The organism is Micromonospora cynarisoli, from assembly GCF_030518815.1.
GTDB lineage: Bacteria > Actinomycetota > Actinomycetes > Mycobacteriales > Micromonosporaceae > Micromonospora > Micromonospora wenchangensis.
In genome coordinates this window covers 7,436,721-7,520,867 of sequence record NZ_CP130426.1, presented here as the reverse complement: position 1 = coordinate 7,520,867, position 84,147 = coordinate 7,436,721, and the positions used below count along the sequence as shown (strand labels likewise).

The 84,147-nt window shown below is 70.2% G+C and carries 67 protein-coding genes and 2 pseudogenes (1 of these 69 cut by a window edge); 27 read left to right on the top strand and 42 right to left on the bottom strand.

The genetic code is table 11. The features are described from left to right. Positions 1–40: 40 nt before the first annotated feature. Both Q2K16_RS32970 and Q2K16_RS32965 read right to left on the bottom strand, forming a co-directional pair. Positions 41–1,345, bottom strand: coding sequence for an IS256 family transposase (locus Q2K16_RS32970; RefSeq protein WP_489671837.1), 1,305 nt, complete (start codon positions 1,343–1,345; stop codon positions 41–43). Between the two features lie 205 nt (positions 1,346–1,550). Beyond that, positions 1,551–3,305: an RCC1-like domain-containing protein gene (locus Q2K16_RS32965; protein ID WP_302742657.1), complete on the bottom strand. Its 1,755-nt coding sequence runs from the start codon at positions 3,303–3,305 to the stop codon at positions 1,551–1,553. A 74-nt stretch (positions 3,306–3,379) separates the two neighbouring features. On the opposite strand from Q2K16_RS32965, the gene Q2K16_RS32960 reads away from it, so the two are divergent. Then, positions 3,380–4,498 (top strand): IS630 family transposase, encoded by a 1,119-nt coding sequence (locus tag Q2K16_RS32960; protein WP_302739705.1) that lies wholly within the window; start codon positions 3,380–3,382, stop codon positions 4,496–4,498. Positions 4,499–4,522: 24 nt separating this feature from the next. On the opposite strand, the gene Q2K16_RS32955 is transcribed toward Q2K16_RS32960, so the two are convergent. Beyond that, a complete protein-coding gene (locus tag Q2K16_RS32955) occupies positions 4,523–5,029 on the bottom strand; it encodes an RCC1 domain-containing protein (RefSeq protein ID WP_302746697.1) in 507 nt (168 codons plus the stop codon). A 1,140-nt stretch (positions 5,030–6,169) separates the two neighbouring features. Between Q2K16_RS32955 and Q2K16_RS32950 the strand changes: the two genes are divergently transcribed. The 5 genes from Q2K16_RS32950 (at position 6,170) to Q2K16_RS32930 (ending at position 13,601) form a co-directional block, all read left to right on the top strand. After that, positions 6,170–7,291 carry a Gfo/Idh/MocA family protein gene (locus tag Q2K16_RS32950; protein WP_302742656.1) on the top strand — a complete coding sequence of 374 codons (1,122 nt, stop codon included), beginning with the start codon at positions 6,170–6,172 and terminating at the stop codon, positions 7,289–7,291. Next, entirely contained in the window at positions 7,288–8,514 is a 1,227-nt protein-coding gene (locus Q2K16_RS32945) for an NUDIX domain-containing protein (RefSeq protein ID WP_302742655.1), read from the top strand. Before Q2K16_RS32950 ends, Q2K16_RS32945 begins: the two co-directional genes overlap by 4 nt. Before the next feature lie 33 nt (positions 8,515–8,547). Beyond that, positions 8,548–11,010: a valine--tRNA ligase gene (locus tag Q2K16_RS32940; protein ID WP_302742654.1), complete on the top strand. Its 2,463-nt coding sequence runs from the start codon at positions 8,548–8,550 to the stop codon at positions 11,008–11,010. Positions 11,011–11,100: 90 nt separating this feature from the next. Then, positions 11,101–12,234: a 3-phosphoserine/phosphohydroxythreonine transaminase gene (gene serC / locus Q2K16_RS32935; protein ID WP_302742652.1), complete on the top strand. Its 1,134-nt coding sequence runs from the start codon at positions 11,101–11,103 to the stop codon at positions 12,232–12,234. Continuing rightward, positions 12,231–13,601: a hypothetical protein gene (locus Q2K16_RS32930; RefSeq protein ID WP_302742650.1), complete on the top strand. Its 1,371-nt coding sequence runs from the start codon at positions 12,231–12,233 to the stop codon at positions 13,599–13,601. Before serC ends, Q2K16_RS32930 begins: the two co-directional genes overlap by 4 nt. Here Q2K16_RS32930 and Q2K16_RS32925 read toward each other — a convergent pair. From Q2K16_RS32925 to Q2K16_RS32910, 4 genes are all read right to left on the bottom strand, one after another. Continuing rightward, positions 13,568–14,755 (bottom strand): MFS transporter, encoded by a 1,188-nt coding sequence (locus Q2K16_RS32925; protein ID WP_302742648.1) that lies wholly within the window; start codon positions 14,753–14,755, stop codon positions 13,568–13,570. The two genes, Q2K16_RS32930 and Q2K16_RS32925, sit on opposite strands and share 34 nt — an antisense overlap. 79 nt (positions 14,756–14,834) lie before the next feature. Beyond that, complete coding sequence (locus Q2K16_RS32920; protein ID WP_302742646.1) at positions 14,835–15,047, bottom strand: DUF397 domain-containing protein; 213 nt, start codon at positions 15,045–15,047, stop codon at positions 14,835–14,837. Then, positions 15,047–15,889, bottom strand: coding sequence for a helix-turn-helix domain-containing protein (locus Q2K16_RS32915; RefSeq protein WP_302742644.1), 843 nt, complete (start codon positions 15,887–15,889; stop codon positions 15,047–15,049). The genes Q2K16_RS32920 and Q2K16_RS32915 overlap by 1 nt, the downstream gene beginning before the upstream one ends. Before the next feature lie 241 nt (positions 15,890–16,130). Continuing rightward, the gene (locus tag Q2K16_RS32910) at positions 16,131–16,562 is read right to left on the bottom strand and encodes an HIT family protein (RefSeq protein WP_302742642.1); all 432 of its coding nucleotides are present in this window, start codon (positions 16,560–16,562) and stop codon (positions 16,131–16,133) included. A 5-nt stretch (positions 16,563–16,567) separates the two neighbouring features. Here Q2K16_RS32910 and Q2K16_RS32905 point away from each other — a divergent pair, with 5 nt between their 5' ends. Next, entirely contained in the window at positions 16,568–17,110 is a 543-nt protein-coding gene (locus tag Q2K16_RS32905) for a GNAT family N-acetyltransferase (protein WP_489671950.1), read from the top strand. Here Q2K16_RS32905 and Q2K16_RS32900 read toward each other — a convergent pair. Together Q2K16_RS32900 and Q2K16_RS32895 are read right to left on the bottom strand one after the other, a co-directional pair. After that, positions 17,111–17,232: pseudogene (locus Q2K16_RS32900) on the bottom strand (IS5/IS1182 family transposase); the annotation flags it as partial. Positions 17,233–17,314: 82 nt separating this feature from the next. Continuing rightward, positions 17,315–18,175, bottom strand: a complete 861-nt coding sequence (locus Q2K16_RS32895) for a helix-turn-helix transcriptional regulator (RefSeq protein WP_302742641.1) — start codon at positions 18,173–18,175, stop codon at positions 17,315–17,317. Here Q2K16_RS32895 and Q2K16_RS32890 point away from each other — a divergent pair. Then, a complete protein-coding gene (locus Q2K16_RS32890) occupies positions 18,165–18,908 on the top strand; it encodes an alpha/beta fold hydrolase (protein WP_302742639.1) in 744 nt (247 codons plus the stop codon). The two genes, Q2K16_RS32895 and Q2K16_RS32890, sit on opposite strands and share 11 nt — an antisense overlap. Positions 18,909–19,072: 164 nt before the next feature. On the opposite strand, the gene Q2K16_RS32885 is transcribed toward Q2K16_RS32890, so the two are convergent. Beyond that, entirely contained in the window at positions 19,073–20,248 is a 1,176-nt protein-coding gene (locus Q2K16_RS32885; protein WP_302742637.1) for a Cmx/CmrA family chloramphenicol efflux MFS transporter, read from the bottom strand. A gap of 316 nt (positions 20,249–20,564) precedes the next feature. Between Q2K16_RS32885 and Q2K16_RS32880 the strand changes: the two genes are divergently transcribed. Both Q2K16_RS32880 and xylB read left to right on the top strand, forming a co-directional pair. After that, the gene (locus Q2K16_RS32880) at positions 20,565–20,801 is read left to right on the top strand and encodes a hypothetical protein (RefSeq protein WP_302742635.1); all 237 of its coding nucleotides are present in this window, start codon (positions 20,565–20,567) and stop codon (positions 20,799–20,801) included. A 118-nt stretch (positions 20,802–20,919) separates the two neighbouring features. Beyond that, positions 20,920–22,317 (top strand): xylulokinase, encoded by a 1,398-nt coding sequence (xylB, locus tag Q2K16_RS32875; protein WP_302742633.1) that lies wholly within the window; start codon positions 20,920–20,922, stop codon positions 22,315–22,317. A gap of 90 nt (positions 22,318–22,407) precedes the next feature. Here xylB and Q2K16_RS32870 read toward each other — a convergent pair whose 3' ends face one another. Next, the gene (locus Q2K16_RS32870) at positions 22,408–23,619 is read right to left on the bottom strand and encodes a pectate lyase (RefSeq protein ID WP_302742631.1); all 1,212 of its coding nucleotides are present in this window, start codon (positions 23,617–23,619) and stop codon (positions 22,408–22,410) included. Positions 23,620–24,410: 791 nt separating this feature from the next. Here Q2K16_RS32870 and Q2K16_RS32865 point away from each other — a divergent pair. Continuing rightward, positions 24,411–25,247 (top strand): SDR family NAD(P)-dependent oxidoreductase, encoded by an 837-nt coding sequence (locus Q2K16_RS32865; protein WP_302742630.1) that lies wholly within the window; start codon positions 24,411–24,413, stop codon positions 25,245–25,247. Positions 25,248–25,561: 314 nt separating this feature from the next. On the opposite strand, the gene Q2K16_RS32860 is transcribed toward Q2K16_RS32865, so the two are convergent. The 3 genes from Q2K16_RS32860 to Q2K16_RS32850 form a co-directional block, all read right to left on the bottom strand. Beyond that, the gene (locus Q2K16_RS32860) at positions 25,562–26,275 is read right to left on the bottom strand and encodes an LLM class flavin-dependent oxidoreductase (RefSeq protein WP_302742629.1); all 714 of its coding nucleotides are present in this window, start codon (positions 26,273–26,275) and stop codon (positions 25,562–25,564) included. Between the two features lie 69 nt (positions 26,276–26,344). Next, positions 26,345–26,704 (bottom strand): hypothetical protein, encoded by a 360-nt coding sequence (locus Q2K16_RS32855; protein WP_302742627.1) that lies wholly within the window; start codon positions 26,702–26,704, stop codon positions 26,345–26,347. A gap of 308 nt (positions 26,705–27,012) precedes the next feature. Continuing rightward, positions 27,013–27,612, bottom strand: coding sequence for a helix-turn-helix domain-containing protein (locus tag Q2K16_RS32850; protein WP_302742626.1), 600 nt, complete (start codon positions 27,610–27,612; stop codon positions 27,013–27,015). 171 nt (positions 27,613–27,783) lie between these two features. Between Q2K16_RS32850 and Q2K16_RS32845 the strand changes: the two genes are divergently transcribed. Then, positions 27,784–29,262 carry an MFS transporter gene (locus tag Q2K16_RS32845; RefSeq protein WP_302742625.1) on the top strand — a complete coding sequence of 493 codons (1,479 nt, stop codon included), beginning with the start codon at positions 27,784–27,786 and terminating at the stop codon, positions 29,260–29,262. A 704-nt stretch (positions 29,263–29,966) separates the two neighbouring features. Here the strand turns inward: Q2K16_RS32845 and Q2K16_RS32840 are convergent. The 3 genes and pseudogenes from Q2K16_RS32840 to Q2K16_RS32830 all read right to left on the bottom strand — a co-directional run. Next, on the bottom strand, positions 29,967–30,416 hold the full coding sequence (locus tag Q2K16_RS32840; RefSeq protein ID WP_302742624.1) for a hypothetical protein: 450 nt from the start codon (positions 30,414–30,416) through the stop codon (positions 29,967–29,969). Between the two features lie 460 nt (positions 30,417–30,876). Then, positions 30,877–34,809 (bottom strand): ThuA domain-containing protein, encoded by a 3,933-nt coding sequence (locus Q2K16_RS32835; RefSeq protein WP_302742622.1) that lies wholly within the window; start codon positions 34,807–34,809, stop codon positions 30,877–30,879. 218 nt (positions 34,810–35,027) lie between these two features. Continuing rightward, positions 35,028–35,652: pseudogene (locus tag Q2K16_RS32830) on the bottom strand (IS5 family transposase); the annotation flags it as partial. Positions 35,653–35,756: 104 nt separating this feature from the next. Here Q2K16_RS32830 and Q2K16_RS32825 point away from each other — a divergent pair. Both Q2K16_RS32825 and Q2K16_RS32820 read left to right on the top strand, forming a co-directional pair. Next, positions 35,757–36,440, top strand: a complete 684-nt coding sequence (locus Q2K16_RS32825) for a TMEM175 family protein (RefSeq protein ID WP_302742621.1) — start codon at positions 35,757–35,759, stop codon at positions 36,438–36,440. Between the two features lie 94 nt (positions 36,441–36,534). Continuing rightward, on the top strand, positions 36,535–36,846 hold the full coding sequence (locus Q2K16_RS32820) for a hypothetical protein (protein WP_302742620.1): 312 nt from the start codon (positions 36,535–36,537) through the stop codon (positions 36,844–36,846). On the opposite strand, the gene Q2K16_RS32815 is transcribed toward Q2K16_RS32820, so the two are convergent. The 4 genes from Q2K16_RS32815 to Q2K16_RS32800 all read right to left on the bottom strand — a co-directional run bounded on the left by Q2K16_RS32815 (position 36,806) and on the right by Q2K16_RS32800 (position 39,001). Then, on the bottom strand, positions 36,806–37,324 hold the full coding sequence (locus tag Q2K16_RS32815; RefSeq protein WP_302742618.1) for a DUF4253 domain-containing protein: 519 nt from the start codon (positions 37,322–37,324) through the stop codon (positions 36,806–36,808). The two genes, Q2K16_RS32820 and Q2K16_RS32815, sit on opposite strands and share 41 nt — an antisense overlap. 183 nt (positions 37,325–37,507) lie before the next feature. Next, a complete protein-coding gene (locus tag Q2K16_RS32810) occupies positions 37,508–37,897 on the bottom strand; it encodes a DUF2267 domain-containing protein (protein WP_302742616.1) in 390 nt (129 codons plus the stop codon). Positions 37,898–38,112: 215 nt separating this feature from the next. Then, positions 38,113–38,499: a DUF2267 domain-containing protein gene (locus Q2K16_RS32805; protein WP_302742615.1), complete on the bottom strand. Its 387-nt coding sequence runs from the start codon at positions 38,497–38,499 to the stop codon at positions 38,113–38,115. A 208-nt stretch (positions 38,500–38,707) separates the two neighbouring features. After that, a complete protein-coding gene (locus Q2K16_RS32800) occupies positions 38,708–39,001 on the bottom strand; it encodes a hypothetical protein (protein ID WP_302742614.1) in 294 nt (97 codons plus the stop codon). A 492-nt stretch (positions 39,002–39,493) separates the two neighbouring features. Between Q2K16_RS32800 and Q2K16_RS32795 the strand changes: the two genes are divergently transcribed. After that, positions 39,494–43,735, top strand: coding sequence for an FG-GAP-like repeat-containing protein (locus Q2K16_RS32795; RefSeq protein ID WP_302742613.1), 4,242 nt, complete (start codon positions 39,494–39,496; stop codon positions 43,733–43,735). A 114-nt stretch (positions 43,736–43,849) separates the two neighbouring features. Here Q2K16_RS32795 and Q2K16_RS32790 read toward each other — a convergent pair whose 3' ends face one another. Further along, positions 43,850–44,809 carry a hypothetical protein gene (locus tag Q2K16_RS32790; RefSeq protein WP_302742611.1) on the bottom strand — a complete coding sequence of 320 codons (960 nt, stop codon included), beginning with the start codon at positions 44,807–44,809 and terminating at the stop codon, positions 43,850–43,852. A 142-nt stretch (positions 44,810–44,951) separates the two neighbouring features. On the opposite strand from Q2K16_RS32790, the gene Q2K16_RS32785 reads away from it, so the two are divergent. The 4 genes from Q2K16_RS32785 to Q2K16_RS32770 all read left to right on the top strand — a co-directional run bounded on the left by Q2K16_RS32785 (position 44,952) and on the right by Q2K16_RS32770 (position 50,444). Then, positions 44,952–48,095: an AfsR/SARP family transcriptional regulator gene (locus Q2K16_RS32785; RefSeq protein ID WP_302742609.1), complete on the top strand. Its 3,144-nt coding sequence runs from the start codon at positions 44,952–44,954 to the stop codon at positions 48,093–48,095. Between the two features lie 281 nt (positions 48,096–48,376). Beyond that, complete coding sequence (locus Q2K16_RS32780) at positions 48,377–49,093, top strand: DJ-1/PfpI family protein (RefSeq protein ID WP_302742608.1); 717 nt, start codon at positions 48,377–48,379, stop codon at positions 49,091–49,093. Further along, positions 49,083–50,063, top strand: a complete 981-nt coding sequence (locus Q2K16_RS32775) for a GlxA family transcriptional regulator (RefSeq protein WP_302742606.1) — start codon at positions 49,083–49,085, stop codon at positions 50,061–50,063. Before Q2K16_RS32780 ends, Q2K16_RS32775 begins: the two co-directional genes overlap by 11 nt. A 123-nt stretch (positions 50,064–50,186) precedes the next feature. Beyond that, on the top strand, positions 50,187–50,444 hold the full coding sequence (locus Q2K16_RS32770) for a carbohydrate ABC transporter permease (RefSeq protein WP_302742604.1): 258 nt from the start codon (positions 50,187–50,189) through the stop codon (positions 50,442–50,444). Between the two features lie 75 nt (positions 50,445–50,519). Here the strand turns inward: Q2K16_RS32770 and Q2K16_RS32765 are convergent, their stop codons facing one another. Continuing rightward, positions 50,520–51,206 (bottom strand): FadR/GntR family transcriptional regulator, encoded by a 687-nt coding sequence (locus Q2K16_RS32765; protein WP_302742602.1) that lies wholly within the window; start codon positions 51,204–51,206, stop codon positions 50,520–50,522. A gap of 290 nt (positions 51,207–51,496) precedes the next feature. Between Q2K16_RS32765 and Q2K16_RS32760 the strand changes: the two genes are divergently transcribed. After that, positions 51,497–53,185: a 2-isopropylmalate synthase gene (locus Q2K16_RS32760; RefSeq protein ID WP_302746696.1), complete on the top strand. Its 1,689-nt coding sequence runs from the start codon at positions 51,497–51,499 to the stop codon at positions 53,183–53,185. 198 nt (positions 53,186–53,383) lie between these two features. Continuing rightward, positions 53,384–54,007, top strand: a complete 624-nt coding sequence (locus Q2K16_RS32755; RefSeq protein WP_302742600.1) for a DedA family protein — start codon at positions 53,384–53,386, stop codon at positions 54,005–54,007. Between the two features lie 106 nt (positions 54,008–54,113). On the opposite strand, the gene Q2K16_RS32750 is transcribed toward Q2K16_RS32755, so the two are convergent. Beyond that, positions 54,114–55,001, bottom strand: a complete 888-nt coding sequence (locus Q2K16_RS32750) for an NAD(P)H-binding protein (protein ID WP_302742598.1) — start codon at positions 54,999–55,001, stop codon at positions 54,114–54,116. Between the two features lie 112 nt (positions 55,002–55,113). Here Q2K16_RS32750 and Q2K16_RS32745 point away from each other — a divergent pair, with 112 nt between their 5' ends. Beyond that, positions 55,114–55,728: a TetR/AcrR family transcriptional regulator gene (locus tag Q2K16_RS32745; protein WP_302742596.1), complete on the top strand. Its 615-nt coding sequence runs from the start codon at positions 55,114–55,116 to the stop codon at positions 55,726–55,728. 188 nt (positions 55,729–55,916) lie between these two features. On the opposite strand, the gene Q2K16_RS32740 is transcribed toward Q2K16_RS32745, so the two are convergent. The 3 genes from Q2K16_RS32740 to Q2K16_RS32730 form a co-directional block, all read right to left on the bottom strand. Next, the gene (locus Q2K16_RS32740; protein WP_302742594.1) at positions 55,917–57,395 is read right to left on the bottom strand and encodes a serine hydrolase domain-containing protein; all 1,479 of its coding nucleotides are present in this window, start codon (positions 57,393–57,395) and stop codon (positions 55,917–55,919) included. Positions 57,396–57,473: 78 nt separating this feature from the next. After that, complete coding sequence (locus Q2K16_RS32735) at positions 57,474–58,136, bottom strand: response regulator (RefSeq protein WP_302742592.1); 663 nt, start codon at positions 58,134–58,136, stop codon at positions 57,474–57,476. Next, the gene (locus Q2K16_RS32730) at positions 58,133–59,332 is read right to left on the bottom strand and encodes a sensor histidine kinase (protein WP_302742590.1); all 1,200 of its coding nucleotides are present in this window, start codon (positions 59,330–59,332) and stop codon (positions 58,133–58,135) included. The genes Q2K16_RS32735 and Q2K16_RS32730 overlap by 4 nt, the downstream gene beginning before the upstream one ends. A gap of 331 nt (positions 59,333–59,663) precedes the next feature. Here Q2K16_RS32730 and Q2K16_RS32725 point away from each other — a divergent pair, with 331 nt between their 5' ends. Then, positions 59,664–63,041: a S8 family serine peptidase gene (locus Q2K16_RS32725; protein ID WP_302742588.1), complete on the top strand. Its 3,378-nt coding sequence runs from the start codon at positions 59,664–59,666 to the stop codon at positions 63,039–63,041. A gap of 146 nt (positions 63,042–63,187) precedes the next feature. On the opposite strand, the gene Q2K16_RS32720 is transcribed toward Q2K16_RS32725, so the two are convergent. The 10 genes from Q2K16_RS32720 to Q2K16_RS32675 form a co-directional block, all read right to left on the bottom strand. Further along, on the bottom strand, positions 63,188–64,135 hold the full coding sequence (locus Q2K16_RS32720; RefSeq protein WP_302742586.1) for a helix-turn-helix domain-containing protein: 948 nt from the start codon (positions 64,133–64,135) through the stop codon (positions 63,188–63,190). Positions 64,136–64,345: 210 nt separating this feature from the next. Then, entirely contained in the window at positions 64,346–64,903 is a 558-nt protein-coding gene (locus Q2K16_RS32715; RefSeq protein WP_302742584.1) for a nucleotidyltransferase family protein, read from the bottom strand. Beyond that, the gene (locus tag Q2K16_RS32710; protein ID WP_302742582.1) at positions 64,896–65,882 is read right to left on the bottom strand and encodes an XdhC family protein; all 987 of its coding nucleotides are present in this window, start codon (positions 65,880–65,882) and stop codon (positions 64,896–64,898) included. The genes Q2K16_RS32715 and Q2K16_RS32710 overlap by 8 nt, the downstream gene beginning before the upstream one ends. Next, positions 65,872–67,986 (bottom strand): xanthine dehydrogenase family protein molybdopterin-binding subunit, encoded by a 2,115-nt coding sequence (locus Q2K16_RS32705; protein WP_302742581.1) that lies wholly within the window; start codon positions 67,984–67,986, stop codon positions 65,872–65,874. The genes Q2K16_RS32710 and Q2K16_RS32705 overlap by 11 nt, the downstream gene beginning before the upstream one ends. Beyond that, positions 67,983–68,978 carry an FAD binding domain-containing protein gene (locus Q2K16_RS32700; RefSeq protein WP_302742579.1) on the bottom strand — a complete coding sequence of 332 codons (996 nt, stop codon included), beginning with the start codon at positions 68,976–68,978 and terminating at the stop codon, positions 67,983–67,985. Before Q2K16_RS32700 ends, Q2K16_RS32705 begins: the two co-directional genes overlap by 4 nt. Next, positions 68,975–69,514 carry a 2Fe-2S iron-sulfur cluster-binding protein gene (locus Q2K16_RS32695; RefSeq protein WP_302742577.1) on the bottom strand — a complete coding sequence of 180 codons (540 nt, stop codon included), beginning with the start codon at positions 69,512–69,514 and terminating at the stop codon, positions 68,975–68,977. Before Q2K16_RS32695 ends, Q2K16_RS32700 begins: the two co-directional genes overlap by 4 nt. 61 nt (positions 69,515–69,575) lie before the next feature. Continuing rightward, positions 69,576–69,872: a low temperature requirement protein A gene (locus Q2K16_RS32690; protein ID WP_302742575.1), complete on the bottom strand. Its 297-nt coding sequence runs from the start codon at positions 69,870–69,872 to the stop codon at positions 69,576–69,578. 83 nt (positions 69,873–69,955) lie between these two features. Next, positions 69,956–70,585, bottom strand: coding sequence for a class I SAM-dependent methyltransferase (locus tag Q2K16_RS32685; RefSeq protein ID WP_302742573.1), 630 nt, complete (start codon positions 70,583–70,585; stop codon positions 69,956–69,958). Then, a complete protein-coding gene (locus Q2K16_RS32680) occupies positions 70,582–71,571 on the bottom strand; it encodes an alpha/beta hydrolase (protein ID WP_302742571.1) in 990 nt (329 codons plus the stop codon). The genes Q2K16_RS32685 and Q2K16_RS32680 overlap by 4 nt, the downstream gene beginning before the upstream one ends. Positions 71,572–71,623: 52 nt before the next feature. Continuing rightward, complete coding sequence (locus Q2K16_RS32675) at positions 71,624–71,929, bottom strand: putative quinol monooxygenase (RefSeq protein ID WP_302742569.1); 306 nt, start codon at positions 71,927–71,929, stop codon at positions 71,624–71,626. 328 nt (positions 71,930–72,257) lie between these two features. Between Q2K16_RS32675 and Q2K16_RS32670 the strand changes: the two genes are divergently transcribed. Continuing rightward, a complete protein-coding gene (locus Q2K16_RS32670; RefSeq protein WP_302742567.1) occupies positions 72,258–72,860 on the top strand; it encodes a ferritin-like domain-containing protein in 603 nt (200 codons plus the stop codon). On the opposite strand, the gene Q2K16_RS32665 is transcribed toward Q2K16_RS32670, so the two are convergent. The 5 genes from Q2K16_RS32665 to Q2K16_RS32645 all read right to left on the bottom strand — a co-directional run bounded on the left by Q2K16_RS32665 (position 72,796) and on the right by Q2K16_RS32645 (position 80,836). Next, complete coding sequence (locus tag Q2K16_RS32665) at positions 72,796–75,558, bottom strand: ATP-binding protein (protein ID WP_302742565.1); 2,763 nt, start codon at positions 75,556–75,558, stop codon at positions 72,796–72,798. The two genes, Q2K16_RS32670 and Q2K16_RS32665, sit on opposite strands and share 65 nt — an antisense overlap. A 139-nt stretch (positions 75,559–75,697) precedes the next feature. Then, complete coding sequence (locus Q2K16_RS32660; protein WP_302742563.1) at positions 75,698–76,615, bottom strand: AraC family transcriptional regulator; 918 nt, start codon at positions 76,613–76,615, stop codon at positions 75,698–75,700. Between the two features lie 103 nt (positions 76,616–76,718). After that, entirely contained in the window at positions 76,719–76,970 is a 252-nt protein-coding gene (locus Q2K16_RS32655; protein WP_302742561.1) for a helix-turn-helix domain-containing protein, read from the bottom strand. Between the two features lie 156 nt (positions 76,971–77,126). Next, positions 77,127–78,914, bottom strand: coding sequence for an ABC transporter ATP-binding protein (locus tag Q2K16_RS32650; RefSeq protein ID WP_302742559.1), 1,788 nt, complete (start codon positions 78,912–78,914; stop codon positions 77,127–77,129). After that, positions 78,911–80,836: an ABC transporter ATP-binding protein gene (locus Q2K16_RS32645; RefSeq protein WP_302742558.1), complete on the bottom strand. Its 1,926-nt coding sequence runs from the start codon at positions 80,834–80,836 to the stop codon at positions 78,911–78,913. Before Q2K16_RS32645 ends, Q2K16_RS32650 begins: the two co-directional genes overlap by 4 nt. A 628-nt stretch (positions 80,837–81,464) precedes the next feature. On the opposite strand from Q2K16_RS32645, the gene Q2K16_RS32640 reads away from it, so the two are divergent. The 3 genes in view from Q2K16_RS32640 to Q2K16_RS32630 are tightly spaced (at most 50 nt apart) and all read left to right on the top strand, a layout consistent with a single transcriptional unit that may run on beyond the window. Then, on the top strand, positions 81,465–82,874 hold the full coding sequence (locus tag Q2K16_RS32640) for a condensation domain-containing protein (RefSeq protein WP_302742557.1): 1,410 nt from the start codon (positions 81,465–81,467) through the stop codon (positions 82,872–82,874). Then, entirely contained in the window at positions 82,871–83,755 is an 885-nt protein-coding gene (locus Q2K16_RS32635; protein ID WP_302742555.1) for a diiron oxygenase, read from the top strand. The genes Q2K16_RS32640 and Q2K16_RS32635 overlap by 4 nt, the downstream gene beginning before the upstream one ends. 50 nt (positions 83,756–83,805) lie before the next feature. Next, a protein-coding gene (locus Q2K16_RS32630; RefSeq protein WP_302742553.1) for an aminoacyl--tRNA ligase-related protein crosses the window boundary here: on the top strand, positions 83,806–84,147 show its start. 516 nt of this gene lie beyond the right edge of the window; 342 of the gene's 858 nt are visible here — the first part of the coding sequence; its start codon is at positions 83,806–83,808; the stop codon falls past the right edge of the window.

Sequence of the window (84,147 nt, the reverse complement as noted above, 5' to 3'; positions counted from 1 at the left end):
GGGTCTGTCAAACGAACGGTGTAACTCGGGTTGTTGAGGGTTACTTGCGGTTTGCGGTCAGGCGTCCTTCGAAGGCCATCTCGAAGGCGTTCAGGGCGGGTTTCCAGCGCATGGTCCATCGTCGGCGGCCCTGCCCAGTCGGGTCCAGGCTCATCACCGCGAGGTAGACGCACTTGAGTGCGGCGCCCTCGTTCGGGAAGTGGCCGCGGGCTCGGACGGCTCGGCGGATCCGGGCGTTGACGGACTCGATGGCGTTGGTGGAGCAGATGACGGTGCGGATCTCGGCGTCGAAGGCCAGGAACGGGACGAACTCGGCCCACGCCTGTTCCCACAGTCGGATGATGGCCGGATACTTCGTGCCCCACGCCTGCGTGAACTCGGCGAAGCGTTCTCGGGCGGCGGCCTCGGTCGACGCCGTGTAGACAGGCTTCAACGCCTTGGCGATGGCGTCCCAGTGCTGCCGGCCGGCGTAGCGGAACGACGCCCGCAGCAGGTGGATGACGCAGGTCTGCACGACCGCTTCGGGCCAGGTCTGCCCGATCGCGTCCGGCAAGCCCTTGCGTCCGTCGCAGACCACCATGCACGCGTCCGCGACACCCCGGTTCTTCAGCTCGGTCAGCACGCCGAGCCAGAACTTCGCGCCCTCACCGCCGTCACCGGCCCACAGCCCGAGGATGTCCCGGTTGCCGTCGACCGTGACGGCCAGGGCCACATAGATCGGCCTGTTCGCGACCTTCCCGTCGCGGATCTTCACGTGCACCGCGTCGAGGAAGATCACCGGGTAGACCGAGTCCAGGGGCCGGTTCTGCCACTCGGTCATCCCGTCGACGACCCTGTCGGTGATCGTGGAGATCGTCTGCCGGGACACGTCCGCGCCATACACCTCGGACAGGTGGGCCTGAATCTCCCCGGTGGTCAATCCCTTGGCCGACAACGAGATCACCATGTCCTCGACCCCAGAGAGCCGGCGTTGACGCTTGCGCACGATCGGCGGCTCGAAGCTGCCGTCGCGGTCACGGGGCACCGCGATCTGCACCGGGCCGACCTCGGTCAGCACCGTCTTGCCCCGCACCCCGTTGCGGGAATTCTGACCGTTGTTCCCGGCCGGGTCGCCCTTCTCGTAGCCCAGGTGGTCAGTGATCTCACCGTCCAGAGCGGCCTCCAGGACCCGCTTGGTCAGCTGCTGCAGCAGCCCGCCCTCGCCGGTGAACTGCAGACCCGCCGCCCGGGCCTGCTCCACCACCTGAGCGACGAACTGATCGTCGACCCCGTCTCCCACCGGCCCCGCCGGCCCACGCTTCCCCACCTGGCCAGTATCGACCTCGGTGATCACGACATCCATCATCAGGTGCTGCTCCTTGATCAGGAGTTACACCGTTCGTTTTACAGTCCCCGTCACGATCCGCTCCGGCACGATGCCGGAGGGAAACCGGCAGCTTGGCAGCCGACCTGACCAGCGGCGGCGACGTCCGCAGCGCCTGACCCCACGTGGTGCACAGCCCGGGGCCGGCGGTGGACGTGAGTCTGCCGCCGGCCCCGGGGTGGTGTTGTTATCGGACGAGGCTGTGGAACTGTCCCGCGGCGACATCGTCGGCGACGGTGCCGGGTGTCTGGTCGACGTAGGTGGGGGTGGTACGGGCGGGAACGGAGTTGTTCTCGCCGAGTTGGCCGTAGTTGTTCAAACCCCAGGCGAGGACCTGGCCGCCCGTGGTGACCGCGAGGCTGTGCGACTGGCCGCCGGCGATGCCGACCAGTTCCACGCCTGCGGGCAGATGGACCGACACGGGGACGTTGAGTCCGGCGGCGTTGGTGGTGCCGTTACCGAGTTGGCCGACGGAGTTCGCGCCCCAGGCCAGGGCGCGGCCGGTGGTGGTGATGGCGAGGCTGTGTGACAGGCCGGCGTCGATGTCCCGCAGGAGGGTGCCCGACGGCAGACTCACCGCGACCGGCACCGACGAGTTGGTGTTGGTGCCGTTGCCGAGTTGGCCGTAGTTGTTGTAGCCCCAGGCGTAGGCGGCGCCGGTGGAGGTCACGACCAGGGTGTGGAACGCGCCCACGGCGATGCTCGTCGCCGTCGCCCCGCTGGGCAGGCTGATCTTCACCGGGCTGGTCTGTCGGGTGGTGGTGCCGTTGCCGATCTGCCCGTAGGTGTTGTCACCCCACGTGTACACCTCGCCGGTGGAGGTGAGCGCCGCGCTGTGGAAGTTGTGCGAGGCGATCTGGGTGACCGTGCCCGTCAACGAGCCGGGGAACGTGACCGGGGTCGGCGTGAGGACGGTGGCGGGTGTGGTCGAGCCGATACCCAACTGGCCGACATTGTTGCCACCCCACGCGTAGACCTTCCCGGCGTCGGTCAACGCCAGAGTGTGCCGCTGGCCCGCGGTGACCTTCACGGCGTTGGTGCCCGAGGGCATCAACGACTGCACCGGGGCGCTACGTGAGGTCAGGGTGGCGTCGCCCAGTTGCCCGTAGGTGTTGTCACCCCACGCCCACACCTCGCCCACGTTGGTCACCGCCACGCTGTGCAGGTAACCACCCTCCATGTCGATCATGTCCATGTTCCCCGGCAACGCCACCGACACCGGCACGAAACTGTTGTCGTGACTGTAGTTACCCAACTGACCAGAACCATTCGCCCCGAACGCCAAATCCAGCGAGGTCCTGACCAGCGCGACGCTGAAGTCGCTGCCGGCGGCGACAGCGGTGGCTTCGGAGCCCTCCGGCAACGGCACCCGCACCGCGCTGGCCCGGTCGATGGTCGTACCGTCACCCAACTGTCCGCTGTTGTTGCGCCCCCAGGCGTAGGCCTGCCGGTTCGCGGTGACCGCGAGGTTGTGGAAGCTACCTACGGAGATGTCGACGAACACGATCCCCTTCGGCAGGGCCGCCACCCGCACCGGCTTGGTGGAGGTCCCGACAACGCCGTTGGCCCAGTTGTAGTTTCCCCAGCCCCACACCTGCCCGTCGGCGGTCAGGCCGAGGCTGGACGCCAGGTTGGACGAGATGGCCGTGAACGTGATCCCGGCCGGCACCACCGCCAGCACCGGGACGTTGCTGTTGCCCTTGGTGCCGTTGCCGAGTTCCCCGAAGGTGTTTTGTCCGGTGCCGTACACCTGCCCGGTCGTCGTCAACACCAGGGTGGTACCAAATCGGGTGGCGACCTCAGCCGCCTGGACACCGGAGGGCAGCGCCATCAGGACCGGCAGAGCCGCGTTGACGTTGTCACCGGTGCCCAACTGGCCGGAACCGTTGCTGCCCCACCCATAGACCTGCCCGGTGGAAGTGACCGCTAGTGCCGTGGCCACGAATGTTCGCGGTGTTGGGTGACACGCCGTCTGGCCTGTCGGCTGGGCGGGGTCGTGGCGGTCAGGCTGTGGCGGTGGCAGAACCCGTTCGCGTTCGGCGGCTCAGTGACCAGGAGGGTCAGCAGCTGCTGAGGATCACTCGTAGAGGTACCGGCTCGCCGATCCGCCTTCGGCGGGCGATGGTCGTGCTCGCCTCGGCCGGCGGGAACACGGTGCAGGCGATCGCCCGTCTCGTGCAGGCCGACGAGGACACGATCCGGCAGGTCATCCACCGGTTCAACGAGATGGGGATGGCCAGCCTGGACCCTCAGTGGGCGGGTGGCCGTCCCCGCCAGATCAGTCCCGATGACGAGGCGTTCATCGTCGAGACGGCCAACACCCGCCCCGAGAAGCTGGGGCGGCCCTTCACCCGGTGGAGTGTCCGCAAACTCGCCGAGCACCTGGGCTCGCATGCCGTTCGGCGGGTCCGGGTGGGGCGGGAGAGGTTGCGGCAGATCCTGCACCGGCATCGGATCACGTTCCAGCGGACGAAGACGTGGAAGGAGTCCACCGACCCCGACCGGGACGTCAAGCTCGCCCGGATCGAGCAGGTGAGCAGCCACTTCCCGCAGCGGGTGTTTGCCTTCGACGAGTTCGGGCCCCTGGTCATCCGCCCGCAGGCCGGCACCGGCTGGGCGCCCGCGGGCCATCCGCACCGGCTACCGGCGAACTACCACAAGCTGCACGGCGTGCGGCAGTTCCACGGCTGCTACTCCGTCGGTGACGACCAACTCTGGGGCGTCGTGCGGCGTCGCAAGAGCGCCGCGAACAGCCTCGCCGCCTTGAAGTCGATCCGCGCCGCCCGCCCGGACGGGGCACCGATCTACGTGATCCTGGACAACCTGTCCGCGCACAAAGGCCGCAAGATCCGCAGATGGGCGGCCCGGAACAAGGTCGAGCTCTGCTTCACCCCGACCTACGCCTCCTGGGCCAACCCGATCGAGGCCCAGTTCGGACCGCTACGCACCTTCGTCATCGCCGGCTCGAACCACCCGAACCACCCGACGCTGACCCGGAAACTGCACGCCTACCTGCGCTGGCGCAACGCCAACGCCCGCCACCCCGACGTCCTGGCCGCCCAACGCCGCGAACGCGCCCGCGTCCGCAGCGAACGCCAACGACGCTGGGGCCAACCCACCACCCGCGCAGCCTGACCCCAACACCGTCAACGTTCGTGGTCACGGCACTAGGCCATGGTTACCGCCAGCGCCGATGGCGGTGGCGGTCGTGCCCGACGGCAGCTCCACCCGCCCGGGGGTCGCGTTCGTGGTCGTGTCCGAGCGGCCCAGGCCGGCGGGATTGCCCCAGGAGTAGACGTCCCCGGTCGAGGTCAACGCCAGGCTCTCGCCCCAGCCCGCGGCGATGGCGGTGACCGTCACGCCGGCCGGCATGCTCACCAGCACCGGCCTGTCCCGGTTGGTGGTGGTGCCGTCACCCACCTGACCGTCATTGTTCCAGCCCCAGGCGTACACCTTGCCCGTCGAGGTGAGAGCGAGGACCTGGCCGTACCCGGCCGCCACGTCGGTGACCAGCGTGCCCGGCGGGAGCGACAACGAGACCGTCCCCGGCGTGAGGCCGGAGCCGTCACGGCCCAACTGCCCGAGGGAGTTGCCTCCCCAGGTGTAGACCTGGCCGCCGGCGACGGCTGCTGCGGCCGGCGTCGCTGCCACCACCCCGCCCAGCATCACCAGCACGGCGGCCACCGCCGCCGCAGCCCCCCGGGTGGCACACCACCGTCGCCACAGTCCTCGTCGACGGAGATGCCACCACGAACTCACAGCGGCACGGGCGGCGCCGATTTCGACCACCGACCGCGCGGATCGGAATTGCGGCGTGCAGGCTTTGAACATGAAGCATGCTCCTTTACGCGAGGACTGGCCGACGACGCCCGACCTGGCTACTCCCGAGGCTCGGATGGTGAAACAACCGGTAAGTCGGAACAGTTTTCACCTAAGGCATCGATCTCCATTTACGCCCACTATACGATCGATTCCCCAGATCGATTTTTTTCTGTCTGATCGCGGACAAACGGTGACGTACCGTAGCCGCCCATCCCCACCGGTCAGGTTCAGCCCGTCACCCGCGAGCCGTGACCACACCACCGGCCCGGTAGCCGACTCCTGCTCCGGACCGATCCCCGTCGCCATCCGGACCTCTTCCCTTGATCGTTCGATGCGGCCATCCACGCGGTCCCGATCGGTGACGCTACGTGCAGGCAGGAATCGGACGGCCTGCACGGCGGGCCGAACAGGTGACCACCGCTCAGCATTGCGCCACGACACCGGCGATATTCGACCAACATTGACATGCCCTCGAAAAGCGAGGCACGCTCACAGATCTTCCTCGCCCCGGGAGTCATTCCTGAACAGCCGCGTCGAGTGATTCCCCGGATGACTCGAAAGAGCGAGAACCTCTCAATGCCACCAACGCCAGATGTACGGCCGCACGAACCTCGACCTCCTGCGCGGCCGTGTCCTCGCCACCTCGTGATCCGCCGCAAAGATCAATTACGCCACGTGCGTCAGAGCCGGTGGGGCCCGGCGGCTCGCGTTGACGTTGGCGCGAGCGCGTACAGGCAGCCCGGGACTTCAGATTCGGACCGGCGATGGTCTGGCCAGCCCGCCATACACCGAAAGGTTCGGGACAGTTGGGCAGTGCGGCCGCGTCCACCAGCGCCGATCGGTCGCACACCGCCGGACCGCCACCTTGAACAGTCCACTCACTACACAGCACGTCCCTTGACATCGGAGCGATCTCCGTAGAACGTTATTCATGCGTGCATGCATAAGCGATCCTGGTCCGATGATGCTGTAGGAGGCAGTTCGATGCCATACCCCCAGGCTGCGACCGCGCCCGACGCTGAGAGGCGTGATCGCCGCCGGATCTCCGAGCCGGTCAGGCTCGGTTTGATCGGCTGCGGGCAGTGGGGGGCCAACGTCGCGGCGGCAGCTGAACGAAGTGCCGGAGCCGTGCTCTCGGCTGTGTCGGACGTCAATCCGGAGGCTGCGACGAGGCTTGCCGCTCGTCTGACGTCCGCGCCCCAGGTCGTATCGCCAGCGGACCTGCTGGGTGATCGTCAGTTCGACGCGGTGCTGATTGCGACGGACGCCGCGAGTCACTTCGAACTTGCTATGGCGGCGATCTCCCAGGGCAAGCACGTATTCGTCGAGAAGCCGCTGGCCCTGTCAACGACGGACTCGGTCGCCTTGGCCGAGGCCGCGGCGACAGCCGGTCTCACTCTCATGGTGGGCCACACGTTCCTGTACTCCGAGCACGTCATCGACGTTGAGCGTGTTCTTCGGGAGGGCCAGGTCGGCGAGCTGCGGTACGTCAGCCTGCAGCGCCTGGCATACGGAAGGTTCCGCGAGGACGCCAACGTCATCTGGAACCTCGGACCGCATGACGTGTCGATCCTGACCCACTGGGCCGGAGGTCCGCCGACGGCGGTGCGCTGCGTGGAGTACATGTTCACCCGGCCCACCATCTCCGATCTGGCGTTCCTCACACTCGACTTCGGCGACTTCCTCGGCCACGTGCACCTCAGCTGCATCGACCCCGAGAAGGTCAGGCGGGCCACGGTCGCAGGCACTGCGGGAGGCATCGTCTACGACGATGTGGGCGGAGCTGTCCGGTTGTACGTCAACGGCAGCGAGGTGCTGCCGCGAACGCTGTCGGCAGCCAGTCCTCGTCCTCCGCTTGACCTGGAACTGAGCCACTTCGCGGACTGCGTTCGCACCGGTGCGCGCCCACGCACTGACGGCACCCACGGCGCGATCGTGGTGGCTGTGCTGGAAGCCGCCACAGCTTCGGCCGCACTCGGCGGCGACTGGATCGACCTCACGATGACCCTGGGGCAGGTGTCGTCGGCCACCCGTCCCGGCCCTCGGCCCCATCGACCCGCATCAGGTCCCTCACTCGTCCCCTCGCAAAGGACGGCCTTCGCATGACCGACTTGCTGATCTCCGACAGGGTGAACACCCGCCAGATCGACGCTGATCTCGTCGAGGCGCTCCGTGAGGCCTTCGGCGGCGTTCCTGCAGTGGTCGGGGCGATGCTCTTGGGCTCACGTTCACGGGGCATTGCCCACGCCAAGAGCAACATCGACGTTCAACTCATCCTCGATCGCCTCGACGCTGGCACCGCCGTAGACATTGCGAAGGTCCGCGAGGAGTCGGCAGCGCAGCTCGGCACTCCAATCAGCGTCAACGTGCACACCCTGGCCGATGCGCAGCCTTCGCTGGGACGGTACGAGCTGTTCCAGCACAAGAACCGCGCGGAGCTGTTCATCTACCAGGCCAAGTACACCAGCGTGAATCTGTTCGGACGGAACATCTTCGCCGAGTTCACCGACCCGCCACCGTCGCGTGCCCGTCGCGAGGCTATCCGGACCCTGGCCTCCTTCTCCTACTTCCTGCGCAAGTTCCTGTTCGACGTCTCGATGGCGCCCCACGGCGCGGCCGAGTTCGTGCGGACGCCGCTCATCAGCCTGGAGTACATCGCTGTGTTCTACGGCTACCTCAGCATGGGCTACCGCGATGGTCTGGATCATCTGACCGCGACCGGGCGGCTGACCGCAGAGGAGATCGCGTTCCTGGAGGAGTGCGCCACCCGCAAGGTCACTTCGCAGTACGAGGAGGTGGGCGCGGCTTTCGCGTTGCGTGGGGCGACCTTTCTGGACGCCGTCCATGGCCGCATGCTCGATGACTTCCGCCGCCGGGGCGTCAACGACGTGCGATGGAACGGGCAGGACAACGCGGTCCGCTGGGACATCGCGCTGCCACAGGCGGCGGCGATGAGCATCCTGTGGGCTGGGCACAAGGCACTGCTCCTGCAGCGACATCCCGACGACTACCTCTACCCGGGCCAGTGGACCATCCCGGGCGGCTACCTCCAGGCCGGCGAGGACCCTCCCGACGGAGCAGCCCGTGAGGTGTGGGAGGAGACCGGCGCCTACCTCGCCGTCAGCCGCCTGTTCGACGGCCAGCCCGTCGTGAGCGGCCGACTGGCCGCGTTCTCGTTCGAGGTCGAGTTGCCTGACAGCGTCGCACCCCGCCTGACCGAGCATTCGAACCACCGGTTCGTCGATGCGAGCGAGGTGCTGTCGATGGACCTCACCCCTGAGGCCCGCCTGATCTTCGAGCGTCACCTCAGCCAGTCGCACACCAACTGAAACCGGCCAACGCAAGAATGAGGATGCTGCGGTATGGATGCCACTGAATACGATCATCTCGCCGTCGAGACGACGATCCGGGCGCTCTGGGAGGAGCACGACATCTACCGGTTCGACCGCTCGGCGGTCGGTCCGGTGTTCAGTATCGACACGCCTCCTCCCTACGTGTCGGCGTCCCATTTGCACGTCGGCCATGCCATGAGCTACTCGCAGCCCGACTTCGTGGTTCGTTATCGAAGGATGCAAGGCGACCGGATCTTCTATCCGATGGGTTTCGACGACAACGGTCTCCCCACGGAGCGCTACGTCGAGAAGACCTACGGGGTCCGGGCCGTCGACATGCCGCGGTCGGAGTTCGTGGCCCTGTGCCTGACCGAAACCCGCAAGACGGCGGCCCGGTACGAGGATCTGTGGCGTCGGGTGGGTCTGTCGGTCGACTGGGATCTGCTCTACTCGACCATCGACAAGCGGTGCCAGCTCACCGCGCAGACCAGCTTCATCAAGCTTCACGAGGCGGGCCATCTGCGCCGGGTGGAAGACCCGATCATCTGGTGCACCGAGTGCCGGACGGCCCTGGCGCAAGCCGACGTCGAGGACCTCGACCGCAATGGGAAGATGCACGACATCGCCTTCCCGGCGGCGGACGGTCGGCCGCTGGTCATCGCAACGACCCGCCCCGAGCTGCTGCCCGCCTGCGTGGCACTGCACTTCCATCCGGCAGACGAGCGGTACGGGGACCTGCTCGACACCCAGGCGACCGTGCCGCTGTTCGGCTATCAGGTCCCGATCAGGGCCGACGAGTCGGTGGATCCCGCCTTCGGCACGGGGCTGATGATGGTCTGCACCTTTGGCGACGGCGAGGACGTCCTGAAGTGGCGACGCGACGGGCTCGACCTGCGGCTCGTCGTCACTCCCGACGGCCGGCTGTCAGAGCTCGCCGGGCAGTTCGCGGGTCTGCAGCTGCCCCAGGCACGAGCGGCGATCGTGGCCCAGCTCGCAGAGATCGGCGCGTTGACCAGAAGCCGCCCGCTTAAGCAGAACGTCGGGGTGCACGAGCGGTGCCTGACGCCGGTGGAGTACCAGATCCGGGCGCAGTGGTTCATCCGCGTGCGCGATCACCAGGACACGTTCCTGGCCCGCGCCAAGGAGATGACCTGGATACCTACCCACATGCAGCGCCGCCTCGAAGACTGGATCGAGGGCCTGAAGTGGGACTGGAACATCAGCCGCCAGCGGCACTACGGAGTGCCGTTCCCCGTCTGGTTCTGCGACGACTGCGGTCACGCGGTCACCGCCGACCTGAGCGCGCTGCCCGTCGACCCCCTCGCCGACACGCCGCCGGTGGATGCCTGTCCTGCCTGCTCCGGTTGCCTCAGCCCGGACCCCGACGTCATGGACACGTGGATGACCTCCTCCCTGTCGCCGCAGATCAACGACAACTGGGCGGTCAACGGGCTGAACAGCGACCCGCAACTGGCTCCCATGAGTCTGCGCGTGCAGGCGTTCGAGATCATCAGAACCTGGCTGTTCTACACCATCGTGCAATCGCAGTACCACTTCGACCGGCTGCCCTGGCGGACCGTGATGATCTCCGGCTGGGGGCTGAACGAGCAGGGCAAGAAGATCGCCAAGCGGGACCTCGACCGGTCCACCACGTCGGACGGTTTCAACCGCTACGTCCCCGATCACGTCATCGAGCGGTACGGCGCCGATGCGCTGCGCATCTGGGCTACCAAGGCCCGGATCGGCACCGACCTGCGCTACAACGAGAAGGACGTCAGGACCGGCCGCAAGTTCGCCGTGAAGATCTGGAACGTCGCCCGGCTGATGACCATGTATGGGTTCGACTCACACGCCGCCCCCGATCCCGCCGCACTGTGCACCGACGTGGACCGGTGGATGCTGTCGTACCTGGCGTCCGCCATCGACGAGACCACCGCGGCGATGGACGAGTACGACTTCATGCAGGGGTACCAGGCCGCCTCACGCTTCTTCTGGTCCGTCCTCTGCGACCGCTACATCGAGATGGTCAAGGAGCGATTCCTCAACCCTGGCAATCACACCGACGCCGAGCGGGACAGCGCCCGTGCGGCGCTCGGCATCGGCTTCCGCGCCGTCCTCGGCATGTTCGCGCCCTTCGCCCCGTTCGTCACGGACTACCTTTACCAGCAGATGTTCCGGCCCCACGAGAACACCGTCAGCCTCCACCTCACCTCCTGGCCGGCCCCGCATCCGCAGTGGCGGACCGACCGCAAGCTCATCGACGACATGTCCACGATCCTCGACCGGATCCGCGTCCTGCGCAGCGGCCTCAATCTCGGCAGCAACACCCGCATCGCGACAGTCGTGCTGCACGGCGTCACCGACGACGGCCACCGAACCGCCCGAGCCCTCGCCGAACCGCTGCGTGTGGCTGCCCGCGCCGACGAAGCGGTCTTCAGCGACGCGGACACCGACAGCGGCGTCGACGGCATCAAGGTCGCCATCATCGCCTGACGTATCGCCCGGCTGGCCCGCCACCTGGTTCAGGGCAGCCAGCCGGGCCCGGACCTCGGAACCGTACGCATCAGCTACGGAGGCAGCGCCATGCCCACACGAGTACGCAGCTTCGCGCCCGGACCGTCCATTCTCCCCGACGACGTGCTGACCGAGTACCAGGCAGGCATCGAACACTACGCCGACACCGGGCTCGGCATCCTCGAACTGGGCCACCGCAGCGGACAGTTCGAGCAGCTCTACAACACGACGGTCGAGCGTCTACGCGCGCTCATCGGCGTCCCGGACGGGTACGAGCTGCTGCTGCTACCCGGCGGCGCGCGCTTCCAGTTCACGATGGTGCCCGCCAACCACCTCGGCCCGGACGACGTCGCGGACTACCTGGTCACGGGACACTTCGGGGCGGCGGCAGCAGCTGAGGCCGCGTTCTACGGCTACGTCAACACCGCGGCATCCACGCAGGCAGACGGCTACCTGCGTCTGCCTGCGCCAGCCGAGACGTCGTTCACGCCGACCGCCACGTACGTGCATTACACGTCGAACAACACCGAGATGGGTACGCAGTTCAAGCAGCCGCCCGGTATACCGGCGAGCGCCTGGCTTGCCTGCGACGCGTCCAGCGACCTCCTCACCCGCCCGTTCGATATCGCCCGGCACGGCCTGGTCTACGCGACCTCCCACAAGAACCTCGGCACCGCCGGCCTCGCGCTCGTCGTGATCCGGACCGACCTTCTCGAACCGGTGCGTCAGCTCCCGCCCTTCCTCAGCTACCTCACGCACGCGCGGGCAGGATCGCGGTTCAACACTCCGCCGATCAGCGCGATCTTCGTGCTGAACCTCGTGGCCGGGTGGACCATGCGGCAGGGCGGCGTCAAGGCGATGGGCACCCTCAGCGCCACGAAGTCCGAGATGCTCTACCACGCGATCGACGACAGCGACTTCTATGCGGGTCTCGCCGACCGCGACAGCCGGTCGAAGGTCAACGTCACCTTCGCGCTGCCGACTGCAGAGTTGGAGGACGAGTTCCAGGCGGACGCCGCGCAACAGGGACTCGTCGGACTGTGGGGATACCGCAAGGTCGGACACCTGCGTGCTTCGCTGTTCAACGCGATCTCGCTGGATGCGGTCGGCCAGCTCGTCGAATTCATGGCGCACTTTGCCCGCGCCAACCGGCGGCGGCTACCCCGCCACGTGTCGAGCCGCAGAGCACGGGGACCCCGATGATCGCGTGGGAGGATCGCAAGACGAGCACCGTTCTGTTGGCGCCGCCGTCACCGCCCGGCGCGCCACACCTCGGCGGAATCTACACATGGACGCTACTCGACGCGGCTCGCCGGACTGCCCAACACTTCGGCGGTGCTGCGCACCTGCCTCAGTCATGGAACATGTCGAGCCGCCGCCTCGAACCGACGTTCGGCGACGATCCGGAGGGGTTCGCACGCCATTGCCAACGTGCTGTCGACAATGCCGTCTTCACGTTCGCAGGCTTCGGCATCGTGGTGTCGCCCCACGCCGCACTACGGGACGACGACGCGTCCGTACGGGCACATGTTCAGGCCATCGTCACCGAACTGGCCAACCGCGACGTCGTCCGCTACCTGGCCGCTGAGGAGAAGTGGTGCCTCAGTTGCCGAATCGCCCTCCCACCGAGCGCCGCTACCGAACACTGCTTCACCTGCGAGAACCCACTGCGTCTACGCACTACCCGGGACTGGTTCTTGCCCGTCGACCTTGACGAGGTGTTCCGTCGTGCGGCCACCGTCGAATGGGTGCCCGGCTTCGGCATCCGCCGTCTGTGCAGCCTCATCGACGTCCATCCGTTGATCCGAGTCGGTCACCCTCAGCGGAATCTCGGCGTCCCTTCCCCGCTGCACGACGGCGAGATCCTCGATCCGCGGCTGGTCGCGGCCCTCGGGCCAAGCCTGCTGCGCCGTTTCGGCCTGAACGGCCCGATCGTGGCCGCGGCCGGATTCGACATCCAACGCAAGTGGCTGTTGACTCTGCTGGCCGCCAACCAGCCCGGCGCGTTGCCCACCATGATCGTCCAGCACGGCACTCTGTTGGACACGGCGGGGCGCAAACTCTCCCGCTACACGGGTGCCTCGCTCGCCGACGCGCCGGCTGACGTCGAGCCGTGCCTTGTCCGCGCCGCGCTGCTGTCCTCACCGCTCGGCAAGGACTTCCGCGCTGTCGCGCTGCCCACCGTGGGTGCGTCGCGGCTGCGCGAGAAGGTGTTGAACAGTCTGCGGTACATCGGTCTACAGCAACCCCGCACCGGTGGCATCGACCTGGACGCCGCATGCGACGAGTGGTTCGACGAGGTCGAATCGCACCTGAGGAACTTCGACATGTCCCGTGCCTACGCAGGCTTCCAGCGCGCAATCCTCTCCGTATCCAGCACGCTCATCCCGATGATCCGACGGCAGGGCATAGCCTCCTTCGCCGCGACCTACCGCCGTATCGTCTCGCTGCACGGCATCTTCTACGGCGACGACCCACGACTACCCGAGACGCCCGCCGGTCTCAAACCGCTCGATGCGGACGGGCGGGACGCAGCTCAGGTGAGAGCGCCCGACCGCGACCCTTCGTGATCGTTTGCCTGATTCGACTGCCGTCTTCTCGGCCAGGTGAGACCCGCGGCCACGACCAACACCACCGCAGCGCCGACGAAGGTCGCGTCCAGCCCGGCCGACTTGGCTACCGCGCCGCCGACAAGCGCGCCGAGTCCCGCCCCGCCCAGGCCCAGAATCCGAAACGCCGCGACCACCCGGCCGATCAGGTCGTCCGGCGATAGTGCCTGTCGCGCTGAGCCGACAGCAACCGAGGCCAGACTTGCCGCCGCGCCGTAGACGACGAACAGCACGGCTATCACCCAAACGTTGCCTGCCAACATCGCCACCAGCCACACCCCCGCTTGGACAGCCATGGCGGCGGCCTGCACCTTGCGATACGCGAAACCCCCGATCACGCGACGCGCATTGGCCGCAGCGATGATCCCACCCACCGCCATCGCAGCCAGCAGCGCCCCGTAGGCCGCGTTCGGAAGGTGAAGAGTGCGTTGGGCATAGAGCACGAACGTCCCCATGACCATGAAGTAGCCGAAGTTGAACACGCCCATCGCGACCGCGAGGACACGAAGATCCGGTGTCCTGAACAGGTGGCGCATGCCTTCGCGAATCGACGCCCACAAGGGTTGGCGGGCCGGCTGCTCAGACCGCACATCGGGCAGCATTCGCACCAGTACCGCCGAAACCAGAAACGAGACCGCGTCGACGGCGAACGGCACGGACCGGCCGACTGAGAACGTCAACGAGCCGAGAGGCGGGCCCACCAGCGACCTTCCCGTGGTGTCCAGAGCCCAGTACCGGCCGTTGACCTTGCTCAGGTCATCCCCGTCCCTGCCAATGATCATCGGGATCACGGCCTGCGACGCGGCGTCGAAGAAGCACTGGGCGACACCCACCGCAAAGACGACCGTGATCAGCAGCGGAATGCTCGCCCAGCCGAGCACCAGCGCGGCGGCCAACAGCCCGATCAGCGCCGCGCGGACGAGGTCGGCGATCACGAGCACTCGACGGCGTGGCCACCTGTCCGCGAGCGCTCCAGCCGGCAGCCCAAGGGCGAGCCACGGCAGATAGAAGGCCGCGCTCACGGCGGAGATCGCCAGTGGATCGGCCGTCAGGGTCGAAGCGAGCAACGGCGCGGCGGCGATGAACGCTCCGTCACCTGCGACGGAAACAGCCACCGCAGCCAACAGAGGACGGATCTGACGCCGCCGGTCGGCCACAGCCGCCGACCGGCCCGATGGCACTGACCGGGTGCTCTCAGGCTGTGACGAGACCGAACTCACCGTTGCCCACGCCGCGCAAGAACGCCGCCCACTCGTGTCGTGCGAAGACCAGGACAGGACTGTCGTCAGACAGTTTCGAGTCCCGCACCCCCACCTCCTCATCGACGAACGCGGCCTCCACGCAGCCCGTGTCGCCGCTCACGCCGCTCTTTCGCCACGTCGCGCCTGCGAACCGCACTGATGTCATCAGCTGCCTCCCACCTCGGGAACGATGGCGTCGAAGCGCTCGACCTCAACGTCGAGAGCATTGAGGTATTCAACGGCATGATTGCTGTGCAGTGCAATGGACTTCAGCCCCGTGAACGCCTTTTCGAACCGTGCGACGGCAGCTTCCTCGCTGAAGTAGCAGTCACCCCCGGGTGACTCGATCCATACCGTACGAGGGCTGAGGCCGGAACGGAAGTCGAAGATGGTGAACCCCTGGGCTGCTACGACGGGGTGCTGAACGCCGATCGGAACCACACCGAGCTCGATGTTGGGGTGGTCCACCAAGCCTGTCAGATGCTGGATCTGACCTCTGGACACCTCGACCGGGAACGCGCGGAACAGCAGGGCCCGAGCGTCCACCACGACCAGGAAGCGAGGCGCCTCAGGCCCTTCCAGCATCTGCTGTCGCGCCATTCGCACATCGGCGATGTATTCCGGGCTTCCCGCCCCGACCGCGACCGCCATCGCGTGGGCATAGGCGCGGGTCTGCAACAGGCCCGGCACTACGACCGGCTGGTACTGCCTGATCTCCCGCGTCGTCGACTCCAGCGCGGCGACTGCCCCCTGCCGCCGGCCCCAGCCGCCGGCGCTCGTGATCCAGGACCCCTCGCCGTTCTCCTCCGCAGTCGCCGCCAGCAGCTCGGCACGGATGTCGGGATCGACCCCGTAAAGGCCGAGCAACCGGTCTATGTCGCGAACGGTGAACGTCGTCGTGCCAGTCTCGATCCGCGACACCTTCGACTGCGACCACTTGAGCGAATCGGCGACGCGTTCCCCGGACCATCCCAGAGTCTCGCGTACTCGACGCAGCTCAGCGCCCACTCGGTAGCGTTGAGGCGACCCGCGATTACCCATACGTCAGCGACTCCATGCGCACGTGCATAAGCTCCTCGGACAGTACAGCACCCGCAGCACCGAGAACCAGTACCGGCGCCGCCAAGATCGCGTGATCCTGGGCGACGTGAGCGCTCAGCCCTCACAGCCCTGCCCCAACTCCGCCAGCACGCATAGTCGTCCGGAAGGCCGGGCCCACGAACGTGTGGAACTGCTTGCCGGCGACCGATCACTTACGGACCCGGAACGAAGCCCGTCTGACAAGGTGCTGGCCAAGCTTCGCCGTGAGCTGCAAGCGCTCGCTCAGGGGCACCTCGGAGGACTTGGCGCTGTTGAAGTCATCGCCCCCGTACCGCGGGATGATGTGCCAGTGGAGATGGAAGATGTCCTGAGCGGGAGGTCCCAGGTTGAGCCGTACCGTGGTCCCGCTGGCGCCGAACGCGGCCCTCACCGCCTGCGTCGTTGCCTGAAGAGCGGCCAGCATGAGGGCCGCATTCTCGGGCGGCACGTCGGCGATGCCGCCGAGGTGACCTGCCGGGACGAGGAGCATGTGACCCCGGTTGTTCGGCCGCTGGTGCAGGGCCGGAAAGACGACGAACTCGTTGTTGACGGCTAGACAGACCCCAGGATCGGTAACGCCAGCCGTCACCGAACAGAACACGCACGATAGATTCACGATCGCGATCGCCTCCCGGAGCGAAGTTCCGCACCATTCTTCCCGATGAGCTGACATGGGCAGCGGGTGGATGCGCGTGTCTTGGTGCCCGACAGGTCAGGCACACCGGCCAGCCTTCGCTTGAGCCATACTCCGCCAACCTGCGGTCCACAGCTGCCACTTCGAGCATGGCCGCCGGTAGAGAGTTGTACCTGGCGGTCAGCGCGGACATCGTGGTCGGCGCAGTGGCCGTCGGCACAGCGCCGGACTACGTGCCACCCGCGGCGGAACCTGAACTCTACGTTCGGCTACTGGTGACCGATCGAGCCTGTGCCGGGCGCGGGACCGGCCGCCGGCTGCTCGAACACGCTCGTACGGTCGCTGCGACCGCTGGCGTGGACCTCGTACGAGTCGACTGCTACGCAGGCCCGGACCGGGCGCTGATCCGCTACTACGAGAACGAGGGTTTCACCGCGACCGAGGCATTCGACGTTGACAGGCCGTCCGGATCATGGCCAGGCCAGGTTCTACAACAACGCCTGAGTCAGACCTAGGGTCAGCGCGTCGCTGATGCCGAGGGTACGGGCGGCGGTCAAAATGTGGGTCAACCCGGCAGCGCGGCTGAGGCCCAGACGAGACGCTCGGCCGCGTCGGCAATGACCTGCATGTTGACGCCGGGCCAGCGCCGGGTCCGTCGTCACTGAAGCGCCTTCAGCCGGCTGTGCTCCGGTCGGCCAGGTCGGCGATCGGTACCCCCGTCAGAGCGGATCCGACCCGGCCGATGCCGCAACGAGCGCCGCCCGGGTTCCGGTGTCGGCGGGGACCAGGATCCGCAGCCGGAGCCACGGTGCGTGGGCGGGACGGGTCTGGGTGGACAGGAAGGCCAGGGGGCCGAGGGTCGGGTGTGGGATGAGCTTGCGAGTGGGCTCCAGGACCTGCACGTCGTGGTCGGACCACCAGCCGCGGAACACGGGGTTGGTCCTGGTGAGCTCCTCGACCAGGGTCACGAAGGCAGGGTCGCCCGAGTGGCGGTCAAACTCGCTGCGGAAGTCCAGCATGTTCGCGCGGGCGTTGTGGTGCCACGCGGGTGGAGTGGTGGGCCAGGTGACCGGGTCGAAGAGCCACAGCAGCAGATTGCGGCGGCTTGAGACCGGGGCGACCAGGCTGGCCATGATCAGCTCGGCGGCGCGGTTGTGGGCGACCACGTCGAAGCGGGGATCCAGGGCAAAGGCGATGTGCGGCAGCAGGGCGTCGATCAACGCGGTGGTGTCGGCGTCGACCGGGGCGTCGCCGGGAGGTGGTGGGGGCAGGCCGGCGAGGTGGAAGAGGTGGTCACGCTCCGAGGCAGTGAGGGCGAGGGCACGGCTGAGAGCGAGGAGCACCTGCCCGGACGGAGTGACGGCACGGCTCTGCTCCAGCCACGTGTACCAGGACAAACCCACACCCGAGAGGTGCGCGACCTCCTCCCGGCGCAGGCCCGGGGTTCGGCGACGGCCGGGACCCGGATCCAGGCCGACATCGGCGGGGAGCAGCGCCGCGCGGCGCGTGCGCAGGAAGTCCGCGAGGGCCGCACGGCGCGCCTTCGACGTCGGCGAGGAGGGTGTTGGTGTGGGTCCCACGATGAACCATCCTCTCCCGGCAGCGGCCCCGGCGGCGAATCCTGGGCGAGTGACCGATAACAGCTTTCTCCTGCTGCACGGCGGTGCCGGGCCGCATACGATGATGCCCTTCGGGGAGCTACTGCGGACCACGGTTCCCGATGCGCGGGTGATGGTGCCGACGCACCCGGGGTTCGCGGGCACGTCCCCGCAGGCCGGCCTGGACAGCATCGCCGCGCTCGCCCGACACTACGACGCGCTGCTCGATCAGGAACACCTCCATGACGTCACGGTGATCGGGAACTCGATCGGTGGATGGGCCGCAGCCGAAATGGCGGCGCTGCCCGGCCCGCGAGTCGCCCGGCTGGTACTGGTCAACGCCGTCGGCCTCGACGTGCCCGAGCAACCGCTCAGTGACGTGTCCGGGCTGACCCCGCCGCACCTTGCCGCACTGTCCTTCCACGACCCGGCCCGCATCCCGCAGGATCCGGATCGTCCAGGGCCCGATCTGGTGGCGCTGCGGATGTACACCGGGATGCGGATGACCGACCCGACCCTGCGCGATCGGCTCGCCGGCATCACCGTGCCGACCCACGTGGTCTGGGGGGCGTCCGATGGCATCGCACCGACCGGCTACGGCCGCGCCTACGCCGATGCCATCCCGGGCGCCCGGTTCACGCTGCTGCCGGACGCCGGTCACCTGCCGCAACTGGAAACCCCGCAACGACTCCTCACCGCCGTACTGGTCCGGTAGCCACGCTGGGCGACTGCCTCGTCGTCTACCACCAGGGCGCGGCCCGCGCCTGGCTCGACAGCGGCGGCAACCTCTGAGCGTGCGCCGGTCACTGGCCGCTCTCGCCTGCTGCGCCCTGGCGACCGCCGCGTACGCCCACAGCGGTCACCGGGATTGGTTCGGTGTCACCGCCCCGCTGCACCTCGATCCTGCCGGTACGCGGCTCGACAGGTGAACCAGACCCCGACGGCGAGAGTCACCAGCACGGCACTGACGATGACCGGGCCGTGCACGCCGAGGGCCTCGATGGCGAGACCGCCGGCGACGGGTCCGGCGACGGCACCGATGTTCAGCGCGACGGTCGCGAAGGAGCCACCCATCGTGGGTGCGTCGCGGACGGTGGCGATGATCCGGGCGATGAGCGTGCTGCCCAACGCGAAGGACAACGCACCCTGGGTCAGGGCGGCAAACCACAACGCCACAGGGTTGGCAACGGTGATCGCCAGCAGCACCCAGCCAGCCATGAGCAGCGGCCCGGTGACAGTGATCAACGGTCGCCAGTGCCGGTCACCGAACCGCCCGGCCACGTTGACACCGAAGAACGCGCCGATCCCGAAGACAGCGAGCAGCAGCGGTACGGTGCGGTCGGTGAGCCCGGCCGGCCCGGTGGCGATCGCCGCCAGGTAGGTGAAGGTGCAGAACGTGGCGGCGTTGACCAGCACGGCCAGCACGATGTTCCACTGCGCCGGACGTCGACGCAGACTCGCCAACTCGCGGCCTATGGTGTTCGCGGCTCTCGTTTCGGCGGTCTCCTGCGGGCGGGTCGGCGTGGCCGCCAGAACCGCGACGAGCGCAGGCAGGCACAGCAGCGCGATCGCCCACAAGGTGGCGCGCCAGCCCAGCACGTCGCCGACGAAGGCACCGGCTGGCACTCCGACGATCAGCGCGACGGTGGTGCCGCCGAGAATGGTTGTCAGCGCGCGCGTGTGCCGCTCGGCCGGCACGATTCGAGTCACGGTCGAGAGCGCGACGGCGAGGAACCCGGCATTCGCCAACGCGGCCCCGATCCGTGAGCCCAACAGGATGGCGAAGCTGTCGGTGACTGCGCCGAGGACGTGCGCGGCGATGAACAGGGTCAAGAAGCCGGCCAGGGTCCAGCGGGGTGAGAGCCGGCGGGCAGCGGCGGCCATCGCTGGCGCGCCGATGACCATTCCCAGGGCGAAGCCGGAGGTGAGAGACCCGGCTCGACCGAGCGGGACCTCCAGGTCGGTGGCGATGCCGGGGAGGATGCCGGCGAGGACGAACTCCGAGGTTCCCTGGGCGAAGACCGCGACGGCGAGCAGGTAGAGGAGGACCGGCATGAGTGTGCCTTCCGAAGCAGGAACGTGACGAGTGGCAGGCGTGTGGCACTGCCGGTGCTTCGGATGCGCAGGAACTCGCACGACGTCGCCACCGACCGGATCGGTGCGAATCGTCAGAGCTGGGACTGGGGCATCTGGGGCTACCGGGAGGCCGGCAGCCCTGACCTGTCCGCTTGGGGAGAGCTCACCTCGCGAGGCTACCCCGGTTTATCCAGACGAGGACCTCGCGGGGAGCTGGCGCGAGATCGCCGACGAGGTGGAACGCAGGCGTACACCCGTCGAGGCGTACGCGTTGTGCGCGCCCCACGGGACAGGCGTGCTCCGGATCGGCTTCGGCGCTCGACCCGACGTGGGAGGTGCCACGACCGACGGCCGCGTCGAGGTCGTGATCCGCGGCAACGACGCATACAAGCTCGCCGGCGAGCTTGCCGGGCTGGTCGAGTACCTGGAGGTGACCGGCCGCCGGAGGTGCGGGCATCTGGCCTCGATCGGCAACACGCTCGTCGAGCGGTACGGCCCGGAGCGGCGGGGAACCCTGACGGCAGAACGATGATCGAGGTGGCGTCCACGGTCGGGGCACCGCTGCCGCGAGACCTAATTTTGTAAAGCCATTGAACTAATGCGGTTGCTGGACGTAGGGTCGGGTCCCACCGAGCTACGGAGGCACCGCCATGGGTGGCGCGAGAACCCTCGTCGCCGGGGTCGATTCGTCGACCCAGTCGACCAAGGTCGTGGTCTGCGACGCCGAGACCGGCGAGGTCCTCCGCGCGGGCCGCGCCCCACACCCCGACGGCACCGAGGTCGATCCACGGTCGTGGTGGGCCGCGTACGAGCAGGCCAGCGCCGGCCTGCTCGACGGTGTGGCCGCGATCGGCGTCGCCGGACAGCAGCAGGGCATGGTCTGCCTCGACGACGCCGGCGAGGTGCTACGTCCCGCCATCCTCTGGAACGACACCCGCTCGGCCCGCGCCGCCGTCGACCTGACCGCCGAGTTCGGCGGACCCGAGGCGTGGGCCGACGCCGTCGGGCTGGTGCCGGTGGCCAGCTTCACCGTCACCAAGCTGCGCTGGTTCTCCCGCGCCGAGCCCGAACTCGCGGACCGCACCGCCACGGTGCTGCTGCCGCACGACTGGCTCACCCACCGGCTGCGCGCGGACGGCGGCGAGCCGACGACCGACCGCGGTGAGGCGTCCGGCACCGGCTACTGGTCACCGGCCGCCGGCGCGTACCGGCAGGACCTGGTGCGGCTCGCCTTCGGTCGGGACGTTGCACTCCCCCGGGTCGCCGGCCCGGCCGACGTGGTCGGCGAGACCGCCTCCGGCGCGCTGCTCTCGGCCGGCACCGGTGACACGATGGGCGGGGCGCTCGGCGTCGGCCTGCGGCCGGGTGACGTGGTGGTCTCACTGGGCACCTCGGGGTGCGTGTACGGCCTCAGTGACGTACCGACCGCCGACGCGAGCGGCCTGGTGGCCGGGTACGCCGACGCGACCGGCCGGTTCCTGCCGCTGGTGTGCACGCTCAACGCGGCCCGGGTGCTGGTCACGGTCGCCGACCTGCTCGGCCGGTCACTGGCCGAACTGGACGACCTGGCGCTCTCGGCACGACCCGGCGCGGGCGGGTTGACGCTGCTGCCGTACCTGGACGGGGAACGCACCCCCAATCTGCCCGACGCGCGCGGTCTGCTCGCCGGCCTGACGCGGGCGAACGCGTCGGCGGCGAACCTGGCGCGGGCCGCGGTGGAGGGCATGCTCGGCGGCATCGCCGACGCCCTGCACGCGCTCCGCGCCCAGGACGTCCCGGTCGACCGCGTGTTGCTCATCGGCGGCGCGGCCCGGTCCCGCGCGGTGCGGGCGGTCGCGCCGGCGTTGTTCGGCGCGCCGGTGAGCGTGCCGCGCCCCGTCGAGTACGTGGCGCTCGGCGCGGCGCGGCAGGCGGCCTGGGCGCTGTCCGGCGACGCCGAGCCGCCGCCGTGGCCGGTCGCGGCCGAGGAGATCACCGCCGCCGGCACCCCCGAGGTGTACGAACGCTACGTCGACGTCCGCCAGCAGGCGCTTCCGCTGCTGACCTGACAGCGGCAGGGGTGCCCGGCACCCGTCGTGCGCCGGGAGGGGCACCCGCCCACCGGCGGGTGCCCCTCCGTACGCGACTCGCCTGGGTGACTACCGGAAGGTGACGTCACTCCTGTTGACCTTGCAGTTGGCGTCGTTCCAGCCCTCACCGACATAGGTGGGTTCGCTGCCCTTGGGCACACCCCTGTACTTGCCGCAGATGGTGGCCGAGCCGATCACGACCACGCGGGTGATCGTCGCGGTGTCGTTCCAGTTGCTGTTGATGCCGGCGAGCATGTCGATGTCGTCGACCAGGACGTTGTCGATGCGCACCTGGCGGGTGTACGAGGTGGAGCAGTTGCCGCAGGCGCGGTACAGCTTGCCGGACCCCTTCAGGTAGAAGCCGGAGATGTTGACCGTGCCGTTGCCGTTGTGCTGGAAGGTCTTGTCGCTGCCGCTGCGCGCGCCGCCACCGATGACGTACGAGGTGCCGCCGTTGGTCTGCTTGAAAGTGGCGGCGTCCTCACCGATGTCGTTCCACCACACGTTGCGCAGAGTGCAGGTGCCTTCACAGTGCACGCCGTCGCCGGCGGGCGAGCCGAGAATGACGTTCTGCAACGTGCCACCGTTGGCGATGGAGAACATCGGATCCTGCGACTCACTCTGCCCACCGTCACCGATGCAGCAGTAGGTCTTCATCCCGCCGTCGAAGGTGCCGGAGACGTTGACCGTGCCGGAGATGCTGACCGAACCGGCCGACGACGGCCACGCGCCGGTAGGCGTACCCGGGTTGCTGGTCGGGCTGGCCGTCGGACCGCTGGTGGGGCCGGAGGTCGGACTGGTGGTCGGGGTCGACCCGCCGCCGGAGTACGTCTCGAACTCGGCGATCCGCGGGGTGCCGGACGCGCTGGTGATGACGAAGGAGATCTTCTTCAGCGACGTCGAGGAGAAGTTGACGGTGCTCGGGGCGCTGCTGCCGCTGGCCAGGACGGAGCCCGTGTCGTAGTTCTTGAGCTGCCAGCCGCTGATCGAGCCGCCGCCCGAGGCCTGCACGATGACGGCCGAGGACACCGTGGTGGCGCTGTCCCACTTGACCGAGACCGTGCCGGTCGAGCCGCTCGGCGACCAGTAGGTGCTGGCGTTGCCGTCGACGACGTTGCCGTAGCTGGTGCCGCTGGCCTTGCTGGAGCCGTCGGCGCCGGCGCCGAGACTGAGGTTCGCGGCGGCCGAGGCGCTGGGAATCTGCAGCGCCAGCGCGACGACGGCGCCTGCGACCACAGTGGCACCGCCGGTCAGCCACCGCGAGGCGACTTTGTGTCTCATCTGATGTCACCCTTTCGAGCGTGAGCACTTGGGACGGGAAAGCGCTTTCCAACAACAATAGAGACTGGTCGATGGCGAGGCAAGGGTCACACTGCCTTCGTCGACGTTGTCGTGGACACGCTGGTGAGGCGTGCCAGCGCTGCTGCAGGGCAGCACCATGGGCACAACGAACCCCGTCCGCAGGCACCGGTCAGATCGGTCGGCGGAGTTCGGTGGACCTGTCGAACACCTCTCGGTCGCCGAGCGGGCGGAGCGGTGCCACCTGCTCCGGCAGGCTGGCCGGCTGCTCCGACGCTGCCGGTCCACCTTGCCGACACCAGACTGTGACCGGCTTCGGCCGGTAGCGCACAGCCAGCGTCCCACTGGTCGTGGGGGTACGGCCCGATGCTTGGTCCCTGATCCGGGCGACGGCAGCCGGGGTGGCCATGACGGCGCCGGGCCGCGTAGGCGCGGGATGCGTTCGTCGTCGCTGAGTCGGCCCAGCGCCAGGACGTCGAGGGCGCGGTGGGCGTCCCGGTTGCCACACCACTCGGCTTTCGGATCTGGCCGACGACCGGGTGCTGTTGTTACAGGTGTCCGGTCTTGTCAGGTACGGACGCTCAGTCTTGTCGTTTGGAGCCGTATGCGGCCACCAACGACATAGCCTGAAGCCGCGGCTCGGTTCGATCCGCGGCCTGATCTTGCCGAGTTCCTCACCGCAGCAAGTCTCGGATGCGTGAATCACGGCCTCCCGCGCGCTGCCCGGCGGATGGCCTGACTGTCAGAGGCGGTCTCACGGAAGGGCAAGACCCATGGCGGATCGGTTGAAGGGCAAGGTCGCGGTGATCACGGGCGCGGCGAGCGGCATCGGTCGCGGCGGCGCTGAGCTCTTCGTCGCCGAGGGCGCGAAGGTCGTCGCCGCCGACATCAACGACGAACTGGGCGCGGCGCTCCAGAAGGAGTACGCAGGTTCGCTCGTCTACGTCCATGCCGACGTCACGAGCGAGGCCGACATCGCCGCCGCTGTCGACACGGCGGTGAGTAAGTTCGGAAAGCTCGACATCATGTTCAACAACGCGGGCGCGCAGGGAGATCCGTCTCCGCTGATCGAGATCGGCAGCGAGGGCTTCGACAAGACGATCGCGTTGCTGACGCGCTCGGTCGTGCTCGGCCACAAGTACGCGGCGCGGCAGTTCCAACGCCAGGGCACCGGCGGCTCGATCGTCTCGACGGCGAGCGCCGCCGGCCTGCAGGGCGGCTGGAGTGCCGCAGGTTACACGATCGCGAAACACGCGATCGTCGGGATCGTGCGGCAGGCCGTCGTCGAGTTCGCACCGCTCGGCATCCGGTCCAACGCCATCGCTCCCGGGATCATCCGCACGCCCATCATGGCGCGCAGCTTCGGCGTTCCCCCGGACCAGGCGGATGCGTTCAGCGACTTCCTTGAGGAAAAGCTGGGTGCCTCGCAGCCGATCGGGCGCCTGGGCTTGCCGTCCGACATTGCCGAGGCCGCCCTGTGGCTCGGCAGCGACGCGTCGTCCTTCGTCACGGGGATCGTACTGCCGGTTGACGGTGGCGCAACGGCAGCGTACGCGGGCGGCTTCGCCGCCGACGTGGTCGCGGCCGCAAACGAGTTCACCACCCGTTGACGACCCGGCGTCCCTGCCCGCAGTGACCCGCCAGCGCGGCACGGACGCCCGCAGGGTCCTTCACCTTCTGTCGGCACGCCCGCGCGTTGACGCCACCAGGGGAGCACCACGGTATCCGCATCTGCCGCCGACCGGGCGTCACAGAACGTGGCGAGGACGGCAGCGCCCAGCGCGTGGGTCGTGGCCGACGAGAGTGCACCCGGTCATCTGATGAGCGTCGACGACGACGCCCGGCGATGCGCTCCGGTCGTCCCCACTCCGGCCTACGTCGAAGGTTCGTTGGTCGAGCTTGGTCGCATACGTGCGGGGGTGAACTACCGTCCGCCCAGCTTGGACACGACTGGAGCGAGGACCCCGGCGACGCCTGCTCCGAACACGAAGTACGAGAAGCCGATCTCCTCACGTCGCCTCAGGATCTCCTCCGCCGCCGCAGCAGGATCACTCGGGATGAAGGCCAGCGAGTCCGCCGCGCGGATGGCGGCGGCATCTGTATCGGGACCTGCCATGAACGGAGCGACCGAGCCGCCGACCACCGGCACGTGCAACGCGAGTTCCACAGCGCGACGGTTGTCGAAGTCGCGCACCCGTTGCATCGATTCGGTGTGCGGCATGACGAAGGTCACCGTGTCGGCAAGCTCGGCCGCCAGCGCTTCCGCTTTCGGGCCACCCACCGCCATCGCCACCGGGGTGTGCAGGTCCGCGCCGTCCAGCTCTCGCAGGGCGGTGAGGATCTCACGCACCTGGCCCCATCGCTGGTTCACGGGCACCGTGGGCAAGCCCAGCTCGCGAAGCTGTTCCCCAATCCCCGGCCGGCCGGTGCCGATGCCCATCTCGAAACGACCGCCCGTGAGCACGGTCAGCGAATGAGCTTCCCACGCGGTGCTCCAAGCCGGCCGTACCGGGGAGGCATACACCCAGGTACCCACTCGTAGATCGGTGATCGTCGCCGCAACGGCCAGCGCAGGGCCTGGTGCCGGCTGCCATACCGCTGGGCACCGTAGCCGAGCCAGCGCGCACCACCCACACACATCGGTATTCGGATCTGCCGCTGCCCGGTCGGATTGGGCTGGCCCCGGATTCAGGCAGACGGAGATCGGTCAGGCGCGTTTCAGGCGCTCGGCGTGGTCGGCCTCTTCAGCGGTCACCGCGCTGGGTCCGCTGGACCGAAGCCGCCAGTGGGTGACCGCCCCGTCCGGGCCCAACAACTCCCCGCCGGACAGGATGCCGCGGATGCGCCGGCGCACCAGGTCCTCGGCCTCCGGCTCGGCGGCGAACAGTGTCCGGAGTTGGACCAGGTCGCCGACCCGCTCGGTCCGGGTGTGGTGTGCCGCCAGCGGGCATGGCGGTTGATGGTCCCAGTGACCGCAGAGGGCGACGGTTATGGCCGCACCCGGCGCCCGGATGTCGCCATCCGGCTCCAGCACGAGGACCGCCTCGTGCGCGAACGCTTGGCGCATGGAGGCCAGTATGCCGGATCGGGTTCTGCGGAAAGTGGCCGGACCCGGCGACAGTGGGTGGCCGGCCGGATAGAAGCGGCGCACCGAGCCCGAGCAAACGGCTGGATCTGAACCGTCGTCGGAGCGCGTCGGGACTCATCGCGGACCCGGTGTTGGTCCAGGCCCATGAGCCATTCCACGAACGGTGAGGCCAGGACCGGTTTGCCGTGCTGCCCGGGTTGGGTCGGCTCCGGCGCGGGACTCCGCGCGTTGTCAGCGGCAATTGCCGGGCGTTCCCCTGCACGCTGTTGCGGGTGTTGGTTCCGGGGCTAGCGGTCACCAACGTTGTCTTGGCGAGGCTTGGCGCGTATGTGCATGCGCTCGCCTTGGCGGCCGAGGATGCTGAGGATCTCGACGGGCTGCCCACCGGTGCTGCCGAACCAGTGCGGCAGTCGGGTGTCGAACTCGGCGGCCTCGCCGGGGTCGAGCATGAGGTCGTGGTCCCCGAGGACGAGGCGTAGTCGTCCGGAAAGCACATAGAGCCACTCGTAGCCCTCGTGGGCACGCGGGTCCGGCTCGGTCTGAGTCGCGGGGATGATCACTTTCCAGGCCTGAAGGGCGCCGGGTTGGCGGGTCAGCGGGAGTACGGTGCGGCCGTTGACCCGGCGCGGGGTGAACCGTACCCGGGGGTCGCCGACCTCGGGCGCGCCGACGAGTTCGTCCAACGGCACGCGGTGCGCCTGAGCGATCGGAAGTAGCAGTTCAAGGCTGGGACGGCGCTGCCCGGCCTCCAGCCGGGACAGGGTGCTCTTGGAGATGCCGGTCGCCTCGGCGAGGCCAGCCAGCGTGACCCCACGTTGGGTGCGCAGGCGTTTGAGCCGGGGGCCGACCTCGGCCAGGGCAGCGGCGATCGCGGGCGGGTGTTCCATGTACCCATCTCAGCGCGCTGTCCCGGAAATGGCAACAAGAGTTGTCATGCCTGCTGTGCCGGGCGCAGCCTGGGCCACGACCGACCACGACGTCGTCATGGTGGGCACCACCCGACTCGAGCATCCGAGGGGGGCCGCCCTGGTACTCGACTCCAGAAAGAGGCCGTACCGTTGAGTTCAGCATCCCCTCCCGGCACCAAGCCTGAGCGGAGATCGCCGACGCGCCGTCCAGCGCTGGCCTGGACCCTGACCGCGCTGTCGCTGTCCACACTCCTGCCCTCGCTGAGCACCAGCATCGCCAACGTCGGCCTGCCAAGCATTGCCGTGGCTGTCGGCGCCTCGTTCAACGAGGTCCAGTGGGTCGTGATCGCCTACCTTCTGGCCATCACGACACTGATCGTCGGTGCCGGCCGGCTCGGCGACATCGCCGGCCGACGTCGTCTCCTTCTGAGCGGCATCGCCGTGTTCACTCTCGCGACCCTGCTGTGCGGGCTGGCCACGAACCTTCCCCTCCTGGCCGCCGCCCGGGCGGTCCAAGGAGCCGGAGCCGCCTGCATGATGGCGTTGAGCATGGCCTTCGTCAGCGAAACCGTGCCCAAGGATCGCATCGGCAGCGTGATGGGTCTGCTCGGGACGATGTCCGCGGTCGGCACCACACTGGGACCCTCCCTCGGAGGACTTCTGATCGCCGGCTTCGGCTGGCGCGCGATCTTCCTCGTCGGCGTGCCACTCGGCCTTCTCGCGCTCGCGCTCACCATCCGGGCCCTACCCGCCTCCGCACCCGCGACAGGCCCCGCACCACACCGTTTCGACTCGCTGGGAACTGTCCTGCTGGCCATCACCCTGGCGGCATACGCGCTGGCCATGACGATCGACGGCAAGCCGTTCGGCCCGCTTGCCATCGCACTGCTCGTCGCTGCGGTGGCGGGCCTTGGCCTATTCGTCATTACCGAGAGCCGGGTCGCGTCCCCCCTGCTGACCTTATCGATGCTCCGCGACCCGGTCCTCGCCACCGGTCTGATGACCAGCGCACTGGTCTCGACCGTCATGATGACGACTCTCGTCGTGGGTCCTTTCCACCTGGCCCGGTCACTGGACCTCAATCCGACCTATGTCGGTCTGGTGATGTCAGCAGGCCCCGCCGTGGCTGCCCTCACCGGCGTCCCCGCAGGCCGCGCCACCGATCGTTTCGGGAGCCAGGCCCTGGTGATCATCGGGCTCGGCGGCGTCATCGGCGGCTCAGTGGTGCTGTCCCTGATGCCCACAGCCACCGGAGTCGCCGGATACATCCTGCCCCTGGTCGCGGTGAGTGCCAGCTACGCGACGTTCCAGGCGGCCAACAACACCGCAGTCATGAAGGACATCGCCCCACACCAGCGCGGTCTGGTGTCGGGCATGCTGAACCTGTCCCGGAACCTGGGCCTCATCACCGGCGCGTCCGTGATGGGAGCGGTCTTCACCCTCGCCGCCGGAACCAGCGACATCACCACAGCAGCCCCGGAACACGTCGCTCGCGGAACTCACCGGACCTTCGCCGCCACCGCTCTCCTCGTGGCCGCCGGCCTCGCCGCGGTCCTGGTACTGCGACTGCGTTCGCGGCTCTCATCCGGCCGCAGCACCATGCCGAGCTTCCCCCTGCACGATCAGTGATCCTCAACCACACGCTCATCGGCCAGATCCGGACACCTCCGCGACCGCTATCATGATCATCCTTACGCGCAGTAACTCGGTTCCACCAACTGGCATCGCAGCAGAAACCGAGACTTGATCCGCAGGAGCCACCCCCGCCTTCATGGAGCTTCGTACCTTCCCCGGGTTCGCGGGTTCCGCCCCGGTACGTCGACCCGGCTCCGTTCACCGGACAGATCTCTCCTGTAGATGCCGCACGAAACGGCTCAGGTCCGGCGGTCATGAGGTGGACCAGGCGGTGGCGGTGCCCCGGAACCGTAGCGTCACCCGCCGGGCTTCACGGCGAGCCGTCGGAGGTGTAGTCAGCGGAGTTCGTAGGTCACGCTGTTCAGGTCCTCGTCAATCGTGTCGTACGCGCTGGAGCACCGACGGTCGAGAACGACCCGTCCGCCGGTGCCCATGGGCTGTTGGCGGTGTAGACGACATTCGGAAAGAGCATCGTGGTCTGGCAGGTGAGCTTCGCACGGAACTGCCGGCCCGGCTCACCGGAGCACTGAACCCAGCCACTTCGCCTCTGGTTCAGCTGCTGCGGATCGATGCCCTTGACGCAGGTGGGCGCGGCTTGCGCCACTGTCGTTCCCGTCAGAGCGATGCGGCCAGCCAGGGAGTGCTGCGTCCCGAATCCGACGATCTGGCCCTCCGCTCCAGCGCATGTCCACCCGAGGTCAGGGACGAGGGTGGTATGCGCTCTCGTAGCAGGGGCCGTCGATTACGCAGCCCACGACTTTAACCCCGGCAATGATGAAGTTCGCGTTGTAATAGGTGTCCCAGTTCGCAGCGTTGCCGCACCCGTTGTGGTTCTCACGTGGGTCGGTGAGCCATGATCCGCCGGACTGGTAGAAGAGCCGCAGTTGCACGGTCACTCCATGCCCGTCGCAGGCCGTATCACGGACGCCGAGCTGGATGTTGGTCAGGCTGTAAGGGCTGCCCGACCAGTTCCAGTCGGCTCTCGCGCGGACCCCGGGACCCTCTCCGATCACGTCGGCTGAGGCCACACCGCTCAGCCCCATGATCGCCGCAAACGTCACAGCGACGACGACGGTTACCCGACGGACCCAGTTGATGCCGGGTCCTCGGCGTGTTCTCGGTCGCTGATTAGCGGTCGGTGCAGTCATTTGCATTGCCTCCTCTGCGGAAAGCGCGTCTCGACTTCACGGGCTACCAGTAGCCGGGGCCCGGTGGTCACCGAGTGCATGACAGGCGTCACTGTACGCGACGAAGGTTCGGTCTGTCGATCGATCCTCTGCGATCGTCAACACCGACTCGACGCTCCAGTGCAGATCGATCCGGGCAAGTGCGACCGGCTCCCTCATCGCCTACTCCGGAAGCACCTGCCCATCGCTGCCCAGCCCGCGGTGAGCCGCCCCCGGCCACACCAAGCACAACACCGGCGACTCGCCGGCGATCACGCAGGGCTTGCATCAGTTCGGTGTGCACGGCGGCGGCGCTGAAGCCGCCGTGGCGGCGGGCGGTTAGAGCGGCAGCCCCGACAGCCCGCGCGCCGGACGCCCGAGCCTGCTGAGGACGGGCGTGGCCGGCACAGAGGACCGTGCCGGCCACGTCATCGGTGGTGGTTCAGCTTCCGTACGCCTCCAGTTCCCACAGGGAGTAGCCATAGCCGGTGCCCCGGGCGGTGCCGTAGATCCGCAGGTAGCGGCCGTTGGCGTTGAGCCCGGTGTGCTCGTCGACCCCGCCGTCGGCGCCGGTCACCGTCTTGACGGTGGTCCAGGTGGTGCCGTCGTTCGAGGTCTGGATCTGGTACGCGCTGCTGTAGGCCGCCTCCCAGCTCAGCTTGACCCGGCCGATCGCGGTGGCGTTGCCGAGGTCGACCCTGATCCACTGCGGGTCGGAGAAGGTGCTCGACCAGCGGGTGGTGAGGCTGCCGTCCACCGCCTGGGCACCGGTCACGTCGGCACCCTCGTTGCTGGACGTCGTCGCCGGCTTGTTCAGCAGCAGGTTGCCGCCGGTCGGGCCACCGGTGCCGCCGCCATACACCTCGAACTCGAACAGCGAGTAGCCCCAGGCGGTTCCCCGGCCGGTGCCGAGGAGCCGGACGTGGCGGCCGGAGCCGCTGAGCCCGGTCAGGTCGTCCACACCGCCGTCGCCGCCGGTCACCGTACGGATCGTGGTGAAGTTGACCCCGTCCGGTGACGTCTGGATCTGGTAACCACTGCCGTACGCCGCCTCCCAGGTCAGCTTGACCCGGTTGATGGAGTAGCTGGTGCCGAGGTCCACGTCGATCCACTGCGGATCACCGAACGCGCTGCCCCACCGGGTGCCGGCCTCGCCGTCGAACGCGTTGGCCGCGACGAACGCGCCCTCGAAGCTGGACGCCCGCGCCGGCTTGCCCCGGGCCAGGTTGGCGCCCGTTCCGGGGTCCGGGTCCGGCCCCGGCCCGCCCGGGCTGGTGGAGAGGGTGAACTCGTCGATGTCGAAGTACGGTCCGGTGCCCTTGAAGACCAGGAACAGCGTGCGGGTGCCGGTCGGGGCGGTGACCCCGCCGGTGACCGTGGCGAAGTTCGCGTACCCGCCGGTCGGCGTCACCGTGGCCGAGCCGACCAGCGGCCCGGTGGGTGAGTCGACCCGCAGTTCCAGGGTGCCGCCCCCGCCGGCGGGGGCACCGACCCGGGCGCTGAACGACTGGATACCGGCCAGGTTGTACGGACGGAACGAGATCCAGTCGTTGTTGTCGACGTAGCCGACGGCGGCGCCACCGTGCCCGGCCGCCCCGCTGACGATCTGGATGCCGGACGAGTCACCGAAGTGCTCGGCCTGGCGGACCCGGGGCTGCAGGACCGCCTGGGTGTGCGTGGTCAGCGCCGGCTGGCCACCGCCGCCCAGGTCGGTGTACTCGGCGTCGATGATGCCGAAGATGTTCGCCGCCGTGTCGTGCTCGCCGTCGGCCGAGGTCTGGATGACCCCGGTGCAACCCTGCACGCTGCCGAGCTGATGGCCGTGCGAGTCGTGGCCGAGGACGTAGTTCACCTTGACCCGGGCACAGTTGATCGTGCCGTCCTGGGCGTCGGTGACCGTGACGGAGAACGGGATCGCGTCCCCGAAATTGAAGGTCTGCCCGTTCAACGGGGTGTTCACGGTGACCACCGGGGCGCTGTTGCCGACGGTGACGACAACGCTCGCGGTAGCCGTCTTGCCGGTGGTGTCCCGGACCGTCAGCGTCGGGCTGCGGGTTCCGTTCGTGGTGTACGTGAAGCTCGGGTTCGCCGCGGTCGAGTCGGTGGTGCCGTTGTTGTCGAAGTCCCAGGCGTAGGTGAACGGGTCACCGTCCGGGTCGAGGGTGCCGGCCGAGGAGAAGGCGACGGTCAGCGGAGCCGTGCCACTGGTCGGAGTGGCGGACACCTTCGCGATGGGTGCTCTGCCCTCGCGGGCGTACTCGATGCGGTAGAGCGCCGAGTTGGCGTCGCCGTTGAACCAGCCGGTGCCGTAGTCGAGCACGTAGAGCGCGCCGTCCGGTCCGAACTCCATGTCCATGACCTGGGTACCGGTCCACGGGAACGGGTTGATCTTCAGTGGTTGGCCGGTCGAGTCGAGCTTGATGTTCTTGATCCAGCGGCGGCCGAACTCGCCGGCGAAGTAGGTGCCGTCGTAGTACTCGGGGAACGCCACGGGCGAGGTGTTGGTGCGGTCGTACCGGTAGACCGGGCCGCCCATCGGCGACAGGCCGCCGCCGGTGAACTCCGGCGGCGAACCGGAGCCGCCGTACGGCAGCCAGGCCGGGATGGCCGGGGGCAGCTGGGTGATGCCGGTGTTGTTCGGCGAGTTGTTGACCGGTCCGCCCGCGCAGTCGAACTTCGGCCCGGACGGCCCGGACGGGAAGGTGTAGTCGTTGTACGCGTCGTTGCGGGCCGTGCAGTACGGCCAGCCGTAGAAGCCGGGCCGGTCGATCCGGGCGAACTCCACGTTGCCCGCCGGCCCCCGGTTCGGGTCGGCGGTGCCCGCGTCGGGACCGTAGTCACCGAGGTAGACGATGCCGGTGGCCTTGTCCACACTCATCCGGAACGGGTTGCGGAAGCCCATCGCGTAGATCTCCGGACGGGTCCGGGCGGTGCCGGGGGCGAACATGTTTCCGGCCGGGATGGTGTACCCGCCAGCCGCGCTCGGCTTGATCCGCAGGACCTTGCCGCGCAGGTCGTTGCTGTTCGCCGAGGTGCGCTGCGCGTCGAACGCCGGGTTGCGGCCGGACCGCTCGTCGATCGGGGTGAAGCCGGCCGAGTCGAACGGGTTGGTGTCGTCGCCGGTGGACAGGTAGAGGTTGCCCGCGGCGTCGAAGTCCATGTCACCGCCGACGTGGCAGCACATGCCCCGGCTGGTCGGGACGTTCAGGATCAGCGTCTCGCTGGCCAGGTTGATGGTGTTGTCCGCGTTGACGGTGAACCGGGCCAGCCGGTTGACGCCGTCCCACACGGCGAAGTCGGCGGGGGTGCCGGTGGCGGGCGCGCCGCCGCCCGGTGTGCTCAGCGGAGGCGCGTAGTAGGCGTACACCCAACGGTTGGTGGCGAAGTTGGGGTCGGCCTTGATGCCCTGTAGGCCCTCCTCGTCACCGGTGTAGACCGGGATGGTGCCGGCGACCCTGGTGTTACCGGCGGCGTCGGTGTGCCGGATCACGCCGTTGCGGGAGGTGTGCAGCACGCCCCGGTCCGGCAGGACGGTGAGGCTCATCGGCTCACCGGTCTCGGCCGCGCCCTTGGCCAGCTCCACCTGCTGGAAACTGCTGGTGACGGTCGGTCCGCAGTCGGCGTCGACAGCGCCTGCCGCGGTCCGGATGCCGCCGAGCAGGTGCTGGCGGAAGTTCGCCTCGGAGTACGACGCGTCGGTGTGGCCCAGGCCCGTGTACCAGGCCCGGCCGCCGGAGTAGTTCTGGCACCAGGAGATCGGGTGGTCGGCCCCCATGCTGCCGCCGGTGTAGGTGGTCTCGTCCAGGGTGGCCAGGACGTGCGCGGTGCCCCGGGGGTTGGTCCGGTAGTTGTACAGCTCGTCGAACCGGCTCCACCGCTGCGGCAGCCCGGCGGTGGACGGGTGCACCTGGTCGGCCACCTTGACCGTGACGGTCTGCTCGGCCGGGTGCGAGGCGAAGTACGCCCCGACCAACCCGCCGTACCACGGCCAGTCGTACTCGGTGTCGGAGGCGGCGTGCACGCCCACGTACCCGCCGCCGCCGGTGATGTAGCGCTCGAACGCGGCCTGCTGGGTGGCGTTGAGCACGTCACCGGTGGTGGACAGCCAGATCACCGCGGCGAACCGGTCCAGGTTGGCGTCGGTGAACTGGGTGGCGTCCTCGGTGGCCTCGACGGTGAAGCCGTTGGCGGCACCGAGCTGCTGGATGGCCGCGATGCCGGGGGTGATGGAGCCGTGCCGGAATCCGGCGGTCTTGCTGAACACCAGCACGGTGAACGGTGCGGCGCTGGCGGTGGGTGGGGAGGCGACGATGCCGCTCGCCACGAGGATCGCGCTCAGTGCGACGCCGAGCCACGATCTCAGGGATCTGCGCACGGTGGGGGTCCTTTCGCGGTGCGGGGGTTGGCGTGCGCCGATCACGCCGGGCAGGGGAACGAGACATGCGAATGTATCGTTACGTTCGGATCACCGGCGCGTCAAGGACTTCACCATCATCCGAGAGAGCGCTATCTCCTCAGGTCAGGGGCGACTGCGCTCGCCAAGATCGGATAACGGTTCTCGGGCCGCGAACCGGCGGGTTAGGCAAGGCTGGCCTACCCGAACGTCCCGGAAAGGGCAGCGTCTCGAAGTGCGTGTAGCCACTCGTTGATGGCGGTGAGTGGATGGTGACTTCGTAGCGGACGGCCAGCCGTATCGGGTGGCCAAGCCCAGGTGGTGCTTGAGTCGGTTGATGCCGCACTCGACGGCGTGGCGCTGCCGGTAGACCTCAGGATCGAAGGCGGGTGGCCGGCCGCTTGCGGTGCCTCTGGCACGGCGATGCGCGTCCTGGTCGATCTTGCTGGGGATGCAGGCCTTGATTCCACAACGGCGCAGGTGGGCGCGGTTAGCGCGGGAGGTGTAGGCACGGTCGGCGATGACTCGGTCCGGTCGCACCCGGGGGCGGCCGGTGCCGAGTCGAGGTACACGGATACCAGGCAGCACCGCAGTGAACTGGGGGCTGTCACCGCGATGCCCGGCACTCAGCAGCATCGACAGCGGCTTGCCACCGTGCTCACACGCCTGGTGCAGCTTGGTGGTCCACCCGCCGCGGGAACGCCCGAGGGCGTGGTCGGTTGGCTCTGTCGCCACCCCGCCCGGCGGTTCGGCCTGCTGCTGCGGGCACCGACGTGCGCCGGCGGCGTGCTGGCGGGCCCGAGCGATGGTGGAGTCCACGCTGACATCCCGCGTCGGCACAGGTCTGCAATCCGGTCACGATCTGCTGCCAGACCCGGGTCGGTTGCGAGGATCTGGTTATCGTGGGCGTTGGCGGGTAGGCACCGGCCGTGAGCAGGCCAACCGACGACATCGGCACCCGGTCGGACACCAGCCGTGCCATCTCGTTCAGCGATGCCGTCTTCGCCATCATCATCACGCTGCTCGTGCTGGATCTGCGGGTGCCGGACGTACCGCCCGGTCGCCTGCTGTCCGGGCTGCTGCAGCAGTGGCCGGGTTACCTCGCCTATCTCGCCTCGTACACCTACGTGGCCATCGTCTGGCTGAACCACAAGGCCGCGTTCAATCGGATCAAGGAGAGTGACCGGGGCCTGCACTGGGTGAACCTCCTGGTCCTGTTCACCACCGCGCTGCTGCCGTTCCCGACCGCCGCCGTCTCCGAGGCGCTTCAGGAGCACGACCAGCACGACCAACGCGTAGCCGTCGCCTTCTACGCACTGATCGGCGCGCTGCTCTGCGCGAGTTGGTTGGCGTTCTTCTATTACTTGGCCCGGCGCGAAGACCTGCTTCAGAAGGAGGGGAGTGAGCGGCACTTTTCCGCCGAGCGGGTGCGGGCACTCGTCGGGGTCATCCTCTATGCCGCCGCAGGGTTCGTCGGGTACCTGGTCGCACCGCTCGCCGGCCTGGTGATCTTCGTCGTGCTGCCGGTGTTCTACGCCGTCACCAGCGCCGGCCTGTACCAGCTGCCTCTTATCCGCCGGACCGCGCATCGCAACCCGGAATCGGGGAGCTGACGGTCAGGCAACCGGCTCGAAGACGGCCCGGAAGCTGACCAACCAGCAAACAGGTAGATAATCATGTCCAGGCAACTCGCTCGACCCGACACTCATGTCGCGCAGCCACCGCAGCAGCGTCGTCCCCAGCGACACGCCCACCGGCTCTCCCGTCCCCGCCGGTGACAACCTCGAGCTGAGCGCAGCCGCAGCCCTCCGGCAGCCAGCACCAGCGCCCGTCATGGCGGCCGTGGTCGTCGTCGCGCTCTACAGCACCGTGCAGCTCACCGCAATCGTCGCCCACCCATACCTCGACGGCCCGATCTTCAAGCTGATCAGCGCGGCCTTCGGTGTCCTCACGCCGCTGTCCGGTGAGAAAGCACCGTTCAGGGGCGGTCGTGCAGGAACCAGGCGTCACTGCGGGTGAGAGCGATCGCGAGCTGCCACTGTTGGCACTGCAGGCTGCCGCCGACAGCCATCAACTGGCCGGCGAGTTCCCATGCCTGCGGACCGGATGGCGGCTGGCGTTGCGCGGTGAACTGCCGCATGGTGCCCCAGGCGGCGATGAGGGCGGCGCCCCACCGCTGCTCCCACTGCCGCATCGCCGCCGCCCACGCCGCAACGCCGTTCCCGGAGGGCGTCCCGTGGTACTGCAGCCAGGCGGGAGCCAGCCACTGCGACGTCGTCGGCAGAAGCACCAACTGCACCCCGGAGAACGTGTGCCACTGCCGGGTACCGATCAGGTGCTCGTAGCCGTGGACCACCCGGGCAGCGAGGTGCGGATTGGCGAGAAGGATGTCGTAGGTCCACCGGGCCAGCGCCTTCGCGGTGGTCGGTAGCCCCAACTGCTCCATCGCCGGGGCGACCATCTCCTCACCCAGGAACGCCCACACGTAGCGCTCCACGTCCGCATGGTGCTGTGGCTCGTCGACGCGGTACCGCCCGAACACCGGCCACGGATCCACGGACTGCGCCGCCCGACGCAGCTCGGCGACTTCTGCGGCGGACGGGCCGTGGTGTAGCGGCGGCCCCATCCACATCCTGAGGACATGGGCTGTCCCGTCGCTCGGCCCAGGGTCTGGCTCGTGTCAAGCCCAGACTCGGCCCACCGGATGAAACAGCTGCCGAATGTCCTCCGACAGCTCGGAGTCCAGGTTCTCGAATGCGTCGGCGCTCATTGCCTCGCGCAGGGTCATCAGTACCGCGCGAGCACCTTCAACCGCCCGCTGGTCATCCAATCCTGCCCGCGTCCGCACCTCGTTCAGGAATTCCACACGATCGAGAGTTTCGGCGAACTCCACTTCCTTGTGCAGGTACCCTCGATACTCCTCGGGAAGTTGCGCGGCCAGATCGCGGGCCTCGCCGCCACTGATCCGTTCCGCCAGCGTCGTTAGCGTGGCTCGGATGACGTTCGCCGCCTCCGTCGATGGCAGTCCCGCCTGCCTCCGCACCGATTCGAGAAACTCGGCGACGTTCACGGCTTCTCCTTCCCGACTAATTGGGGCATATCGCAGATGTCCGCGACCGGCATCGTTCTCGACTCTGCCTTCCCAGGTACCTGCGGGCGCGCTTCCCGCGCCACCGCGCGCCGGCGGCCTCACATACGTCCCAGGACTCCGTGAGGTGACGAGGCTACGAGCCACTTACCGGAGGAACATCTTGCGAAACGGCCGCCAACCAGAGCCGGTACCGGTCATGGCCCGCGGGGCACCGGCCGGGCCAGGGCCCGGAGGTCCTCCGGCAGTTGCGCCATCGCATCCTCGAACTCGCCGTGCCCGACCACGCGGTGCAAGGTCTGCAGTACGGCCCGCACGCCGCGCTCGGCGACGCCGCGCTCCACCCCCGCGCGGTCCGACACCCGCCGCAGAAACTCGTCGTAACCGAAAACTTCCGGTTCGTCCGTGCCCTTGAGCATGAACTGGCGTAGCTCGTACGCCACGCGGTCGGCCAGGTCCGCCGCCTCCCCGCCGCTGATCCGCTCCGTGAGGGTACGCAGGGTGGCCACGGTCAGGGATTGCGCCGTGTCCGGCGAAACGCCCGCCCGTGCCGCCACCTTGTCGAAGAACTTCAGCTCAACCATGCCCCCGCCCTTCCCGTCCCGGACAGGCCTGGCTACCCTCAGCTACCCGGCACAAACGAGCGATGGCCCAAGTCACTCACGCGCGACCTGGGCAGGCCACCCTTGCTGAGGGCCAGCCGGCACTTGCGGCACGCGCACGGCACGGCCGGGCGCCATGGCAGGAGCATCCAGGCGGGTGGCTCCAGAAGATCCGCCCAGTCGTGTCCGCTCAGCAGGTGGTGTTGCCCAGCGGGACCCAGCCATCCAGCGACGGGTCCTCGGCGCCGTGGCCGTAGACCCAGTTGTCGTTGTCCTCGCCCCAGCCCGCGTGCGCGCGGAACCCGCGACCGGCGGTCAGGGTACGCAGGACGTAGCCGTGCGGTGCAGCCCGCAGCCAGGTGTTCTGCGTCAGGTTGCAGACGAAGCCGGGCGCGTCGCTGGCATGGGCCGGCGCGGCCACCACGGCCGCGCCGGTGAGGCTGACAGCCGCGATCGTCAGTACGGACAGAAGTCGGCGTTTCACGGGGGTCCCTTCGGAGTGCGTTCCATCCATTGTGGCCAAAACCCGCACCGGCCGGAACAGCAACCCCTCCCCGGTGAACCCGGTGTGCCTGAGTCGTCGTACCACGAGGCGCGGGAACTGGCCACGCGTGATGGTGCATCTCTCTGAACAGCATCTCCGGGGGTGGCGTTCCAGCGGTAGGTCCACTGCCGCCACAGGTCGAGTGTCAGTCGGCGGGTGTCGCGCCGGACGACCAGGCCGAAGAGTCACAGCACCAGGTAGGTCGCGCCACCGCCGACCAGGTAGGCGACGGCACCGGCAACGAAGCAGGACGGCAGCGGGCCGGCGACAGTCACTGAGCCGACCCTTGCCGGTCACCTTGACCACGCGACGAGCGATACACTCGCCGGCGGCAGGGAACCGCGCCGGCCCCCGCCGTCCGCCTTCCCCGCGACGGCGCAGGAGCGCCGACCGGGTGGCCGTCCGTGACCGGCCCGGCAGGCGGAGGCCTCCATGTCGTCGTCCCAGCGTCCATCGACGTCGGCCCGAACCGGCCGGCCGCACCGCGCGTCCCGTCGCAGTCTGGCGGTCGGTCTGGTCGCCGCCCTGCTGGCCGGTTTCGCCGTGGCGATCGGCGGTGGCGCGCCGGCACACGCCGTCGACCCCAACGGCCTGTCGCCCTTCGTCAGCTACAACATGCAGGGCAGCGACAACGGCAACCGGTGGAGCCACCAGGTCGCTGACATGGCGGCCCGCTTCCCGGTGGTCATGATCCAGGAGGCCGGACCGAGCCTCCCCATTCCCTTCAACGGGGAAGTGGAGGACATACCGATCCGACGGCCGAGCGTGCCCCGCGGCGTCCAGTACGTGCAGCACTCCCAGTGGGCCCCGCAGGGCTCCACTCGCGGCCCCCGGCACCACGTCTACTTCTTCCAGACCGACCCCCAGTGGATCGAGAGCACCAACGAGATGCTCTGGGAGGGTGGCCGGGTCAACCTCGTCACGATCACCGACCAGCCCGCCGACGACGTGATGGTCGTCGAGAACCCCCGCTTCCGGGCGGACCCCGTCACGGGCGACCCGGACGCCTACCGCTTCCGGCCGCTGCTGGGGCTCCGGTTCGGCACCGTCTGGTACTTCAACGTCCACGCGCGCGGCAGCGACGTGCAGGACCTGCTGGCCCGGGCACGGGCCCGAATGGGGCCCGGGCAGACTTACGTGATCGCCGGTGACTACAACGTCAACATCATCAACCGCACCACCGCGGAGGCGGAGGACCAGAGCCTGCACCTCGAGCCGAACGAGAATCTCTTCCGCACCGGACAGTGGACCCACGTCGACTCCCGCACGGGTAGCCGGACCGAACTCGACTACGCGATCAGCAACGTTCCCGGCCTGCGTCTCGTCGCCTGGTCGCCCGACACACCACGGTCGGACCACCGCCCGGTCTTCTACAACACGGTACGCACCCCGCCGGCGCCGGTTCGGCCGATCCACGTCAACCCGGTGTTGATCCGCAGCGATCACGGCGAGTTCCTGGATCAGACCGCCAACGGCACCTTCGTCGCCTACCGGCGGCAGAACAACGAGAACCAGGTGTTCGAGCACCTGCTCGCCGAGGACTTCTGGAACGTCCTGCGCAACCGCCGCACGAAACAGTGCGTGGGCATGGAGAAGCCGCTGGAGGACCGGACACTGAACCCGGTGCTGCCGGTGGACTGCGACGAACCGGGGGCCCGGTGGGCGATCGAGGACCCGCCGGCGGAGGGCGGCCCGGCCATGTGGCGCAACGTCTCGTACCCGGACGCCTGCCTGAGCATGCCCGAACTCGAGGGCCAGCGGATGGTCACCGAGTACTGCGACCCGGACAAGAGGCCGCAGCGGATCTGGGAGGTCGCCGCCCGCATCCCCGAGAGCCAGTGGGAGACGACGGTCACCAACCAGACGATCCAGTCCGTCGCCTCCGGCAGCTACCTCGACGTCTTCCGGGGGTTGTCGGGGGACGACGCTCCCGTGATCACCTATCCGCCCCGGGACGTCAGCAACCAGCGTTGGCGGCTCGAGACCGTGGACCCGGCGGACAACCTCGTCCGGCTGCGGCCCGAGCACGCCACCCAGGACTGCCTGGACGTCTACCAGAGCGACGACGACGCGCAGCCCAAGCAGGCGGTGGTCTACCGCTGCGACGACCCGGGGTCCACCAACGACGGCGAGGGGCACCGCTGGCGGGTGGAGTACGTCGCCGACTCGCAACCGGACGACTCGGACCTCCCGACCGAGGTGACGTTCCGCAACGAGGCCACCCACCTGTGCCTGGAGGCCTCGGACCGGGCCGAGGCCCCGGCCGTCGCCGCCGTCTGCGACGACAGCCACTCCCAACGTTGGCGCATCGGTCCGCGCAGCCCGGCCCCGGGCCCGGGGCCGACGAACCCGCCGGGCCCCGACCCGCTGCCGCGCCCCACCCGGCTGCCGCCACGCTCCAATCCCAGCACCGACCTCAGGTTGATGCCGCTGGGCGACTCCATCACCTACGGCGTCGGCGCGGCCGGGAACAACGGGTACCGGCGCGAACTGTTCGACTCCCTACAGTCGGTGACGACCTCGCTCGACTTCGTCGGCTCCATGCGCCAGGGCGACTTCGCCGACCCCGACCACGAGGGCCACCCCGGCTGGCGGATCGACCAGATCGACAAGCTGGCGACGAGCTGTTCGATCCCGTCCTACCGCCCGAACGTGGTGACCCTGCACCTCGGCACCAACGATATGCGCAGCCCCGAGCACGCCGAGGGGGCCCCGCAACGCCTGCGCGGCCTGATCGAGGACGTGTTCGATCAGGCCCCGGAGACCACCGTGCTGGTGGCGACCCTGATCCTGTCCAAGGATCCGGCCGTCAACGCGCGGGTGCAGAACTACAACCGGCAGATCCCGGGGATCGTGGCGGACCTGCGCGCGCGGGGCAGGTACGTGCGGACGGTCGACATGTCCGCCGTCACCGCGGCCGACATGACCGACAACCTCCACCCGAACGCCGCCGGGTTCGGCAAGATGGCCGCCGCGTGGCGGGCGGCGATCGGCGACGCGCTGCGCGAGCGCTGGATCGCCCCGCCGGCCACGGTGTCCGGCACCGCGAAGGCGTGTGCCACCGAGACGCCGTCGCCGGGCGATGGTGGCGACGACGGCTGGAACTGGGCCGGCGTGGTGGCCTCGGGCGTCGGAGCGAGCCGGGACCACATCCGGCTGGCCGACCTGGACGGTGACGGCCGCGACGACTACCTCGTCATCGACGCCGGAGGCCAGGTCTCGGGCTGGCTGAACGCTTCGGGACCGAACGGCTGGGGCTGGAAGTACGCCGGCGTCGTCGCCTCGGGAGTGGGCGCGACCCGCGACCAGGTGCGCTTCGCCGACCTCAACGGCGACCACAAGGCCGACTACCTGGTGGTCGACGACGCCGGGCGGGTCAGCGCGTGGATCAACGACTACCAGCCCGGCACCGGTTCCCGCTGGACGGGGGCGGGCGTCGTCGCCACCGGCGTCGGTGCCACCCGGGACCGGGTGCGGTTCGCCGACCTGGACGGCGACGGCCGCGACGACTACCTCGTGGTCGACGACCAGGGCACGGTCACGGCCTGGTTCAACAACCGGGGCGGCACGGGGTCGGCCTGGATCGGTCAGGGACAGGTCGCCGCCGCCGGAGCTACCCGGGACGGGCTGGTGCTCAAGGACCTCAACGCCGACGGCCGTGACGACTACCTCGTCATCGACGACAACGGTCGGATCAAGGCCTGGCTCAACGACTTCGCCACCCGAGTAGGCGGGTGGACGTACCAGGGTGAGATCGCCTCCGGTGTCGGGGTGGCCCGGTCCGGGGTCGCCGTGGCCGAGATCAACGGGGACGGCCGGGCCGATTACCTGACGATCCGGGAGAACGGCGTGATCACCGCCTGGTTCAACGACCGGTTCAGCGGCGTCGACCGGTGGGCCTGGCAGGGGACGGTCGCTCCCGGGGCCGGCGTGCCCGGAGCCCAGGTACGGTTCGCCGACCTGGACGGGGACGCCCGCGAGGACTACCTGGTGGTGAACGAGACCGGCCGGATCGCGGCGTGGCTGAACGCCGGTCGGGACGGCGACCAGAACTGGGGCTGGGTCTACCAGGGCATCGCGGCACCCGGGGTGGGGTCGACCGGTGACCGGGTGCGGCTGGCCGACATCAACGGTGACGGCCGCGTCGACTACCTGGTCGTGGACGATTCCAGCCGGGTCCGGGCCTGGCTCAACGGCGGGAAGGACGGCAACGGCCGGTGGGTGTGGAACTCCGTGGGCGAGATCGCGGCCGGGGTGGGCGTCGCCGGTTCGCAGGTACGGTTCGCCGACGTGGACGGTGACCGCAAGGCCGACTACCTGGTGGTCGATGCCGCGGGCCGGGTGCGGGCCTGGCACAACAACCGCGGCGGCTCCGGAGCACCCTGGGGCGATCTGGGCCAGATCGCCACCGGGGTGGGGGTCACGGATGCCGAGGTCCGCTTCGCCGACGTCAACGGTGACCGCCGCGCCGACTACCTGGCCGTCGACGAGGCGGGCCGGCTGCGGGCCTGGTTGAACGATCCCGCCGGCGGGTGGACCCTCGCGGGGGAGATCGCCACCGGTATCGGTGCCTCCGGCGACCAGGTCCGCCTGGCCGACCTGAACGGCGACCGCCGGGCCGACTACCTGATCGTCGGTGCCGACAGCGCGGTCCGGGCCTGGCTGCGCCGCTAGGTCAGGTGGGGCAGCCGCTGGCGATCAGGTTCGTGAGGTGGCGGGCCTGAAGGGGGCGCGGCCACCGCTCGACGACGGTGGTTGTCGAGCGATGACCGCGGGGACGGGTGCGAATCAGGCCGCGATGGTTTGCAGGTAGGCCGTCCCTCCGCACGAGACCGTGCTGAGGTTCTTGAACCACATCGCGATCTGACGTTGGGATGATCCGTCACCGTTGATGCGCTGGAGGTAGACCACGCGCGTGACCTCGAACTGGCAGTAGGTGGGGAAGCTGCCCTGGGGCGACGGGCCGATCACGTAGGCCGAGGTGACGGGATTCGCGTTGTTCCAGGTCGTGGACCAGGTGCCGCCAGCGCCCACGGTGCCGATCGTGAACTGCGACCCGATGGTGGTGGAGCCGAGCCGGATGTCGGTCTGGCAGGTGACGGTGCCCACGTTCTTGACCTCGACCCAGATCTGCCGGAGCGAGCTGCCCGGCTGCACGGTCCAGATGCGCGTCACCTGGAACTGGCAGGCCGCCGAGCTCGTGGCGCCGCTCGGGTTGAGACCGGCCACCCAGATGGTGTCCCAGGGGACGTTCCACAGGTGCGTCTGGGTGCCACCCGGGTTGACGCCGCCGGTCGAGACCAGGGACGTGCTGGTCACCGCCGTGAGTTGCACCGTCGCACCGCAGGCGATCGAGCCGACGTTCTTGAGGGTGAACTGGAACTGCCGCTCTCCACCGAACAGTTGGACGTACCGGCTGCTGATCGTCTCGAACTGGCACGTGGCCGAGGTGGTGGCGCCGGCCGGGTTGTAGCCGACCACGTAGGCGGCGTCGGCCGGGGCGTTGGTCCAGGTCCAGCCCTGGGTGCCGCCGGCCGCGACGGTGCCGGTGAACCACGCCGCGGCGGTGCCGATCCCGCCCTTCGCGGCGTGCCCCAGTCCGTTCGACGCCGCGGCGGCGGCCCGTGCGTCGCGCAGTGACGACTGCGGCGGTTGTGACGGTTCGTCGGCCTGCGCGACCCCGACCGACGCGACGACCATGCCGAGCGTCGTCACCGCGAGGAGAGCTGCGCGGATTCTTCGTCTCATTGATGCTCCTTCACCTCATGTTCCGGGTCGTCCGCCCGGCTCCATCAGGCTGCGCGGCCCGGCTTGCCATCGGCTAGCCATCCGATAGCCGCCCTGGCAGCAACGCATAGAATCGCGATCGATACATCGATGTGGGGGCTGGATGACATGGCGCTTGCTCGGCCCGGTCGAGGCCGTGGTGCGGGGCGAGCGAGTAGCGCTGGGGCGACCCCAACAACGCGCCGTCCTGGCGTATCTGTTGCTCAATGCCAACGTCGTGGTGTCGGCGGAGCAGCTGGCCGAGGCGCTGTGGGGCGGAGCCCTGCCCACCCGCGCACGGGCGCAGGTCCAGGTCTGCGTCTCCCGGTTGCGACAACTGACCCGCGCTGCCGGCATACCCGAATCAATCTATTCCGATTCTGGGGGATACCGCCTTGAGTTGGCCGGGGACGACCTGGATGTGGTGGTCTTCTCCGGGCTGACCGCAACGGCGCGTCGGTACGCCGACTCCGGCGAGCACGAGCGGGCCACGATCCTGTTGCGGCAGGCGTTGGCGTTGTGGCGTGGCCCGGCACTCGCGGGCGCGTCCGCCGCGTTCGTACCGGCGGCCGCCGCCGGCCTGCACGACAAGCGGCTTGCCGCGTCCGAGGACCTGTTCGACGCCGAGTTCGCGCTCGGTCGGCACGCCGCCGCGGTGGCGCCGTTGCGGGAGCTCGTGACCGGGAACCCGTGGCACGAGGGTCTCGCCGTGCGGCTGATGACGGCGCTGGCCGGATCGGGGCACCAGGCCGAGGCGCTGCGGGTGTTCGAGCGGATCCGCCGCCTGCTCGCCGACGAGCTGGGCATCGAGCCGGGAGCACGGCTCGCGGAGGCCCACGTGCGGGTGTTGCGGCAACAGTGTGCGACGAGCAGTCCCGCGTCACCGGTCCGGGCGACCGGATCCGGTCTGCGTCCCGCCCAACTGCCCGCCGGACTGTCCACCTTCACCGGACGTGGCGACGCGCTCGCCGCGATGGACGCGATGCTGAGCCAGGCTCGGGACAGCGGCGCCCTGGCGGTCGTCGCGATCGTCGGGACGGCCGGGGTGGGCAAGACGGCGCTGGCGATCCGGTGGGCGCACCGGTTACGGCCACTCTTCGACGACGGACAGCTCTTCCTGGACCTGCGCGGCTACTCCCCCGGAGCGGCGGTGGCACCGCTGGACGCGTTGTCGCGCTGCCTCCGCGCGCTCGGTGTGCCGCCGACCCAGGTGCCGGACGACCTCGACGAGGCAACGGATCTCTACCGCAGCGTGCTCGCCGACCGGCGGGTGCTGATCCTCCTCGACAACGCCCGCGACACCGCGCACGTCCGGCCGCTGTTGCCCGGCGGCGCCGGCTGCCTGGTGATCGTGACCAGCCGTGACCGCCTCGGTGGGCTGGCCGCTCGGCACGACGCGCAGCGGCTGTCGTTGGACGTGCTCGCGCCGCAGGAGGCCACCGCACTGTTGACCCGCGTCATCGGCGCGCAACGGGTCGCCGAACAGCGGGACGCTCTCGCGGAACTGGCCCATGACTGCGCACACCTGCCGCTGGCCCTGCGTATCGCCGCAGCGGACCTGCACGGCCGCCCACACGAGCGGGTCAGTGGGTACCTGGCGCGGCTTCGAGCGGGCGACCCGCTGACCATGCTGGCCGTCCGTGACGACGAACAGATGGCGGTGCGTTCGGCGTTCGCCGTGTCCTACCAGACTCTGCCACCGCGACTCCAGCGGCTCTACCGGCTGTTCGGCCTGGTGCCCGGCTGCGACGTGACAGCGGAGTCGGCAGCCGCGATGCTGAGATGCCCGGTCGGCGAGGCGGCGGACATGCTCGCCCGTATCGCCGACGCGCACCTGGCCCAGGAGCGCACGCCTGGTCATTTCGGCACACACGACCTGCTCGGCCGGTACGTGACCGAACTGGCGACGATCGAGGACGATCGGGAAACCCTGGTCGACCTGCTGTCGTGGTACCTCTTCAGCGTGTACGCCGCAGCCGACCGGCTGTATCCACAGGTGTTACGCGTTCCCACGCGGCTACCGGAGCCCGCTGGTCCACCGATGCGGTTCGCCGCCCATGTCGACGCTCTCGCCTGGCTCGACGCGCACCGGCACAACCTCGTCGCCGTGACACGCCATGCGGCGCACCAGGAACTGCACACCGTCGCCTGGTCGCTGGCGGACGCGCTGCGCGGGTACCTGTGGCTGGGAATGCACACCACGCAATGGTCCGAGATCGCGGGGATCGGTCTCTCCGCCGCCCGGGCCGACCGGCACGAGCAGGCCGAAGCGGCGGCCCGGCTGAGTCTCGCCGCCCTGCACTGGCGGCTGGAACGGTTCCCCGAGGCGATCGACGACTATCAGCTGGCGCTGCAGTGCGCGAACCGTTCGGGATGGCACGACGGCGAGGCCGCCGCGCTGGGCAACCTGGGACCGGTCTTCCGGATGACCGGCCAGCCGGGCGAGGCCCTGCGGGTCATGGAGCAGGCGTTGGAGTTCAACCGGCACAACGGCCGGACCGCGGGCGTCGCCGTCAACCACAACAACCTCGGACTGGTCTGCGCGGACCTCGGACGGCTCCGCGAAGCCGTCGACCATCACCACGCGGCGCTCACCCTGGCGCACCAGGGCGGGGCAACCTCCAGCCGGGCACTCATCCTGAGCAACCTGGGCGTCGTCCATCACCTGCTCGGCCGGTCCGACGACGCACTACGGACGCTGACCGAGGCACTGGAACTCCATGAGCAGACGGGCAGTCGCGGCCGTGCCACGACCCTGTGTGCGCTGGCGCGGGTCCACGGCGATCGTGGCGACCATCCGCACGCGGCCAGCCTCGCCCGACAGGCGCTCGACTTGGCGCGCGCACCGGTCGAGCCCCGGGTCGAAGCGCTGGCCCTCCACATCCTGGGCATCATCGACAGGAGAACCGGCGTCCTGCTGGACGCGCTGAGAACCGCCCGCACCACCGCCGATCGGTACATCGAGGCCGACATCACCGTCAGCCTCGCCGAAATCGACGAGCCTGCGGCGCCGTCCTGGTGCCATGCGGCGCTGTCCATCACACGGCAGTGCGGCTACCGGCTGCTCGAAGGCCGGGCACTCGCCGCCCGCGCCGCAGCCGAGTACCGGGCTGGTGACACGGCCGCCGCCCGGCGCAGCGCCCGGCTGGCGGCCCAGTCGCACGCCGTGACCGGCCACCAGCCGGGCACGGAACGAATCGACAAGCTGCTCGCGCTCCTCGCGTCGGGGTCGCTGCCAGCGCAATCCGCCGTCTCCTGGCGCACCTGATCACCACCATCCGACTCGTCGACCACGCTAATCGACGGCAGTGATTGCGACGACACGTCCGGCAAGAGCCGGCGGAGAGCCTGATCGCCCCTCGGTGGTTGGCGTCGTTCGATCGGACGGCCCGGGCGGGGAACTCCGTGGCCGGCGTGAGCGACTGATGAACCGGGACGGTTGTGCCCGGTGGCCGGGCGGGAAGCGGGCGGAGGTTGGCGCTCGGGCCACTTTCCCGGCGGCGGTCCGGCGGGTGAACTGGTCACACCACCGACCACAGGAGTAGTCGCATGCAACGTAGAACCGTGCTCGGCGCCGCCGCGGCTGGCGCCCTCACCACGACTGTCCTTGCCACACCGGCGACCGCGGCCCGCCGGTGGTCGCCGCACCGGCCCTTCCGGGTACGGATGGTGCTCTTCGACGGTGTGGCCGAGCAGGACTTCATCGGGCCGAACGAGGCATTCACGATCGCCGGTTTCGCCAGCGGCGGAGCCGTCACCGTCGACTACGTCACCGGCACGGTTCCCCGGACGGTCGACGCCCTCGGCGGCACCAGAGTCGTCGTCAGCCAGGGGTGGTCGACCGACGACACCGATCTGCTGCTCGTACCCGGCGGCGGACCCACCGGCCCCGACGAGCCCGGCGTGGCCCACGAAATCAAGAAGGGCCAGCTGCCGCGCAGCATCGCGGCGGCCGCCCGCCGCGGCCTGGTGATCAGCTCAGTCTGCACAGGAGCACTGCTGCTGGCCGCCGCCGGCCTCACCCGCGGACGACCGTGCAACACCCACCACACGGTGCGCGACCAACTCGCCGACAGCGGCGCGGTGCTCAAGGACGCCCGGGTAGTCGACGACGGCGACCTGATCACCTCGGCCGGCAGCACCTCCGGCATCGACCTTGCGTTGCACGTGCTGGCCCGCGAGTTCGGGCCGGACTTCGCCGTGACGATCGCCGGTGTCCTCGAGTTCGAGCCGCGGGGCACCGTGTGGACGGTCCGTGGCCGCTGAATCTCACGTCGTCGCGGTGCTGGCCCTCGACGGCGTGGTCGGGTTCGACCTCGCCGTCCCGTGCCAGGTCTTCGGCAGCACGCGGCTGGCCGACGGCGGCTACCCGTACGAGATCCGGGTCTGCGGCCAGCGCCCGGCCGTGCGGACCAGCGTGTCCGGGATCAGCCACTACCGGATCGAGGCACCGTACGAGCTGGACGCGGCCCACGACGCCGACACCATCGTCGTGCCCGGCGTGGCCATGCCCTGGCAGGCTCCGACGGCGGTGCTCGACGTGCTGCGGGCAGCGGCCGCTCGTGGCGCGCGTACCGTCTCGATCTGCACCGGGGCGTTCGTCCTCGCCCAGGCTGGGCTCCTCGACGGACGCCGTGCCACCACCCACTGGTGGGCCGCGGCCGATCTGCGCCGCCGGCACCCGACGGTCGAGGTGGACGCGGCGTCGCTGTTCACCGGTGACGGCCGGGTCTTCACCTCGGCCGGGGTCGCGGCCGGCCTCGACCTGTGCCTGCACCTGGTACGCCGCGACCACGGCGCAGCAGTCGCCGCCCGTACGGCCGGTTTCGTGGTCATGGCACCGAGCCGCGACGGCGACCAGGCCCAATTCGTCGACCATGTCCCGGCAGGCACCACTGGGACACTGGCACCCACGTTGGCCTGGCTGGACGAGCACGCCGCCGAGGCACTCACGGTCGCCGACATCGCCCGCCACGCCCGGCTGGGTACCCGCACGCTGACCCGCCGCTTCCGTGAACAGACCGGCACCACTCCCCTGGCCTGGCTCCAGAGCCGCCGCCTGGACCTGGCCCGCCGCCTCCTGGAAACCACCGACCTACCCGTGCCAGCCGTCGCGGAGCGCAGCGGTCACGGCTCGGCGACCGCCCTGCGCGCCCACTTCCAACGCATCCTGCACACCAGCCCGGACCGTTACCGGCGCGGCTTCGGCGACGGCGATCACCCCGTCCGGCCGTGAAACCCCACCGGCCGACGCCCGTGCATGTGCTCCGGGACCGTCCACCCGTCGAACGCCGGCCTGCTGGCTATCGTGCCCGAGTGGTGGCGGTGATCGCGAGGAGGCCCCACTGGCTGGCCAGCTGTGGAGGGCGCCGCGCTGTTCACCGTCATCCTGGTCAACATCTGGCGCGGCTTCCCGTTCGCGATGCTCGTCTACTGGGCCCGGATGCAGGGTATCGACAAGGGGCAGTACGAGGCAGCGCGGGTCGACGGCGCCGGCCCCTGGCGGGAGTTCCTGCACGTGACCCTGCCCAACCTGCGCTCGGCCACGCTCGCGCTCCTGGCCCTGCGCGGTACTCCGCGCCAACGTGCAGTGATCGGAGCCCCGCTGACCACCTGATGAATGGTGGCCGATCGACCGGTCAGCGCCCGGTGGTGTACGGCGAGGCTAATCGGGTGGGCGGCGCTGCGTCGGTCACACCAGGGCCGCCTTCAGTGAGGTGAGGTGGGTACGGCTGAGCTGGGCGGCCGTGGCTGACTGGCGGTCGATGACGGCCTGCACGAGTTCGGCATGTGCCTGTTGGTCGTTCCCCGCCGCGTCGGAGTCGCAGGGGGTGCCGGCCGGCTGCAGGCCGAGCATGTCGATCATCGCCTGGCGGACCCGTGGCACGAACCCGTCGAAGAGTTCCAGCAGGACCTTGTTGTGGGCCGCGGCCACGACGGTGCGGTGCAGTGCCATGTCGGCGTCGACGTACTTCTCAGCGCTCTGCCCTGCGGTGACGCGTTGCGCGAGGGCGCGTCGCATTGCTCGGATGTCGGTTGCGGTACGCCGCTGGGCCGCGAGCGACGCCGCCTCGGTCTCGATGGCGATGCGGCCCTCGATGACGGCGGCGATGTCTGCTTGTCGTAGTACCCGGTCCCAGTCCTCGTTGACGTCGAGCGCCGTGACGAACACCCCTGCGCCCTGCCGGGTCTCGAGGACGCCACGCCCGGCCAGTTGCCGGATCGCCTCGCGGACCGTCGATCGGCCGACGCCGAGCTGGGGGCCCAGCGTCGTCTCGCCGGGGAGCTTCGCGCCGAGGTGCCACTCCCCCGCGCGGATCCGCTCGAAGAGGAGTCGCGCAGCCTGGTCAGCCAGTGAGGTGCGCCGTACCTGCTCCATGAGCTGTCCCTCTCCGTCCAAGGTCGCGGTACCGAGAACCTTACCTGTCTACTTGTCTGAGGAGTTGTGCTAGCCTGACCGGGTGCTGATCCAGCAGGTGCTTCTCCTTCGCCGCCACGGCGGGGCCTAGCCGAACCGGCTCCCCACCGTGGAGTCGAGACGCGCGCCGGTTCATCTTCCAGCCTCGATGAGAAGGAACCGCCAGCATGTCCAGCTTTCCCACGATCGCCACGCCCTCAGGTCCTGTTCCGGATGCCGCTCCCGCCTGGAACCGCCAGCGGGAATCGCAGATGCCCTCGTACCGTTACCGCGACGTCTACGCACGCGTCGAGATCCCCCTCACCGAACGTGACTGGCCCGGCCGCCGCCTGACCAAGGCTCCGTTGTGGGTGCCGGTCGACCTGCGTGATGGCAACCAGGCACTGCCCGAGCCGATGGATCCCGGGCGCAAGCGCCGGTTCTTCGAGCTGATGGTGGCGATGGGCTACAAGGAGATCGAGGTCGGCTATCCGTCGGCGTCCCAGACGGACTTCGACTTCGTGCGCCTCATCGCGGAGTCCGACATCGCGCCCGAGGACATCACCGTCGTGGTCTTCACGCCGGCCCGCCGCGACCTGATCGAGCGCACGGTGGACTCGATCCGCGGCATCCCGAACCAGGTCGTGATCCACATGTACACCGCCACCGCCCCGACCTGGCGCGACGTCGTGCTCGGTCACCCGGCTGACGAGATGAAGGAGCTCATCCTCCGTGGCGGTCGCGACGTCCTGGCACTCACCGACGGCATGCAGAACGTGAGATTCGAGTTCTCGCCCGAGGTCTTCAACCTCACCGAGCCCGACTACGTCCTCGACATCTGCGACGCAATGACGACGGTGTGGGACGCGACGCCCGAACGGCCGGTGATCCTCAACCTGCCGGCGACCGTCGAGGTCGCGACTCCGAACGTGTATGCCGACCAGATCGAGTACATGCACAAGAACCTCTCCCGCCGCGACAGCGTGATCCTCTCGGTCCACCCGCACAACGACCGCGGCACCGGCATCGCCTGCGCGGAGCTCGCGGTGCTGGCCGGCGCGCAACGTGTCGAAGGCTGCATCTTCGGCAACGGGGAGCGCACCGGCAACGTCGACATCGCGACCCTGGCGCTGAACCTCCATGCGCAGGGCATCGACCCGATGGTCGACTTCTCCGACATCGACGAGATCCGCCGTGCCGTCGAGCACTGCAACCAACTCGACGTGCACCCCCGCCACCCCTACGTCGGCGACCTCGTGCACACCGCCTTCAGCGGTACCCACCAGGACGCCATCAGAAAGGGCTTCGCCGAGCACCGTAACCGGGCCGCGGCCGAGAACCGCAGGGAGCGCGACATCGAGTGGCGAGTGCCCTACCTGCCGATCGATCCCGCTGACATCGGACGCAACTACGACGCGGTCATCCGCGTCAACTCCCAGTCCGGCAAGGGCGGCATCGCGTACCTCCTCGAATCCGAGTACGGCATCGAGCTGCCCCGCCGTCTCCAGATCGACTTCGCACGCCGGGTGCAGGAACACGCCGACACCACAGGTCTCGAGATCGACCCGCCGCAGCTGCTCGATCTCTTCGAATCTGCCTACCTGCCCCCCGCCGGTGACGTCGAGCTGGTCGACCTCGAATCCGGCAGCCACGACGGCACGAGCCGCACGGCTGTCCGCCTGCGCATCGACGGAGTGGAGCACAGCGGCGCCTACGACGTCGGCCCTGTCGAAGCCACCGCCCGGTTGCTCAAGGAGCAGCACATCGGCGTCGAGATCCTCTCTCTGCACCAGTCCTCGCTCACCTCCGGGAACGACAGCGACGCGCTGACCCTCATCGAATACCGCAACAGCGGCGGCACCCACTGGGCCGCCGGGCGGGACCGGTCCGTGTTGACCGCCAGCGTCCGCGCGGTGCTCAGCGCCGCGCTCGCCACCGCCGGCACCCTGACGTCGGCCTGAACCGCTGTCACGGTGCACGGCGACGCGTCATCCGCCGGAGCCCAGATCCACGAGGTAGGCCGCCGCAGCCCGCTCCCCCGGGCGTGTGCCGGCCGTTGCGGCCGACCTTGCCGACCGCGAGCCAGCCGACGAGGAGGCCGCCGACAACGTCGACCAGTCCGGGGCCCCGGACAACCCAACAGGGTTGACAATGAGCGGATGGACAGGGTGGTAGAGGTACTCGTCGGGCTGCCGCCACTGCTTGTCCTCACGCTGGTGATCGTCCTGCCAGCCCTGGAGTCCTCCACGCTGCTCGGGCTGGTGGTGCCGGGCGAGACAGCGATCCTGATCGGCGGACTGGTGGCACACGGTGGCGCGCTGCCGCTGTGGGCGGTCATCGTCGGCGGTGCCGCCGGTGCCTGCCTCGGCGACCAGGCCGGATACGCCCTGGGTCGGCGGTATGGCTCACGCGTGCTCGCCCGTGCCCCGCGCATGCTGCGCCGACGCGTCAACCTCGGGCAGGCACGCCGCCTGGTCACCCGTCGCGGCGCGTGGGCGGTGGTCAGCGGACGCTGGGTCGCGGTGCTACGGACCGTGGTTCCCCTGGTCGCCGGTGCCGGCGGAATGCACTGGCCGGTGTTCCTACGGGCGAACCTGCTCGGCGGGCTCGTCTGGGCGGCGGCCGTGGCCGTGCTCGGCTACCTGGGCGCCGCCTCCTACCGCTACCTCGAGCGGGAACTGGGCATCGGCGAGTGGGCCCTCCTGGCCCTGATCGGCGTCGGGGTGGGGTGGCGGGCGTGGCGGCGGGCCCGGCGCAGCCGGGGGGAGCAGCCCGTCGGGTGAACAGCGCGACCAATCGGCCGCGCGCGCCGCCGCTCTGCCACGCGAGCATGGCCCCGGTCGCATCGGCGGTCCGGCAGCCGGCAGCGTCGCGATTGCCACGATCGGGTCAGTTCGCCGGGTGAGGGTCCACGGTGAACGCCGTGGCGTGGTCGGCGGCCCACTGCCGGAACGTTCGTGGTGGCGTTCCGAGGATTTCGGCCACCGTGCAGGTGAGGTACGCCGGCTGTCCCAGCGCGGCGTTCCATGCGGTCAGGAGCATGTCCACCGCCGGGCGCGCGGCTTGCGGGGCCACGCGCCGGAACTCGTCGGGTGGCAGTTCCTCGAACACGATCGCGCGGCCCAGGACGTCACCGATGATGCCCACCTGTTCGGCCTGGCTGAGGGACTCGGGGCCGGTCAGGACGTAGTCGCCACCGGCGTGTCCCTCCTCCAGCAGCGTCCGCGCGACGACCGCCGCCACGTCGCGATCGTCGATGGGGGCCGTCTCGGCCGCCCCGTACGGCCAGCGGACCGGGCTGTCGGCGCGGATCGCGGCGGCCCACCAGAGCAGGGCGTTCGACGCGAACATTCCCGGCCGGACGACCGTCAGACCGAGTCCGGTGGCGGCGATGAGCCGCTCGACCTCGGCGTGCAGCGCCGCCATCGGGTTCGGTTGCTGGAAGAACGGGTGCGGGGTCCGGTGCGGCGCGGACAGGTGGACGACCCGCTGCGCGTGGGCGGCCAGCCGGTCGACGACGGCCGCCGCGGTCTGCGGCGGGGCGGTCCAGAGCAGGAAGACCGTGCCGACGCCGCGCAGCGCGACGTCGAGCGATTCGGGCACGGTGAGATCGCCGGTGACGACCTCGACGGTGGCGGGCAGCGTCGCCGCCGACTCGGAGCGGCGCACGAGGGCGCGGACCGGCACGCCCGCGTCGGTCAGCAGGTCGACGACGCGTCGTCCGACCCGGCCGGTCGCGCCGGTGACGAGGATCGGGGGTCCGTCGACAGGCGTCATGGCAACACTGCCATGGTCGGCGGGGTGCGGCGGGTGCCCGTCTGTCTCATGGTCCCATCAAATCGTTACCGAGTTAAAAATGCAACCCGGTAACGAATGTTACTGTGGCAGGATGGTCGAACGGGTCGGACTACGGGCACGCAAGAAGGCGCGGACCCGGGACGCCATCGCCGATGTGGCGATCTCGCTGTTCCTGGCGCACGGCTTCGACCAGGTCTCGGTGTCCGACGTCGCCGCGACCGCCGAGGTGTCGAAGCCGACCCTGTTCCGCTACTTCGCCACGAAGGAAGACCTGATCCTGCACCGGTTCGCCGACCACCAGGGCGAGGCCGCCCGGGTGGTACGCGACCGCCAGCCCGACACCACGTCGATGACGGCGTTGCACCGGCACTTCCGGGCCGGTCTCGATCGCTTCGAGCCGGTCACCGGCCTCAACGATCAACCCGAGGTGGTGGCGTTTCACCGGCTGGTGTTCAGCACACCGAGCCTGGCGGGACGACTCATGCAGTACACGCTCGACGACGAGGACGCGTTGGCCGCCGCCCTCGACCGGGGCATCGAGGGCCGCATCCAAGCCGCCCAGGTGATCGCGGTTCAACGCGTACTGGCCCGGGCCAACTGGCAGAAGATCGCCGACGGGCGGACCGCACGCGACGTCCAGCCCGAGGCGGTCGCCGACGCGGACCGGGCCTTCGCCCGACTACGCCAGGCAACGGCGAGCTCCTAACCCCGCTGCGGCAACAGCCCCCGATCGACCTCGGTCTGCCGGCGCGGCGTACGTGGACGGCCTGGTGGTCGCCCGTGCCGCAGGCCACGCACACGGCCCGCGCCGCGTGGACCCCGGCCCCGATCCAGGTCGACCAGGACCCCGCGCGCGGGCCGGAACACGAGGCAGCCCCCTGTCGGGGTGGAAGATCACGGTGTCGGCTCGGCCGCCGCGGGCGTGATCGCCCGACCGGCGTGGCGCAGGCACCAGAGGCGACGGACGAGCGCGACCGCCCCCAGCACACAGGTGACGAGGGACAGCAGTGGCAGCAGCGGCAGCAGCCAGGCGAAGACGATCCAGTACCCGACGTCGAAGGTCGCGCCGAAGAGCAGAATCGGCAGCACCGCGGGCAGTGTCGCGCCCAGCACCGTCGCCAGGGTCAGGGGCGCGAGCCGCAGGATGAGCAGCGGACGTCGCGTCGTGCGGCGTCGGACGGCCCAGCGGCGTGCCCGGACGGCCGCGGTGACCAGCAGCGCCGCCAGCACCACCGTGAGCCCGAGCAGGACCGCGTTCACGGTGTCCAGCGGATTGCTCATCGGCTGTGTCGGTGTCCCGATCCGTTCGGCGAGGAGGTTCGCCGACAGCTCGCCGGGCGCGCCGACGCTGTTGGTCAGGACGACGGCGGCCCTACCCGTGGTGGGCGAGAAGACCATGTCCCCGGTCCACGTCGCCAGGGTTCCGCCGTGGCCGATCATCGGCGGGGTGCCGGCGGCGGCCGGGTGGGCCTGCCAGCCCAGGGCGTAGTCGCCGGCCTTGGGCTGGACGGTGTGCAGCTCGGTCAGGGAGGCGGCGCTCAGCAGGCCGGCACCGGGGCCGCCCTGGTTGAACCGCAGCCACCGCACCATGTCGTCGAGGGTCGAGATCACTCCGCCGTTGCCGGCGCACGTCCCCGGCATCTCCGGCACCGCGACGGCGAACCCGAGCACGACCTCGTAGCCGGACGGCAGCCCCTCGGCACGATCGGAACACCCAGGCGTCGAGCGGGTGCGGGTCATCCCCAGCGGGGTGAACAGCTCGGCACGGAGGAACTCGTCGAAGGGCTGGCCCGACACCACCTCGATGATCCTCGCCGCGATCGTGTAGTTGGTGTTGTGGTAGACGGGCTCGCTGCCCGGATCGGCGGCCAGGGTCTCGTCGGCCAGCCGGGCCACGGCCTGCCGCGCGTCACGCGGAGGCGGAAACACGTACTCGTTGTTCGTGCTGCTCGACAGGCCCGAGGTGTGGCTGAGGAGCTGTCGCACGGTGATCGCGGTGAAGCGCGGATCGGCCATCCGGAATTCGGGAAGGACCGTCACGACCGGGTCGTCCAGCACGACGCGGCCACGGTCGACCAGCAGCATGACCGCCGTCGCCGTCATCGACTTGCTCATCGAGGCGATCCGGAACGGCGTCCCCGCCGTCACCGCGTTGCCGTCACCGTCCCGGCCACGGACGGTCGTCTCGACCGACGACCCGTCGATCACGGCCGCCGCGACCCCCGGCGTCGCGTAGGCGGAACGGTAGTCGTCGACCAGCCCCCTGCCGGTGGCGTGGGCCGGCGTCGCCGAGCCGAGCAGTACGGCGACGAGCACAGCGGCGACGGCGGACAGGAAGGTCACCCGAGGAGAACGCAGACGTTGGTGAGGCACGACGTCGAACCTAGGCAGGCCGTCACCGGCGGTCATCACACCACGGGGTGAGCCGGCACCACCCGGCAGAGTGAAATGTCAGTCGGGCAGATCGTGCCGACCGACCAGCCCGTTCTCGTACGCGTGGATCACCACGTGTACGCGGTCGCGCAGGTCCAGCTTCTGCAACACGGCCCGGACGTGCGACTTCACGGTGTTTTCGCTCAGCACCAGTTCCGCGCAGATCTCGCCGTTGGACCTGCCCCGGGCGAGCAGACCGAAGATCTCGACCTCGCGCGGGGTGAGGCCGTCCAGCGCCCCCGTCCTGCGCGTCGGCACCTGCCGGACGAGATCGAGGACCGTCGCGGCCACCCCCGGGGCCAGCGCCGACGTCCCGGAGGCCACGTCGCACACGGCCTGCGCCAGCGCGGCGGGCCGGACGTCCTTGGTCAGGTAGCCGCTCGCGCCGGCCCGGATGGCGGCCACGACCAGGTCGTCGTCGTCGAACGTCGTCAGCATGAGCACCCGGGTCGCCGGTGCGATCCGGACGATCTCCGCCGTGGCGGCGACCCCGTCCATGCGCGGCATGCGGATGTCCATCAGCACCACGTCGAGACGGTGCCGCCGGACGACCTCGACCGCGTCCCTGCCGTTCGCGACGTCGTGGGTGACCTCGATGCGTTCGTCGGCCGACAGGACCGTACGCAACGAGGTCCGCAACAAGTCCTGGTCGTCCACGAGCATCACCCGGATCCTGGTCATGCCCCCTCCTTCGTGGGTAGCCGCGCTCGCAGCACCCATCCGTCGTCCCCTTCCGTCACCGACAGGGTGCCTCCGGCGGCGCGCACACGTTCCCCGACGCCCAGCAGGCCGGTGCCGCGGCTGCCTGCGGTGCGGAGCGCCGAGCAGCCGGGGGCGCGGAGCGCCGAGCCGCCGTCGTCGCGTACCTCCACCTCCAGCTCGGCCGGGCCCCAGCGGAGCTGAACGGTCACCTCGACCGGCGGTTCGAGGTGACGCAGCGCGTTGGTGACGCCCTCCTGCACGGCACGAAACGCCGCCACCTCGGCGCTCAAGCTCAGCGGCCGCCGCGGGCCCACCTCCGCGAACGTCACCGCGTGCAGCGGGCTGGCCGCCGAGGCCACCAGGTCGGCGAGGGCGTCCACCGAGATCGGTACCTGGCCGCGTCGGGCACCGGCGCGCGGTGCCGTGGTGGCCGGCCCCAGGGTGGCCAGCATCGCCCGCAGACCCTGGTGGGCGTCCCGGCCCGCCTCGGCGATGTCGCCGAGTTCGCGGCGGGTCGCCGGATCCGTCGTCGTCACCGCCGCGGCCTCGATCCGGGCGACCATGACGGTGACCGTGTGGGCGATCACGTCGTGCAGGTCACGGCGGATGCTGGCCCGCTCGTCAGCGACAGCGGCGGCCAGCCGTCCGCTCTCGGCCCGCCGGCCCGCCTCGCGCCGCCGACGCACCAGCAGGGCCGCACCCCACACCCCGCCGACCACGAGCGTCAGCAGTCCGCCCTCGACCAGGAGGGTCCAGCCCGGGATCTCGGGGGGCAGCCGGCCCCAGGCCACCAACTCGGTGACGACGATCCCGAGCACGGCGACAGCCAGCGCGGCCACCGAGGATCTGACCGGGACGAGGCCGGTCAGCCGCCACAACGTGACGGGAAACCACAGGGCCGACGGCAGCAGGATCGCCGACCAGCTCGGAAAGGACATCGTCGCCAGGACGAGCATGCCCAGCGCGGCGGTGGCGTACCCCACCCACGGCCGGCGGCGCGACACCACGGCCGCCCCGTGGAGCAGGACGGCGGCACCCGCCGCGGCGAAGACCTGCCACCCGGCTGCGCCGTAGTACCGGTTGCCCGCCAGGGCGAGCACCGTCAGCACGGCCAGGACCACGTGCGCCGTCACCGTCGTCGCTGGCGGGGTGCCCTGGCGGGGGGTGGCTGTCACGGTGGTCGCCTTCTGGTGGGTTCCTGGTGCGAGCCGTGCCCGTCACGACGTGCCACAGAATAGCCAGGCAGGCGGCGCCCCGCGCCGGTTCCCGCACACTCGTGGCACCCGACGAGCCGACCTCGGCGGCGGAGCATCGACCCCCGGGGATGCCGCCCGACAGCTCGCCCGGGGCCACCGGACGCCGGTGACAGCGGGAAGGAGGCTCACCGGTCGTCGAGTGATCCGGGCGACACCATTGCGCCGCACCCGCAGCGGACCGTCCTAACAGGAATCTGAAGAGTGCTGCGGATCCTTCTCGTACGTCCTGATGGTCTGATCTGGAGGTTCGATGAGGAGACTCACACGGATCGGTGCGGCCGCACTGGCCGCCGCCGTGGTGCTGGGGTGGGGACAACCCGTCTGGCCCGCGCCGAACGCCGCGCCCGACGGTGGCGCAACCGGCCGGGGTGGCGGGGTGCCGCCGGTGGGGGTCGGCGCCCAGCCGGCGACGGTCACGCTGATCACGGGCGACCGGATCACCGTCGACCGCGGCGGTCGGGTGACGATCCGCCCGGCGAAGGACCGGGCGGGCATCCGCTTCCGGTCCCACCAGATCGACGGTGAGCTGCACGTGGTACCCGCCGACGCGGTGCCGCTGATCGCGTCCGGTGTGCTGGACCGTCGCCTGTTCAACGTCACCAGGCTGATCGGGTACGGCTACCACGACGCGGCCCGCGACCGGCTGCCGATGATCGTGGCGTACGCGGACCGGGCGACCGCCCGACGGGCTGGCTCGCCACTGCCCGGTGGCGAACTACGGGTCGACCGGCCGCTACCGGCGATCGAGGGGGCCGCGGTCAGCGCGGACAAGGCCGACCTGGTCGACGTCTGGACGACGCTGACCGGGGCCGCGCCGAGGGCCGCCGGCCGCGTCGCCGGCATCGAACGGATCTGGCTCGACGGGAAACGTCGACTAGCGGTGGACCGGGGGGTACGGCAGATCGGGGCGCCCGCGGCGTACCAGGCCGGCTTCACCGGCGCCGGGGTGACCGTGGCGGTCATCGACAGCGGCGTCGACCTGACCCATCCCGACCTGGCCGGCGCGGTGACCGAGGCGGTCACCTTCCTGCCGGACACCGACCCGGTCGACCGGTTCGGGCACGGCACCCACGTGGCCTCGATCATCGCCGGCCGGGGCACCGCCTCGGACGGGAAGTACCGGGGGGTGGCCCCGGGCGCCTCCCTGGTCTCCGCGAAGGTCTGCGAGCGGTGGTGCGACGACTCGGCGATCCTCGCCGCGATGCACTGGGCGGCGGTGGACAAGAAGGCAGCGGTCATCAACATGAGCCTCGGTGACCGCGACGGGCCCGAGGTCGACCCGTTCGAGGAGGCGGTGAACACGCTGACCGCGCAGACCGGGGCCCTCTTCGTGGTCTCCGCCGGCAACGAGGGCCCGGCCGGGCGGACGGTCGGCTCGCCCGGTAGCGCGGACGCCGCGCTGACCGTCGGCGCGGTCGACCGCGACGGGTCCCTCGCGCCCTTCTCCAGTCGGGGCGCGCGGGTCGGCGACGACGCCGTGAAACCGGACATCACCGCGCCGGGCGTCGGCATCGTCGCCGCCCGGGCCGCCGAGGGCGAGATGGGCGTACCGGTCGACAAGTACCACGTCGCCGAGTCCGGGACCTCGATGGCCGCACCGCACGTGGCGGGCGCGGCGGCGCTGCTCGCCCAGCAGCACCCCGGCTGGCAGGCGACCCGCCTCAAGGCCACCCTGATGGGCTCGGCCAACCCGCACCCGGGTGACACCGCCTACCAGCAGGGCGCGGGCCTGGTCGACGTGGCGCGGGCCATCGGGCAGTCGGTGACCGCCGAACCGCAGAGCGTGTCGTACGGTCGCACGCGGTGGCCCCACCGCGACGACGACCCGATCACCCGGACGGTCACCTTCCGCAACGACGGTACGGAGGCGCTCACCCTCGACCTGGCCTGGCAGATCACCGGGCCCGACGGCAAACCGGCCCCGGCCGGCATGTTCCGCACCGCGTCGCCGCAGGTCACCGTGCCGGCGGGCGGCACCGCCCAGGTGGCGGCCACCGTGGACACCAGCGTCGACGGCGCGGACGGCTACTACAGCGGGCACCTGGTCGCCAGCACCGGGAAACTCCGCACCGTCGTTCCGGTCGGCGTGCACCGCGAGGTGGAGAGCTACGACCTGACGGTCCAGCACCTCGACTCGACGGGCGTGGCGGCGGACACCTACTGGAGTCTGGTCAGCGGGATCGACGTACCGGCGATCGAACCGCTCGACGGGATCTCCGGGGGCCCCGTCACCGTCCGGATGCCCACCGGCCGCTACGCGGTGACCGGCGTCGTCGAGGAGTCCGGTGCGCGGGAGCGCAGCAGCCTGCTGATCCGACCCGAGATCACGCTGACCCGGGACACGACTGTCACCCTGGACGCGCGGCAGGCGAAGCCGATCACGGCGAGCGTGCCGGAGCGCACCGCCCGCCCGGTGCTGGTGCAGACCGGGGTGCTGGTGGACCTGTTCGGCAGCTCCCCGGCGATCATCGACATCGGGGCCACCGGGTTCGCCGGCCTCTACTCGGCCCAACTCGGTGACCGGGCCAGCCACGGGCACGTCGCCGGCTACGTCGCGCACCAGTGGGCCCGGCCGGACGGCGACGGCGGTTTCGCCGGGAGCCCGTACATCTACCACCTGGGTGAGGGCTTCCCCGGCCGGCTGCCCACCGGGTACCGCAGGGACGTGCGGCGCTCGGAGCTGGCCACCATGCGCCACGAACTGCGCGGCGAGCGGCTCGGCGACCAGGTCGAACGGAACATGTCGGCGGAGTTCGACGGCGTGTACGGCTGGACCCTGAGCGCGGGGGTGCCGGTCGGCGACACCTGGACCGAGTACTACAGCACGAAGGCCGTCGCCTGGTCGGGCGGCATCACCATCGGGCAGAGCGTCGACGGGGACACGGAGTTCCGCACGTCGCTCTACAGCCCGCTGCGGCGCTACCGGGCCGGTCGCAGCTACCAGGAGGTGTGGAACACCGCACCTGTCGGACCGACCCTGATCGCGACCGGGAGCCCGTTCAGCAGCGCCGGGCGGATCGAGGACGTGATCCGGGTCGACATCCCGCTGCACGGGGACGCGGCCGGGCACGGCGGTTGGTCCGCCGGTGACACCGGTCGCACGGCGCTCTACCGGGGCGACGAGCTGGTCGCGGAGTACACCGAACCCGCCGACGCCGGTTTCGGCTTCTTCGAGGTGCCGGCGGAGGCGGCCGCGTACCGGCTGGAGGCCTCCTCCCGGCGCAGCTTCACCGAGCTGTCCACCGAGGTCGCCCTGACCTGGCGCTTCCGTTCCGCCCGGCCGACCTCCGCGGACTGGGCCCGGCTGCCGGTCATGGTGGTGCGGTACGACCCGCCGCTCGACCGCAACGCGTCGGCACCGGCCGGAAGGCGTTTCGAGGTCCCGCTGCGGATCCTCGGCAACGAGGGGGTCACGGTGGCCCCGAAGCAGGTCACCGTGCAGGTCTCCTACGACGACGGCAGGACCTGGCAGCCGGCCACGGTCCGGGCCGCCGGCGCGAACTGGACCGCGACCCTCCAGCACCCCCGCACCGGCGGGTACGTGTCGCTGCGCACTTCGGTCACCGACCGGCAGGGCGACAGCGTCGACCAGACGGTCATCCGGGCGTACCGGCTGCGCAACCGGTGACCCTCGGCTGACCTCGCACAACCGGGAACAGGCCCGAGCCGCGTCTCCGCGGCTCGGGCCTGTTCCGGTGCCGTCCACGCCGTCGACCCGGACCGCCGGGAGGCACGCCGACCTCGTGCCGCTCCGGGGCCGGGCCGCACACCTGGTCAGGGCAGCGCGGCGACGGCCGCGTACAGCCAGGTGGACGCCGGGGCCCGCACGACGGGCTGCGGTGTGCCGTTGATGGTGGCGGTCAGCGCGTGGTACCTGCCGAGCAGCGCGACATGCCGGGCCACCTGCGGCCCGGGGTCGGCGGCGACGATCTGCCGCCGCACCTCGGTCAGATCCCGCTCACCGCAGCGGCTGGCGGTCAGCGCCACCCACCGCGTCGCCAACTGCCGGGCCGCGCGGGAGTCGACAGGTACGCCGGCCTCGGACGCGGCCCTGGCCTGCGCGAGGATCTCGACCTGTTCCGCGGTCTCCGCCCCCGCCGACGGGTCGTCCCGCCCGTGGTCCGCCGCGGCGGCGAAGGTTTCACCGAAGTACTCGCGGACCGCCCGCCGGAACCCGGCGTCACGCACCATGTCGGCCAACTCGATCCACGCGTCGAGCTGCTCGCCGGTGGGGTCCTCCGGCAGCCGGGGCCGCCACGGGCGCAGGTGGTCGACGAACTCCCCCACGTCGAGGCCCTCGGTGACCTCTCTCCAGAACTCCTCCACGAGTTGCTCACGGTCGTCGTCGGACATCGACGCCAGCCGGTGCACGAGACTCACCTGCCCGGCCTCGTTGTCCTGCCGCACCACCGCCCGCAGCACGGCACGCCGGGTACGCAACTGCCCCATCTGCCGCTCGACGAGCGCCAGATGAGCGGTCGCGAGGTCCCGCACTGTGATCTCCTCGGCCAGCAACCGCCGAATCTCGTCCAGCCCCGCGCCCAGGTCCCGCAGCGTACGCACCAGTTCGAGAGCCGCCACGCCCCGCGCGTCGTAGCACCGGTACCCGGCCCCGGTGTACCCGGCCGGCGCGACGACGCCCTCGTCGGCATAGAACCGGATGGCGCTGACACTCAGACCCGTACGCCGGGCCACCTCCCCGATCGACAACTGTTCGTCCATGGCCACCACCCTGACGTCTCAAGCCACTGGAGAGTCAACAGCGGACCCGGCGAGCCGGACAAAGCGACGCTGTCGAGCGGGCTCCCCCGCCCGGAGGCGCCGGGGTGTGGACCGGGCGCGGACGGTCCGAGGTCGCCGAGGCGTTGCGCCCCGCCTACCCGCCCTGAGCGCGGAAGGGCACGCGGACCCCTGACGGCAGGGCAACCGTCCTTACCGTTCGTCGATGTCGTAGCCGGCGGCCACGTCGGCACACTCGACGACGCTCACCTGGTCGGCCCGCAGGCGCAGGTAGGCCCGCGCGCCCTGGTCGCCCCGCGCGGTCGCGGCGGCCTCCGCCCAGTGGTCGCGGCCCAGCAGCACCGGATGGCCCGGCTCGCCGTCGTAGCAGGCGCGGGCCAGGCAGCCCGGGTGCGCGTGGGTGCGCAGCCGGGCCACCGCCGCTGCGGTGACGCCGGGCAGGTCCACCAGGTGCACGCACACGGCGGAGATCCCGGGCAGGCCGGCGGCCGTGTCCAGGCCGAGCCGCAACGACGAGGACATTCCCGCGGCCCAGAGCGGATTGTCGACGACGTGGACGCCTGTCAGGTCGACGGCCGACCGGGCCTGGCGGGCTCCGGCGCCGAGCACCGCGACGAGCGGGTCGCACCCGCCGTCGCGCAGCGCGCGGAGCGCCTGCCCGAGGAACACCGGCGCCTTGGGTCCTCCGTAGCGGCGTCCCGCCCCGGCGGCCAGGACCAGTCCGGCGACGTGGTTCGCCGCGTCAACCATGGGCCGTCGTCATCGGGTGGACGCCGATGGGAAGACGGGAGTCGCGCAGTCGGCCCCCGGCTCGGCCGTTTCCCGCCGCGACCACCTCGGCGAGGATGGACAGGGCCGCCTCGGCCAGCGACGTGCCGCCCAGGTCCAGTCCGGCGGGGCCGGCGAGCCGGTCCAGGCCGGGTGTGCCGGCGAGGCGTCGCAGGCGCTGGGTGTGGGTGGCGCGGCTGCCGAGGGCCGCCACGTGTCCCGCGCCGCCGGCCAGTGCCGCGCGGATGGCCTGGTCGTCGATACGCGGGTCGTGGCTCACCGTGACCACGGCGTCGCCGGGTCCGGGTGGGTGGCGGGTCAGCCATTCACCAGGCCAGGCGCGCACCAGCCGGACGCTGGCCGGCAGCGCCCCGGACCCGACGTGGAGGGGGCGTGGGTCGACGACGGACACCGCCAGGTCCAGTGACTCCGCCAGGGTGGCCACCACCCCGGCCAGGTCGGTCGCTCCGACGAGCACCAGTCGCCGTCGGCGCGGCAGCTCCTCGACGTACGTCGAGTGGCTGTCGGGGAGCTGGGCCCTGGTCGGGGCCACCGACCACCGGTACGGCGGCTGCAGTCCGACGCCCACCGCGACGGGTCTGTCCCACCGCAACGCCACGGTGATCGCGTCGTGCACCGGCGGTGGTGGCGCGGGCAGCACCAGCACCTGCATGGTGGCGGAGCAGGCGGGGGCCTCCTCCCACGGCAGCAGGAACTCCCCGGGTGTCACGGGCAGCACGTGCGCCGCCGCTCCGGCGAGGACGGCGCGGGCGGCCTCCACGACGACGGCCTCCACGCAGCCCCCGGACACCGAGCCGCGCCACGTGCCGTCCGCCGCGACGGCCATCGTCGATCCGAGTGGCCGTGCTCCCGGGCCGTCGCGGGCGACCAGCCGGGCGAGGGCGACGGGGCGTCCGGCCCGGCGGTGGGCGTCGACGAACGGCCAGACCTCACGCAGCATCGGGGGTGCCCGGGTCGGCGGGCTCCAGCACCCGGTCGAGGCGGATCGGAAGGATCCGCTGGCGGGTGCCGGTGGCGTGCCACACGGCGTTGGCGATCGCCGCCGCGGTGCCGGCCGTGCCGATCTCGCCGAGCCCGTTGAACCCCGACGGGTCCTGCGGCTCGTAGTCGGGCACGAAGTCGGCCTCGACGTCGGGCACGTCGGCGTGGGCGGCGACGTGGTAGCCGGCGAAGTCGCCGTTGGTCTGCCTGCCGGTACGCGGGTCGCGCACGTTCTCCTCGTGCAGGGCCATGGACAGCCCCATGATCATTCCGCCGATCACCTGGCTACGGGCGAGTAACGGGTTGATCACCCGACCCACGGCGAACATGCCGAGCAGGCGACGTACCCGTACCTCGCCGGTCGACGGGTCGACGGCCACCTCCGCGAAGACGGCGCTGAAGGTCTGCCGCTCCCGGCCGGGTTGGTAGTCGATCATGGTGGTGGTGTCCACCGTCGCGGTCACCGGCCGGGCCGGGTCGCCCAGCTTCGTCAGCAGTTCTCTGGCGGCCTCGGTGATGGCGAAGGACCAGGACGTCGTGCCTCGGGAGCCGCCCGCGCCCCAGGCCATGCCGAGGTCGCTGTCGCCGATCCGGATGCCGATCCGCTCTGTGCCGACCCCGAGCGCGTCGGCGGCGACCGCCGTCAGCGCGGTACGGGCACCCGTGCCGATGTCGCTCGCGCCGACCGACACCGTGAACGTCCCGTCCGCCTCGGCCGTGATCGAGGCCGTCGACGGGAACACCCCGGCGCCGAACGAGGTGGTGGCCATGCCGGTGCCGATCAGCAGTGGACCCTCGTGCCGGACACGGGGACGCCGGTCGCGCGCCGCCCAACCGAACCGGCGCCCGCCCTCCCGCAGGCAGGAGACCAGCCGGCGGCTGCTGAAGGGCAACCCCGACACGGGCCCGACCACGGGCTGGTTGCGCAGGCGCAACTCCAGCGGGTCGAGGTCGAGCCGCTCCGCCACCTCGTCGATCGCCGACTCCAGGGCGAACGAGCCGGGTGTCGCGCCCGGCCCGCGCATCGAGGCCGGCGGCAGGATGTCGAGGGGTACGGCGGTGAGCTGCGTGCGGATCGCCGACGCCGCGTAGAGGATCTTGGCCTGCTCGGTGCACGCCTCGATGTACTCGGCCAGCGGTGAGAGTGCGTACGCCGGCCGGTGGTGGATGGCACGCAGCAGGCCGTCGGCGTCGGCGCCGATGCGCACCAGCTGGTCCGTCGGGGGCCGCGACGCGGTCGCTTCGAAGACCTGCATCCGGGTCATGACGACCCGCACCGGGCGTCCGAACCGCTCACTGGCCATCGACGCGAGGATCACCTGCGGGCCGCAGGCGCCCTTGCCGCCGAAGCCGCCCCCGACGTGCTCGGCGCGGATGTGCACCCGCTCCCGGTCGATGGACCACAGCGCGGCCAGAACCTCGGACACGCTGAACGCGCCCTGGTTGGAGTCCACGGCGTACACGTGGCCCCCGTCCCACCACACGGTCGCGGCATGCGGCTCCAGTGCGCTGTGGCTCTCCTCCGGAGTGCGGTAACGCTCGCTGACCACGACCGCCGACGTCGACAGCTCCGCGTCCACGTCGCCGGTGTCCGCCTCCGGGCCGAAAGCGGTCGATGCCGGCCGGGCCGCCGGGTGCTCCAGGCTGAAGTCCAGGTCGTGCGGCTCGACGTCGTAGATCACCCGCAGCGCCGCCGCAGCCGCCCGGGCCTGCTCGGGCGTCTCGGCCACCGCCAGCGCGACCGGCCGGCCCGCGTAGGGGATCACGTCGTCCTGGAGCAGTTGCATGCTGCCGTCCGGCCCGAAAAAGTTACCCGCCCGGGGATCGAGCCGGGGAGCGTTGCGGTGGTCGAGCACCCCCAGCACGCCGGGCATGCCGAGCGCGGCCGAGGCGTCGATGTCGCGGATCCGGCCCCGGGAGACGGGGGCGGTCACCATCCAGCCGTGGACCAGGTCCGGCATCGGCACGTCCGCGGCGTAGCGGGCGGCACCGGTGACCTTCAGCGGACCCTCGATCCGGGGGCGTGGAGCGCCGACGGCGTCAGGGTCGAGGTTCGTGCTCATCGGTCTCCCTCCGTTGCGGCGAGCCCACCGAGCACGGCCTCGACGAGGTTCCGCGCCAAGGCCACCTTGTATCCGTTGTCGCGCAGGGGCCGGGCGGTGCTCAGTTCCGCCTCGGCGGCGGCGCGGAACAGATCGGCGGTGGGCCGGGCGTCGCGGAGCACCGCCTCGGCGGTGCGGGCCCGCCACGGATGCGACGCCACGCCGCCGAGGGCGACGCGCACGTCACGTACCACGCCGTCGCGGATGTCGAGCGCGGCGGCGACGGAGACCGTCGCGAAGGCGTACGACGCGCGCTCGCGGACCTTGCGGTAACGCGACCGAGAGGTGTGCGCGGACCCGGGCAGGACGACGGCGGTGATCAGCGCGCCGGGCGGCAGCGCGGTCTCCCGGTCCGGACGGTCGTCGACCGGCAGGTAGAACTGCTCCAACGGGATCTCACCGGTGCCGTCGAGCGTCTCGTAGCGCACGACCGCGTCGAAGGCGCAGAGCGCCACCGCCAGGTCGGAGGGGTGGGTGGCCACACAGTGCGCGGTGTGGCCGAGGATCGCGTGGTTGTGGTGCACCCCCGCGATGGCGGCACATCCGCTGCCGGGGATCCGCTTGTTGCAGGGTGAGGAGAGGTCGGTGAAGTAGCCGCAGCGGGTCCGCTGCAACAGGTTGCCGCCCACCGTGGCCATGTTCCGCAGTTGGCCGGAGGCGCCCGCCAACACGGCCTGGGCCAGCGCCGGGAACCGGCGGCGCACCTCGGGGTGGGCGGCTGCGTCGCTGTTCGTGGTGGTCGCACCGATGACCAGCCCGCCGTCCGGCGCGTCGTGGACACCGTCGAGGGGAAGCCGCCGTACGTCCACCAGCCGGGTCGGTTCCTCGACCCCGCACTTCATCAGGTCGACGAGGTTGGTGCCGCCGCCCAGATACCGGGCGCCGGCATTCCCGGCGACCGCCGTGAGCGCCTCGTGGACCTGTGTGGCGTGCTGGTAGGCGAACTCCCTCACCCCGCCACCCCCGGGCGGGCGGAGGTCTCGACCACCGCGCGGACGATCGACGGGTACGCCCCGCAGCGACACAGGTTGCCGCTCATCCGCTCGCGTACCTCGGCCTCGTCCAGTTCCGGCACGGCGTCCGGTGCGTCGTCGACGGTGACGGCGCTCGGCCAGCCGGCCGCGTGCTCGGCGAACATACCGACCGCCGAGCAGATCTGCCCCGGGGTGCAGAATCCACACTGGAAGCCGTCCAATCGCACGAACGCCTCCTGGATCGGCTGCAGCCTGCCCCCGACGGACAGCCCCTCGACGGTGGTGATCGCAGCAGCATCGGCGGCGACCGCGAGGATCAGACAGGAGACCACCCGCCGGCCGTCACGCAGCACCGTGCAGGCACCGCACTGCCCGTGGTCGCACCCCTTCTTCGGCCCGGTGACGTCCAGGTCGTCCCGTAACACGTCGAGCAGCGTCCGACGGTTGTCCACCGACAGCCGGTGAGTCACGTCGTTCACCAGCAGCGATATCGTGCTGTGTGTCTGATCGGTCATCGTCGTCACCTCCCGCTAATTGAATCGGGTATCGCGTCTTTCGAAAGAAGTGTTCAGGTAATCAGTTACCGGGGGCGATATCCATCTCGATCCTCGCGATTCCTTGCTTGATCCTCCGCAGTTCCGGTCCACCGACGATCGCCGCCACGTCGACCGAAAGCATCGGCGAACGTGGATTCCTGCGGTGCCGGCGGGTCTCGACGACGATCAGGAGGATCAGGAGGATCAGGACGGCGACCAGCCCGGCCAGAGCGGCCATCGCAGGTAGGCGCAGACGGCTGTGCTCGTGGGCCAGGTAGGCGGTGATCTGGGTCGTCGCGAAGACGTAGACGAGGTCGAAGAACAGCTCGAACGGCATCGCGCGGTGGTCCTCGCCGACCGGGCGTACGGCCACGTCGGACCGCTTCCCCATGGCCGATCCTCCTCCCGGGTTCTCGTCGCTCAGCGGGCCAGGGACACCAGCGTGCGCGGGCGCGCCGCGAACCGGGGTCGCCGGCAGAAGTACACGAACGCCGGCGGCAGGTTCGCCCACACGGTGCGACAGGTCACGACCTCCTCGAACCGGTCGCCCAGCGCCCGCCGCAGTCGCCGGGCGGGCGGGGCCCAGCGGGCGAGCGTGTAGCCGAACGTGGTGAACGCCCCGTCCGGGGTGAGCGCGTCGGTGACGGCCTGCAGCAGCTCGTCCTGCTGGTTCCCGGCGAACGCCGCCCACGGCAGGCCGCTCACGATCACGTCCGCCCGGCGGTGGCCCCGTCGCGCGAGCACCTCGCCGAGGTCGCGGGCGTCGGCCACGGCGACGTCCAGGCGCGGGTACCGGGTGGCCAGCAGACCCGCGAACCGCCCGTTGACCTCGACCGCGAGGTGGTGCCCCCGGCCGGCGAGCCGGCGCTGGACGGCGGCCGTGAACGCTCCGGTGCCGGGGCCGAGTTCGACGACCAGCGGCTCGCCGACGTCGGGCACGGGCGCGGTGACGAGGTCGGCCAGCGGTCCGCCGCTGGGGGCGACCGCGGCGACGGTGAACGGGTCACGGAGGAACTCGCGCAGGAACTGCGCGCGGTGGTTGTCGCTCATCGCCCGGCCCGCTGCCCGGCGAGCTGCGGCCGTGGGGTCAGGACCCGGGCGAGCCAGTCGGTGCGGGCGCGGCGGGCCTGGGCCGAGATCAGCGCGTGCGGGTACAGGGCGTCGAACCCGTGGAAGCCACCCGCCCAGACGTGCAGCTCGGCCTGGCCACCGGCGGCCCAGACGCGGGTGGCGTAGGCGACGGCCTCGTCGCGGAACACCTCGGCGGTGCCGGCGTCGACGTAGGTGTCCGGGAGGCCGGACAGGTCGCCGGCCGTCGCGGGAGAGACGTGCGCGGGTACGGCGTCGTCGGCCAGCTCACCGAGGACCGACCGCCAGCCGAACTCGTTCATCTCGCGGGTCCACACGCCGGGTTCGCCGGAGTACTGGCGGCTGGAGTTGGTGTCGTTGTGGTGGTCGAGCATGGGGCAGATCAGCACCTGGGCGGCGAGCGGCGGGCCGCCGCGGTCGCGGGCCAGCAGGGCGGTCCCGGCGGTGAGGCCGCCGCCGGCGCTGACCCCGGCGACGATGATCCGGCCCGGGTCGACGCCCAGTTCGTCGGCGTGCTCGGCCACCCACAGCAGACCGTGGTAGCAGTCGTCGACCAGGCTGGTGCCGGTGGCCTCGGGCGCCAGCCGGTAGTCCACGGAGACCACGACGGCGCCGAACAGGTCGAGCCATTCCAGAGGGATGTCGAGCTGGGAGAAGCGGTCGCCCATCACCATTCCGCCGCCGTGCATCCAGTAGACGCAGGGGGCCGGGGCGGTGCGGTCCGGGCCGGCGGGGCTGAAGACGGACAGCGGGATGTCCACGCCGTCGGCACCGACGATGCTGACCTCGCGCCGGTCGATCGCCCGGCCTTCGAGCAGCGGCTCCACGGGCATCGACGAGAACTGCCGGATCTGCGGGAGCACCTCGCGGTTGAGTTCGGGTACGAGCGGCATGTCGGCGAGGAGCGCGCGCAGCTCGGGGTCGAGAGGGGGACGTGTCAGTGCCATGAGGGGTCTCCTGTCGTGTTCGGTGCGCGGGGGCGGACGTCCGGGCCGGATCTCAGATGGCGGCCTTGCCGCCGATCGGCACCTCGTCGAGGTAGGCCGGCTCGCCGACGATCAACGGCTGGAGCCGGGTCACCAGGGCCTGCGCCTCGTCGGTGGCGAAGAACCTGTGATGCGCCTCCTCCGTCGTCCAGCCCTCGGTGACGTGGACCACGTCGGAGTCGGCGGCGGAACGGCCGATCAGGAAGACGACGCAGTCCTCATTCGCTAACGACGGCGAGGCGAGCAGGAGGTCGACCAGTTCCTCGCCCTTGCCCGGACGGGCGGTCATGGTGGCGTGGAAGCCGTAGCCTGCGGTCATCGGGCACTCTCCTCGGCGGCTGCCACCGGATGTCGGCGGCGACGGTGTTGCCTGGCTGGGTCCACTCTCGGGGCCGCCCGGCCGGCCCCCATCAGTCATCCGACTTCCGGGTTCCGGGCCGCCGGCGGCCGATGACCTAACCGGTGATGCCGCAATCGGGCAGGCCCGTGGCCGGGCGTGACCGGTGCCGTGAGCGGAGCCGCCGGCCCCCACCACGCCCCGGTGCCCTGGCCCGGGGCTGCGGGGACCATCCGACACCGGCGCCTCGGCCCCGGCTTAGGTCATTCGACAGATGCGCGGCCGGGAGCCGCGCCGCACCATCGACGGCGTGACGCCATCAGGACGGGAACACCCCGCATCGCCGCCCACCGTGCTGCGGATGCGCGAGGTCCGCGACCGGGCCCTGTTCGACCTCGACGACGGGCCGGTCACGCCGTCGAACCGGGTCGATCTGACGGCGGCCACACGGCTGCTCAACGTGCTGCTGGCGAGCCTGGTCGTGTCCTCGTTGCAGTACGAGCAGCACGCGCTGGTCGTCCGCGCCCCGGCGTCCCGGCCGCTCGCGGAACTCCTGTTCGCCGGAGCCGACCGTGACCGGGGCGACGCCCGGCTGGTCGCGACCCGCATCCGGCAACTCGGGTGCGTCGGCGACTACGACCCGCAGCACCTGAGCGCCCGGTCCCGGGTCGCCTTCCGGGCGTTCCCCGACGGTGACGTCGTCGGCATCGTGACGCAGAACCTCGTGGGGGCACGGATCCTCGTCCAGACGTTGCAGGAGGCGGTGCGCTGGATCGGCGACGACGACCCCACCACCCGGCGGCTCCTGGAGCGGCTGCTCGAAGCGAAGGAGACGCAGGCCGACGAGCTCAGCGCGCAGTCTGCTCAGCAGCAGACGGCGGCAGAGCGTCCCGGAGCGCGGCCCGGGACGTGACGCCCAGCTTGGGGAAGATCCGGTACAGGTGGGCGCCGACGGTCCGGTGGGACAGGTACAGACGCCCGGCGATCTGCTTGTTGGTCATGCCGCTCGCCGCCAGTTCGGCGATCTGGAGTTCCTGCGCCGTCAGCGCGGTCAGGTCGCCCCGTTGCCGTGGGGGCGGTCGATAGCCGCAGGCGCGTAGTTCCCTCTCCACCCGGGCGAGCCAGGGTTCGGCCGCCATGGCGGCGAAACCGTCGCGTGCGGCGAGCAGGTGCCGGCGGGCCTCCACCGGCGACCGGGTCCGCCGCAGCCTCTCCCCGAGGGCCAACCGCACCCGGGACCCGTCGAACAGCCACCGCCGGGTCGCGGGGTCGGCCAGCAGGGTCTCCAGGCGGGTCACCGCCTCGTCGTCGCCGACGACGGCCTCGGCACCGGCCTGGAGCAGGGCCATCCGGGGCGACAGGCCAGCCACGTCCGCGTCGCGCATCGCCCGGACGTGGGCCTGGGCCTCGGCCGTACGCCCGGTGCGGACGGCCACCTCCACCAGGTCGAACATGACCCAGGTGCAGTGCGGCACGTGGGAGGCGAGCACGCCGGGCGGGCTCATCGCGGCGGCGTGCCCGAAGGCGGCGTCGTAGTCACCCTGCCCGATGGCGGCGAGCACCCGGGGATGCTGCGCGAACAACGCCGCGGCGGCGACGCCCCGGGGCAGCGCCCAGTAGGTGATCTCGTCGGCGAGCGCGTACGCCTCGGCGAACCGTCCCCGGCCGGCGGCCAGGATCGCCCGGTTGTACCGGAAGTACCACGCGAAGAACGAGAAGCCGCTGGTGTCGCAGGTCCGCTGGCCCTCCACGGCGAGGTCCTCGGCCTCGTCCCACCGGCCCGTCAGGAAGTCGTCGAGGCACAGGTGCATCAGGGCCCCGAGGTGCCGGCGGGGCGCTCCGCCGTTGCGCCCGTGCCGGACCAGCTGCCAGGAGGCCTCCCGCGAGTCGCCGAGACGGTCGAGATACACCGAGGCCGTACCGATCCGCATGACGCGGGTGGGGTCGGCGTCGTCGGTCAGCGTCCGGAGCACCGCGTCGATCCGGTGCAGCGCCGCCTTCCCGGTGCGCACGGGGTCGGCGAAACTGTCGCTCGCCAGCGCGAGCACGTCCGGCGGCCGGGGCCGGATCCGACGCAGCGCCGTGAAGAACGGCGTCCAGTGTCGCGGGGTGCTGGCGTACCAGCACAGCAGCAGCAGGGTGTGCATGGCCTCGACGAGCGCGGGGTCGTCGGCCCGGTAGCCGTGGTCCCCGGTCTCGATGGCACCCGCCAGCAGCCGGTGGGCGGTGCTCACGTCACCGTCCCCGTTGATCATGAGGAAGGCGGTCGCGTTGGCCGCGTGCAGGGAACCGACGGGGTCGGGAGCCGCCCGACGCGCGTCGGTCAGCAGGATCTTCGCGTCGTCGATGGTGCCGCTGGCCTCCGCGCCGATGTACGCGGCCTCGGCGAGCCGCCGTCCCCGGCCGGCGCTCGTGGCGCTCAGCTCGGCGGCGCGGACCAGGGCCGCCACCGCCGCGAACCCGTCCCCCCGGCGCATCACCCGGTGCGCCGCGTCCTCAAGAAGTTCCGCCACCGCCTCGTCCGGGCCGACGGCTGCCGCCGCGAGGTGCCAGGCGCGGCGCTCCTCGTCGTCGACCAGGGCTCCGGCGAGTGCGACGTGCGCGGTGCGGCGCTCCTCGTGGGTGGACATGGCGACGATCGCCGACCGGATCAGCGGATGCCGGAACGCGACCCGGGCCGTGGGGTCGTCCACCCGTACCAGTTGCGCCCGCTCGGCGGGGGCCAGGTCGGCCAGGCTCGGTCGGTCGGGCAGCGCGGCGCGGAGCACCCGGACGTCGCCGGTGCCCTCGAAGGTGGCGAGCAACAGCACCTGCCGGGTCGCCTCGGGCAGCCCGGTCAACCGGGCCGCGAAGATCGCCTGAAGGCGGTCGCTGAGGGGAACCACCTCGGGGTGCGTCTGCGTACGCCGCACGGAGCCCAGCAGCGCGGCGGGCAACTCCATCAGCGCGAGGGGGTTGCCCTGGGCAAGGTCGAGCAGGCGGCGGCGTACCCGTACCGGCAACTGCGGGTGGCGGACGTCGACCAGCCGCTCCGCCGACTCGTCGTCGAGCGGCCCGACGACGTGCTCGGACAGCCCCCGCAGGTCGAGGAAGCTCACCGAGCCCGTCCTGGTCGACGCCAGCAGCCCGGCCCGGCGGCCCGCCAGCCGCCGGGCGACGAAGCCGAGGACGACGGCGCTGGCCCGGTCGAGCCAGTGCACGTCGTCGACCACCAGCACGACCGGCCCGTCGGCGGTGAGCTCGGTGACGAGCAGCAGCGCGGCGTTGCAGACCAGCAGGACGTCCGGGGGCGTGCCGACGCCGAACCCGAGCGCCACCGACAGCGCTTCGCGCGGACCGGGCGGGAGGCGGTCGAGGGCCGCGTACGCGGGCAGCAGCAGCTGGTGCAGGCCGGCGTAGCTGACGTCGGCCTCGAACTCCGACCCGGACGCGCGCAGCACGCGCATCCCGGCGGCGAGGGCGAGTTCCGTCGCGGCGGCCATCAGGGAGGACTTGCCGACCCCCGGCTCGCCGCAGATCAGCCGCGCGCCGCCGTCCTGGCGCACCCCGTCGAGGAACTCGGCGAGCTGCACCAGGTCGTCGTGACGTCCGTACAGTTCGCTACCGGCCACCCGTACCTCACGCGCCTGTCGTTGTCCGTCGGCCCGGCCGACCTCGCCCCTGTGTCCGGGCAGGCTACCGGGGGTGTTCCGGCACCGGATCATCCGTCGGGCAGGCAGGCAGGAACGGGCAAGACAAAGCGAGTTCCCGTCAACCGCCGCGCGGCGCGGCCCGGGTGGCGGTCCGGGCGTGCAGGCGGGCGGCGTCCTGGCGGGGCGGGCCCCCGAACTGCCGGCGGTACTCGCGGCTGAACTGAGCGGCGCTCTCGTAGCCGACGCTGCGGCTGACCCCGGCGACGTCGCCGGGGTTGGCGGCGAGCAGCAGCCTGGCGTGTTGCAGGCGGATCTGCTTCTGGTACTGGATCGGGCTCATCGAGGTGACGGCCTGGAAGTTGCGGTAGAACGCGGAGACGCTCATCCCCGCCCGCTGCGCCACGTCCTCGACCCGGAATGGCTGCGCATAGTTGTCGCGGATCCACTGGACGGCCCGGGCGACGTGACTGAGGCGGCTGTCGGGCAGGCCGAGCTGGCGCAGGACGCCGCCCTGTTCGCCGGTGAGCAGCCGCCAGATGATCTCCCGCTTGATCAGGGGCGCGAGCATGGGAATGTCGCGAGGCTGGTCGAGCAGGCGCAGCAGCCGGACGGCGGCGTCGAGCAACTCGACGGGGGCTCTGCTGACGGCCAGGCCGGCTGGTGGACGGGGGGCGGGCGCCGGCAGGTCCGCCGGGTCCGCCTGGAGCAGCACCTCGGCGACAGCGGCCGGGTGGAGGGTCAGACCGAAGCCCAACGCCGGCTCCTCCGGGCTGGCCCGGGCGAAGTACGCGGTCACCGGCAGGTCGATCGAGGCGACGAGGTAATCGCCGGCCTGGTACTCGTACACCCGGTCGCCGAGCGCGAACCGCTTCGTGCCCTGGGCGACGAGGGCCAGCACCCGGCCGTAGGTGGTCGGTGTCGGCGGGCTGGGCCGGTCGGCGCGGAAGATGCGGACCTCGGCGATGCCGGTGCCCAGGTCGGGCCGAGCGTGCCGGGCCAGCAGGACGCGCAACTCGTCGAGCGGCATGCCCACCATTCAAGCACCGCGACCACGGTCAGGTTCCGGGCGCTCCTGCCGGCACCGTGGGACAAGGGCCGCCCGTCCGCACCCCGGCCCGGTGACCGGACCCGCCCGACGATCACCGGCACCCCGGCTCGCCGGCCCATCCGCCCGTACCCACCGGTTCGAGCGCCGCCACGCCCCGCGCGTCGTAGCACCGGTACCCGGCCCCGGTGTACCCGGCCGGCGCGACGACGCCCTCGTCGGCATGGAACCGGATGGCGCTGACACTCAGACCCGTACGCCGGGCCACCTCCCCGATCGACAACCAGTCGTCAACAGCGGATCCGACCAACCAGCGGCCTCGACGACGGCCTGCCGCGTCGACCATGGCGTCTCACTGCCCCTGTCGGCCAGCCGCCGCAGGTCGTCGACGTTCTCGCGGTCCCATGATCGCTCGCACGTCGGCGTGCACTGTGCCGGACCGACCGCGATAGGGACCGTCACCTCCGGTCCCCGCGCGATCGACCACCCGGAAGGACCGAGGTCACGCGTAGGCACGAGCTTGGAGGTGGTACAGCTCCGCGTAGAGGCCACCACTCGCGATGAGGTCCGCATGGGTGCCGACCTCCGAGACGCTGCCCTGTTCCAGGACCACGATCAGGTCGGCCATCCGCACGGTGGAGAAGCGGTGCGAAACCAGTACGGTGATCGCGCCGGTGTCCGCACGGGTTTCCGTGACGAGGTCGGCGAAGCGCTCGAAGAGGGCTTGCTCGGCGGTCGCGTCCAGGGCGGAGGCGGGTTCGTCCAGGGCGACGAGAAGCGGACCTCGGCGCAGCAGCGTGCGGGCCAGCCCGAGCTTCTGCCACTGGCCGCCTGAGAGTTCGGTGCCGTCGCCGTACCCCCGGCCGAGCAGGCCGTCCAGACCGTCGGGGACGAGCGCCCGGACGGGGCCCGCCTCGGCCCTGTCGATCGCCCGCTGCAGGGCCTGGTCGTCGTCGATTCGGTCGAGGTCGCCGATGCCGGTGTTGTCCCGCAGCCGCAGCTCCAGCCGGGCGAAGTCCTGGAAGAGGGTCGACACCCGGCGCTGCCACCCGGCGGGGGCGGCGGACGCGAGGTCGACGTCATCCACCAGAATTCTTCCCGAGGTCGGCCGGTACAGCCCGCACAGCAGTTTGACCAGGGTGCTCTTACCCGCCCCGTTCTCGCCCACCACGGCAAGCGCCGTGCCTGCCGGGATGTCGAGGGTGACGTCGTCGAGGACCTTCCGGTCGCTGTTCGGGTAGTGGAAGCTGACGTGGTCGAGACGGATGCCGCGAGTGAGGACTGCGGGCAGTTTCCCCGACCCGGGTACGGCAGATTCGGGCGACGCGGCGGCGACACTGCGTAGTGTCCGGATCCGCTCCATCGTGCACCCCGCCGCCTGGACAATCGTCAGCAGGCCGAGTCCATTGGACACCTGGAAGGAAATCTGGGCGGCCAGAGCGATCACCAGAATCACGTCGCCCAGCCCCGAGCCGCCCTGCAACGCCTGCCGAACCACCAGATAGATCGCACCGCCGTAGGCGGCGGCGAAGGTGAGCTGCCCCGCTGCACGCAGCAGGGCAGCTCGAGTCTGGGCCCTGCGTAGCGCGGTAGAGGTGGTAGCCCAGTCGCGCTGGTGGCGTTCGATCAGCATGGCCTCGGCACCCGACAGGCGGATCTCCTTGACCGACGCGAGCATGGTGGTGGTCTCCAGCAGGTGCCGGCCGAGACGCGTCAGCGCAGCGGTGTCCTCCTTCGCACGATCCACCAGACGCTGAGCCCGATTGCCTGCCAGGACGGGGATTGCTCCGGCGACGGGAAGAAGGAGCAGCCACGCGTTGAGCGAGCCGAGCAGGACCGCCGTCAGGCCCATCTGCAGGACCAGGCCCCCGAGCTGTAGAACGGCCTCCAGGGAGGCGCGGGTGCGTGGAAGTTCCTCGCGGACCAACGCCAGGGTGTCAGCGTAGGCCGGAGTGTCCAGTTGTTCGAGGTTGCCGACGCCGTGGGCGAGCGTGATCAGCTCGTTCTGGAGTTCGACCTCGCTGAGGTCGCCCAGTTCGAAGTAGGAAAGGTGGGCGAAGTGGTTCATCATGAGCTCAAAGACCAGCAGTGCTGCCGTTATCAGCGCCAGCCGAGCGGCGGTGCCCGAGTCATGATTGACCGCCGCGGTGGTGAGCGACTTGAGGCATAGCGCGATCAACGGGGTGGACAGGAATCCGGCGGCCAGCATCGCTGAGGCACGCGCGAGACGCCCTGGATCACAGCGGAAGGCGAGCCACAGAAGGTGTCGGACCGCAAGGACCGTGGTCATCGGGCCGCTCCGTCGATCCTCGGCAGGAAGCGTTCAGTCGTCGACGGGTCGGCGGCTTCGTCCGCGGTGAAGCGTTCCGCCTGAATCCTGAAGAGCTCGGCGTAACTTCCGTTGAGTTCCATCAACTGTTCGTGCGTGCCGGATTCGGCCACCCTGCCGTCGGCGAGCACGACGATGCGGTCGGCCTGGCGCACGCTGGAGAAGCGATGCGAGACGATAACACTGGTCACACCCTTGGTCATGTCCAGAAAGCGCTCGAAGAACGCGGCTTCCGCACGGACGTCGAGTTGGGCGGTGGGCTCGTCGAGCACCAGGAGGGACGCCCCGCACTCCAGTGCCAGCAAGGCTCTGGCCAGAGCGATCCGCTGCCACTGGCCGCCTGACAGGTCGGTGCCACCTTCGTACTCGGCGCTGAGGACCGTGTCCACGCCGTGCGGGAGGCCGTCGATGATCTCCTGTGCGCCCGCGCGCCGGGCCGCGGTGAGGAGCGCGTTGCGGTCACCGAGGAGGTCCGGTCGGCCCAGCCAGATGTTCTCGGCCGCGGTGAGATGTAACCGGGTGAAGTCCTGGAAGATCACGGCGATGCGCCGGTGCCAGGCCGACGGCGAGATACCGGCGATGTCGGTCCCGCCAGCGGTGATCCGGCCACTGGTGGGTTCGTGCAATTTGGTCAGGAGCTTCACCAGCGTCGTCTTCCCCGCGCCGTTGAGGCCGACGATCGCCGTCGACGTCCCCGGTGCGAGTTCGAGGTCGAGCCCGTCGAGCACGGCGGGAGCACCGTCGTGGTAGCGGAAACCGACGCCCTCGAAGCGAACGGCCCCGGCCTGATCAAGGACGTGACCGGGGTCGTACTGCCGACCGTGGCCGCCCCCATCCGCCGCGACCTGCTCCAGGCGGGTCAGTGCGTCGTGGGCGGCCAACCCGTAGAGCGTCTGCATGTCACTCTCGGGGAAGAAGACGCCGAAGCGCATGGGAATCAGCACGGCCTGAAGGGCAACAGACAGTTGGAGCAGCGTCAGCGAACCGTTCGTGCCGTCCTCGGCCAGGGCCGACAGCGCCGCGCCGCCACCGAGCAGGCCGAACCCTGCCAGCGCGACGAAAGGCCAGAACAGCAGCCTGCGGCGGGTCGCCCACAACGGCTCCAGGTAGCCGCGTGCCTCCGTGCCATGGCGTTGCCGGAGCCAGGGGACCAGGCCGAGCACCCGTGCCTCCTTGGCCAGCCCGGTTCCGGTCGCCGTGCGCCGCAGGTAGGACAGTCTCCGCCGCGGACCGGCCAGGGTCGCCCGTACCGCGCCGAAGCGGCTCAGCGAGCCGCGTTGGCCGAACCTGATCACGATCGCCGTTGCGGCCACAAGCACACCGATGCCAGGTCCCAGTACCACGGACACCATGACCGCAGCCCCGACAAGTTGGGTGTAGCGGGCGATCAGAGCCAGGGTTCCGGCAGCGGCATCGCCCGGGGTGGGGACCACCCGCTCGAAGCCGTTACGGGCGTCCGAGAGCACATCGAGCACCTCCTGCCGTTCCAGGTCCGCGACCGGGAGATCACGCAACGCACACGCCATCAGTCGGACGGTGCACGCGCCGTCGACCTGACGGATCACCAGTTCAGCCAGCACCGACTGGAACGGGACGAGAATCTGTTGCAGCACGAAAGCGGCGACGGCCAGCATCAGCGCGAGACCGATCCGACCTGTGCCACCATGGCCACCAAAATCTGACATGGCATCAGGGATTCTCGATATCAGGGTACTCGTCGCGAGGATGAAGGCGATCGGGAGCAGGCCGACCGCAACGTGGAGCGCACCCGCGCCGGCGATCAGTCCCGGGTGTGCGTAGCGCAGCAGCCGTACAGTGGCGAGCCATCGAACGGCGCGTCGTCGAAGCGGTCCGGCGCCCGGGTCGGGCGTCGTGGAAGGCATCAGGAACTCCCCCGAGTACGTCAGGGCACGCAGGACGAGCAAACGGCACAGGTGAAGGGCATCTCGCCGGGATCCGATTGCGATCGGAGGAGGGAGACAGCGGACTCCCGCGAGCCCGGGAACGCCACTGTCGCCGGGGAAGCTCGCGGTCCAGAGTCTGGCTCAGACCTCGTGTGACGTCAAGAATTTCATTGATGGTCATCTAGTTCGTCTGTACAACGGAACGGATCCCTGATCCGCCACAGGGATCGGTCTAGACAGACCTGCATCGATGTGGTTACCGTTGCACTCCGTGTTCGTCCGGCTCCGCGTGTCCAGTCCGGGCCGCTTCGCACCCTTCGCGTTATCGGAGGCGATGCGCCGCGATACCGGGCTTGTTCGCTGACGTTTCCGCCCTACCCGGAGACAGTTCGTGCGCGAGCCCAGGGCCGCTCCGAACCGGGCCTCAGTGTCGAGGCGCCCCTCCCCCCTTACCAGCGCTTTCCCGTCAGCGCCTGACCGGTATGCCAGATTCTCCGCGTTCCGTGCGGCGCTGACCACCCGGCCGTCGTCGCGGCATCGTTCTTCCATCGTCCTGGCACCTCCACCCGCGTCGCCCTGGGCGATGCCTGACCTGAGGAACCTGGCAATGCAGTACCCCGGCGCCCATTCGTTGACGTTCCAAGGAAAACGATCCGAAACCGCCCCTATGACGTGGGGTCAACGCGCCATCTGGAAGGCCATTCGCTGGCTCGGTGACGATGCTCACTACTTCAACATCCGCCGTATCGCGAAGATCCCGGCCGGTATCTCCACCGAACAGGTCGAGACTGTGCTCAGCGCATTCGTCTCACGTCACGAAGTGCTGCGTACCCGATTTCACGACGAGGGCGACGGGCCCGTCCAGGAGGTCTGGGCCGAGGGCGCGCTGTCCCTGAAGGTGACGGACGCAGCATCCGGCTCCGCCGATGACGTTGCGGTCGAGCTGGCACGGGAGTTGGTGGGCCTGACCTTTCGCCACGCCGAGGAATGGCCCTTCCGATGCGCGCTCGTCCTACAGGACGGACGTCCAGCCGTCGCCGTCCTGGTGTTCTCGCACCTGGCTGTCGATTTCTGGGGCGTACGCGAGCTGGAGCGCGATCTGCAGCAGCTGCTCGACGGCAGCGGGCCGCCGGAACCGCAGTGGCAGCCGCTCGACCAGGCACGCTTTGAGGCGGAGGGTCCTGGTGCCGCCCGCGGTGCGGCCGCAGCGGAGTACTGGCGTCGAACGCTGCACACCGTGCCACCGACGCTGTTTCGTACGGCCACCGGCGAGAGTGGACCCGAGCGCTTCGTCCGGCTGGCGATGGACTCCCCCGCCGTCGCGGTCGCCACGACCGTGCTTGCCGAACGATGCCAGGTCAGCACCGGCACCGTGCTGTTGGCCGCCACGGCGGCCGTACTCGGTGCCTACACCGGGCACGACACCGTGGCGCTGCAGCTCATCGCGGTCAACCGGCATGACGAGCGCAGCCGTCGGCTCGTGGCACCCATGGTGGAGAACGCGCTGTTCGCAATGAACGTCGACGACGACACCTTTGAACAGACGGTACGCCGGACCTTCCTGACCGGAATGAACGCCTACCGTCATGCCCAGTACGACCCGTCGGCCGTCGACGAGATTCTCGACGAGGCGCGCGAACGCAGCCACGGCGCACTCAACCTTGGTTGCTTTTTCAACGACAAACGTATGCACGACCGTTGGGAAAACCTACCGCACACCGATGAGGGCCCGGACGGACTGCGTGCGCTCCTCTGCCGCACCACGGTCACCTTCGTGGGTTCGTGGGAGCGCCAGGACGCCACCTTCTTCCTGCACACCGGATACGCGCCCGACACCTGCCTGCTCTATCTGATGGCCGACACCGAACTGATCCCGCGCCACGACATCGACCTCCTGCTGCGCGCCTTCGAGATTCTCCTGGTCGACAGCGCCACCGGCACTCTCGACCTGGCGGGCTTCCGCTCGACGCGTGCGACGACCAGTACCGAGAAGAAGCTTGGAGAGATCGCCCGATGACCACTAACGCCACCATCTGGGACGACGAGGTCGCCCTCGCCGTCACGCGGCTCACCGCAGCGGCCGAGGACGAGTACTACAACCCCTACCAGACTTTCGAGTGGCCCGAGAGCATCCCCGAGAGCGCGCTGTGGATGAGCGAGGATCTGGTGACGGTGTACGGCACCGCAGCCGCCGCGGAGTTGGACCGCGAGCAGTATCTCGCCCTGTCGAAGTGGGAGAGCATCAACTTCTACAGCCTCAACGTGCATGGGATCCGCGAGCTGATGCAAGAGGTGGTACAGCGGATCCACACCCCCGGTTTCGAAATTCCCACCCCGTTCTTCCATCACTTCCTGGGCGAAGAAAACGAGCACATGTGGTTCTTCGCCGAGTTCTGCCTCCGCTACGGCGGAAAGCTGTTCACCAACCGGTCCATGGCTTTCCCCCAGGAGCAGCACTCCGCTCTGCTGGACAACTTCATCGTGTTCAGCCGGATCCTGATCTTCGAACAGATCGTCGATCACTTCAACAGCAGGATGGCTGCCGACGCCGCCCTCCCGGAGACCATTCGCGCCATCAACCGGGTGCACCACCAGGACGAGTCCCGGCACATCGCCTTCGGTGCTCAACTGGTACGTGCCTTGTGGGTGCGACTGCGTGCGGACGGCGACAACAAGGAGATCGCCGTGGCCCGTCAGTACGTGGGGAAGTACATCGCGAGTTCGCTGCAACAGCTCTACAGCGTGGATGCCTACCGCAACGCGGGAATCCCCGATCCGTTCGCCTTCCGCAGCCGTGTCCTCGCCGACCCTTCCCGCAGCGCCGCCCACGACGCAGTCACGGCCCGTACCGACGCGTTTTACCGTCGGATCGGCCTGTTCGACCAGGCCGCAGCCTGAGCGACTCCGCCGCTCCCTGTCCCGCCCACCTCAACAGGAGCAGGTCACCCATGGCACCGCGCACACCACCCGCCGCCCCGGCCGGAGAACTCACCCTCCTGAACCCCGGCCCCGGCCTGGTCGTCCTCGAACCACAGCGAGCCGCACTCCTGCTCGAACTCGACGCCCTGTTCACCGACATGGCCGACGAACTCGGCGCCTCCCCAGTGGTCGGGCCGCCACTTCTGCCCGCGGAGGGCCTGGCCCGGCTCGACTACTTCCGCAACTTCCCGCACCTCGGCGTGACCGCCGCCCGCTTTCCGGACGGTGCGGTCGAGGCACTGGCGTCCGGGGGCCCGGTGGCGGAGCAGCCGGTTCGACCCACCGGCTACCTGCTGCCGTCGGCCACCTGC

Excerpts from the sequence above, each read along its gene's own strand:
- Q2K16_RS32970 (WP_489671837.1), bottom strand. The coding sequence starts at position 1,345 with ATGATGGATGTCGTGATCACCGAGGTCGATACTGGCCAGGTGGGGAAG.
- Q2K16_RS32955 (WP_302746697.1), bottom strand. The coding sequence starts at position 5,029 with ATGCTGGGCGGGGTGGTGGCAGCGACGCCGGCCGCAGCAGCCGTCGCC.
- Q2K16_RS32950 (WP_302742656.1), top strand. The coding sequence starts at position 6,170 with ATGCCATACCCCCAGGCTGCGACCGCGCCCGACGCTGAGAGGCGTGAT.
- Q2K16_RS32945 (WP_302742655.1), top strand. The coding sequence starts at position 7,288 with ATGACCGACTTGCTGATCTCCGACAGGGTGAACACCCGCCAGATCGAC.
- Q2K16_RS32940 (WP_302742654.1), top strand. The coding sequence starts at position 8,548 with ATGGATGCCACTGAATACGATCATCTCGCCGTCGAGACGACGATCCGG.
- serC (WP_302742652.1), top strand. The coding sequence starts at position 11,101 with ATGCCCACACGAGTACGCAGCTTCGCGCCCGGACCGTCCATTCTCCCC.
- Q2K16_RS32930 (WP_302742650.1), top strand. The coding sequence starts at position 12,231 with ATGATCGCGTGGGAGGATCGCAAGACGAGCACCGTTCTGTTGGCGCCG.
- Q2K16_RS32920 (WP_302742646.1), bottom strand. The coding sequence starts at position 15,047 with ATGACATCAGTGCGGTTCGCAGGCGCGACGTGGCGAAAGAGCGGCGTG.
- Q2K16_RS32885 (WP_302742637.1), bottom strand. The coding sequence starts at position 20,248 with ATGCCGGTCCTCCTCTACCTGCTCGCCGTCGCGGTCTTCGCCCAGGGA.
- xylB (WP_302742633.1), top strand. The coding sequence starts at position 20,920 with ATGGGTGGCGCGAGAACCCTCGTCGCCGGGGTCGATTCGTCGACCCAG.
- Q2K16_RS32870 (WP_302742631.1), bottom strand. The coding sequence starts at position 23,619 with ATGAGACACAAAGTCGCCTCGCGGTGGCTGACCGGCGGTGCCACTGTG.
- Q2K16_RS32865 (WP_302742630.1), top strand. The coding sequence starts at position 24,411 with ATGGCGGATCGGTTGAAGGGCAAGGTCGCGGTGATCACGGGCGCGGCG.
- Q2K16_RS32855 (WP_302742627.1), bottom strand. The coding sequence starts at position 26,704 with ATGCGCCAAGCGTTCGCGCACGAGGCGGTCCTCGTGCTGGAGCCGGAT.
- Q2K16_RS32850 (WP_302742626.1), bottom strand. The coding sequence starts at position 27,612 with ATGGAACACCCGCCCGCGATCGCCGCTGCCCTGGCCGAGGTCGGCCCC.
- Q2K16_RS32840 (WP_302742624.1), bottom strand. The coding sequence starts at position 30,416 with ATGACTGCACCGACCGCTAATCAGCGACCGAGAACACGCCGAGGACCC.
- Q2K16_RS32820 (WP_302742620.1), top strand. The coding sequence starts at position 36,535 with ATGTCGCGCAGCCACCGCAGCAGCGTCGTCCCCAGCGACACGCCCACC.
- Q2K16_RS32805 (WP_302742615.1), bottom strand. The coding sequence starts at position 38,499 with ATGGTTGAGCTGAAGTTCTTCGACAAGGTGGCGGCACGGGCGGGCGTT.
- Q2K16_RS32795 (WP_302742613.1), top strand. The coding sequence starts at position 39,494 with ATGTCGTCGTCCCAGCGTCCATCGACGTCGGCCCGAACCGGCCGGCCG.
- Q2K16_RS32790 (WP_302742611.1), bottom strand. The coding sequence starts at position 44,809 with ATGAGACGAAGAATCCGCGCAGCTCTCCTCGCGGTGACGACGCTCGGC.
- Q2K16_RS32785 (WP_302742609.1), top strand. The coding sequence starts at position 44,952 with ATGACATGGCGCTTGCTCGGCCCGGTCGAGGCCGTGGTGCGGGGCGAG.
- Q2K16_RS32780 (WP_302742608.1), top strand. The coding sequence starts at position 48,377 with ATGCAACGTAGAACCGTGCTCGGCGCCGCCGCGGCTGGCGCCCTCACC.
- Q2K16_RS32765 (WP_302742602.1), bottom strand. The coding sequence starts at position 51,206 with ATGGAGCAGGTACGGCGCACCTCACTGGCTGACCAGGCTGCGCGACTC.
- Q2K16_RS32760 (WP_302746696.1), top strand. The coding sequence starts at position 51,497 with ATGCCCTCGTACCGTTACCGCGACGTCTACGCACGCGTCGAGATCCCC.
- Q2K16_RS32755 (WP_302742600.1), top strand. The coding sequence starts at position 53,384 with ATGGACAGGGTGGTAGAGGTACTCGTCGGGCTGCCGCCACTGCTTGTC.
- Q2K16_RS32750 (WP_302742598.1), bottom strand. The coding sequence starts at position 55,001 with ATGACGCCTGTCGACGGACCCCCGATCCTCGTCACCGGCGCGACCGGC.
- Q2K16_RS32745 (WP_302742596.1), top strand. The coding sequence starts at position 55,114 with ATGGTCGAACGGGTCGGACTACGGGCACGCAAGAAGGCGCGGACCCGG.
- Q2K16_RS32735 (WP_302742592.1), bottom strand. The coding sequence starts at position 58,136 with ATGACCAGGATCCGGGTGATGCTCGTGGACGACCAGGACTTGTTGCGG.
- Q2K16_RS32725 (WP_302742588.1), top strand. The coding sequence starts at position 59,664 with ATGAGGAGACTCACACGGATCGGTGCGGCCGCACTGGCCGCCGCCGTG.
- Q2K16_RS32720 (WP_302742586.1), bottom strand. The coding sequence starts at position 64,135 with ATGGACGAACAGTTGTCGATCGGGGAGGTGGCCCGGCGTACGGGTCTG.
- Q2K16_RS32715 (WP_302742584.1), bottom strand. The coding sequence starts at position 64,903 with ATGGTTGACGCGGCGAACCACGTCGCCGGACTGGTCCTGGCCGCCGGG.
- Q2K16_RS32710 (WP_302742582.1), bottom strand. The coding sequence starts at position 65,882 with ATGCTGCGTGAGGTCTGGCCGTTCGTCGACGCCCACCGCCGGGCCGGA.
- Q2K16_RS32705 (WP_302742581.1), bottom strand. The coding sequence starts at position 67,986 with ATGAGCACGAACCTCGACCCTGACGCCGTCGGCGCTCCACGCCCCCGG.
- Q2K16_RS32695 (WP_302742577.1), bottom strand. The coding sequence starts at position 69,514 with ATGACCGATCAGACACACAGCACGATATCGCTGCTGGTGAACGACGTG.
- Q2K16_RS32690 (WP_302742575.1), bottom strand. The coding sequence starts at position 69,872 with ATGCCGTTCGAGCTGTTCTTCGACCTCGTCTACGTCTTCGCGACGACC.
- Q2K16_RS32685 (WP_302742573.1), bottom strand. The coding sequence starts at position 70,585 with ATGAGCGACAACCACCGCGCGCAGTTCCTGCGCGAGTTCCTCCGTGAC.
- Q2K16_RS32680 (WP_302742571.1), bottom strand. The coding sequence starts at position 71,571 with ATGGCACTGACACGTCCCCCTCTCGACCCCGAGCTGCGCGCGCTCCTC.
- Q2K16_RS32675 (WP_302742569.1), bottom strand. The coding sequence starts at position 71,929 with ATGACCGCAGGCTACGGCTTCCACGCCACCATGACCGCCCGTCCGGGC.
- Q2K16_RS32660 (WP_302742563.1), bottom strand. The coding sequence starts at position 76,615 with ATGGTGGGCATGCCGCTCGACGAGTTGCGCGTCCTGCTGGCCCGGCAC.
- Q2K16_RS32655 (WP_302742561.1), bottom strand. The coding sequence starts at position 76,970 with ATGGTCGACGCGGCAGGCCGTCGTCGAGGCCGCTGGTTGGTCGGATCC.
- Q2K16_RS32650 (WP_302742559.1), bottom strand. The coding sequence starts at position 78,914 with ATGACCACGGTCCTTGCGGTCCGACACCTTCTGTGGCTCGCCTTCCGC.
- Q2K16_RS32645 (WP_302742558.1), bottom strand. The coding sequence starts at position 80,836 with ATGCCTTCCACGACGCCCGACCCGGGCGCCGGACCGCTTCGACGACGC.
- Q2K16_RS32640 (WP_302742557.1), top strand. The coding sequence starts at position 81,465 with ATGCAGTACCCCGGCGCCCATTCGTTGACGTTCCAAGGAAAACGATCC.
- Q2K16_RS32635 (WP_302742555.1), top strand. The coding sequence starts at position 82,871 with ATGACCACTAACGCCACCATCTGGGACGACGAGGTCGCCCTCGCCGTC.